Source organism: Ensifer sp. 22521 (assembly GCF_052044795.1).
In the GTDB taxonomy this organism is placed as follows: Bacteria; Pseudomonadota; Alphaproteobacteria; order Rhizobiales; family Rhizobiaceae; genus Ensifer.
Genome location: NZ_JBQENM010000011.1, coordinates 169,142 through 269,792 on the forward strand (window position 1 = coordinate 169,142; position 100,651 = coordinate 269,792).

Genomic DNA, 100,651 nt, shown 5'->3' on the forward strand with positions numbered 1-100,651 from the left:
GTCCAAAGTGGGAATGGTGACGGCGGTGACGGCGGTGATGCTGGTGACGGCGGCGACGCTGGCGGCTTCATCCTGCCGATCCTGAACTTCGCTGGCGACGGCGGCGACGGCGGCGACGGCGGCGATGGCAACAGTGTTGCACTCGGCAGGACCGGCAGCGCTGACGGTGGCGAATCGGGCGATGCCGGCGACGGCGGCAATGCTTTCGGCGCAGGCCTCGGGGCTGGTGGCGGCTACGGCGCAGGCGTTGGCTACGGCGGTGACGGCGGTGCCGGCGGCGGTGCCAGCGCCAACGGTGGAGCCACGGGTGATGCCTATGGCGGTGACGGAACCGGTGGCGCGGCGGCCGGTGGCCATGGCCTCGGCGGTCTTGCTCTCACGGGCTCGTGGGCCAGTGGCGGTGAAGGCGGTGCTGCCTATGGCGGCGACGCCTGGGGCGGAGACGGTGGTGCCGGCGGCAACGGCGGCTTTGCCACGAATGGCGATGGTGGTGCAGGTGGCAATGCCGGCACTTGGGGCTCCTTCAATGGCGGCGACTCTGTGGTCGAGGGGCTCTCCCAGGCGACGGCAGATGCCGTGATCGACACCAACGCCTTCAACCAGCAGATCGTGCTCGGCGCGAACCTGCAGGGCAACACGATCGACATGACAGTCGTCGGTGGCGACTACCATGCGGACGTAATCGGTCACGACGACAACGCTTGATTGTGGCGACGCGGCCGGTTGCGATCATTCGCAATCGGCTTCGAACAGGGCTGCGCGGGTCTCCCGCGCAGCCCGTCATGACCCGATGCGCTTAGGGGCACTACCGGCGACAAAAAAGGAGGCCCTGACCATGTACTCCGCAAAAATCACCGAAACGATTGCCCATTTTATCGGTCTCTTCCAACTCTCGATCGAAGACGCCCGCATGCGCGAGGCACACGAGAAGTTCGACCCCGACCGAGAGGTTCACAAGGATCCGAAGGACCTTGAAACCGCGCCCGTCAAGGTGACGGCGCCCTACGACCTCGACGACTTCAATCCCGACGTTCCCTACCGGCCGCTCGATACGGACATTTATATGCCCGAGCCCTACGGATATGCTGGCTTGCCCTTCCCGGAGTACCCACACTCTGAAGGGATGTACGGTCGTCCGGAAACCGATGGCGCCGTGCAGAACACGTCGTTCAAGTCGACCTATTTCAGCACCCCGCAAATTCAGCCGCCCGGCTCGGTCGTGGTCTACAGTCAGCAGACCGTCGAACTCTCGGACAACGACTATGTCAACATGGGGGGACACGGCCTGAAATCCGTCCTGCACATCGATAGCAGTGCGGTCATGGCCGAACTCATCGAAGGCTCGCTGCAGATTTCGCCGTTGGGCCTCGTGGATCCCGCAGGCTCTGCCGAAACCGTCGCCAGCCTGGTGACGACCACCGCTGCGACGCTCGATGCCTACTCTGCCGGCGGTGAAAGCCAGGTGGGCGGGCTGGCTGCCAGCACATTCGTCGCGAAGGCAGGAACGCTTGAAGGCGTTTATGTCAACGGCGAACTCGTGGAGACCGCACCCGTTCTCAAGGACCATTTGCCGAACCAGGACGAAACCGAGGAAACGCCGGAACCTAAACTGACGGAGGGCCCGAAGGAGGCGAGCGGTGCCGTTGCGCACGGCGAAGGCGCCGTTCCGATCTCAACCTCGGTCGAACTGGAGGCCGGCAGCAACACGCTGGTCAACGAGGTTGTCATCACAAACAATTGGCTGCAGTCGAACGTCCTCGCCGTTGCCGGCGACCATGTTCAGCTCAACGCCATCGTCCAGACCAATGCCTACTACGACAGCGATCTGGTAAGCTCCGCGCTTTGCGGCGGCAGCCTGGCGGCGGACAAGGCGACCGAAGCGCTCAACATCGCGTCATTCAAGCACGTCGCTTCCACGGGAACGACACATAACGAGTCGGGTGTTTTCCCAAAGGCATGGGCGATCACCGAGGTCAAGGGCGACCTGATGATGGTGAACTGGCTCCAGCAGTTCACGTTCATGTCCGACCACGACACCGCTATCCTGGCGGCCTCCGGCTCCAAGCTTTCGATCATCGCCGGCGACAACACGTCCGCCAATCAGGTGTCGCTGCTTGAACTGGGGTTCCGCTACGACCTGATATTTGTCGGCGGAAACGTCTTCGACGCCAACATCATCCACCAGACGAACATCCTGCTCGACAACGATTTTATCGGCGCCGTCGGCGGATTCCAGATGAGTGGCAACGGATCCGTTTCGACCGGCGGAAACCTGTTGTGGAACCATGCCAATATCGTCGAGGCCGGTGGCGCCAGCGCCGTTAATCCGATGTCGGAAGGATATCTCTCGGCCCTGCAAGACTTTGCGGAAGGCAAGGACCCTTCGTTGAAGGACTTCATGCACGACGCCGCATTTGCTGGACTGCTGGGGCTGCGTGTGCTCTATATTTCCGGCGATCTGCTCAGTCTCAACTACATTTCGCAGACCAACATCCTCGGCGACAGCGACCAGGTGACGCTGGCAATGAACGCGCTGGCGGCGCGTCCGGATGCGGATTGGACCATTTCGACCGGATCGAACGCTCTCTTGAATTATGCCGGGATCGTCGATGTCGATACCGGCAATACGATCTATGCGGGCGGTGGCATCTATTCGGATGAGGTTCTCATCCAGGCCGAATTGGTCAAGAGCGACCCCTTCCTCGGCGGGCAGGATCCGAATGCGCTCGCGAGCGAAGCGGTGGTCTTCCTCGGCGACGGCATGCTCACCGCGGACACCGGTGATCAGGCGCAGGACCACGGGTCGCCGAACCCGACATCACACACGATAGAGACGGCGAGCTGCGATCCCATGCATAGCATGGTCGCCTGATCGGGGCGCGGGGGATAGTCATGACCGACCGCATCAATCCCGTCCGGCTGGTACGAACCGACGCCGACGACAAATTTTCTCCGAATGACGACGAAGCGGGCCGGCAGCCGGAGACGCCGGATGCGGACGCTGCGCGGCAGCAGTTCCTCCGCAGACTTGACCAACAGGAATACATTCTGGATCGCGCTGTTAAGGAGATCGACGGGGTGGCGGACCAACTGCGAAGAGCGGCGGCAAACGGCGCCAATGAAAACGAGAACTGGGCCAATAAGGCAGCAGTCCCGGTTCTGGGACCGGGCGCCAGGGTCGCGAGCGTCACGCCCGCGCCCATCGACACTACCCCCCCGCCGACAAACATCGCACCCGCGACAGTGAAATCCCCGCCTGCATCAACAGCTACTGAGGCAGCCAGCGTCACATCGCGGGCCTGGCCTCCAAGAGCCGAGCCCAATTCCCGGGTCGAGACGCCTCCGAAGAACGAGACACCGGCCAAGACGGAACCCCTGTTTGCACTGCGCGATCGGATATCGGTGGAACGGCAACCGTCTCAGGGCGAGCAAAAGCCGGAGCGACGCGCTGAGCGGCCGGTTATCTGGCCGACGGCCGAGATGAAGGAGAAGAGCTCGCCGTCGGGCATGGTCGTGATCGATGGCGATCGCGGTCCCATCAAGGCCGACCAGCGGTCCCCCGGCAATGGCGGCGGCTCGTCGAGCGGCAATGGCGGCGGCGGAGGCGGAGGGGGCGTCTTCCACAAACGCCTCGGACCGGTCGATTTTTCCGCAAGCCTCAGGGCCGGCGTCAAGGCGATCCGGCAGAACCTGATGATCGTGATGATCTTCACGATCGTAACCAACATCCTCGTACTCGCCATCCCGGTGTATCTGTTCCAGATTTCGGACAGGGTGCTCACCAGCCGCTCGCTCGACACGCTGGTGATGCTGACCGCCCTGATCGTCGGTGCGGTGTTGCTGCAGGCGATTTTCGACGGCATTCGCCGCATGATCCTGATGCGGACCGCGGTTGAGGTCGCTGCCCAGCTCGGGGCTCCGATCCTCAGCGCGGCAGCCAGGGCAGCACTCCACAGCAATGGGCGGGAGTATCAGACGCTGGGCGATCTGCAGCAGCTCCGCTCCTTCCTGGTGTCGGGCACGCTGCTTTCCTTTCTCGATGCCCCGATGGCGCCGCTCTTTGTCGTTGCGGTGTTTCTGATTCACCCGCATCTCGGCGCCATCGTCATCACATCGGCATTTCTGCTTCTGATCGTCACGCTGTTGAACCAGAGAGCGACGGCCGCCGCCTTCGGCGAAGCCACCACTTTCCAGACGAAGGCGAACCTTCATCTTGATTCGATGTCCCGCAACTCGCAGATCATCAATGCGCTGGCAATGATCCCGGAAGCCGTCCACCTCTGGGGTAAGGACATGGCCGGCTCGCTGAAAGCGCAGGTTCTGGCGCAAGACCGCAACATCGCCTTTGCGTCACTCTCCAAGGCCGTGCGACTGCTCACCCAGGTGACGATGCTCGGTTGGGGCGCCAATCTTGCTCTCCACGGTCAACTGACGGGTGGCATGGTAATCTGCGCCTCGATCATTGCCGGCCGGGCGCTCGGCCCGATTGAAGGCGCGATCGAGGGGTGGAGCCAGGTTATCCAGTCGCGCGCCGCCTACGGGCGCATTGCCTCGCTCCTGCAGACGTCGCCGCTCAACTTCGAGCGGTTGAAACTGCCGCGTCCGGAAGGGCGCCTCGACGTCGAGCGGTTGCTCTTCGTCCCACAGGGCACCAAACGTGTGGTTCTCAACGGCATCACCTTTGCGCTCGAACCCGGTGACTCTCTTGCCGTGATAGGCAGTTCCGGTGCTGGCAAGACGACGCTTGGCAAGATGCTCGTTGGCTCCATTCTGCCGACCTCTGGCAACGTCCGGCTCGACCTCATGGACCTGAGGAACTGGGACCAGCGTCAGTTCGGCGAGAGCATCGGCTATCTGCCGCAGGATGTGCAGCTTTTCCCCGGAACGATCAAGGCCAACATCGCCCGCATGCGCGAGGATGCAACGGACGCGGAGATCTATGCCGCTGCCAAGCTCGCCGACGTGCACGACATGATCGCCATGCTGCCGCATGGATATGAGACCGTCGTTGCCGCTGACGGCTCGCCCCTGTCGGGTGGACAAAAGCAGCGCGTGGCGCTTGCCCGTGCCTTCTTCGGCAATCCGCGCATGGTGGTGCTGGATGAGCCGAATTCCAATCTGGACACGTCAGGCGAAGCGGCGCTGACCCGGGCGCTCGCGCATGCCAAACGCGAGAAGATCACGGTCATCACCATTACCCAGCGGCCCGCTCTTCTCAACAGCGTCGACAAGGTCCTGCTCCTGGTGAACGGCACGGTTGCCCTGTTCGGCCACCGACAGGACGTTCTCAAGGCGCTTGCTGCCCGCGGCGTGAATACTGAAGGCAACCCGATCGACCAACCCCAGCTTCCGTAGGCGATGATGACGGACGTAGCCAAAGTACATGACCTGACTTGGTACGCAGAGGTGCCGCGCTCGATCTGGAGGCACACCATGATCGGCATGGTGTTGATGGTGGCTACGGTCGGCGGCTTCGGCCTGTGGGCCTTCACCGCCCCGCTGGCCGCAGCCATCATCGCGCAAGGCAGCTTCGTCGCCACCGGCCAGAACAAGGTGATCCAGCATTTCGAAGGCGGGATCATCAAGGACATCCTGGTCAGCGAGGGCGATCACGTGACTGTCGACCAACCGTTGGTGCTGCTGGACGAGACGGCGGCGCTCGCCAATGAGCGCCAGTTCTTTCTGCGGCGGGCAAGACTCGAGGCAATCGTCGCCCGCCTCAACGCGCAGACGCACGGTCTGAAAGCGATCGTTTTGCCCGAGATCCTGACCCCGCACCTTAAAAATGACCCGGAGATCGGCCCGATCGTGCTAAGCCAGCAACTCAGCTTCCAGACCTGGAGGAGCAAGCTGGAAAGCGATCTCGGTTTGCTGAGACGCAACATCGAGAGTCTGGAATTCCGGTCGCAAGGCTTCCAGGAGCAGCTGAAGTCGGTTCGGGAGCAGCGCCGGCTGCTGCAGGAGGAATATGAAGGCAAGAAGACGCTGCTTGCGAAGGACCTGATCCGCAAGACGGAGATCAAGACCATCCAGCGGGCAATCGCCGACGCTGAAGGTCAGATCGGCAGGCTGATGTCCGAAGTCTCCGAAACGGGCTCCCAGATCCTCAAGCAGGAACAGCAGGTCAACCAGACTGAACAGAGTTACCGCGAGGCGGCGCAGGACGACTTGCAGAAGGCAGAGGCTGAACTGGACACGGTGCGCGAACAGCTGCGCGGGGCCACCAATGTTCTTCGCCGTGCCACGATCAACGCACCGGTGACCGGTACAGTGATCAGGATGCACTACCACACGTCCGGCGGCGTTATCGAAAGCGGCAAACCGATCATGGAGATCCTGCCAGCTGACGTGCCGCTGATCATTGAGGCCCAGGTGCTGCGCACCGAGATCGACAACATCAAGGTCGGTGAGAAGGCAACCGTACGGTTGACGGCTCTCAACCAGCGCACGACACCAGTGCTGAACGGCCAGGTCTTCTATGTATCGGCCGATGCCCTGCCGGTGCAGACTCAGGAGGGGACGCGCGAGGTTTACGTCGCCCGCATCAGCCTACCGACAAGCGAGCTTGCAAGGGTGCATAACTTTGCCGTGACGCCGGGTATGCCGGCCGAAATCCTCATCCAGACCGCTGAACGGACCTTCTTCGACTATCTTACCAAGCCGATCCGCGACAGCATGGCCCGCGCCTTTATGGAAAACTGACCGAGGCCTTCGCGTTCTGCCTTGCCGACTGCCCGAGATTTGAAACGATCTTGGGAGGGAGGTTACATTGGTTCTCCCGCAAGGCTTCAGTTCGCGGCGAAGCAATAGAAGAGGCCTTCGCCGCCCGTACCCTTGAAGGCTTCGACGGTGCAGCCTCCCCGCGTCGTGTGTGACGAGTTCCAGGATTTGGCCTCGGCGGAATCGTTCAGGCCCGTACGGTCGCTGTGACCGACGATTGCCGCGCCGTCGGCGCCGCCCATCGTCCAGTTGCCACAGGTATCCGGCGCCGCAGTGCCATCGGCCTTCGAGCCGGTCAGGATGTCATGACGGTTGGGTGTGTCGCCACGCCCGTTGATGACCTCGCCTTTTTCATTGAGCGCGGTCTGTTTGGTGAGGTTGTTCTTGTCGCTATGGAGCGAGGCCACGTCGTCGGCGATCTTCTCGCCCTTGGCGTTGTACCATGGCCCCTTGCCGATCCGGTCCTTGGCATTTTCGCCGTCGGTGGACAGATAGGCTTTCCACGTCTTGCCGGTCGAGCCGGCCGCCTTTGCCAGGGTGTCGCAATAGGCGTCAGCGCCCGTAAGCCCGCCAAGATCGCCACCCTTTCCGGGGTTCACGCTGGTGACGAAGAAACTCATGCTGGTGTCCTGGGCATGGGCCGCTCCGGAGCAGGCCAGGACGAATGCGAGAGCTGCAAGTCCGCTTTTCATTGGTCTCTCTCCCGTCAGGTTTACGAGAAGCCTATCGGTCGCGCCTGGCGGAGTAAAATCGAAATGGCGTGATGAACGAGGGGAAGTGTCCCTCTGAGACGCAGGCGCCAGGCATCGTGTTGCGCGCCGGGCGCATGGCTGGCTTGCGAAATCCCATCTACGATTTCGGCGCGGTCGCTGTATATTCAAATCATCGAAGCGATGCACCTCCTCCCGCAAAGCTTCGACAGGTAAACGACCTTCTCCTCCTCCCAAAGGTCGTTTGCGAGATCAGCGCCACTCCTCCTCCCAAGGTTGCTGATCGGTTTTCTAAGAGCCTGCCGCTCCTCCCGCGGCGGGCTCTTTTGTTTTCACCGGATGGGACGCCAGCTTGCGCACGTCGCTTTCTTCGGAAGCGGCAGCTACACCCGCTCGATCATGGATCGCGTTCTGCCGCTTGCAAAGGCGCAGGGCTACGAAGCCGATAATCTGGTCTGTGCAGGCGACCGGCAGCACGGACGCCCCGACACCGATGAACATGTACAAATGCTTCCTCGACCTCGACCTCGACGTCCGGCCGGCGCAAGCGGTGGTCAAAGTCGACGATACCGGCGTCGGCATCGACGAGGGGCGCGAGGCTGGCTGCTGGACCGTCGGGCTCAGCCTGAGCGGCAAGGATGTCGAACACCGAAAAGAATGCGCTTCGGGAAAAGGCGTCGGCGGCGCTGAAGAGACACCGGCCGGATTACCTCATCGATACGGTCGCTGACCTCCTGCCAGTGCTCGAGGAAATCGAACAGCGGCTGGCGAAGGGAGAGGCCCCGGACGTGAGCGATGCTCGCGCCCTGGACGCGGCGCTCCCCGCAGCATGCCCAGAGCGAGCGCGCATGTGACACGTCCCAACTCTGCGGAACAAACCGCCGGCTAGATAGTTCAGCGTCCAGGAGGTTCCAATGTCTATCCGGCACTTGAAGTCCAGTGTGGAACAGAAATCACCGCGGTGGGCGTTCCACCATGGCGCGGGACGTCTCCGCCGGACGGAAGGTGACGGTGCACACAGCCGATCGGTCGCGGAAGGAAGCCGAACGCAGATCGTCGACGCGGGTGACGGCGGCCTGGTGGCGCCGGACCTCGAAGCCACCCCTGCACCCGATCGTAGCCGCCAACCGGCTCCTCACGATTACAGCCGTCCGGCGACGAAGATCGGCAAGCTGCTTTCCGTCGAGCCTATGCGCGATGAAGACTGTTCTGGCGGGCCGGTCTGGTTGGCTGTGCTCGGCGACAACACCAGTGAAGCCATGCGACAATTCATGGGACTGGTACTCGCCTTCATCTTCCTGTCGGCAGTCTTCTTCTGGTTTCTTACGTAGCGCGGCAACGTGTGTCGCATGACTGGAAGTCACCCTATCTCTGCAGCGCCGCCACTGTTGACGACCGACGGCCACACCCTAGATAACCCGCGACATCCCTCCTCCCAAGTCTAGTGAGCTTATCATGCACTATCGAACATTCGGCCGTAGCAGCCTTCGCATATCCGAGATCGGCTATGGCGCCTGGGGCATCGGCAAGAGCCAGTGGAAGGGAGCGAGTGATGACGAATCCGCTCGGGCCCTCAACCGGGCGGTCGATCTCGGCCTGAACTTCATCGATACCGCACTCGGCTACGGCCAGGGTCACAGCGAGAAGCTGATCGGGGCCTTGCTGCGCGAGCGGTCGGAGACGATCCATGTCGCCACCAAGATCCCGCCGAAGAACATGCAATGGCCTGCCCACGCCGGCACGCCGGCCGAGCAGACTTTTCCGGCCGATCATGTGATCGCCTGTACCGAGACGAGCCTGCGCAATCTTGGCGTCGAGACGATCGACGTGCAGCAGTTCCATGTCTGGTCGGATGAGTGGGTCGGTCGCGGCGACTGGTTGGAGGCGGTCGAGCGGCTGAAACGCGACGGCAAGATCCGTTTCTTCGGCGTCTCGATCAACGACTACGAGCCGGACAACGCACTGAGGCTGATCGAAAGCGGCGTGGTCGACAGCGTGCAGGTGATTTACAACATCTTCGAACAGGCGCCAGAGGAAAAGCTGCTGCCGGCCTGCCTCGAAAACAATGTCGGCGTCATCGTCCGCGTGGCGCTGGACGAAGGCGGCCTGACTGGCCAGATCCGGGCCGACACCGTCTTCCCCGAGGGCGATTTTCGCGAGACCTATTTCCGCGGCGAGCGCAAGCGCGAAGTCGCGGAGCGCACGCAGAAGATCGTCGAAGACCTGGAAATCGCGCCCGATGCGCTCGCCGAAACGGCGCTGCGTTTCGTGCTCAGCCATCCCGCGGTCTCAACGGCTATTCCCGGCATGCGCTCGGTTCGCAACGTCGAGCGCAACTGCGCCATCGGCGACGGGCTCGGCTTGCCGGACACTCAACGTGCAAAGCTGAGCGCCCACCAGTGGCGGCGCAACTTCTATCGGGATTGAACGGCCCGGCGGGCATTGGCTGCCTGGCTGCCGTTCAGACACTCACCCTAGAGATCATTGCCGACGGGCGCCTTCTCTTTCGGTGCCCCCGCGGGCCCGGATGTGCTATCCATATGGTTTCAGGAGTACGACGCTGCTCGCGCGATATGTTGAAGGCTTGCGAGGTTGCCGGAATGAGGCCCGGTGGCGCCGCACCGGCCGTGCTCAGCTGGAGAAAAGGCAATGTCGGAAACGGTCAACGTCCGCTACATGGTCGACGATGTCGAGGCGGCGATCGCCTGGTACACCACCCATCTCGGCTTTTCGGTTCTGTCGAGCTATGCGCCGGCCTTCGCGGATGTCCAGCGCGGAGCGCTGCGGCTCCTGCTCAGCGGCCCGACGAGCTCGGCGGGCAGGCCAATGCCGGATGGCGAGACGCCGGGGCCTGGCGGCTGGAACCGCATCCATCTCATCGTCGATGACCTCAACGCCGAGGTAGAGCGGCTGCGCGGCGCCGGCGTCAGGTTTCGCAACGACATCGTCACCGGTCCCGGAGGAGCGCAGATCCTTTTGATCGATCCCTCCGGAAATGTCGTCGAACTGTTTCAGCCGGCGCGCCGATAACGATCGCGCCCTGAACACGTTCGTGACGCCGCGCGTACTGTTGGAGATGCGAGAGGCGGATCTGGTCTCAGCCGGCGCTGGTGTCGACCACTTCGAAATCATGAGTGATCGTCGCGGTCTTGGCGAGCATGGCCGAGGCCGAGCAGTATTTTTCGATCGAGAGCGATATGGCGCGTTCGACTTTGTTGACCGCCAGCCCACGTCCCTTGACGATGAAGTGCATGTGGATGCGGGTAAAGACGCGCGGTTCCGTCTCGGCGCGGTCCGCATCGAGTTCGACGATGCAATCCTCGACCGGCTCGCGGCCCTTTTCCAGGATGTGAACGACATCGTAGGCCGAGCAGCCGCCGGTGCCGATCAGCACCAATTCCATCGGGCTCGGACCCGGCGTGCGCCCTTCCTCACCGAAGGCGGTTCCCAATACGACCTTGTGGCCGCTTCCGGACTCTCCGACGAAGGTCCGGTCTTCCACCCATTTGACGCGTGCTTTCATGTGTCTCGTCCTGTTGCTGCAATGTCCGGATCATAGACCCGCGCGGCCGATGACCTCCAGTTCACATACCGTTTCGAACGATTTTCGCAAATGCCTCGCTTCCGGTAAAATGCCGTCTGCGCGATGTGCGCGCGAAATAGGCGAGGATTGATCGGATGAACGAGACAACCGGAAATGCGCCTGACAGTTCCGGCGCCGTGGTGCACCCGCCGGTCGCCTGGGTGCTGGCGGTGGGTGGCGGTCTCGTGCTCGACCGGCTTTACCCGTTGCCGTTCGTGCCGGAGATGGTGCCTGATGCTTTGGTTGGCGGCCTCGTGTTTCTGGCCGGTCTCGCGCTGCTCGTCTGGGCAGCGATGACCCTCGGCCGTGCAGGAACCGACATACCGGTCAACCGCCCGACGTCAACGATCGTCGAAGCGGGTCCCTACCGCTTCGCCCGCAATCCCATCTATACCGGCATGTTCCTCGGCCTGATCGGCTTTTCCATCGCCTTCGACAGCCTGTGGCTGCTGATCCTGCTGATCCCCTTCTACCTCGTCATCCGCTATGGCGTGGTGGCGCGCGAGGAGGCCTATCTCGAGCGCAAGTTCGGTGACGTCTATCGGGCCTACAAGACGCGCGTCAGGCGCTGGCTTTAGCGGCGCGGACGAAGGACGGAGAGCTTGAAACCGCCCGGAGCGCATCGGCCAGCCGCTCGACGTCGCGCGGCAGTAGACCGGCGATGTTGATGCGTCCGTTCGCCGTTCCGTAGACGCCGAAGTCCTCGCGCAGCCGGTTCATCTGGCGCTGGTCGAGTGGCAACAGCGAGAACATGCCTTTCTGGCGCCGCAGCGCCTGAAATTTATCCGGAGCGCCGCATCCGGCGAGCGCATCGGCGAGGGTGCAGCGGATTTCAGCGACGCGGCGGCGGCTCGCCTCCAGTTCGGCAAGCCACATCCCGGGGTTTTCGAAGAGGTGCGCGGCAATCGCGGCGCCGTGCTCCGGCGGCATGGAGTAGTTGGCTCGCGTGATCCGCTCCAGTGTCGCGCGAATGTTGGCGAGCGGGTCCCGGTCAGGCGCGATCACCATCGCCGCGCCGGTACGTTCGCAATAGAGACCCATGTTCTTGGAGCAGCTTGCCGCGACGAGCACCGTATCGAATTTTTGAGCGAAATGCCGCAGGCCCGCGGCGTCCTCTCCGATCCCGTCGCCGAAGCCCTGATAGGCCATGTCGATCAACGGTATCAGCCCCTTGTCTTTGCAGAGTTTGGCAAGGAGCCGCCACTGCTCCGGCGTCGGATCGATGCCGCTCGGATTGTGGCAGCAGCCGTGCAGGAGAACGACGTCTCCCTGGCGGGCCTCCCCAAGATCCGCGACGACGGCGTCGAGATCGAGGCCGGCCTCGTTCTCCTGCCAGCGGAACGCCCGCACGGCGAGGCCCGCGGCCGTCATGATCGGACGGTGGTTCACATAGCCGGGATTCGTGTTCCAGACCGTCGCGTGCGGCGAGACGAGTGCGATGAAATCCGCGAGGATCCGGAGCGCGCCAGTGCCGCCAACCGTCTGGATCGTACACTGGCGGTTGAGCGCCTCGGCGCCTTCACCGAGAAGGAGCCTGGACATCCCGTCGTTGAATACCGGGTTCCCGGACAGTGCCCTGTAGGACTTGGACGCGGCGGCGGCGGCGAGACTCGCTTCCGCATCCTGCACGGCCTGCATCACCGGTGTTTGGCCCGAAGCATCGCGATAGACGCCGACGACGAGGTCGATCTTGTCGGTGCGACGATCCTGCCGGAACGAGCTGATGAGTGCCCACAACGGATCGGGTTCGGCGATTGGCAGAGCGGCGAGCATACTGGGTTCCCTATCGTTCTTGAAACTAGTGGCGGTTTGCCAGGATCACGCCCGTGGTGATGACGAGGATGCCGATGGCGGTCGCGAAGGCGAGCGCCTCGCCAAGGATCGGAATGGCCATCAGGCTTGCGAGCGCCGGCGCGAGCGAGCCGATCGTCGCGCTCCTAGCAGCGCCGAGCCGCGAGATCGCGAAGGCGTAGCCGACGGTCGAGACGAGGCCGACACCGAGCCCCTGCACCAGAATGAAGGGCAACGCCTGGTGCCAGGAAAATTGCCCGATATGCGTGGTGACGGCGCCGGTCAGGAGCAGGGGGAGGAGGATGACGAGCGAGCCGATGGAGAGCAGCAGTCCATTACTGATCGCATCCACTCCGGTGCGGCGCAGGCCGATCGTATAGGCGCCCCAGATGAGGCTCGCCACAAGCAGCAGGCCGACGCCGCGGAGGGTTTCGGTGGTCACCGCATGCTGCTGCCCGGCGACAATGCCGATGACGCCGGCAAGGATCAGCGCGAGCGGCAGCCAGCGCTTCCTCGGCACGCCCTTTCGCTCAAGCAGAAGGACGAGCAAGGCAACGGATAGCGGCGTCGTTCCGGCAACGAGTGCGCCAACATAGGCCGCGGAGGTTGCTTTGGCACCTTCCGAGACGATGAAGAAGAACGGCACGCCGCCGAGCAAGACGAGGGCCGCATCCATTGGCCTGACCTTGCGAAGTGCGGAAAGGCGCTGGGGGATGGCCGGCAGTAAGGCGAGGATCGGGATCGCGAAACGAATGAGGGCGACGTCGGCGGTGGCAAGCGGCGAGGCCCCGATCGCCCGCATGGTCAGCGCGAAGCCCGCCCAGACCAGCACGACGATGGACAGCACGATGTAGCCGACTGTCGCCGGTGTCAGCCATCCGCTTCTCGATTGCTGAAAATCTGACGTCACGTCGGTCATGCGGGGCCTCATCGCTAGGATGGCTCACATGATATGCTTCTCGCGCAGTCGATATCTTGCTATTTCACTCGCCGTTTGCATAGAGTTTGGCAGAATCTGCCATCGGGGAGGGGCGAATGGACGAAAAGGACATGCAGATCATCTGGGCGCTGCAGAAGGACGGCCGCCTTTCCAATCAGGATCTCTCCGAGAAGGTCGCGCTGTCTCCGTCTCCGTGCCTCAGACGGCTGCGCCTGCTTGAGGAGGCGAAGATCATCAAGGGCTATACGGCGATCGTCGACGAGGAAGCCTATGGTCTGCCGATCACGGCTTTCGTCCGCATCCGGCTTGAGCGCCATTCCGAGGCTTCCGTCGCTGCCTTCGAGCGCAAGGTGAGAACGATCGACAACATCCAGGATTGTTACGTCATGACCGGCGAAGCCGACTACCTGCTGCGGGTCCTGGTGACGAGCCTCAAGGACTACGAGCAGTTCGTCCGCACGCAACTGCACAATATCGAGGGCATTGCTGCGATCGATACCAGCTTTGCCTATGGCACGGTCAAGCGCGCGACCGTCTTTCCGCGCCTGTGAGCGGCCAGCGAATGCCGCGCCTCGTCACTCCGCCCAACGTCGGAAGACAACGCTGGCATTGACGCCACCGAACCCGAAGCCGTTGGAGATGGCATAGTCGAGCGACAGCTTTCGTGCTGCGCCTGAGACAAAGTCGATACCGTCCGCAGCCGGATCCGGCGTTTCGAGATTGAGCGTCGGCGGCGCGATCTGGTCGCGCAGGGCGAGCACGGTAAAGATCGCCTCCAGACCGCCCGCTGCACCCAGCAAATGCCCGGTTGCGGATTTCGTCGCGCTGACGGCGATTTCGCCGTTGCGGCCAAAGACCGACTTGATCGCCTCGATTTCGCCCTTGTCGCCGACCGGCGTTGAGGTCGCATGAGCATTGAGATGGCGAATATCGCTTGGCCGAATGTCGGCCTGGGCGATGGCGATTTCCATCGCCCGCCGGGCGCCTGCACCATCCTCCGGGCCTGAGGTGATGTGGTGGGCATCGGCCGTGGTGCCATATCCGACGAGTTCGGCGATCGGTGTGGCGCCGCGCGCCAATGCATGCTCGAGCGCCTCGATCACGACGATGCCTGCGCCCTCCCGATCTCGTCGGCAAAGGCCCCAGTTTCGATCGCGGTGCGGGCGCGTGTCAGCGTTTCGACCGCATAGGAGTCCTGATCGGCACGGGTAAACCCATAGGCTTCGGCCGCTGCCTCGCCGAAATCGCCCATCGGTCGGCCGGGCTCATAGGCATCTTCCAACCCGTCGAGCATCATGTGGTCGAAGATCCGGTCATGCCCGGCGCGATAGCCGGCTCGTGCCTTGGGGAGCAGATAGGGCGCGTTCGACATCGACTCCATGCCGCCGGCGACCACGACATCGATCGATCCGGCAAGAATGAGATCATGCGCCAGCATGGTCGCCTTCATGCCGGAACCGCAGACCTTGTTGATCGTGGTGGCGCCGACGGCATCGGGCAGACCCGCGCCGCGGGCTGCCTGCCGGGCCGGGGCCTGTCCCTGGCCAGCGGGAAGCACGCAGCCCATCAGCACCTCGTCCGGGCGATCGGGTGAGAGGTGTGCCCGTTCAAGTGCGGCACGGATGACGTGGGCGCCGAGCGCGCTCGCCTGGGCCGGCGCAAGATCGCCGAGGAAGCGGCCAAGCGGCGTGCGCACCGCCGATACGATGACGATGGGGTCGGATGTGCTGGACATGGTCCGGTCCTTTCCGGCTGGAGGGAAACCCTGAACGTTTCGTGGGGGATCTTTGCCTGCTACTGCAGTGGCGACGCCTGCGACGCCCCTTCGTCGGCAAGCAAGCTCTCGGCCGCCGCCTTCAGGAACCGGTTCGAGAGTTGCTCGTCATCGACTGCGCGCGAAAGCACCAGCGCACCGACCATGGTCGAGAGCGCGACGATCGATTGGTCACGCACTTCCTTGCCTGGTTCGGGTGGAACCACCCCATCGAGAATGTCGAGATGACTGTTGATGCCGGCCTCGAAAGCCTGGCGCAAAGCTGGGCTGCGGCGGGCGGCTTCCGGTGCGAGCGCGGCCAGCGCGCATCCGTCGGCCTTTTCGTGGCGATGCGCATCCGACAGGTAAAAGCGGAGCAGGGCGCGAAGCGGCTTACCGGCCGCCTTAGAGACGACCCTAGCCCAGTTCGCCACGCCGCTCTCCAGCGCCTTGGAAGAAGCCTGAGCGATGAGGTCGTCCTTGGATTCGAATTGCTTGTAGAAACCGCCTTGGGTCAGGCCGGCGCCCTTCATCAGGTCGTTCAGACCGATGCCGTCGAAGCCTCTCTCCCGAAAGAGGCGACTTGCGACGTCGATGACCGTTCGACGGTTTTCCTCCGCCTGTGCGCGGCTTACTCTCATTGTCTGCTCCCATCAGGCACATGCGACAAGGAGAATATATGTCGATCACCATCTATCCGTCAAGTATAGATGGTGATCGAAATCTTAATGGCGGGTTGAGCGGTTGCGACGAAGAGGCTCAGGCGCCCAGAGCATCCTGCTCTCAAGTGGAATCACTTGAGGCGGAAAGATGCTCTAGAATCAGAGTGCTAGAGCGTCCTTTGTGCGTTCAATTGAATGCACGGCGCTCTAGCCGAACGCCCGTCATCGCCTCGCTGATGGCCCAGAGCCGCTCGGCTGCCTCCTGATCGACGGCATAGGCCTCGACGCCAGAGACGCGCGCGGATGTCGTATGGCGCGCGATCGACCAGGGCGTGTCCGGGGGAAGCAGCGGCGCGATATCGGAGTCCAGGCAGAAGACCCCGCCCTTGCCGTCAAGCTGCGGACTGGTCGCGCACCAGACCTGAGTGGCCGCCCCTTGCTCGGGGGTTTTCAGGTCACGCGACGGGTCGAGGATCGGTTCGCCCTTATCGTCCAGCACGCCATGCGCCTCAAGGGCGCCGGCGGGGAGGTGTCGAGCGAGCCCGGTTGCGACGATGCCGCCCGGATGCAGCGAAAAGGCGCGGATGCCATCCTCCTTGCCGCGCGCGTCGAGCGCGGTGGCAAAGAGCACGTTCGCCGTCTTCGACTGGCCATAGGCCAGCCATGGATCGTAGGCGCGGCGCTCGAAATTGATGTCGTCGAACATCACCGGCGAAAATCGGTGGCCGGCCGAAGACACGGAAACGACGCGAGCGCCCCTCGCGCGCTTCAGCGCCGGCCAGAGCCGCGCGACCAGCCGGAAATGGCCGAGGTGGTTGGTGGAGAACTGCAGTTCGTTGCCGCGCGCGTCGCGTTTCAATTCTTCGACGGCCATGATGCCGGCGCTGTTGACGAGGATATGGAGTGGAAGTCCGGAGGCTAGGAAATCATCGGCGAAGGCGTCGATCGAAGCGGGATCGACAAGGTCCATTTTCCGGACTTCGATGCCTGCGGCCACCGCGTCGATGGTCTGGCGCGCGCGGTCGACATCGCGGGCCGGCACGATCACCTTGGCGCCGGCCTGCGCAAAGCTTCGTACGGTCTCGAGGCCGAGGCCGGAATAGCCGCCGGTGACGATGGCGATCTTGTCCTTGAGGTCGATGCCGCGGATAACATCCGCTGTGGTCGAGGCAGCGGTGAAGCCGGAGTTGATGGGCTGTTGCAAAGTGGACATGGTGGGGTCTCCAGTTGATGCCCCCTGGAGATATCCATCATCAACTGAATTATGAATGCTTGATAATCCGTAGTTCTTTCGTCATAGTTCAGAAATGGACCAAGATCCGCTTTCCTCCATCCTGTCGCTGATCGAAGCCCGCGCGGTTTATGCCGGCGGCTTCAGTGCCGGCGGCAATTGGGCAATCCGCTTTCCGCCGCCGGATAAGATCAAGTTCTTCGCCATTGCCCGAGGCGCCTGCCTGCTGGCTGTCGATGGCCTCGGCGATCCGTTGCAGCTTGATTGTGGCGATGTCGTGCTGCTGTCGGCGCCGGCTCCGTTCACGATCGCCAGCGCAGATGGAATTTCTCCCGTTGATGCCTATGAGCTCTATACCGAAGGCAAGCGCATGGCGTCCCTCGGGCAGGGGGACGACTTCCTGTCTATGGGTGGTCATATCGACCTCGGCACCGCAAGCAGCCGCCTGCTCATCGACAATCTGCCACCGGTCATTCACCTGCGCCGCGATGATGCTGGGGTGGACCAGTTGCAATGGCTCATCCGCGAGTTGGTGCAGGAAACCATGGCCGCAGCGCCCGGTGCAGATGCCGCGTGCTCGGGCCTTGCCCATCTGATGTTCCTGCAGATCCTCAGGGGCTATCTGTCACGGGAGCGTGGCGTCGATGTCGGCTGGCTGCGCGCCGCATGCGATCCGAAGCTGGCGCCGGCGCTCTCACTGATGCATGGCGACCCGACACGCAACTGGCATCTGCCGGAACTGGCCCGCGCCGCGGCCATGTCGCGCACTGCCTTTGCCACCTATTTCAAGGCCGTCGCCGGCATTGCTCCGCTCAGCTATCTCGCCGAATGGCGCATGCGGCTGGCGGAGCGAAAGCTGCAGGATGGTGGTCAGTCGGTGGCGATGGTCGCGCAATCCGTCGGCTACGCCTCCGAAGCCGCCTTCAGCACCGCGTTCAAGCGCATCATGGGCCGCTCGCCACGGCAGCGCGCGAACACTGGACGTCAGGTCTCGCCGGATCAGCTGTTGTCGGTCACGCTCTGACCCTTGGCCGGAGTGCCGTCAGGCATCCGGCAGGGTGAAGACGGTGCAGGGCGCTGCGATCCCGCGCAGCGTATGGTCGCCAAGCGGTAGGAGCGGCGTGGACGTCACGCTGGCGACGGCGCCTGAGATCAATACGGACCGGCCAAGCGGCCGACACAGGCCCTCCAAGCGGCTGACGAGGTTCACCGCCGCGCCGATGGCGGTAAAATCGAGCCGGTCGGCTGCGCCGATATTGCCCCAGAGAATGTCGCCGAGATGCAGCGCCACGCCGAAGGAGAGCGGCGGCAGACCCTCGGCCTGCCGTGCCGCATCGAGATGCGCCATGCCGGCGCGGGCGGCGGTCACCGCGCGCAAGGCCGCGTCGCAGGCCTCGGTCGGCGAACCGCTGACCGGAAAAATTGCCAGGACGCCGTCGCCGATGAATTTCAGCACCTCGCCGCCGAAGGCGTGGATCGCGCCGGCCACCCGATCGAACCAGGCGTCGAGGGCCGCAATCACCAAAGCGGGCTCCGTTGTTTCGGACAAACCCGTGAAATTGCGAAGATCGGCGTAGAACAATGCGGCGCGAATGGTCTCGCCGGTGCCGCGGGTCAGCTCCCCGGCTCGGACGCGGGCGGCACTGCGACGGCCGAGATAGGCTTCGAGCAGGGCAGCGAGCGCCGCCCGCTCGGCAAGCGCTGCCAAGGGCGCAGCCGCAAAGCGCGTGACCTGACGAAGCTTTGCGGTCTCGTCCAGGTCGAAAGGGCGGGTTCCAGCCCAGCCGAGCGTCGCTCGGTCCGTTCCCGAACCGGTTGATTGTTCCAACACCGGTCCAAGACCGGTCAGCCAGTCATGTCCTGCACGGCCGGAGGCCGCGCCCGCAAAGCCAAGGCTCTCGATCACGACGCCGGTCTCGGCCCGCCACAACCAGGTGCGGTGGGCGATGATCGGATGCGGCACGGCCAGAGTGAGCGCACCGCCGGCAAGCGGCAGGTCGTCGGCGACAAGCAGGCGCCCAAGCCCGGACAGGAACCGGTCCGGCTCGGGCGAGGCGCTCGCTTCATCCACGAGCCAGGCGAGGGGCGCAGACAAATCCATGGCGAAGAGGATAGCGCCGGGGCCCATTCCGGCAAGGGGCTGGCCTGCAAGGTGGCGCCAAAAGGCGCGCGGGGCTATGATCGCGGCAGCCCGGGTTCCGTGCTTCACCTCTCCTGAACCGGCGGGCAGGCCCAACAGCAAAGGGAAGACCGATGCAAGAAGCCCTCGTCGTCCGCCGCGAAACGCGTATCCAGGCGCCGCCCGCCGCGGTGTTCGCTCTCCTGACCGATCCGGAAAAGATCCTCCGCTGGATGGGAACGGAGGCCGACACCAAGGCGGAGCCCGGCGGTCTCTATCTCGTCAACGTAACCGGAGCGCGTTTCGCCCGTGGGTCTTTTCGTGAGGTGGTGCCGGTGCATCGGCTCGCCTACAGCTTCGGCTGGGAGGGCAGTGACATCGTCCCGCCCGGCTCCAGCCTGATCGAGATCGACCTGATCGAACAGCCGGATGGAACCTTGCTGCGTCTCACCCACACGGGATTGCCCAATTCCGAGCAATGCGCCGGCCATGCGGAAGGCTGGGCGCATTATCTGGAACGGTTGGGGCAAGTCGCGTCCGGGCGCGATCCCGGGCCCGATCCCTGGCTCGGCCGTGACGGCAGCAGCAGCTGACGACCTGTCCTGATTGCTTAGATCGGCAGGAGCGCATCCGGCTTCACGTCCCCGACCGACGCGTAGGTGTGCGTCTCTCTGACGCCGGGAAGCGGCAATATCACCCGTTCGAGAAAGTCCTGGAATAGCGACATGTCGCCAATCCGCGCCTTTACGAGGTAGTCGAAGCCGCCGATCACCATGTGGCATTCGAGAACCTCCGGTGCCTTTGCGATCGCCTCGGAGAACCGCTCGAAGATATGCGGCGCCGTGTGGTCGAGGCGCACCTGAATGAAGACGACGGTGCCCCGGCCGATCTTCTTCGGATCGAGGATTGCTCGCACCGCTTTCACATAACCCTCGCGGAAGAGGCGCTTGACGCGCTGGCTGGTGCCGGTCGGCGAGAGCCCCACCCGGTTCGCCAGTTCAAGCGTCGTGCGCCGGCCGTCTTCCTGCAGCAGCCTCAGCAGGTTGCAATCGATGGTGTCGAGACCTGCGATTTCCTGATTCACGCAAATTGATCCTCGATAGAGTGCATTTCGCTCAGATTTGGCGAAATCAGCATATTTAGCCACGTTCATTCGAGCAATAGCATGCGGCTTCCGCAGTCCGATAACCGTTTCTGGCCGGACCGATCTCGTCGTCATGGAGGCAAACGTGCGTGTTCTGTTGGTCGGGGAAGAGGCCGGAAGCAAGAGGTTAGCGATCCTGGCGGGCGTGGTCTTCGTTGCGATCACCACCATCCAGTTCGTCGCCGCTCGATTCAGCCTGCGCGAACATCTGACCGCCGCCGACATCGTCAGTTTGCGGTTTGCCGGCGCTGCTTTCGCCTTCCTGCCGGTGGTTTGGAAGACCGGGGCTGCAAGGTTGAAGAAGCTCGGCTGGCGGAAGGCTGGTTTGCTGGCCCTGCTGACGGGGCTACCCTATCCGCTGATCATCAATCAGGGGCTCACCCAGGCGCCGGCCGCCCATGCCGCGGCCCTCTCTCCCGCCTTTATCGTCTTCTTTTCGTTCCTGTTCTCGCGCATCGCGTTCAAGGACAGGGTTTCCGACCAACGGGTGATCGGCATTGCCGTCATCATGGCGGGGCTCGCGCTGTTCGTCTTTCACGCAGGCATCGGTTCCGGCGACATCTTGCGCGGCGATCTTCTTTTTGCAGGTTCGGGCATCATGTTCGCGGTTTATGCGGTGCTGGTGAGGCTCTGGTCGGTCGACGCGGTCACGGCGACCATCGCCGTGGTCTTCTTTTCCTGTCTGCCGCTGCCGCTGCTGCACATCCTGGCGCCGAGCGGGCTCGGGGCCGCGTCGCTGGCAGAAATCGCAACGCAGCTGGTGATCCAGGGGTTCCTCGCCGGTGCCGCTGCCGTCGTCCTCTACACCTTCGTGGTGCGCCAGCTTGGGCCGCAGCCGGCTTCGCTGTTCATGCCGTTCATTCCGGTGACCACCGCCTTGGTCGGCATGGTGGCGCTCGGCGAAATACCGGCGCCTCTGCAATTTGCGGCAATCGCGGTCATCACGTTTGGAATGATCTTCCCGATCCTGATGCGAGCGTAGCGATCTTTTGGAAAGGATGCTCCGGGCTTGCCAGAGAACACCTACTTCTGTGCCTGCTCGGCGGGCATCGGCTTGACCGGCGCGCCGGGGAAAATCTTCTGCAGGTTTCCCGCGATCACCTGATCGCCCTCCGAAACGCCTGACGTCAGGCCGATGAGGTCGCCGCTTGTCGGGCCGGGGGTGACGAGCCGCTGCTCGACCGTGTCGCCCTTGCCGACGACATAGATGTATTTGCCGAGCTGGCTCGAGCCGAGCGCCGTTTCCGGCACCATCAGCACATTTGGTTCGTCGCGGACTTTCAGCCGCACGCGGACATATTGGCCGGGTAGCAGGGTCAGATCGGTATTGTCGATCGTCACGCGCGCGATGACCGTTCCGGTATTGCCCTCGACCGTATTGTTGATGAAGCTGAGGTCGCCGCGATAGCGCGGCTCCTCGTCGCCGGGAAGAAGCACTTCGGCCTCCACCTTGCCCTTTGCCCGAGCCTTCTGGATGTCGGCGAGTTCCGTTTCGCTCGGGTTGAACGAGACATAGATCGGCGAAAGCTGTACGAGGTTGTTGAGGGGCGTTCCGGTGGTATTGCTGACGAGCGTTCCCTCAGAAGCCTGGTTGCGGCCAAGCCGGCCGGCGAAGGGCGCTCGAATTTCGGTGTAGTCGAAGTTGATCTCGGCCGTGCGCACCGCTGCTCGCGACATCGCCAGCGCCGCCTCCGCCTGATGCACGGCGCTCTGGCGCTGGTCGAAACTGTCCTTGTCCAGATAGCCCGTGGTCGCGAGTTCGTTGCCGCGCGTGAGGTTGGACCGAAGATAGTCAAGCGATGCCTGGTCGCGCTCGACCTGGGCCTTCGCCTGATCGAGTTCTGCACGATAGTCGCGGGCGTCGATCCGGTAGAGAAGGTCGCCTTCCTTCACATCCGAACCGTCGGGAGCTGCCTGCGATTCGATGTAGCCGGTGACCTTGGCGCGAAGCGTGACGTTGCGGATCGCCTCGGTGCGCGCCGAATAGTCGAGATAGATCGGGATCGTCTTCTTGACCACCGCTGCGACCGGAACGGGCATCGCCTGCTGCGGCGGACCCACCGCCGCGCCGGCGTCGCCGCCTTTCAGCTCAAAGCCGCCGTTCTTGTAGTGATAGGCGGCAGCGAGGGCGGCGATCGCGACCGCTGCGGCAAGGACCAGTCTCGAACCACGCATGTCAGGCTCCAATTCCTATTCCGCCGCCTCCGGCTCGCGGCTCTGGCCGAACGGCTTCGAGGACGTACGCTCGCGCCATTGCTCGATGACCGCGTAGAACACCGGGACGAAGATGAGTGTGAGAATGGTTGCCGCCAACATGCCGCCGAAGACGGTGGTGCCGATCGACTGGCGGCTCGCCGCACCCGCGCCTCTGGCATACATCAGCGGCAGCACACCGAGGATGAAGGCAAAGGCCGTCATCAGGATCGGCCGCAGGCGCAGGCGCGCCGCTTCCGCCGCGGCCGCGACCACGTCGAGACCCTCCTCGCGTCGTCGTCTTGCGAACTCGACGATCAGGATGGCGTTCTTGGCGGCAAGTCCGACCAGCATCACGAAACCGATCTGCGAATAGACGTCGATCTGCAGTCCGCGCAGCCATAGCGCCGAAAGCGCCCCCAAAAGCGCGAGCGGCACCGAAAGCAGCACCATGAACGGCATCGACCAGCTTTCGTACTGGGCGGCCAGGATCAGGAAGCAGAAAACGAGCGCGAGCGCAAAGACGAGCGCGGCGATCGAGCCTGCGCGGATCTCCTGATAGGTGATGCCGGTCCACTCGAATGTGTAGTCCCGCGGCAGCGTCGTGCGGGCGACGCGCTCCATCGCCGCCACCGCCTGGCTCGAGCTGAAGCCGGGCGCTGCCGCGCCGTTGATCAGCGCCGACGGGTAATTGTTGTAGTGGGTGATGGTCTCGGGGCCGACCGTCGGCTTGAAGGTTCCGAGCGTGTTGAGCGGAACCATCTCGCCTTCGGTGTTGCGCACGTAGAGGCGGGAAAGATCCGTCGCCGACGCCCGCGCACCTTGGTCGGCCTGCAGCGTCACGCGGAAGGTGCGGCCGAAGATGTTGAAGTCGTTGACGTAGAGCGAGCCGAAATAGATCTGCAGCGTGCTGAAGATATCCGGCAGGCTCAAGCCCAGCAACTTCGCCTTGTCGCGGTCGAGGTCATAGTCGAATTGCGGGCTCGAGGTGCTGAAGGTGGTGAAGAGCTGGTAGGGATTGATCTCCGGCTGCTTGCGCGCTTCAGCGATCAGCGCCTGGGTCGCGTCGTTCAGTGCCTGGGCGCTGCGCCCGCCGAGATCCTCGACCTGGAATTCGAAGCCGCCGGTCGCGCCAAGCCCCTGGATCGACGGCGGATCGAAGGCAAGCACCAGCGCATCCGGGATCTGCAGCAGTTGCGGCAATACGGCCTCGCGCAGCGCCGACGCGCCCTGTTCGGGGGGACGTTCGTCCCATGGCTTCAAGACGGCGAACTGCACCGCGGAATTCGACTGGGCGGCGAAGGACAGGAAATTGAAGCCGACGACGGAGCCGACGAAATCGACGCCGGCGGTGCCGCGCAGGATCTCCTCCGATCGCCGCGCAACGGCCTCGGTGCGTTCAAGCGAGGCGCCGTCCGGCAGCTGGATGACGACGAAGAAATAGCCCTGGTCCTCGACCGGCAGGAAGGTCGACGGAATGCGCTGCCACAAGGCATAGGTGGACCCGATCGCGACGAGGAAAAGGGCAAACAGCGCCCAGCGCCAGCGCACGAGCCCCGCGACGCTGCGCGCATAACCGTGCGACAACGCATGGAAGCCCGAATTGAACCAGCGGAAGAGGGCGAAGCGCGGCTCGCCGCGATAGCGAAGGAACGCGGCGCTCAAGGCCGGGCTGAGCGTCAGCGAATTGAAGGCGGAAAAGGCGACGGAGATCGCAACCGTCAGGGCGAACTGGTTATAGAGGCTGCCGGCGACGCCCGGAATGAAGGCGACCGGGATGAACACGGCGAGCAGCACGGCTGTCGTGGCAATGATCGGCCCGGTCACCTCCTGCATGGCCTTTTTGGTGGCGGCAAGCGGCGGCAAGCCGGCCTCCAGCTGGCGTTCGACGTTCTCGACGACAACGATCGCGTCGTCGACCACCAGCCCGATGGCAAGCACCATGCCAAGCAGGCTCAGCATGTTGAGCGAGAAGCCGAAGAGATACATGACGACGAGCGTCGCGATCAGCGAGACCGGAATGGCGATCGTCGGAATAATGGTCGTACGCAGGTTCTGCAGGAAGATGAAGACGACGAAAACGACGAGGGCAAGCGCCTCGAGCAGGGTGAAGACCACATCCTTCATCGCCGCCGAGACGAAGCGCGTGGTGTCGTAGAACATGTGGTAGGCGATGCCGGCGGGGAAGCGCTGCGACAGCTCGTCCATTTTCGCCTGCACGCGGCTCTGCAGGTCGAGCGCGTTGGAGCCCGGCGCCTGGAAGACGGCAAGCACGACGCTCTCCTTGCCGTTGAAGGTGACCGATGACGAGTAGAGAAGGGCGCCGAGCTCGATGCGTGCGATGTCGCGCAATCTGGTTGTCGCGCCGGTCGTCTGGTCGGCCCGAAGCACGATGTCACCGAACTGCGAGGGATCGCTCAATCGCCCGAGTGCGTTGATCTGCATCTCGAAGGGCGTGCCTGCTGGCGCCGGCGACTGCCCGATCTTGCCGCCTGCGACCTGGATATTCTGCTCGGCGATGACGTTCTGGACGTCGACGGCGGTGATGCCGAGATTGGCCATGCGATCCGGATCGAGCCAGACGCGCATCGAATAGCGGCGCTCACCGAAAAGCTGCACGTCCCCGACGCCCGGCAGGCGCTTCAGCGGATCAAGGATCTGCAGGTAGGCGTAATTGCTGACCGAGGCGAAATCGACCGAATTGTCCGGCGAATCCAGGCTGACGAGCACGGTGAAATTGGGGATCTGCTTGGCGATGGTGACGCCGGTCTGGTTGACGAGCGCGGGCAGCGAGGAGGCCGCCTGCGACACGCGGTTCTGCACGTCGAGCGCCGCGACGTCGATCGGATAACCCACTTCGAAGGAAATGATGATGCGCGACGAGCCGTCGTTCGAACTCGTCGAGGTCATGTAGAGCATGCCCGGCACGCCGTTGATCTGCTGTTCGAGCGGCGTCGTCACCGTGTCGGCGACCACCTGAGCGCTGGCGCCCGGATAATTGGCGGCAACCACGATCTGCGGCGGCGTCACGTCGGGAAATTGCGAGATCGGCAGCAGGAAATAGCAGATGCCGCCGGCAAGCGTCATAATGATCGCGATGGCCGATGCGAAGATCGGCCGGTGGATGAAGAAGTCGATCATGGCAGGATCGATCCTTTGCGGGCGCCGCTTTCGGGGCGGGCGGCATAGCGGAGCATTTCGAAACCGGGCATGCGCACACTCGCCGCGCGGACCTTCCGGTCAGCGACGTTCTCCTCAGCTTTCGGCCCATCCAGCATGCGCATCGTAAGGCTCCAGCACGAGATCATGATGGGTCGGATCGACCCAAATCACGAGCGTTATCGAATCTTATAAGTCTCTGCGGTGTGCGCTCTGGCTAAAAGACGCCTGACGACCGCGCTCACCGACACTGCGCTAGAAATTTTCTGCGGTTACCGCCGTCTCCGGAAGGCCTTCGCGGCAAGCGGCTACTCCTCTGTGCCGCGCTGGCAAAAATGTTACTGGTCGGTAACAGCGTTGCATGTTATCGACCAATGACAGGGCGTCAAGGGCAACATTTTTCACGCCGACCACGCCGGGCCAATGCGATGACAACGGATTTCTGCAAGCCATCACGTCGTTCGCCGCGCGATCGCATCGTCGAGGCTGCGCGAGACCTCTTTCGCCGGCACGGCATTCGCGGAACCGGCGTCGATGCGATCGCCGATGCCGCCGACAGCAACAAGATGACGCTCTACCGCCATTTCAATTCGAAGGATGAGCTGATCGTCGAATGCCTGCGGCGTGCGGGAATGGAGATGGACGGCTTCTGGCAAGAGCTGGAAGACGCGTACCCGGGCGACGGGCTAGGGCAGCTCAGGGCGTGGGTTCGGCGGATCGCCGACCATCTCGGTGACGACAAGTGCCAATGCGAAATGATGAGCGCCGCCGTGCAACTGACCGACGAGGATCATCCCGGGCGGTCGGTGATCCGCATGTTCAAGGATGCGCAACGCGACCGCGTCGTGGAACTCTGCCGCAGGGCCGGCGTCGCGGATGCGGAACTGCTTTGCGACACGTTGCTGCTGTTGATCGAGGGCGCGCGCGCCGCTCAGCAAAGCAGCGGTGCCGAAGGGCCGAGCGCCCGTTTTGCGGAGATCGCCGACGCGGCGATCCTGTCCTTTGCCGGCAGCGGTGACGCTTTCAAGTAGCCGTCGTTTGCCTATCGCTCGGCCGGCCAGTCTGGGTGATGGCTGTCGATCACAAACACATGGGTGTGCCGGTGACCGCTGCCGACGCGCGTGGCACCTGCAAGATGAGGGTGGCCGTCGGCAAGCTCGTGATGAACGTGCTCGATTTCGTCCGGATCCTGCGCCGGCCAGAGCCGGGCCGCCGCGACGATGGCGCCTGCAGCGATGAGGCCAAGCGCTGCAAAGGTTGGCGTGAGCCCGGCCGTCGCACCGAGCCAGCCGGCAAGCGGATAGGTGATCAGCCAGCAGGCATGCGAAAGGGCAAACTGCGCGGCAAAGAGCGCGGGCCTGTCTTCCGGTTGCGCCGAGCGGCGCAGCAGCCGGCCGGATGGTGTCTGTGCCAGCGAATAGCCGAGACCGATGGCGAGCCACAGCGGCAGCAGCGAAACGAAACTTGGGACAAGAGCGCCGATGAACAGGCCGGCGGTGAGGACCGCTGCACCCGAAAACATGGCGACGCGATCCGGTGTCCTGTCGAGCAGGCGGGGCAACAGCAGCGCCGCGATCATCGAGCCGCCGCCAAAGGCAGCGAGCGCGATGGCTGTGTCAGTCTGAGTGAGCCCGAATTTGGCCTGGACCAAGACCACCGTGTTGACGATGACCATCGATCCGGCAGCCGAGACCGCGAGGTTGAGCGCGAGCAGTCCCCTGAGCCGCGGCGTTGCCAGATAGATGCGCAAGCCCCGCGTCGTCCGGTCGTAGATGCCGCGCCGTTCCGTCGCCTTCGGACTTGGAAGCGCGACCGAGACGACGAGTGCAGCGGAGGCGAGGAAGCCAATGACCGTGCCGGCAAACAGGTTGTGGAAATTGACGACGGTGAGCAGCGCTGCGGCGAGCATCGGGCTTGCGACGCTCTCGAGGTCATAGGCAAGCCGCGAGAGCGACAGGGCGCGTGTGTATTCCCTTTCATCCGGCAGCACATCCGGAATCGTTGCCTGGAAGGTGGGGGTAAAGGCGGCCGACGCCGACTGCAGCACGAAGATCAGCACATAGACCTGCCAGATCTCGGTCACGAACGGCAGGAAGAGTGCGACGGCGGCGCGCACCAGATCGAGGCAGACGAGCATCGCGCGACGCGGAAGCCGCTCCGCAAAGGCGGCGGCGATCGGCGCCACGCCGACATAGGCGATCATCTTGATCGCGAGTGCCGTGCCCAGGACGACGCCCGCCTCGGCGCCTGCCAGATCATAGGCGAGAAGCCCGAGCGCAACGGTCGCAAGACCGGTTCCGACCAGCGCGATCACCTGCGCAAGGAACAGATGGCGGTACGTGCGGTTTGCGAGGATCTGCAGCATGATGTTTGGGCTCGCTCGTTCGGTGGCGGTTGCAGTCGGGGCGGGCGTGGTCGTTCAGAGATACTTTGTGATCGCCTTGAACTCGTCGATGGAGTGGCGCTGATCACGCGGAAGCGCACCGATCGTGTCTTCCAGGCAATGGTCCAGATGATCCTGGATCAGGGTTCGTTTCGCCTGGCTGATCGCCTTCTCCACCGCGTGGAGCTGCTGGGCGATGTCGAGGCAGGGGCGGCCGCCCTCGATCATGGCAATGACGCTCTTCAGGTGCCCTTCGGCGCGCTTTAGTCGCTTGACGATCTCGGAGTGGGTATCGTGTCTGTGTTCGCTCATGCTCGTAACCTATCCCCCTGGAGGGGATGTATCAAGGGATGCTTGCGGAGATAGCGCTGCCCCTCAGGCGCGGGTATCGCCTTGGCGCTATTCAACTCGCGCGAACGCAACGACAAGTGAAGTAGCTGTCTTCATATTGCATACAATTTGAATCCGGCAATCTTCGGAGATTTCAAGCGGAGAAGGCCACTTTGGCTGATCAATTCCCGCCGCCGCATCCACCCTTTGATCAGATGAGCCGAGAAGCGGGAGATTTCTTGCCAGCTTCGATGCGCCAGGACCTGGTGGCTTTTCACTCAAGGTTCAAAATGCCTACAATCTAAAATACGATATTGACGCAAGATTGCATACATGAGACAGTTCTTTTGTCTATACAAAACGGTGTGGAGGCCGCTTGTATCGACGGCGCGAGGAGCGCCCACAAGGAGGAGAAATTCATGTCAATGAAGAGACGTACGTTCCTGCAAGGGGCGGCCGGCGCTATCGGCTTGGCCATCGCACAGGGTGCCTTGTCGAAAATCGCCTATGCGCAGGGTGCAGCCGGCACGCTTCGGGTCGCCATCGCCAAGCCTGCCGGCAATCTCGATCCGCAGAGCCACTATGCGATCTGGGCGATCCAGGATCTGATGTTCGAACCGCTCGTGAAATACGGCAAGGGCGGCCAGATCGAACCGTGCCTGGCGACCGACTGGAAGATCGAGGACGGTGGAAAAACACTGCATCTGACGTTGCGCCAGGGCGTCACGTTTCAGGACGGCACCAAGTTCGATGCTGCCTCGTGCAAATGGAATCTCGAGCGCTGGATGGGGCTCGACCAGTTCAGCTGGATGAATTGCTCAAAACACTTCCAGTCGCTTGAGGTGGTCGACGACTACCACGTCACCCTGCATTTCAAGGAGCCGGTTCTCGCGCTGATGCAGGAGCTTTCCTACACCCGGCCGACGCGCTTTCTTTCGCCCAAATCGGTTGGCGGTGATGGCAAGTTCAAGGAGCCTGTGGGCACCGGGCCGTGGCGTCAGATCAGCGCCGACGATACGCAGAGCGTCTTCGAGCATCACGAAGGTTACTGGGGCGAGTTGCCATCCTATGAACGCCTTGAAGCCAAGGTCGTCCCCGATGCACGGTCGCGGGTTGCAGCGCTGCGTGCCGGCGAGCTTGACCTGATCGGCGGCTTCTGGATCGCGCCGCTCACTCCGGAAGAAGGCAAGCAGCTCGAGGCGGCCGGCTTCAATGTCGTCGTCGATCCGGGCAATGTCACGCTGGTGATGGCCTATAATCCGGACCGCGCCGAGGCGCTCAAGGATCCGGCGGTGCGAAGGGCCGTCAGCATCGGCATCGATCGCGCGGCGATCTCCAAGGTGCTCTACCACGGCTACGCCAAGCCCGCCGGCAATATGTTCTCCAGCGCTTTGCCCTATGCTGGAACGCAGAGTGATGCACCGGTTCGCGATGCGGCGGCCGCCTCGGCCCTGCTCGAAAAGGCCGGCTGGACGGGAAGCCCCATAAGGTCCAAGGACGGCAAGCCGCTGACGCTCGAACTGGTCGTCAGCCCGGACGCCGTGCCGGGATCGCGCGTCATTGCCGAAGTCATCCAGTCCGAGATGAAGGAGATCGGCATCGACCTGGTGATCCGTTCGGTCGATCATGCCTCCAAGCACACCGACATGCTGGAGCAGAAGTATGACCTCGGCTTCTTCCTGACCTACGGCGCGCCATACGATCCATTCGGCTCGATCGTGGGGCTGTGCCTGTCGACCTTCCACAATGACGTCGAGGGCAAGCTGGTCACCGATCCGGTTAATCTGGATCCATTGATCAACGCGGCGATGGCGGCAACGGGGGACCAGATTCAGCCGACTATCCAGAAGGTCTACGACTGGCTCAGGGACAACGACGCGATTGCGCCGCTGGTCTACGTGCCGAGCATCTGGGCGCTTTCCAAGCGGGTCCACGGCTTTTCGAGCCCGGTCACCGAATACGACATGCCCTACGAAAACGTTCTGCTGGCCGAGTAAGAGGAGGGTACCTTGATCCACTTCATCAGCAAGCGGCTGAAGCATTCCCTGGTCCTTTTGTTCATGGCGTCCCTTGTTTGCTTCACCCTCGTGGTTTCGGCACCCGGTAATGTTGCAGTCTTGATTGCCGAGCTTCGCGGGGCGGTCGCAACACCGGGTTACGTCGAACAGGTTGCCGAAGAGATAGGACTGCATAAGCCATTGCTGATGCGCTACGTGGATTGGCTGGGCGATGCGGTTCGCGGAGATTTCGGCATCTCCTACAGAACGGGAACGAACGTCAGCGCGGACCTCGCGAACCGTATGTTCGTGACGGGAACGCTGATTGCGGGCTCGGCCGTGATCGCCACCCTCATCAGCCTGGCCTTGGGGTTCCTCGGTGCCTTCTGGCCCTACAAATTGCCGGATCGCGTTTCGCGCGGTCTGGCGCTCCTCGGCGCATCGACCCCGACGTTCTTCGTCGGCGCGCTGATGATCTACGCCTTCTCCGTCACCTTCCAGCTCCTGCCATCGTTCGGTTTCAATGGTCCGAAAAGCTGGATCCTGCCATGGCTCACCGTCGCCGTTCTGCCGGCTGCCGTTCTCAGTCGTGTCGTGCGGGTGGGTCTGGAAGAGGCGATGACGAGTCCCTTCGTTCTGACCGCGAAAAGCAAGGGCCTCGGCCGCACCGCCATCTTGTTCCGTGAGGCGTTGCCCAACATCACACCCCTCTTCATCAACGCGCTCGGCACCCAGGTCGGTTTGATGACCGCGACCGCCATCATCGTCGAACCGCTGTTCGCCTGGCAGGGCCTGGGAGATTATTTCCTCGCCGGCGTGCGCTTCCGCGATTTCATGGTGGTGCAGGCGTGCCTGCTCATCTTCCTCACTTTCTTCATCGTGGTGAACCTGATCGTCGATCTGGCAGTCCTGCTGACCGATCCGCGCATTCGTCGCCAATGGAGCTGACCATGAACATGCTCAATCCCATTTTTGCCCGATTGAACAAGATGCCGCGCGCGGCACTGATCACCATCGGCCTATTCGTTGCTCTCGGCACCTTCGCGCCCTGGCTTGCACCCCAGGATCCGAGCACCCAGAGCCTGCTCGATGCCGGACTTGGTCCGTCCGCCGCTCACTGGCTCGGAACCGACCACCTCGGACGCGATACCTTCAGCCGGTTGATCATCGCCGCAAACACTTCGCTCGTCAGCGTGGGCTCGGTTCTCGGCGTCGCGATGACCATCGGCATCCTGCTCGGAACGATCGCCGGCTATCATCGCGGCTGGGTCGATGACCTCTTGATGCGCGTCGTCGATGTCGGTCTCTCCATTCCGAGCCTGATCATCTCGCTCGCCGTCATCGGCATCGTCGGCCCCGGATACTGGACCATGGTGCTGGCACTGGCGCTTGCCTGGTGGCCGATGAGCGGCCGCATCAGCCGGGCGGTCGCCGTCAGCATCATGAGCAAGCCGCATATCGAGGCCTTGCGGGTGCTGGGCGCCAGCCCCTGGCGCATCTACTTCGGTCACCTTCTGCCAGGGACGATCGGTGCGGTGATGGTCTATGCGACGGCAGACGCCGGCACGGCTGCGCTCGCGGTCGCGACGCTGAGCTTCCTCGGCCTCGGCATCCAGCCGCCGACGCCGGAATGGGGGCAGATGCTCGTGGATGCGCTGCCCTATCTCGAATCCGACCCGCGCCAGGTGCTGCTGCCGGGCCTCGCCCTCACAGCCGCCGTCATCGGCTTCAACACGCTCGGGGAATCCATCGCGCTCAACCGCATTCCGAAACCGCTGACACGGCGCATGCTCGCAATCCGTCGGGCCGAGGTCGCAAGCTGGGGCAAGGAGAATTCCGATGCATGACGAACCGCTCCTTGAGGTCAGGAACCTGACGGTCAACCTGCTGACCGCGAAATCGGCAGTACGCCCGGTCGACGGCGTCAGCTATTCGGTCCGGCAAGGCGAATGTCTTGCCATCGTCGGCGAAAGCGGTAGCGGCAAGACGGTGATGAATTTCGCGCCGCTCGGGCTGATGCCAACAGGCGTGACGACGATGCTCTCCGGCTCCGTCAAGCTCGAGGGTCGCGAGCTGATCGGCCTGCCCGAGGCTGAGATCCAGAAACTGCGCGGCAAGTCCGTCGGTTTCATCTTTCAGGACCCGATGAGCGCGCTCAATCCGGTACGCCGGATCGGGCGGCAGATCGCCGAGATGGCCGAACTGCATCTCGACATGACGCCGAGGGCCGCGGAAGCGCGTGCGTTGGAACTTGTAAAACTCGTCGGCATCTCCGACCCGGTGGCACGGCTTCGGCAATATCCGCACGAGCTCTCCGGCGGCTTGCGGCAACGCATCGTCATTGCCATTGCGCTTGCCGGCGAGCCGAAGCTCCTGATTGCCGACGAGCCGACGACCGCACTCGACGTGACGGTTCAGGCGCAGATCCTGCGGCTGCTCAAGGACGTGCAGCGTCGGCTGAACATGGCGATGGTGCTGATTACCCACGACATGGGCGTGGTCGCGGGTGCAGCCGACAACATCGTCGTCATGTATGCGGCGCGCGCTGCCGAATGCGGTCCGGTGGACAAGGTGCTGGTGAGCCCGCGTCACCCCTACACGCAGGGCCTGATCAACGCGATACCGCGGCGAGAGGACCCAATCGGATCGGAGTTCCGGGGGCTTCCCGGCATTCCGCCGACGCTCGGTGCACCGATCAAAGGCTGCGCTCTTGCGCCGCGCTGCGAACTCGCCGTCCCTGCATGCAGCAACAGCCGCCCTCCGTTGGTCCGGTCGGACGACAGCGCGGTTCTCGTGGCTTGCCCTGTCGTCAATCAAGGAAAGGCTGCCGCATGACACAAGCACCTGTTCTTAAAGTTGAAAACCTGCAGACGCGCTTCAAGAGCGTTCAGCGGGGCAAATTTGTCCATGCCGTCGACGATGTCTCGATCGAACTCTATCCGGGCGAGATCGTCGGGTTGGTCGGCGAATCCGGCTGCGGCAAGTCGACCCTCGGGCGCACCATCGTCGGGCTCGAGAAGGCAAGCAGCGGCCGCGTGCTGCTCGACGGCGTCGATCTCAGCGCTCTCTCCGGGGCCGCCCTGCGCGACAGCCGCCGGGCGCTGCAATACGTCTTCCAGGATCCCTATTCGTCTCTGAACGATCGACAGACTGTGGGCGAGGCGATCGACGAAGCGCTGGTGATCGCCGGCACCCGATCGCCGGAGGAGCGGGATCGCCGCACCAAGGAGCTCCTGGATCAGGTGGGCCTCGCATCCGCGGTCAGGGACCGTCACACGCGCGAGCTCTCGGGCGGTCAGCGCCAGCGCGTGGCGATTGCCAGATCGCTTGCCGTGAACCCGCGCGTGTTGATCTGCGATGAACCGGTGAGCGCGCTCGATCTCTCGATCCGTGCACAGGTGATGAACCTCTTCCTGCGGCTGCAGAAGGATCTGGGCGTGGCATGCCTGTTCATTGCCCATGATCTTGCGCTGGTGCGGCAGGCGGCGTCGCGTGTCTACGTCATGTATCTCGGCAGGATCGTCGAGCATGGCTCGTCAAAGGAGCTTTATGACCGTCCGAGCCACCCCTATTCGCAGATGCTGCTGGCATCGGCGCCCGAGGTGGATCCGCGGATCGAGAAGCACCGCAGGGGACCGTTGATGATCGGCGAAGTTCCCAGTCCGACAAACCCGCCGTCGGGCTGCCGGTTCCGAACCCGTTGCCCTCTTGCCGTCGACGATTGCGCTAAGGCGCTGCCGCCATCCCGGGTGCTTTCGCCGGGGCATACGGCGGCCTGCACTTTCGCCGCGGACCTCCACCGCGGCAATCGAACGGCTCTCGTTCAACAGGAGATGTCGGCGCCATAGAGCCGGGAGCGGCTCGCCTCAGAGCCACCGGTCCGGACGTTGCCTGCTTCGAATCCCAAGTTCCCTCGCATCCTTTAAGCTGGGGATGCGCGCCTGCCCCGCCATCGAGCGGGGCCTTTTTTTGTTCGGATAGACGTGTGGACCGCACCGCGGTGTCGCGGACGCGATCAACATGGACGCACTAGCACTTTGATTCTAGAGGATCTTATCCGCGTTCTGTGCTTCCACTTGAAGGCGGGATGCTCTAGAGGCGGACAAGCATCTTGTCGGTGTAGCAGCGTCATGACCAAGGTTTTGCCACCGAACCGATTTTGACAATGAGCGCGGCAAGCGTCGCAACGAACAGCACGTAGGCGAGCGCCGCCTGCCAGGCCCCTGCGGGCAGACCAATCAGCAGCAGCGTGTCGTTCCCACCGGGAATGAGTAGTGCACCCAGTCCCATAAGGATGCCCGCAAGCGTTCTCTTGACTATGGTCTTCACTGTCGGCCGCTTCAGCATGAATCCATGCTTCCGAAGTCTTGCGGAAACGAGGCTGCCGCCGAACATGCAGACCGAAATCACGGCTCCCGCGACAGGTATCGAAGCGATCGCTCCGACCGATGCGGTGATTGAGAACCCGGGCGCAAGAAGCGTCAGGACCGTAGAGGTGATGCCGATCGCTCCCATCGCTATCGTCAGCCGCCGGAAGTTTGACTCGGATCTGCGTGAAACGCCGAGCCTCAGAGCCATGATCGCCAACAATGCAAGCGCGAGAAGCGCCGCCTCCAGCGGCGGGGGAGCACTTATCGGCGGCTGATCCGAAAGCAGATCAAACAAGGATTCAATGTAGAGGACCGCATAGATCCCGAGAAACGTGAATGCGAATCCGATTTCGCCATTTCCGATATGCCCAACGGACCCGAACACACAAGCGCCGTTCACATAGCTGCCGATCCCAAGCAAAATGGCTGCGAGAACGAGGTAGCCGAGTGGCGACCAGCCCTCCTGCATCATCGGTGCCGTTTCGAGGATTGCGTAGACGAGGGCCGCCCAGACGGCGCATTCGACCAGAGCGATGAAACGTGCCGGCCTCTTGTCCGATACCAACTCCTTCGTGGCGATGACGGTGCAGATCGATCCACGATTCATGGCGAAGCCGAGAACAAATCCGAGCGCCCCGATCAAGGCCATACTTACCCAGATCTCCAAGCTAGTGGCGACAGGGCCCGTGCCTGATATGTTAAGGAGAAATTCACTCATTTGGCAAACGGACTCGCGTCCTGCTCCAGTTTCGGACACATCCAGAGATTCATATTGATCGCCGTCGCTGACATTTCAGCGACCCCAACAGTGAGGTTCTCCCGCTCCGGCGGGCGCGCAATTGTGCCTCAAATCTTTTTGGGCGGACAGCACTTCGGTGGTTTCGATGCGAACGATCGCTTCGGAAGAGCGGGCGATCCCCCCGGGCGACTTCAAGCCAGACCATTGCCGTTTAGCCAGTTGCCTCCGCCCCGACCTTGGCGTCGCCCGGGCGGGCTGTGCTCTTCCTGTCTTTGGGAAAAGGTGTGCTCAAAATAGCGTTTAGGCGCGGGCGAGGCGACGCACGAGACCGCGCCGGCCACGCTCCATGACCACCCCATGGTTCCAACGGAAGATGGGCTTCAGGATGAATGAGAGCGTGATCATCCAGGGCTTGGTGACCTGGACGATCCAGTCGTAGCGCACCCGGCAGCGGGGGCCTTCGCGCTCAAGCGTCCATCGGCCGATGCCGTCAAGCTCCCCTGAGGCCCTGCCTTCGATGAGCGACAGCGGCTCGACCCGCACCGTCTCCACGTTGAAGATCAGTTCATAGGGCAGGGCCGTCACCCATTCCAGCCGGCGAACCGCGCCCACGCCGTGTTCGTCTCCCTCGCGCAGCAGGGAAACCCGCTTGACCGATGACCACCATTCCGGCCAGGCCTCCGGGGTGCTCAGCTCCCGCCACACGTCTTCGACCGGAGCATCGATGGTCCATTGGGTGATGAGATGAAACTCGGTGAGAGACATCGCCGGTCCTCTTCATAGCCAGAGGACGCAGCACGCCGGCGGCGATGCCTGAGCAAAGCGCAGGGCCCGCCAGCGTACGCGATCCGGCCAAGCACTCAATAAGTCTCGATAGAAGAGACACTGCTCGGCTCGCTTGTGCAAGCTCTGCTTGATCGGCGAAAGGGGGATTTTGCGGCCCGCTGCAAATAGGTGTCTCGCAGGTCGGGTACGTTTGAGTTGATGGTGGCTGCGCACCTTGCCGAGCGGGCACATGCGGGCCGTCGTAGCCCGCATGGTCAGTTTTTGGAGCGCTAGGCCGCGCGTGCCGCAGCCACGAGCGGCTCAAGGTCATCGACGACCTTGTCGCCGTTGTAGACGGTCTCGTCGAGAATGCCCTCGCGCTTGGAGACGATCGTCGGCACCAGTGCCTGGCCGGCGACGTTGACCGCCGTGCGGCCCATGTCGAGGATCGGGTCGATGGCGAGCAGCAGGCCGACGCCTTCGAGCGGCAGACCGAGCGTCGAGAGCGTCAGCGTCAGCATGACGGTCGCGCCGGTGAGGCCGGCGGTGGCGGCGGAGCCGAGTACAGAGACGAAGACGATCAGCACATATTCCTGGATGCCGAGTGGCAGCCCGAAGAACTGCGCGATGAAGATCGCCGAGATGGCCGGGTAGATCGCGGCGCAGCCGTCCATTTTGGTGGTCGCGCCGAGCGGTACGGCGAAGGCGGCGTATTCGCGGGGAACGCCGAGGCTCTTTTCGGTCACCGTTTCGGTGACGGGCAGGGTGCCTACGGAAGAACGGGAGACGAAGGCGAGCTGGATCGCCGGCCAGGCGCCGGCAAAGAAGCGCGACGGCTTCAGGCCGTGGCCGATGAGCAGCGCCGGGTAGACGACGAAGAGCACGATCGCAAGGCCGATATAGACAGCCGCGGCATACCAGCCGAGTTGCGCCAGCGTTTCCCAGCCATATTGGGCGACGGCGCGGCCGAGCAGGCCGATCGTGCCGATCGGAGTCAGGCGGATGACCCACCAGAGGATCTTGCGGACGATGGCGAGCAGCGACTGGTTGAAGGCGAGGAACGGCTTGGCGGCATCACCGACCTTCAGCGCAGCGGCACCGACGGCGATCGAAACGACGAGGATCTGCAAGACGTTGAAATTGAGCGAGGTGGTAGCACCCGTGTCGGTGACCTTGGTGCTGGCTTCGAGGCCGAGCACGTTGGCGGGCACCAGGCCCTTCAGGAAATCAAGCCACGAGCCGGAGTAGGAGGGCGCCTTGGCGGCTTCCTGCGAAACGGCAGAGCCGACGCCCGGCTGAAGGATCAGTCCGAGGGCGATGCCGATGACGACGGCAATCAGCGATGTGATCGCGAACCAGAGCAGCGTCTGCCAGACGAGTTTCGCGGCATTCTGCAGCGTCGCCAGATTGGCGATCGAGGCGACGATGGCGGTGAAGACGAGCGGCGGCACGAGGGCGCGCAAAAGCTGGACGAAGATCGAACCGATCGTCTGCAGGGTTACCGTCAGCCAGTTGGCGTTGCCGCTGGCATCGACGCCCATGTTGCGGGCGACGAGGCCGAGCAGCAGGCCGATCACCATGGCCGCGAGGACTTGAAAGCCGAAGGAGGCGTAAATCGGTTTCGGGGGAGATTTGATGGTTGCTTGGGACACGTCTTCTACTCTCATTGGATGGCGGTGGCCGCATTTTTGGCAAAGGCCGCCGCAAGTGCCCAAAAAATAGTCGAGTGCCCGATTCAGGATAAGAAACCCTTTGGCTCGAAAACCACTCAGAGTAGAATAATTTCCCCGGTGCGATTGGCTGATTGTCCAGGCACCGCCCGGGTCTCGCGGAGCGACGGTATTTCGGCCGAAGCGGTATGCGCTGCGGCGATATCGCGCGTTCCAGGCTGTGGCCACAGCCGTGGAGAGTCCTCAGGATTGCTCGGTTCACCGCGCTCGCCTCGCAACAAGTCACGGCGCAACCAGCCTTTCTCTCCCAAGCTCTCAGTCCCCCGGTACACGGCGATTGATCTCGCTTTCTGCGCCTGTGTCGAAAATCTTTTCACTTGCCTCGGGCGCACGGGAAATACTCTTTCTCTATAAATATTATGGATAATGTAGCCTGTCTTTCTGGCAGCCAAGGTCGTGGGTCTGGTCGCAGACAGCCCTTCATCCGTGCCGCTGAGGCGCTTGACGCCCAAGAATTTGCAGCGAGAAGAGGAGAGGATTGAGATGACACGCAGGATCCGGCTTGGAGCATTTCTTCCCGGTGGCGGACAGCATATCGCCGCCTGGCGCCACCCCGACCAGCCGGCCGACGGGGCGACCAGTTTCGAATTTCACAAGCAACTGGCGCTGACGGCGGAACGCGGTCTGTTCGACGCCTATTTCCTGGCAGATGGGCTGGCGATCGGCTTCGGCGGGGCGCGCGAGGGCGGAAACGCCCGGGTGGCGGGCTTCGAGCCGGTGACCCTGTTTTCGGCGCTGGCGCCGCTCACCACCCATCTCGGCTTCATCGCGACCTCGTCGACGACCTATGAAGAGCCCTACACCACGGCACGCAAATTCGCTTCGCTCGATCTCATTTCCGGCGGCCGCGCCGGATGGAATGTGGTGACGACAACGGGCGATGCGACGGCGCAGAACTTCAACCGCGAGACGCAGCTTCCGCATGCCGAACGCTATCGGCGCGCGGCCGAGCATGTCGACGTGGTCACGAAGCTCTGGGACAGCTTCGAGGACGATGCGTTCATTCGCGACAAGCAAACGGGCATCTTCTACGACCCGGCGAAGCTGCACGATACCGACCATCGCGGCGAACATTTCAAGGTGCGCGGCCCGCTCAACATCTCGCGCTCTCCGCAAGGGCATCCTGTCATCGTCCAGGCGGGCCAGTCCGACGACGGTCGCGGGCTGGCGGCCGCGACGGCTGAGGTGATCTTCACTGCGCACCAGCACATTGAGACGGCGCAGGAATTTTATCGCGACATCAAGGCACGTGCGCGCGGTCTCGGCCGCAACGCGGACCACATTCTGGTCATGCCCGGGGTCTCCCCCTTCGTCGGCAGAACGGAGGCCGAAGCGCGCGAAAAGTACGATCGCCTGACCTCGCTCATCGTCGAGGAGGATGGCATCGGCCTGCTCAATGGCCTGACCGGCGGCACGCTCGATCTCCATGGCTACGATCTCGATGGGCCGCTGCCGCCGGCACCGCCAACCGAGGGCATGAAGAGCCGGCAGGCGCTGATCCGCCAGATCGCCGACGAAAACAACTTCAGCATTCGCCAGCTCTATCAATGGATTGCGTCAGCGCGCGGCCACTACACGATCGTCGGAACGGCAGAACAGATCGCCGACACCCTGCAGGAGTGGTTCGAAAACGAAGCGGCCGATGGCTTCAACATCCTGCCGCCCTGGTTTCCGACGGCGCTTGACGACTTTGTCGAGCTGGTGGTCCCGGAACTGCAGCGTCGCGGCCTTTTCCGCACGGCCTATGAGGGTCGGACGCTCCGAGAAAATCTCGGTCTGCCCATTCCCGTCAACCGCTGGGCCGACGTGCGATCGGCCGTTCAGGCAGCAGAGTGAGGTGCGATCATGTCCTACGAACACGTCAACACGTCGCTTGCAGCGAGCTTTGGTCTCGGCCGCGCTGACGGTCAGGTCTCTACAGCCGTCCCGGCCATCGTTTCCCGCTGGCGCGCCCTGCTTGGCTCGATCGTCGCACGCTATGGCGTCGTACTCGGGTTTCTCGCCTTCTGGCAACTTTCCAGCACGCTTGGCTGGGTCAATCCAGCGGTCTTTCCGCCTCTCGATGTGATCCTGTCCGCGCTGTGGGGCGGTCTTGCCAGCGGCGCGCTACTGGACGATATCGCCATCAGCCTGCAGCGATCGGGCATCGCCTTTGCGGCCGCTGTCGTAGTCGGCATCCCGCTCGGCCTGTTCATGGGCCAGGTACGGCTTGTCGAACAGGCGCTCGACCCGATCCTGCAGCTCTTTCGCCAGACCTCGGCCCTGGCGCTCTATCCGGTCTTCATCCTGCTGCTCGGCCTCGGCGAGACCTCAAAGGTTTTCGTGATCTTCTGGGCGACGCTGTTTCCGATCCTGCTTTCGACGATCGGCGGCGTCAAAGAGGTCGACAAGAAGCTGATCGAGATGGCCCGAACCTACGGTGCCGGACCGCTCACCGTGTTCCGCCGCGTGGTGCTGCCTGCCTCGGTGCCGGCGATTTTCGTAGGCCTGCGCCTCTCGGCCACCACGGCGCTTCTGCTGTTGATCGCCGCCGAGATGATCGGCGCCAACAAGGGCATCGGCTTCCAGGTCATGAACGCCCAATACAACTTCCAGATCCCGCTGATGTTCGCGGCGATCCTGTTGCTCGCCCTGCTCGGGCTCGCCGCCAACGCGCTGCTCGTTCTGCTCCAGCGCAACCTCTGCCGCTGGTCGCAACCCAACGCCTGATCGTTTCTTTGCCAGATTTCTCCTTCGAAAGGATATCGATATGACCTTCCATGCCCGCAACCTTCTTCTGTCTGCTGCAATCACCCTCGGCCTTGTCGCACCGGCGGCCGCGGCCGATGACGTGAAGCTGCGCTATCTCGCGAGCCAGGGTGGCCTGTCGGCGCACGAGCTTGCCCAGGAACTCGGATACTTCGAGGGCACCGGCATCACGATCGAGAGCGTCGGCTACGCCACGGGCGGCCCGGCCTCGCTGATCGCGCTGGCCTCGGGCGACGTCGAGATCGGCGGTGCCGCGACGTCCGCCGTCCTGAATTCGATCATCAGCGGCAACGACTTCGTCGCCGCCTATCCCTCGAACGGCATCAATGACGAGGTGCAGTCGATCTTCTACGTGCTCGAAGACAGCCCCATCAAGAGCATCAAGGACATCGCCGGCAAGAGCATTGCCGTCAACACGCTGGGCGCCCATCTCGACTATACGATCCGCGAAGCCCTGCATTCGGTCGGGTTGCCGACAGACGCCGCCAACCAGGTTGTCGTCCCCGGTCCGCAGCTGGAGCAGGTTCTGCGCTCCGGCCAGGTGGATATTTCCGCTTTCGGCTACTGGCAGACGACCTTCGAAGGGGCAGCCCGCAAGAAGGGTGGCCTGCGTGCGATCTTCGACGACACCGATGTGCTCGGCGAGATTGCCGGAGGCTTCGTCGTGCTGCGCCGGGATTTCATCAACGAACATCCGGAAGCCGCCAAGACCTTCGTCCTGCAGTCGGCCCGTGCGCTGGACTACGCGCGTGAGCATCCCGAGGAAACCAAGGAAATCCTCGCAAAGGCATTGCAAGCGCGTGGCGAAAATCCTGACATCGCCCAGCATTTCCGTGGCTACGGCGTGCGGGCGGGCGGCCTGCCCGTCGAGCGTGACCTTCAGTTCTGGATCGCCGTTCTGGTGCGTGAAGGCAAGCTCAAGGAAGGCCAGCTGACGCCAAAGGACGTGCTCTTCGCCGTCGACGGCGCATCGGCCAGCAACTGAGGACCGGCCATGAGCGTTGCCCAGAACCTTCGTCGTGGAGAGGTGGCGATCCGCCATCTCTCCAAGTCCTACCGCCTGAACGGCGCGCCATTGCCCGTTCTCAGGGATATCAACCTCAACATCCGCTCAGGTGAGACGCTCGCGATCGTCGGCGCCAGCGGTTCCGGCAAGACGACCTTGCTGCGGGTTCTGGCAGGGCTCGAGGATCCAGATGCCGGAGAGGTGCTGATCGACGGCAAGCTGACGAAAGGCGTCGGCACCGACCGCGCGGTGATCTTCCAGGAGCCGAGGTTGCTGCCTTGGCTGACGGTGCTCGACAATGTCGGCTTCGGGCTGGAGACGCAGGGCCTCTCGCGCGGCGAGGCGAGGCACCGGGCACGACGCTATGTCCAGCTCGTCGGCCTGCAGCAGTTTGAAAGCGCCTATCCCCGGCAACTGTCCGGCGGCATGGCGCAGCGCGTCGGCATTGCTCGTGCGCTGGCGGTCCAGCCCGAAATCCTGCTTCTCGACGAGCCGCTCGGCGCGCTCGACGCCATGACAAAGATCAGCATGCAGCAGGAACTGGCACGGATCTGGCGGGATGAGGATGTGACGACCGTTCTCGTCACCCATGATCTCGAGGAGGCGATCTACCTCGCCGACCGTATCCTGATCCTGCCACGCGAGAAGGGTGGCGAACCAAGGCTGATCGAGATCGATCTGCCGCGACCCCGCGATCGCAGCGCGCCCGAATTTGTCCGCCACCGCGAAGAACTGCTCAATCTCTTCGGTCTGCATTGAGGCTGCGGCGGAACGGTTGCAGCGATCAGGCGTTTATCTCTCGGGCAGCATCCGACAGGAGGCGCAGCCTGCTGGGCCTCCTGCGCGGGGCTGGATGCGAAGCCGAGACAGGAGCAACGCTATGAGAGTTTCCAAGAGGATGTCATTCGCCGCAATCGTCTTTGCCTTGAGTGGGGCAGCTGGTCCGGTGCTGGCCAACGGCTTTTATACTGGTATCGATCCGCACAATCCGCCAGGTACCCAGAATAGGTTGATGTCGACGGGTCCGTATTATCTCGAGCCCGCACCTGGGCCTGTCTATGTGGAGCCGGCGCCAGGGGCGGTCTATGTCGATCCGATGCCAACAGGCAGTATCTATATGGATCCAGCGCCGGGCTACGTCTATCGCCCGCCGGCACGCACATTGGGCGACGCCCGCCAGCGCTACACGGGTGAGTATCAGAGCGGCGGCGAGGGCGACTATTATCTCGGCGTCGCGCATCCGCCACAGGTTCCTTAAGTCTGTTGCCGTGACCCCAGCGACGGTGCCCGTAGGTGACGCGTGAGATAGCGATCTCACGCGTCTGTCGGTCGGCGCGCCTGGCGAACGGGGCCGCCTATTCGGGCAGGTCCAGCAGGCGGTAGCCTTCCACGAAGTGCTGCCGCATCGTCTCGTCCCGGAACGGTTGCGATGCGGCCCATTGGCCGATCGTGAAGTTCGGATTGTTCATCAAAAACAATTGTGCTTCGGTCCGTGCCTCGTCCAGGCGACCGAGCCGCGCCAGACTGGCAGCGAGCAGACGGCGTGATGTCGCCCGGTAGGTTTCAGGGCGACGCAAGGTTCGGACCGCGGCCTCGTAATCCCGAATTGCATATTGAGCCTGACCAAGCATCCAATAGTACCAGCCCGGTGGGTGCGGGTTGAGGCGAAGCGCCTTGTGAACATGCTCGATCGCCTGCGCTGGTCGACCGCAAAGGACGATGAGGTCGGCGCGCATCGCCCAGGCATCGGCGTGGTTCGGATCGAGCGTCAGGGCCAGGTCGAACTCGGTATCGGATTCCTCCCAACGGCGCTCGTGACCGAGAATGATGCCAAGGACCCAGCGGTTCCCGGCGTCGTGGGGGTCGAGCGTTACCGCCCTTTGTGCTTCGCTGACGGCGCGCTGCCGATAGGGAACGATCGGCTGGTCCCAGAACTCCCAGCTCATCCAGAGGTTCAGCGCCAGCAGTCGATGCGCTTCCGCATAGTCCGGATCGAGTGCGAGCGCCCGCTCGAGAAGGAAGATCGCCTCTCTTGCTGCCCCTGCGGTCTGCAGACCGAGCGAGCGCGCTCGCACGCAATAGTCGTAGGCTTTCAGGTTCGATGGGCGGTTCCGGGCCGGTGCGTCAGTTAGGCGCCCGACCAGGGCCTCGACGATCCTGCTCGTCACTTCGTCCTGAACGGCGAACATATCCTCCAGGCTGCGGTCAAACCTCTCCGCCCACAGGTGATCGCCCTGCAAGGCGTCGATCAGTTGGGCGTTGATGCGAACACGACCGGCCGCCCGTCGGGCACTGCCTTCCAGCACGTAGCGAACGCCGAGTTCGCGCGCGATGCGGCGCACATCCTCATGCCGGCCCTTGTAGGCGAAAACCGAATTGCTGGCGATGACGAACAGCCCGCCGGCCCTGGAGAGGTCGGTGATCAGGTCTTCGGTCAAGCCGTCGACGAAGACCTCCTGCTCCGGCTCGTTGCTCATATTGGTGAAGGGAAGGACGGCGATGGAGGGCTTGATGGGCAACGGCAAGGAGGCCTTGGCGCCGCTGCCTTGGCTCAAGGTCGCCGTGCTGATGCGATAGAGAGAAACCGGCTCGACTATGTTCTTGATCGCGTGGGGGCCAAGCGCGTCGAAATCGCAAAAGAGGCGCCGCCGCACCTGGTCGTAAATGTTGCCGGAGACGTAGATTTCGCCGGGACCAGCCATGGTCTGAAGCCGCGCGGCGACAATGACGCCGTCGCCGTAGAGATCGCCGCTTTCGACGACGACATCGCCGAGATTGATGCCGACGCGCAGAAGAATTCGGCGGTCGTCGGCAAGGCCCTGATTGGCTGTTGCCATGCCCTTCTGAATGTCGATCGCACAGCTGACTGCATTCACGGCACTGGCAAACTCCACCAGCACACCATCGCCCATTGTCTTGACGATGCGGCCGTTGTGCTCGCGGACAAGGGGATCGAGAATCTGCTTGCGGCGTTCTTTCAACGCCGCAAGTGTACCGCCTTCGTCCAGTTCGACGAGGCGGCTGTAACCGACGACATCGGCAGCCACGATAGCGGCGAGACGCCGTTGAGCGCGTTCTTCAGCCATATCGCGCCCTTCCGCAGAATGGGGTGCACGGAATTGTAGGACGTCCGCCGGAAATGTCTATGAGGGAATGCTTATGGGCTCGATCGTCGGCAATCGGAGCTCCAATCGCGACAATCCTGCCTGCTTCCGCCGAGGCGGGCTGCCGGCCTTAGCGCCAGCCGAGAGCGGGTGCGACGTGCTTCAGGATCGCCTCGATCACATGGGCGTTGTAGTCGACGCCGAGCTGGTTCGGAACGGTCAACAGCAGCGTGTCGGCTTCCGCTATCGCTTCGTCCTTGGCCAATTGCTCTATGAGAACATGCGGTTCGGCGGCGTAGCTGCGCCCGAAGATCGCCCGCGTCTTGTCGTCGATGAAACCGATCTTGTCCTCGTGCTGGTTTCCGCCGCCGAAGTAGACGCGGTCGCGATCATCCACTAGCGCGAAGATGCTGCGGCTGACCGAAACGCGCGGCTCGCGCGTGTGACCAACCGCCTTCCACGCTTCCCGGTAGGCGCGAATCTGGTCCGCCTGCTGGACATGGAACGGCAGGCCGGTCTCATCGTCCTTCAGCGTCGAGCTCTGCAGGTTCATGCCGAGTTTCGCAGCCCAGACAGCGGTGGCGTTTGAGCTGGCGCCCCACCAGATGCGCTCCCTAAGCCCTGCGGAGTGTGGTTCGACGCGCAGCAGGCCGGGAGGATTGGGGAACATCGGCCGCGGGTTGGGCGCAGCGAAACCTTCGCCGCGCAGGACGTCGAGCAGAACCTCCGCATGCCGTCTTGCCATGTCGCTTTCTGTTTCGCCTTCGGCCGGCTGGTAGCCGAAGTGGCGCCAGCCGTCGATCACCTGTTCCGGCGAGCCGCGGCTGATGCCAAGCTGCAGGCGTCCGCCGGCGATGAGGTCGGCGGCACCCGCATCCTCGGCCATGTAGAGCGGGTTTTCGTAGCGCATGTCGATGACGGCGGTGCCGATCTCGATCCGGCTGGTCTTGGCGCCGACCGCCGCCAAGAGCGGGAACGGCGAGGCGAGCTGGCGGGCGAAGTGATGGACCCGGAAATAGGCGCCGTCAGCGCCCAGTTCCTCGGCCGCGACGGCGAGATCGATCGACTGCAGTAATGCGTCGGCCGCCGATCGCGTCTGCGACTGGGGCGAAGGTGTCCAGTGTCCGAAGGAAAGAAAACCGATCTTCTTCATGCTCGTGCCGCCCGTCGAATGAAACAGACCGCTTCATCGCATGATTCCGGTTTTGGATACAGACGGCGTTCGGTGACTTCGCCGTGAACGGCGGCGCGCTCTGATGATGTTGCGCCGCCGTCGTGGCCGGGAGTGGGGCCCGCTCACCCCAACCGCAAAAGAGGGCCCTCCGCTTTTACCGCACTTGCAGGCGCGCCTTCATGTTCGGATGAAAGCGACAATAGTAATCGAAGACGCCGGCCTTGGTGACGGTGAGCGTCGCTGTCTTTTTGGGCGGTATCACGACGTCGAAACCGTCCTTGGCCGTTGCCGTGTGCGCCATGACGTCCTTGTTCTGCCATTCGATCACGTCGCCCACGACAGCGCTGATCTCGGCGGGCGAAAAGACGAGCTTTTCGATCGTGACCCGGATGGTTTCGGCCCGCACCGGCGGTCCGGCCAGCATCAGGACCAGACCGCAAAGAGCACCAAGGCTCAGTTTCGAGATCACGGCGCAGCCTACTTCATCATGGCAGCGACATGCTCGGCATGTTGCTGGTGGCCCTGAAACAGCTTAAGGCCGGTCTCCAGCAGATCCTTGAGTTCGGCATTCTTCGCTGACGGGATCAGCAGGGTTTCGAGCGCGCCGTTGACCTGCTTGTGGTAGGCAACCTCGTTGGCGACATAGGCCTTGTCGAAGTCGGTGCCGCTCAGTTTCGCCAGCTTTTCGCGCTCTTCCGTTGCTGCCTTCGTGAGTGCGCGGCTGGTGTCGTTGTCTTCGGGCTTCACCTTGAGCTTCTTGACGAGATCGAGGGCCTGCTTGTTCACCGCCTCGTGGTCGCGCAGCATGTCGTTGGCGAAGGCGATGACATCCTTGTCCTTGGAGATTTTCAGGGCTTGCTTGGCCGCCTCGATATCGATGGCGCCGGCGGTGTAGGCAATATGGGCGATCTGCGGATCGCTGATCGTGCTCCCTGCCGCAAGGCTGGCGCCACTGATGAGGCAGGCGAGGGCGAAGGCGGAGGTCAGGCGGGCATACATTTGGGTACTCCTCTCCGGCAGAGCGTTGCCGCCGGTCTCGGTGGATGACACCCATTGGATGCGCGCCACGGACTAAGGTTCCCGAAAATTCACCCGACGAGCCCGAGCCGGCTCATGACGGCCGCCGTCAGCCTTTCGCAACGGCGACCGGCGAAGGGGAAGGCATTCATCAGCACAGGTCCGATCTTGCGGTCGATATGCTGGCGCAGGAGCTGGCGGGCGCGGTGCAGGCGGCTTCTGACCGTTTCCGGCTTGATGCCAAGCAGGGCGGCGGTTTCCTCGACGCTCATGGCCTCTATGACGCGGGCGGTAAAGACCAGGCGAAACGCTTCCGGCAGCGCGTCTGTCGCCTCTTCCACCAGACGCAGTATCTGCCGTTGGGCAAGGGCGCGTTCCGGATCCTCCGAGCTTGCCGCGTTGGGAAACGGCACGATGTGGGCACTCGCCGGCTCGGTTAACAGTGGAACCTCCCGCCGGGTGGACGATTTGCGCAGACGTCCGAGCGCCTCGTTGAGCACCACGCGATGAAGCCAGGTGGCGAGGCTGGCATCACCGCGAAACGTTTCCAAGTGTTCGAAGGCGCGAAGATAGGCCTCCTGCACCACATCCTCGGCGATGCTGTCGTTGCGGACCACGGCGCGTGCGATGCGGAAGAGCCGCTGATTGTGCCGGCGCATGATGGAGCGGAACGCCTCGGGATCATTGGCGATGGCGCGCTGGACGAGATCGTAGTCCGTCAAACGATCCGGCTCGAGCGTGACTCGTGTTGTTTGTAAGAGAACATCCTTCATCATCCACCTCCAAACCACCGTTTGATGCGGATCCGGCAAAATCGTTCCCAATCGGTTGAAGGAAAGAATACCCGCCGCTGAGGGGGACGGATACTGAAAACGAGCGCCCGCTGTTTTCGGCACCTGCCGCGTGTAGTTCCGCCGGGTGAGGGCGAAGAATTCGGGCACTTTTGCCAGCGAAAGTTGGGGGCAAAACCGCGCTTCGCGCGGAGGTACGCGTCGACGATATTTTTTTTATTGGCAAGGGAACTGTGGTTCCCGCTGGCGAGTTGGTGAAGCGGCGACCTGCGTGTGGAGGGGCGCACACCGAGGTCGCATCTTCGGACCAGGAGAGACGACTATGAAGCATCAATCGATTGAACAATTGCAAGCGCTCGCCGAAATCCGTCCCGCTCCCGTCATGACGAGAACGGAACGGCTCCAACGTTGGGCCGAACTCTTGGAAAGCAATCCCGATCGCCGGCTGGGCACGCTTTCCGGTACCGAACGTGCGACCGCTGCCGTTCGGCAAGCCATGCAGGTCAACGGTTCCCCCATGACCGTCGCATTCGAGGATCCGCAATTGCGGCTCGTGGGCCTTGCCGATGACAGCTACGGCGAAGCAAAACGGTTCTTTGAAATATCGGACCACCAACTGCACGACATCGTCTGCGATTGCAATTTCGGCAGCTCGGTACGTGCTGCCTATGCCGCCCGGCGGGTTCGCTCGGCCATCGGCCTCTGGCCGCGACTGAAGGCGCTCTTTAGCTGAGCTAGATCGGCCTCACCCCAGGGAAGCCAGGGCGCCAGCCGGAAGCTTCCCTCACCTCCCGTCTTTAATGCCGGCGACAGGACATGATCGTCGGAGGGGGTCGGTTGCGGTGAAATCGGGCAGCCAGTTATGGCGACCTTCGACCACCGGATTTGGCGCGAAACCGATCGAGTTGTCGATTGAATATGATAAAATGCTACCATAAGCTGTCCCTGTCCAATGACGGGGGCGCTCATGCGATATCTTGATGATGACGTCGTAAATCTCCGCCGTGCCGATGGCAGTCAAGGGCAGTATTACTGGGGCGACCGCTGCAACGTGCTCTCGACCGAAGGCAGTCGTATGCATGTCGAAATCCTCGGCGCACGCGGAAAAATCGACGAAGGCTTCATCCGGGCCGAGACCAGGCTGCGCGACACGGGCTTGCTGCGGCTGTCGATGGTGGACGTGCAGCAGGGTGATGGTCTCATCCTGGAGACCCCTGAAGGCAAGGTGATTTTCATCGATGGCGGTGACAACCAGCTCTTTGCCCGTCACGCCAACGCCCGCTTCCCGAATACGAGCGACACCGATCCACTGGTGGTCGATCTGATCCTGATCACCCATGGGGATGCCGACCATTTCGAGGGGTTGGTGGAACTGCGTAAGTCGGAGGCCGACAGCCGCCCGAGCAAGCGGATCTTCATCGCGCCGAGGCGGGTTTATCACAACGGTATCGTCAAACGGCCGAGCGAAGACGGCAATCAGAAACGGCGCAAGGATACTGAGCTGCTCGGGCAGACCGTAGCGGTGGACGAGCGTGTATTCATCGTCGGCCTCGTCGACGACCAGGCGGCCGTGCCGCGCGAAGAGAGGAATCGTCCCTTCAACAAATGGGTCGACACGCTTGCCGCCTGGGAGGGGCGGGTGCAGACGGTTACCGGCAACGGCATCGAGCGTCGACGGATCGACCACCTTTCCGCCGGCGCCTTCGACTTTCTTCAGGATGAATCGATCGCCGTCGATATTCTCGGGCCAATCGTCGAGACTGTCGGCGGCCAGCCTGCGTTGCGCTTTCTGCGGTCGCCGCCCGATGACGCCAACTTGATGCTCGGCACCGTGGCGGCGAGCGGCCAGGGTGCCTATTCGGCGTCGCACACGATCAACGGCCACTCCATCAATTTTCGGCTGCGGTTCGGCAATGTGCGGTTCATGTTCACCGGGGACATGAACCAGGAAGCAAGCCAGCGCCTGCGCGAGGCCTTGCCGTCGGCCGCCCTGCGATCGGAAATCCTCAAAGCGCCTCATCATGGCTCTGCCGATTTCGACATGGAATTTCTCAAGGAAATCGGCGCCGTCGTTTCGCTGATTTCATCGGGAGATGAGAGTGAAGCCAAGGAATACATCCACCCCCGCGCGACGCTGATGGCGGCGCTTGGGAAAGCTGCGCGCACCACGCCGGCGATCATTTTCTGCACGGAGCTGGCCGCATTCTTCAAAACGCTGGGTTACGTGCAGGATCCGGCTGACGCCAGCAAGAAAGTCTTCGCGTTCGAGCGCACGAATTTCGGGATTTCGCATGTGCGGACCGACGGCGAGCGGGTCCTCGCCTTTACCCATTCCGGCAAGAGGTTCATGAACGAGGCCTATCGCTTCAACGTATCGCCCACGGGCGATGTCGTTTTCGAAAAGAGCGTCGTCAAACGATCGGCGCCCGCGGCGCCGTAGACCGATCGTGCCTCTTTTCAAGGTGCGCTCGGATTGGGTAACTCACGTCAGGTGCGACCCGGCGCGCAACGGACTATGTTATGATGCCTGCACATCCGCTTTGATGGAGGTATCCATGGGCGTGACCTTTCCGAACGAAAGCCCCAACTACCGCGATGCGCGCAACAGGTTGTTGCAACGGGAGGCAGCACTCAGGCGCGAAATGGAAAGCGTCGCCGCGGAAATCCGTGCACTCCCGCCGGGCGGGCGTGTGCTCGAGGATTATGAGTTCGACCATATTGATGAGACGGGCTCTGCGGCCAAGGTTCGGCTCTCCGAGCTGTTTCGACCGGGCACCAACACCCTGATCCTCTATCACTACATGTTTCCGCGCCACCGCTCCGATAGGCGCGCCGGACCGCGGAGCGGCCCGATGGCAGGTTGTGCTCTGGAGGATGGGCCGTGCCCCTCCTGTACCGCCCTGCTCGACAATTGGGAGGGCGCTGTGCGGCATGTCGAAGGCTTCGGCGTCAACATCGCCGCCGTCGCGAAGGCGCCGATCGAAAGGGTTTCCGCCTTCGCTGCCGACCGCGGCTGGCGGGATTTGAAGCTGCTTTCGGCCGCCAACAACAGCTTCAAGCGCGACTATCACGGTGAGAGCGAGGATGGGCAGCAGGTGCCGATCCTGACCATATTCCACAAGGATGACGACGGGCTGATCAGTCTGAGTTGGGCTTCCGAACTGTTGTTCGAGCCAGCCGATCCCGGGCAGGATCCGCGGCATCTCGGCACTGTCGAACCGATGTGGACCCTGCTCGACCTGACACCAGGCGGTCGGCCCGACGTCAACGAACAATTCGATGCCGAAACCTATCGGGCGGAGATGGACGAACGGCACACCTAGCCCGAGGGAGTATATCGCTGCCTTCCCGACTTGCAGCATCATCCATTCAACGCCGGTGTCGCGCGGCTCGCCGGGGGTGGAGGGATGCAGTCGCGGGAGGAGAATTTCATGACATTGGCAGCAGTAACCCGGGCGCTGAGCGCGACCTCGGTCCTGGCGATCATGGTTTGCGCAGCGCAGCCGGTTTGGGCGGCGCCGGATCTGATCGTGCTGAACGGCGACGTGCGCACGGTCGATCAGAGTACGCCCAAGGCTCAGGCCTTCGCGGTCGAGAACGGCACGTTCACTGCGATCGGCAGCAATGACGAGATCAAGGGGCTGGCCGACGCCGAAACAAAGGTGATTGACGCCGGCGGCAAGACCGTCACCCCGGGCTTCATCGACGGCCATACGCATCTCACGTCCGGCATGGACATGGTGACCGGTGTGGATCTCTCCTACATTCCGGACAAGAAGACCTGGCTCGAAAAGATCAAGGAAGCCGATGCGCGCCTGCCCAAGGGCGTCTGGCTGATGGGCGGCGGTTGGGATTACACGCTCGGCGAAGGCAAGCTGCCGACCAAGGAGGATCTCGATGCCGTGGTGCCGGATCGCGTCGTCATCCTGCGCGACATCGATTTCCATTCCTACTGGGTCAATTCCAAGGCGCTCGAAGTGGGCGGCGTGACTGCGACGTCCAAGGTCGAGGAGGGCGGCGAGGTCGTGCTCAACGACAAGGGCGAGCCGAGCGGCATTCTGCTCGAGAGCGCCGGCGACCTCGTCGAGAAACATCGGCCGGCGGTCGCCGATGCGGAACGGCGCGAGGCCCTGCTGCAGACGATGAAATTTGCTAACAGCCTCGGGATCACCGGCGTCAACGACATGTCCGATCTCGCCGCCGTGCACGACTATGCCGCGATTCTTGCCGAAAAGAAGATGCCACTTCGCGTCTGGTACGGCTTCTTCGAGGGTGACCCGAAGAAGATCGCCGCCGCCGTGAAGGATCGCGACGAGGTCGACAAGGTCGCCGCGGATTCCGGCGAGCAGGAGAAGAAGGGGCCGATGCTGAAGCTCGGTTACACCAAGTCGGTGATCGACGGCGTACTCTCGACGCGTACCGCCTACATGCATGAGGACTATTCCGACCAGCATGGCTGGAAGGGCAAGCCGTTCGAAACCAAGGAGCAGCTCGCAGCCGCGATCAAGGCCTCCAACGAAAACGGCTTCCCGACGGCGGTGCATGCGATCGGCGACGGTGGCGTCAGCCTCGTACTCGATGCCTTCGCCGAGGCGTCGGTTCCGCGACCGCAGCCGAACCGCATCGAACATATTGAGGTCGTCGAGACCAAGGACATCCAGCGCTTCAAGGAGCTGGGCGTCGTTGCCTCGATGCAGCCGAACCATGCGACCGGCACGATCGGCAAATACATCACCGAGCGGATCGGCACCGAACGCGAGCCGCGGGCCTATGTCTGGCATTCGATGCTCGACGCCGGTGTGCCGCTGGTGTTCGGCTCGGACTGGCCGACATCGCCTTTGAGCCCGCTCACCCAGATCAACGACGCCGTCTTCCGCGAAAGCCCGTTCGGTCTCGGCGACGGACCGTGGCATCCCGAGCAGGCGGTCAGCTTCGATCAGGCGCTGCACGGTCTCACCCAGGCGGGGGCGGACATGACGCCCTGGGGCGGGCAGATCGGCTCGATCAGCGTCGGCAAATGGGCGGATTTCGTGGTGATCGACGGCACGCTGCCGGATCCGCTCGATCGTTCCATCCGGGAGCGCAAGGTTGAGGCGACCTATCTCGCCGGAAGCGAGGTCTATCGCCAGCCGTAAGTCTGGAGCGGAAGGACCCATTGCCATTGTCGATCGCCTACGGGCACCGGCAACTGCCTGTCTTCCGGTAATCTAGATCACTATCGGCCGGTGCCTGTGGCGCCGGCCGATTTGGCATGAACGGTGCCGCTTCATGCTGTGTTTTGAGGGAACCTGCCTTCCTTCCGGCAAAGCCGCATCCCCCCTTTCTGATCCGATTACAGGCTCCCCCGAAAACGAGTTTTCGGGGCCTTTCGGTGTCGATTACGGATCTTTTCACGCAGTCGCGTGCTTATGGCGTGTTGCTCCATAATATTGATTTTAAATCATAAATCGTCTCTTGTTTCGCTTCGCAACCAAAATTCAGCACTCGCAAATATAATTCCTATTGCGTGATCTGAGATCACACTATACGTTCCAAAAAATGTCGGAGGACGGACGTGGTTGCGGCATCGCCATGCTGCGGCGAGCGCTCGACTTCGTCGGGAGGAAACATGAAAAACACCACGATATCCGATGACTGTGCGGTCGATATCCGCGCCGTACGCAAAGCCTACGGGGCGGGGGAGAGCGCCTTCGTCGCGCTCGACAACGCAACCGTCTCGGTTCGAGAAAACGAGTTCTTCACGCTTCTCGGTCCATCCGGCTGCGGCAAGACGACGTTGCTGCGCATGATCGCCGGTTTCGACTATCCGACGAGCGGCGAAATCCTGCTCAATGGTTCGGATATCACCAGCCTGCCGCCATTCCAGCGGCCGGTAAACACCGTCTTCCAGAACTATGCGCTGTTTCCGCATATGACGGTGGCCGAGAACGTGGCTTTCGGCCTGGAAGCGCTCGGCAAGCCCCGCACCGAGGTCAAGGCGCGGGTGGCGGAAATGCTGCGGCTCGTGCAGTTGGAGCACCTGGCCGGGCGCCGCACAAACCAGATGTCGGGCGGCCAGCAGCAGCGTGTCGCGCTGGCAAGGGCGCTGGCGCCGCAGCCGAAGGTGCTGCTGCTCGACGAGCCGCTATCGGCGCTGGACTACAAGCTGCGCAAGGAGATGCAGTCCGAGTTGAAGCGGTTGCAGTACGAGACCGGCATCACCTTCATCTTTGTCACCCACGACCAGGAGGAGGCGCTGACCATGTCCGATCGCATCGCGGTGATGTCGGCCGGTCGCATCCTGCAGATCGGCACCCCGCGCGAGATCTACAACAGGCCGGCGGATCGCTTCGTCGCAAGCTTCATCGGCGAGACGAACTTCCTCACCGGAGCGCTTCACGGCGTCGCCAACGGTAAGGCAAAGGTTACGTTGAAATCCGGCCAATCGGTCGTCGTCAACGCTGCGTCGGACGCGCCGGCATCCGGCGACGTGACCTTCATCGTCCGGCCCGAGCACGCCAGCGTCGTCGAAGGCTCAGGTGATCTTAGGGGCATAGTCGAGAAGGTCGTTTATTTCGGCACCGATACGCATCTCCATCTGCGCCTGAGTGGTGGAGAAGCCTTTACGGTGCGGCAACAGAACGGTTCCGTTTCAGGCAGCGCTGTCGAGGCGGGCCAAGCGGTGGCCGTGGCGATTGCCGAGGGAGCAGCACAGGTCGTGAGGGCTTGAGACCCATGACCAGCGCCAACGATCTCACGACGAAACTGGAAGCCGTCGACGCGCGCAGACGCTGGCTTCTTGCCTCGCCCGCATTGCTGACGATCTTTCTCGCGGCCATCGGCCCGCTGTTCATCGTGCTCGCCTATTCGTTCCTGACGCCGGGCGATTACGGCGACGTCAAATGGCAGTTCTCACCCGACGCCTGGATCGGCGTGTTCTTCGAGCGCGACATCTTCGATGACACGTTGTCGCTCGCGACCGCTCATGTCGATATCTTCTGGCGCTCGGTGAAGCTCGCCTTGATCACGACGGTGGCAACGCTCTTCTTCGGCTTTCCGACCGCCTATTTCATGGCGACGCGCAACGAGCGAAGCCGCGATCTCTGGCAGTTCCTGATCACCATTCCGTTCTGGACCAACCTTCTGATCCGGACGCTCGCGATCCTGCAGATCATCCGCAACGAAGGCATCCTGAATACGGTTCTGATCAAGCTCGGCATGATCCAGGAACCCATCCAGATCCTCTTCACCGACACGGCCATCCTGATCGGCATGGTCTATGTCTACCTGCCGCTGATGGTGCTGCCGATCTATGCCAGCCTCGAGCGGCTCGATTTCCGCCTGGTCGAAGCGGGCTACGATCTCTACGCCACACGCTGGCGCGTGTTGCGCAAGATCATCCTGCCGCTCGCCAAGCCGGGCATCATCGCCGGCTCGATCCTCGTCTTCATCCCGGCGATCGGCGCCTTCGTTTCGCCGAGCGTTCTCGGCGGCGGCAAGAACATGATGTTCTCCAACCTGATCGAACTGCAGTTCGGCCAGGGGCGGAACTGGCCGCTCGGCTCGGCGCTTTCGATTACCGTGATGATCATCGTGATGGCGGCGCTGCTCGTCTACGTGCGCAATAACTCGGCGAAGGATGAACGCCATGCGTAAGGGCTTTTCCGTCCGCCATCAGCCCGGCTTCACGGCCATTGCAATCGCCTGCTTTGCGCTGCTCTACCTGCCGGTCGTCACCTTGGTGGTCTACGCCTTCAACAGCGCGCCTTCGGTGGCGGCCTGGGGTGGCTTCTCGCTGCACTGGTTTGAGGTCGCCCTGACGAACAGCGACGTCATCGACGCGTCGGTCCGCTCCTTCCAGATCGCGACTGTCGCGGCGACTTTGGCCACCGTCTTCGCCACCATGGCGGCGCTGGCGACGACGCGGACGCGGCGCTACCGGGGTCAGACCTTCATCTATGCCTTCATCAACCAGCCTCTGATGGTTCCGGAAATCGTCACGGCGGTTGCGTTGCTCATCATCGTCGCGCAACTGAAGGCCGTCACCGGCTATTCCGGGCTCGGCTACCTGATCGCCGCACATACGGCGTTCTGCATCCCCTTTGCCTATCTGCCGATCCGTGCCCGGCTCGAGAACATGGATCTGAGCCTCGAGCGGGCGGCGGCCGATCTCTACGCCAAGCCGCTCTACACGTTCCGCCGGGTGACGCTGCCCCTGCTCTGGCCGGGCATCCTCGGCGCCTTCATGCTCGCCTTCGTGCTCTCGCTCGACGACGTCGTCATCACCGAATTCGTGAAGTCCGGCGGCCAGGACACGCTGCCCACCTACATGCTCGGCCAGATCCGCCGCGGCATCACGCCTGAAATGAATGCGATTTCGACGGCCTTCCTGCTGCTGTCGGTCGTCATCGTCACGCTGTTTTTCGTCGTCAGCCGAAAACGCACCTGATCAAAATGGGAGGAACCAAATGATACGTGCAAACCGCATGACCCTTCTGCTTGCCGCACTCATCGCCTCGACGGGCATTGCGCATGCCGAAGGCGAACTGAACATCTACAACTGGGGCAACTACACCAGCCCGGAGATGGTCAAGAAGTTCGAGCAGGCGTTCGACGTCAAGGTCACCGTCACCGACTATGACTCGAGTGACACCGCGCTTGCCAAGGCAAGGCAGGGCGGCTCCGGCTATGACGTCGTCGTCGTCAACCAGGTCTATGTGCCGATCTGGGTGAAGGAAGGGCTCTTGATGGAGCTCGACCCAGGCCAGATGGAGAACTTCAAGAACGTTGCGCCCGAATGGGTGAATGCCGACTTCGACCCCGGCCGTAAATATACGGTTCCGTGGGCCGTCGGCACCACCGGCGTCGTGGTCAATGGTGACGCCTACAAGGGCGATGCCGACAGCTGGAGCATCGTCTTCAATCCGCCGGAAGAACTGAAGGGCAAGGTCAATGTCGTGCCGGAGCTGAACGACGTGATGGCTGCCGCCATCCAGTATGTCGGCGGCGAACAGTGCACGGCCGACAAGGCGGTGCTGAAGAAGGTCCGCGATCTGCTTGTCAATGCCAAGGCGGACTGGATCGCCATGGAATACAACACCATCGAGAAAATGGCGGCCGGCGACTTCAAGGCCACCCTTGCCTGGAACGGCGCCGGCTTCCGCGCGCGGATGAAAAACCCGGCGATCAGCTTCCACTACCCCAGGGAAGGCTACGGTGTCTGGAGTGACAACGCGGCGGTGCTGAAGGACGCCAAAAACGTCGACAACGCCAAGCTGTTCATCAACTTCGTCATGGATCCCGAGAACGCCGCGATGAACTCGGCCTTCCATGGCTATGCCAACGGCATCGCAGGCTCCGAAAAGTTCATGCCCGACACCATGAAGAACGCGCCGGAAATCGTGATCCCGGCGGAGCGCCGGGAAGGTGGGCAATTGCAGCGCCTCTGCTCGCCGGAGGCGCAGGACCTCTACAAGCGGATCTGGACCGATCTTCGCAAGTAGGCGCGCTTCAGCCTCTGATTTCAGTGCCGGCGGCCCTGTCGCCGGCGCTGCTCGCCAGCGCCGCCATCGCTCCCGCCTGACGGTTCGTCCGGTGCAGGTGCCGTGCGCTGCGTCGATCCATTCAAGAAAGGACATATCCATGACCGGCAAGACCGCGTTCAGCGAAAGATACGGCTTCCGCCGCGACCAGGTAACGCTCGCCAATTGGCGCACGGCGCCCTTCAGCCGTTGGGCGTTCCAGAACGTCGGCGAGCTGGTGCCGAGCGCCCCGGTCGTGGCCGCCTCTACCGCTCCCACGCAAGAGCTGCGTGATTTGTCGTGGCTGCTTTCGGAGACGGTGTCGCTGCCAAGTGGCGAGAAGCGGATCGGCGACTTTCTTGACGGCTCCTATGCGGACGCGCTGACGATCATGAAGGGCGGCAAATTCATCGGCGACTGGGTGGCGCCGACCATGAACTTCGGCGAGAAGCACATCGCCTTTTCCATCAGCAAGTCGATGGTCGCGATCGTTGCCGGCGTCCTTGAGGACGAGGGCCTGCTTGACCCGAACGCACCCGTTTTCGACTACCTTCCGGAAACCGCGGGCTCGGCCTATGCGGATGCCACCGTCCGGCATGTGCTGGACATGACGGTCAGCCTCGATATCGAGGAAGCCTATCTCGATCCGGAAAGCGCTTTCGGGCGCTACAGGCGCGCGATGCTCTGGAACCCTGGTGGCGGCGACGAGGGGCTGTTCGAATTCCTCTGCACGCTGAAGCGGCTGCCGACACCGCATGGCGAGGTTTTCCGCTATCGCTCGCCCAACACCGACCTGCTCGGCATCCTGCTCGAGCGCGTGTCCGGCAGGCGCATCGCCGATCTGATGCGGGAAAAGCTTTGGACGCCGCTTGGCACCACCGGCGAAATCGCGATCACGGTCGATCGCGAGGGAACCAGTCGCGCTTCGGCTGGAATATCCCTGACGCCACGGGATCTTGCGCGCGTCGGCGAGATGATGCGCAACGGCGGTATGGCGCGCGGTCGGCGCGTCGTTTCGGAAAGCTGGGTCGAAGACACGCTCACCAAGGGCAGCCATGAGGCGTGGCAACGCAGCGATTTTGCGCCGCTGTTCCCGAAGGGGCGCTACCGCAACAAATGGTATCAGACCGGCGAGGGCAGCTTCTGCGGCATCGGCATCCATGGCCAATGGCTCTTCGTTGATCCCAAAAACGAACTGGTCGTTGTCAGAATGTCGTGCCAGCCGGATCCGGTGATGGAGGCATTTGACTACGACAACATCGCGTTCATGAAGGCTTTGGGAAAGCTGCTCTGACGCGCCTCGAGCATCCGGAAGGTCTTGCGCTGATGTCGCGGAATCTCCTACCAAGATAAACTCTCTCTTTTAGCGCTGCGCTCCCAATGCAGCCCCAGGTTTCGAGCATGGCGACGAAGAAGACACCAAAAATCACCAGCATCGAAACACCGGTTCCGATGTATGAGCAGGTCTATCAGCAAATCGTGCAGGCGTTGATGGCCGGGCATTTCGAACCGGGCCAGAAGCTCACCTATCGCAAGGTTGCCGAGCAGTTCGGGACGAGCCCGATGCCGGTGCGCACCGCCTTTCAGCGGCTCCAGGCATTGAAGGGCCTCGAACTTCTGCCGAACGGCAGCGTCGAGGTGCCGCTCTTGACCGTCAAATCCTTCATCAGCCTGACGGAGGCGCGCATCGCCATCGAAGGCACGGCAACGGAACTCGCGGCAAGCCGCCTCAACGGCAACAACCTGCGCACGGTGCGCCACCACTGCAATCAGCGCACTGCAGCGGCGAAGGCGGGTGACATCGACCGCTATCTGCAGGCCAATTTCGACTTCAAGTTCTCGATCTACCGCCACTGCGGCAACGAGCACCTGATCTACATCATCGAAATGCTCTGGCTCCAGGCGGGACCGTTCCTGCGCAAGCTCGTCGAGGGTACGCCGTTTACCGCGACCGAAGTGCTGGACGTCGATTTTCACGACAAGATCGTAGCGGCCCTCGAGGCGAAAGACCCGCAGCGGGCACGCGAGGCCGTTGCCCACGATATCCGCGATGCCGCAGACTACATGCTCAAATACGCGAAGTTCCTCTCGGACGAAGACGTACGGACGGCCACATAACGGACTGGGTTTCGTTCGCGCCTGCCCTAGCTTAGTGCATGAAAATGCATGATAATCGCGCTGCACTTGGATCTTTATCAAGGTAAGGGCGGGCCTTGCATGGCTTTGGACTCGTTGGATGTGAGGCTGCTGCGCATCTACGTCACGATCGTGGAGGCGGGCGGCTTTGCGGCCGCGCAGGGAGAGCTCAATCTCTCGCTCTCGACGATTTCCAACCATATCTCCGCGCTGGAGAGCCGGCTCGGCCTAACGCTCTGCCAGCGCGGCCGGTCCGGCTTTCGCCTCACGGAAGAAGGGCGCGCCGTCTACGAGGAGGCCAAGCGCCTCTTCGGCTCGATCGACCAGTTCGACATCCGCATGAAGGGGTTGCAGCACCAGTTGAATGGCACGCTTTGCGTCGGCCTCATCGACAACACGCTGTCTGACCCGTCTTCCCGTCTCAACCGCGTCTTTGCCCGGATGACGGACGAGGCACCGGAAGTGGCGCTTTCGATCGTCACGCGGCCGCCGCATGAACTGCTGCGCGATGTGATAACAGGAGAGCTCCACATCGCGATCGCCAGTTTTCCGCGCACGACGTTGGGGCTGGAATATGTCGATCTCTACGAAGAGACCCAGCGCTTCTATTGCGGCGCCGAGCATCCGCTGTTTTCCCGTGACGACAGCGAGATCGAGGTGGACGATATCCGGCCCTACAATCTGATCGGCCGCTCCTATTGGAACGCCCGTGACCTGAAGATCTTTTCGATCGCCAATCCGCGCGCGACGGTCAGCGACATGGAAGCGGAGGCGCGGCTTATCCTTTCCGGTCGCTACCTCGGTTTTCTGCCCGACCATTTCGCCAGCCGTTATGTGAACGAGGGTTTGCTGCGGCCGATCCGCCCGGATCTCTTCAGTTACAAGGCGCCGTTCCAGGCGGCCTTCGACAAGACGCGTGCAAAGTCGGGTCTGATTCCGTTTTTCGTGAAGCTGCTCGTGAGCGAATTCGGCGTTTCGCAGGTTGGGAAAAGTGCGTCGCGCCTGCGTGCAGGTCGATAAGCCCTTCAATCCTGACCGGCCCAGTGCCAGCTCGCGAAAACAAAGGCAGGGCCGGTATCTCGGCTCTGCCTTTGTCAAACGATAGGTGCCTTTTGGCGAGAGGCGTCAGCTTAAGGGGAAACCCATCGCCGAAACCATTTTCAGCCAGGGTTTGCGCCAACCGCCGGATTTGTCCGCGGTATCGAGCGCATACATGGTGACCTGCGCGCCGAGCCAGCGGAACGGCTCCGGCGGGATGGCATTCGGCAGGCTGGTGGCGAAGTCCAGCCGGCTCTCCGGCGTCTTCGAACCGTCGAGGATATCGAGCGCGATGCGTGCGCCGAAGCGGGAGGCGGAGACGCCGAAGCCGGAATAGCCGCCGGCGTAGACGACCTTTTCGCCGTAATAGCGCTGGAAATGCACGGCCATGCGGGTACTGAGATCGATCGGCCCGCTCCAGGCATGGGTGAAGCGCAGGCCTTCTAGTTGCGGGAAGGTATCGAAGAAGGCGGATGCCAGAGGCTCGTACGTTTCGAGTTCCTTGTCGACCGAAGGGAAGGGGTTGCCGGCAAAGGCGTAAGCCAGGCGACCGCCGAAGATGATCCGGTTGTCCTTGGTGAGCCGCATGTAGTTCATTTGCGTGCGGGTATCGTAGACGCCCTGCCGGTGTCCCCAGCCGATCGACGCCATGCGGTCGGCTGACAGGGGCTCCGTTGCCAGCACCCGGTCGCGAACGGCGACGACCCGGTGCTTGATCTTTTTGTGGCCCGAGGCAAAGGCATTGGTGGCGAGAAGAACCTTGGGCGCGGTGACGCTGCCCGAAGGCGTCGTAGCCTTCATCCGGTCGCCAAGATCTTCAAGGCCGGTCAGTTCGGTGTTCTCGAAGATCTCAACGCCGAGGGTGAGCGCAACCCGCTTCAGCCCGAAGGCAAGCAGCGCCGGATGCACCGTGCCGCAGATGTGCTTCGACCAGACACCGGCCTTGTAGCGTGGCGAATTGATTTCGCTGCGGACGGCGCCCTGGTCGAGGAAGACGGCCTGGTGGCCATATTTGAGATGGAGTTCGTGCTCTTCGTGCAGCGCTTCGATATGGGCATCGTCGACGGCTACTGTCAGCTCTCCACCCCATTCGGCGTGACAGTCGACGGCGTGTTCCTCGAGGGTCTGCAGGAAGCCGTGCATGTTTTCCTGGCCAAGCCGCTCGAGCGCGGCGATGTCCTTGGGGAAGATGCGCACGGCATTCGAAAGTCCGTGCATGACCGACGTCGAGACGACGCCGCCCGGCCGGCCCGAAGCGCCGTTGGCGATCGAACCCTTTTCGATCAGCACGACGTCGATTTCGGGCTGGCGCTGTTTCGCCTGGATGGCTCCCCACAACCCGGTAAAGCCGCCGCCGACGACGAGCAGGTCAGCCTTCAGATGGCGCGTCAGTCGCTCTCGCGGCTCGGGCGCGTCCGGCCGGTCGAGCCAGAAGGGCGCCATCGTCACATCTGCAAGGGCTTTGCTTCTTACCTTGGTCATGGGGACGCCTCACATCACTTCGCGGCTGGTGCGGTGTAGAGGACGTAGACCTTGCGCATAGTCTCGAGCACTTCGAAACGCACCTCGACGCCGGCAGGCAGGACGTAGCTTTCACCGGCCTCGAAGGTCTCGATGGAACCGTCCGGGTTGGTGATTGCGACCTTGCCCGAGAGGATCACACTGTATTCGCTGCCATCGGGGTAGGAGAGCATTTCCGCATAGGGCGTCGACTGCCAGGTGCCGATCACGACGGCCTGGTCGGGGCTTTCGAAATGAACATCGCCGAGTTCGTCTGCAAAACCGGACAGGATCGCCTCCGGCGGGACGACGCTGCATTTCTCAAGCTCGCGCAGGCCGACACCGTTGCGCCCGAGTTTGATGACCTTCGACATGTTCACTCCAGTTCAGAAAGACGAGCGGCAAGTACATCGGCCGCCCTTCAAGGTTTCGTTGCTATATTTTCGCGCAAAGCAGCCTGGTGCCTGAGACCAATGTGTCGTCTCGACAGTCACATGCCGTCTTGCGTGCCGCCGATCTACTATGGGGCTTGCCCCATTTTTCTAGGCGCCCGGGTCAATGTCCGGAATACGCCTTAGGGCTAGGTTTGGAGGACGAGAGCCCGGCTCAGGGGCGGCGTCAGCCCTTGCGGAGCCTGGCTTTCGCTGCCGATGTCGTTGTTTTGGTTGCTCAAATGATAGTTTTGGATTTCCCGTAGTGAAAATCCGTTACTTGCGACGCACTAAACCTTCGCCTAATCTGCGCCTGGAGGAGAACAACATGAACAACGATACGATCGTCAAAGTCTGCGCGGCGACGCAGCGGGTGCCCGGTGTGGGTGATCTGGCGCTATCTCTGATGGAGGGGGTCGGCCGTTCGGATTTCCAGGATCGTCTGGCGCAGTCGCTCAAGCGACACATCGCAATCGATGCCGGTCTGATGCTCCTGTATCGGCGAAACGCAGCGCCGAAGATCCTGTTCAACGACTGGCGTACGGACAGGGGCCTGTCCGATATTCGAGCCTACCTGCAGGGCCCGTATCGGCTCGACCCGTTCTACCGGCTGGCGCTCGACAACGGCGACGATGGTCTTTATCGCCTGAGGCACATCGATCCGTCCTTCGACCGGTCGCAGTATTACCGCGACTACTACCGCCACTCGGGCCTGCACGACGAATTCAACGTCTTCATCGGAATCGATGCCGACACGAAGATCGCGATCTCGCTGGCGCGACGCCACTCCCACGCGGCCTTCAGCGGAGAAGACCAGGATTTCCTGCAGAGCGCGGCGCCGCTGCTCAGCATGGCCGTGCTCCGGCACTATCGCGACCTCAGGCCCGAGAGCCTCGGCGATGACGGCTCGCCGCTCCAGAGCGCATTGGCGCAGGCAATCCGGAACTTTGGCCGCAGCCTGCTCACCGATCGCGAATGCCAGGTCGCGCAGATGATCCTGCGCGGATATTCGGTCAAGGGGGCCGCTGAAAAGCTCGGCATCTCACCGGCGACCGTCAAGCTGCACCGCCGCAACCTCTATGCCAAGCTCGACATCAGCTCGCAAACCGCGCTGTTCTCGCTATTCATCGATGCGGTATCGTCGGCGAGCAATGCCTTCGAAGATCCGCTGGCCACATACCTGTCGCCGGGCGGCGCGCTTCTGCCACACTGATCCAGGGCGTTGAAACGGCGCAATTCCAGGAGAGATGTTTCCTGGATTTGCCCTTTCTGGTCAGGCTGTGGTGGCTCGCTGTTCCGAGCGTCGCGAGACCAGTTGCGCGGCCACCATTCCCAAAACCACGATGCCGAGGATGATCGTCGAGATCGCATTGATTTCGGGCGTCACGCCGAACTTGATTTGCGAATAGATCTTCATCGGCAGAGTCGATGCGCCCGGGCCGGTCGTGAAGCTTGAGATGACCAGATCGTCCAGCGACAGGGTGAAGGACAAGAGCCAGGCGGAAACGATCGCCGGGATCATGTTCGGTAAGGCAACGCTGACGAATGCCTTGGCCGGCGGGCAGCCGAGATCGCGGGCCGCTTCTTCCAGCGACGGGTCGAGTTCGACCAGCCGCGACTGCAGCACGACGGTCGCAAAGCAGAGCGTGAAGGTCGTGTGCGCCAGGGTGATGGTGAGCGGCCCGCGATCGATGCCGAGCGTCACGAACATCAAGAGCATCGAGACGGCCATCACCACTTCCGGCATGACCATGGGCGCCAGCAGCATGCCGTTCAACAGTGCCCGGCCGCGGAAGCGACGCAGCCGCACCATGACGACCGCCGCGAGCGTCCCGAGTATGGTTGCTGCCGCTGCCGAGACCGCAGCGACCAGGAAGCTGACTTTCGCACCCTCGACGATCGAGGGATTGTTGAGAACGGTTGCATACCATTGGGTCGAGAAGCCGCCCCAGACCGTCACGAGCTTCGAGCCGTTGAAGCTGTAGATGACGAGAACGACGATCGGCAGATAGAGGAAGGCGAGGCCGAACAGGATCGAGAGCCGATTGAACCAGCTTGGTTTCGTCATGGCCAGCTCCTCAGGTTCGTTCGCGCGACTGGCGCGATTGGAAGTAGACGATCGGCACGACCAGCAGCGCGAGCAGCACGATCGTCACGGCGGCGGCCATCGGCCAGTCGCGATTGTTGAAGAACTCGAGCCAGATGGCGCGGCCGATCATCTGCGTATCGGCGCCACCGAGCAGATCCGGGATCACGAATTCGCCGACGACCGGGATGAAGACCAGGGCACAGCCGGCCAAAACACCGGGAAGGCTCAAGGGGAAGGTGACCCGCCAGAAGGCGGAGACGCGGGAGCAGCCGAGGTCGCGCGCCGCCTCGATCAGGGTGCGGTCGGCGCTGCTCAAGGTCGAATAGATGGGCAGGACCATGAAGGGCAGGTAGGTGTAGATGATGCCGATATAGATCGCCGTCTCGGTGTTGAGGATGCGCAGCGGCTCACCGATCAGGCCAATCTTCAAGAGCAGCGCGTTCAGAAGTCCGTCGTTCCTGAGGATGCTCATCCAGGAATAGACGCGGATCAGCATCGAGCTCCAGAAGGGCACGATCACCAGGAAGACCAGAAGCGACTGCGACGAGGGCGAGCAGGAAGCGATGCCGTAGGCGAGCGGATAGGCGATAAACAACATGGCGGCCGTCGAAATCGCCGCGATCTTCAGGCTGGTGAGGTAAGCGAGAAGATAGGTGTCGTCGGTGAGGACGTAGAGGAAGTTCTCGAAGTTGAGGCGGAGGTTCAGGATCGATCCGTCCCAGGCCGTCAGCGGCTCGAAGGGCGGCATGCCGAGCCGCACTGTCGAAAGGCTGATGACGGCAACCAGCGCGAAGGGCGCCAGGAACAGGACGAGAAGCCAGGCATAGGGAATGGCGATCAGGAGGCGCTTGCCCCAGTTCGTTTTTGCGGACGGTGTCGCTGCCGTGAGCATGGGAACCTCCTATTCGGCCAGCAGCCGGCTTGCCTGCGGCGACCAGCTTGCGAACACCCGGTCGCCGACGCCAAGATCGTTCTCGGCTCCGAGATTGACCCGGCGTGCGTCGAGCGTCGCACCAGATTTCAGCCGGACGCGGTAGTGCCGCTCGACACCGGTATAGGTGAGCTGTTCAACCGTGCCTTCGAGACCACTGCCCGAAGTCGCGAGTTCCACCCGCTCGGGGCGGACCGAGACCCAGAACGGCGCATCGAGCGCGACGCGGTCGGTAAAGGCCGCATGCAGCCGGCCGCCGGCTTCGTCGCTGTCGATCTGCAGCTCGCTGCCGCTGCGATCTGCCCGGCTACCTGCAAACACGTTCGTTTCGCCAAGGAACTTGGCGACATAACGGGACTGGGGCGTTTCGTAGACTTCCGAAGGCGAGCCGACCTGCAGCACCTGCCCCTGCTTCATGATGGCGATGCGAGTGGAGACTGTCATCGCCTCGTGCTGATCGTGGGTGACGATGATGAAGGTGAGGCCGAGCTCCCGTTGCAGGCGCACGAGTTCGAGCTGCGTTTCGGTGCGCAGGTTCTTGTCGAGCGCCCCGAGCGGCTCGTCGAGCAGCAGAACCTTCGGCCGCTTGACCAGCGCACGGGCGAGCGCCACGCGCTGGCGCTGGCCGCCCGAAAGCTGCGCCGGCTTGCGGTCGAGCAGCGCCGAAAGCTGCAGCTTCTCCGCAACCTCGTCGATACGCTTCCTGATCTCGCTCTTGTCGAGACCATCCTGTTGCAATCCGAATGCGACGTTCCGGCCGACCGTCAGATGCGGGAACAGCGCATAGGACTGGAACATCATGTTGGTCGGTCGCCGGTGCGCCGGAACGTCGGTGACATCGGCCCCTTCCAGTTTGATGGCGCCGGATGTCGGCGTCTCGAAGCCGGCGATCATCCGGAGCAGCGTCGACTTTCCGCAACCCGAGGGGCCAAGAAGCGAGAAGAACTCGCCCTTCTCGATGCCCAGATTGATGTTGTTGACAGCGGTGACGACGCCATAGGACTTCGCCAGGTTCTCGATCGAAATATAGGATTGCACGGTGTTCTGGTCCTGCTATTGACGGATCGCTTACTGGCCGGCCCTGAATGCCGACCAGACGCGGGTGCGTTCGCGCGTCTGGCGCGGTGGCAGCGACTTGTCGACGAAGAGCTTCGAACGGACCTCGGCAGGAGGATAGATGTTCGGGTTGTCGCGGATCCCGGCATCGACTTCGGCGGTCGCCGCGGTATTGGCGTTGGCGTAGAAGACGTGGTTGCTGATGGCCGCGACCGTCTTGGGCTCGAGGATATAGTCGATGAAGGCCAGCGCCTGCTCCGGATCCGGCGCATCGGCCGGCATCGCCATCGTGTCGAAGGAGATGATCGTTCCTTCCTTCGGGATCGAATAGTCGACCTTGACGCCGGTCTCGGCTTCTTCGGCGCGGGCAGCGGCAATGCCGGCATCGCCGCTCCACATCAGCGCCAGGCAGAGCTGGCCCGACGCCATGTCGGCGACAAGCTGCCCGCTCTGCATGTGGCGGATATAGGGGCGAAGCTTGAGCAGCAGCTCCTTCGCCTTGTCGAGGTCGTCTTGCTTGGTGGAGTAAGGATCGAGGCCGAGATAGTTGAGCGCGATCGGGATGACCTCGTTCGGCGCATCGACGATGCCGATGCCGCAATCCTGGAATTTCTGGGCGACCTCCGGCTTGAAGAACATGTCGAGGCTGTTGACCGGCGCGTCCGGCAGACGCTCAGCCACGAGCTTGGCGTTGTAGGCGACGCCTGTCGTCAGCCACATGTAGGGCACCAGATATTTGTTCTCCGGGTCATGCTCGGCGACGAGCTTCAGCAGGTCCTTGTCGAGATTGCCGTAGTTTTTGAGCGCTGTGACATCGATCGGCTTAAGTGCGCCGGATTGGATGAGGCGTTCACCGACCGTGGCGCTTGGAAAGGCGACATCGAAGCCGCTGCCGCCGGCGAGCAGTCGGGTTTCGAGCACTTCGAGCGAATCGTAGAAGTCCACGCGCGTTTCGGTACCGGTGCGGGCCTGGAAGTTCGAGACCGTGTCTTCGGCGAAGTAGTCGGAGAAGTTGTAGATGAAGAGTTTGTCCTGCGCCTGGGCAGTCGTTGAGACCGAGATAGCGGCGAGCGATGCCGCAAACATGGAGCGCAGTGCGGTGCGGGTCAAGTTTTGCATAGTTCCTCCCAAGGACATCGTATTTTTGTTTTCGCCAAAGTGATTGGCGGGTCCTGCGAGGGCAACACTCCCTTTGGCTAGGTGCGGCGAGCCAGGTGTCGACGTAAATGGCAATCGACGCCTGCCTTCGCTGCGTCAAACATGTTGGTTTGATCGCGATCGAAGTAACATTCGATCAATGGGCATTTCTCGGCCTGCAGCGCCTGATAGGGTTCCGGCGAAATCAAAAGGGAGAGCTTCGATGGATGAGAAATTCAATCAGCCGCTGGGCGGCAACGACATGCCCCGCTTCGGTGGGCCGGGCACGATGATGCGCCTTCCCACCGCGACGTCGGCTGAAGGCCTCGATGCCTGCTTTGTCGGGATCCCGATGGATATCGGCGCATCCAACCGTTCCGGCACGCGTTACGGGCCGCGGCAGATCCGTGCCGAATCCGTGATGATCCGCCCCTACAACATGGCGACGGGGGCAGCACCCTTCGAAAGCCTGCAGGTGGCCGATATCGGCGACATCGCCATCAACACCTTCAACCTGCCGGCCAACATGGAGATCATCACCCGCAACATCGGCGAGATCCTCAAGCATGATTGCATCCCGCTGACGCTTGGCGGCGATCACACGATCAGCTACCCGATCCTGAAGGCGATTGCCGAAAAGCACGCGCCGGTCGCCCTCATCCATGTCGACGCGCACGCGGATATCAACGACACGATGTTCGGCGAAAAGATCGCGCACGGCACGCCGTTCCGGCGCGCCTACGAGGATGGTTGTCTCAATCCCAATCTTGTGTTCCAGATCGGTCTGCGCGGCACCGGCTATGCGTCCGATGACTTCGACTGGTCGCGCGACAAGGGCTTCACCGTCGTCCCAGCCGAGGAATGCTGGCACAAGTCACTCGTGCCGCTGATCGACGGCATCCGTGCGAAGATCGGCAACCACAAGACCTATCTGACCTTTGATATCGACAGCCTCGACCCGGCCTATGCTCCGGGCACCGGCACGCCCGAGATCGGGGGGCTGACCGTCATCCAGGCGATCGAAATCATCCGCGGCTGCCGCGGTCTCAATCTCGTCGGCGCCGATCTCGTCGAGGTCAGCCCGCCTTTCGATACGACGGGAACGACGGCGATCACGGCGGCGAATCTGCTTTACGAAATGCTCTGCGTGCTGCCGGGCGTGAAGTACAAGCGGTAGGCCGCCGAAGAGATCGGAAATCAATTATCAGGAGGCCGCGGGCGGCCTCCTTCCCGATCCATGTTTGCGAAAGTATCTAGCTCTTTGCCGGCCGCAGGCGGCTCCAGATCGGCGCGACGACGTTGCCCATGACGACGATGGTTGCGGCGCCGACGGCGATGGCAAGCAGGGCCTGGAGCGCCGAGGTCGTGAACCAGCCGACGACCGCCGGGGCGACCGTCAGCGTGTGGGCAACGCTTTCGGAGACATCGTGGATGAAATGTTCCGGCCCGGCCTGGCCCAGTTGCGCCATGCCATGCACGAGGATGCTGCCGCCGACCCAGAGCATGGCCGCGGTGCCGATCGCGGCAAGAACTTTCAGGAATGCGGGCATGCCGAGAACGAGGCCGCGGCCGAGAACGCGCAGGGCGGACAGCGGGTTCTTCGCCAGCGCGACGCCGGCGTCGTCGGCTTTGACGATCAGGGCGACGACCCCATAGACGGCGAGCGTGATCAGGATGCCGACGCCGGCGAGTACAGTGCCCTGCATGTAGATGCCGGCATCGGCGACGGTCGACAAGGTCAGCGCCATGATCTCGGCCGAGAGAATGAAGTCGGTGCGGATCGCGCCGGCAACCTTCTCGTTTTCAAGCGCCACCGGATCGCTCTTTTCGCCGAGCACCGCTTCCTCGTGCGCGTGGGCCGCATGCGGAAAAATTGCGCCGTAAAGCTTCTCGGCGCCCTCGTAGCAGAGATAGATGCCGCCGAGCATCAGCAGCGGCGTGATCGCCCAGGGCGCGAAATAGCCGAGCAGCAGTGCGCCGGGCAGCAGGAATAGCAACTTGTTCTTCAGCGAACCAAGGGCGATCCGCGCAATGATCGGCAGTTCCCGTTCAGGCGTCAGCCCCACCACGTATCGCGGCGTCACCGCGGCGTCGTCGATCACGACGCCGGCCGCCTTGGCGCTGGCCTTCGCGGTCTGGGCCGCCACGTCGTCCAGCGAAGCGGCCGCCATCTTGGCGATGGCTGCGATGTCGTCGAGGAGGGCGATGAGACCTGTGGCCATAAGTAGCTAACCCCTTGAGAAGAATCCGAGAAACGCGGCTCCAGAAGCGCCAGTAACCACCATAGCGTGTCGAGTCAACGACAGCCGGGTGACATTGAAAGGTCGTCGGCCTCTCGCGGCGAGCTCAATGTTGGTTATCAAATCGTGAACGTGCGAGCGCATTCTTTCGTTGACGAGTGTCTCATTTCGATTTACGACTGACGAAATACAAAATTCGTCAGTCGTAAATCGAAAGGCAAACGATGCCGGTGAGCAATGATAACGTCGTGGATCAGACGCGCCAGGACAACATCACGCGGATCCTCGACGCAGCGGAGCGGTTGTTCCGGCATTTCGGCTACAGCAAGACCAATGTCGCCGACATCGCAAAGGAACTCGGCATGTCGCCGGCGAACATCTACCGCTTCTTCGCCTCGAAGACGGAGATCCATCAGGCGATCTGCGGCCGCATGCTGGCGGCCAGCTACCAGATGGCCCGGGAGATCTGCGCCTTGCCATTGAGTGCGAGCGAGCGGCTGCGCCGTTACGTACACGCGCAGCATCAGATGACCGTCGAGCTCATGCTCGACGATACCAAGGTGCATGAAATGGTGGTCGTTGCCATCGAACGCGAGTGGCACGTCATCGACAAGCATATCGACAGGCTCGACGCGCTTCTCGCCGACGTCATTCGCGAAGGCATCGCCGCCGGCGAGTTCCCGGAACAGGACGCCGATGCGGCGTCGCGCTGTTTCGGTGCGGCGACCGTCACGCTCTGTCATCCGCAAATGGTTGCGCAGTGTCTCAGCAAGACAAACCGCGCGGCACCGGAAGAGCTGGTCGAATTCGCGATCAAGGGACTGAAGGTCTAGAGCATCCCGCTCTCAAGTGGAAACACTCGAAGCGGAAAGATGCTCTAGAATCAAAGTGCTAGAGCGTCCTTTGCGCGTTCATCTGAACGCACGGCGCTCTAGCCGGACTGCTTCCGGCGCCAATGCGGCGTCGGCCTATTTTTCAGGAGTGCGACTATGTTTATGCCGATTGAATTTCGCCGCCGTATTTCATTCATTGCCACCGTTGCGCTGATTTCGACCCTCTCGGCGGCGCTTGCCGGCTGCTCGGAAGAAAAGTCCGAAACTGCTGAAGTCGTGCGCCCGGTCAAGGTCGTCGAGATCGCCCAGGCCGACAATGTACGCCAGCTCAGCTATTCCGGCGCCGTGCGGGCACGGACCGAGATGAATCTCGGCTTCCGCGTCAGTGGCAAGATCGTCGAGCGCGTCGTCAATGTCGGTGACCGCGTCAAGGTTGGCGATCTTCTCGCCCGCATCGACCCGACCGACTACGAGCTCGCGGTGCGCAGCGCGTCCGCCAATCTGGATGCGGCCGAGCGTCAGGTCGAAACGGTCGAGCTGGTGCGCGACCGCGCCAAGCAGCTGCTTGCCAGGAAATTCGCCTCGCAGGCCCAGTTCGACCAGGCGGTGCTGGGTTACAACCAGGCTGTCGCCACGCGCGATGCAGCGAAGTCGGCACTGTCACAGGCGAAAAACCAGGTGGTCTATACCAGCCTCGTCGCCGACCGGCCGGGCATCGTGACCTCGATCAACGCCGATGTCGGCCAGGTCGTCGGTTCTGGCACGCCGGTCGCCACCGTTGCCGTCGAAGGCGAAAAGGAAGTCCAGGTCGCAGTACCCGAAACGGAAATCAGCAATTTCAAGGCTGGCTTGCCGGTGAAGGTCGGGATCTGGTCCGATGCGGGCCTGTCGCTCGATGGCACGGTGCGCGAGGTTGCCGGCAGCGCCGACCAGCAATCGCGCACCTTCTCGGTGCGTGTCAGTCTGCCAAACGACCAACGCGTCCTGCTCGGCATGACCGCGACCATCGAAGCTTCTGCCGGCAATGGCGTGTCGTTCGTCTCGGTACCCTTGAGCGCGCTGGCTGAGAAGGATGGCTATCCGATCGTCTGGGTCGTCGACCGCGGTACGGAAACCGTCCGCAGCCGCCCGGTCACGCTTGCAGACTTCACCACCAATGGTGTGCGGGTCACCGAAGGCCTCAAAGTCGGCGATCTCGTTGTTGCCGCCGGAACGCAGTTCATGACGGACGATCTCAAGGTGACGATCTCCAACGATACGACGCACCAGGCTGCTGCCGCAGCCGAAACCGTCGTGCGCTGACGTCACCAAGATAGCGGAACCGAGCCGATGATGACCTCCTCTTCCGAAGAAAAGCGGCCTTTCAACCTTTCGCGCTGGGCGATCGCGCATCCGAGCATGGCGCGGTTCCTGTTCGGCCTCATTATTCTCGCCGGCGCCTTCGGCCTGATGCGCATGGGGCAGAAGGAGGATCCGGACTTCACTTTCCGCGTCATGGTGGTGCAAGCCTTCTGGCCTGGCGCCTCGATCGAGGAAATGCAGGACCAGGTCGTCAACAAGATCGAGCGCAAGTTACAGGAAACGCCGCACCTCGACTTCGTGCGCTCCTACACCCGCGCCGGCAGTGCGATCATCACGCTGCAGGTCGAGGGCGATACCAATGCCGAGCAGGTGGCGGACGCATTCTACCAGGTGCGCAAGAAGGTCGGCGACATCTCCAACGAACTGCCCGAAAGCTTGCTCGGCCCCTATTTCAACGATGAGTTCGGCGACACCTTCATCACGCTCAATTCACTAAGCGGCGAGGGCTACAGCTATCCGGAGCTGAAGAAATTCGCGATCCAGGCGCGCGATATGCTGCTGACGACGCCGGGCGTCGAGAAGGCTGTGATCATCGGCGACCAGCCGGAGAAGATCTATATCGACGTCTCCTCGAAGGTGCTGGCCGAACGCGGCCTGACGCTCAACGATCTGCGCAGCACCATTGCGGGCCAGAACAATATCGATCCTGCAGGCTCCGTCGACACCGGCACGCGCTCGGTGCGCATCTCGGTCGAAGGCGGCCTGGACAAGGTCGAGGACCTGAAGAACCTCCGGCTTCGTGCCGGCGGCCAGGTCACGCGCCTCGGCGATATCGCCACGGTGACCTCGGGGCTCGAGGATCCCTATTCGCGCAAATTCCGCTTCAACGGCCAGGACAGCGTCCAGATCGGCGTCGTCATGGCCAAGGGCTTCAAGGTGACGGATGTCGGCAAGGCGGTCGAAGAGACCTATCAGCGCTTCGAGACGTCGCTGCCCTATGGGGTCAGTGTCGACCAGGTCTCCAACCAGCCTGAGGTCGTCAAGGAAGCAGTCGGCGAGTTCATGAAGGCGCTCGGCGAAGCGCTGGCGATCGTGCTCATCGTATCGTTCCTGTCGATCGGCTGGCGCTCGGGCCTGGTGATCGCGATCACCATCCCGCTGGTGCTCGCCGCGACCTTCGCCATCATGTACGAGCTTGGCATCGATCTGCAGCGCATCTCGCTCGGCGCCCTCATCATTGCGCTCGGCCTCCTGGTCGACGACGCCATGATCGTCGTCGAGATGATGGAAAGAAAACTGGAGGAGGGACTGGTCAAGGTCGAAGCCGCGAGCTTCGCCTATACCTCCACCGCCTTCCCGATGCTGACCGGCACGCTGATCACCACCGCCGGCTTCATTCCTGTTGGCTTTGCCGCCTCGACCGCCGGCGAATATGTACGTTCGCTGTTTTATGTGGTCGGCATCGCGCTGGTCGTCTCCTGGTTCGTTGCGGTCTATTTCACGCCCTGGCTCGGCAACATGCTCTTGAAGCAGCGCAGCCACGCCGGAAACCATCACGACGTCTTCGACACGCGCTTCTATCGTCATCTGCATTCGACCGTTGCCTGGGCGGTGCGCCATCGCATCATCGTGCTTTCGACCACGCTCGCCATCTTCTTCGTCAGCCTCTGGGCCTTCCAGTTCATTCCGAAGAACTTCTTCCCGCAGTCGTCGCGGCCGGAAATCCTGGTCGATCTGTGGCTGCCCGAGGGCACGAGCATTAAGGAGGTCGAAAAGCAGGCCAAGGCGCTTGAAGCCCGGATGATGGATGATGAGGACAAGCGCTTCATCGCCACCTATATCGGCGAGGGAGCCCCGCGCTTCTTCCTGCCGCTCGACCAGCAACTGCGTAATCCGAACTTCGCCCAGCTTCTTATCATGGCCAAGGACGAACCGGCGCGCGAGCGGCTGATTGCCAAGATGCGTGCGATCCTTGCCGCCGACTTCCCGTCGATCCGTTCCAAGGTCGACCGCCTGTTCCTGGGGCCGCCGACCGGCTGGCCGGTACAGATGCGCGTCATGGGTCCGGACCGCGAAGAGGTCAGGCGCATTGCCGACCGGGTAACGGCGAAGTTCCACGAGAACCCACTTCTGGGCGCCGTTCACGACGATTGGCTGGAGCCGGTAGCGGGCATGAAGCTGGTCATCGACCAGGATCGCGCCCGCGCGCTTGGCGTCACATCCCAGCGCATCCGCCAGATGCTGCAGGCGAGCGTCACCGGCGCGCCGCTCGACAACTTCCGCGACGGCGAGGAGACGGTGGCGATCGTCGCCCGCGAGCCGGCCGAAAGCCGCAAATTGCTGAGCTCGGTCGATTCCATCTACATCCCGACCGATTTCGGCGGCTTCGTGCCGCTCTCGCAGGTCGCCAAGGTCGTACCGGTACTCGAGCAGGGCATCGAATGGCGCCGTGACCGCCTGCCGACGATCACCGTGCGGGGAACCTTGCCGGACGGCGTGCAGCCGAACGACGTGGCGATGAAGATGTTCGGTGAGATGCAACCGCTGCGCGACAGCCTGCCTGCCGGCTATTCGATCGCCATTCAGGGTGGGGCCGAAGATTCAGCCGAAAGCCAGGCCTCGATCGCCGCCAAGGCGCCAATCATGCTCGGCGTCATCGTCGTGCTGTTGATGATCCAGCTCCAGCATTTCGGCAAGGCGATGCTGGTTCTCGCCACCGGACCGCTCGGCATCATCGGTGCGGCGGCGGCCCTGCTCATCAGCGGTGCCCCTTTCGGCTTCGTCGCGATCCTCGGCGTCATCGCTTTGCTCGGCATCATCATGCGCAACTCGATCATCCTGGTCGACCAGATCGACCAGGACATTGCCGCCGGCATGGATCGCGCCGAGGCGATCATCGGATCTGCCGTCCGACGCTTCCGCCCGATCACGTTGACGGCGCTGACGGCGGTGCTGGCACTGATCCCGATCTCCCGCGGGGTCTTCTGGGGACCGCTTGCCTACGCCATGATGGGCGGCATCCTGGTCGCGACGGTGCTGACCATTCTGGTATTGCCCGCTGGCTACGCGCTCTTCTTCGGCCGGGAGCCAAAGAAGAGCACCGCGGAACCGGAGAAGGCGGACGAGGTCAATGCGGATGCCGAGGTCGAGGAGTCGATCGTCTATCCCCCGGCCGTGGCGGCGGAATAACGCCACGGCACTCTCAAACAAACCGCTAGAGTCATTTGGGGTTAGGCCGTGACATACATGGCCTGGCCCTGAGCCAGATATTGGAACAGCTCATAGCTCATCCAGATGTAGCCGCGACGTCCGTTCCACTCGCAGCCCCAGTCCTGTCCGAAGCTGTTTTGGATGAGGATCGCCTGCTGCTCGTCGTCGTAGCCGATAATCAGCATGCAATGGCCGACATTCGGGACCTTGTTGAGGGGGCCGGTCATCGGGCCGGGGCCTTCGTATTTCATGAAGCCTTCGTTGAGCGACGTGCCGTAACATAGCGCACCGCCGGCGGCGATGACCGCCTTGATCGCGTCGAGATCGCTGGTTTCGACGATGGCCCAGCCGGGAATCTGGAAGCTGCCATCGGTGGCGGCGTTGGGATCGTAGCTCGACCAGAGCTCGGGGCAGTTCGGATAATAGGGGGCCGTCTGCCAGTTCGGCGTTCCGCTCTGCTTGAGCAGGTTGAGGTAGGATGCAAGCCGCGATCCCGCACAGCCCTTTTGCCCGTAGCTCTTCATGACTTCGATATAAATGTGGGCTGGGCTTGCCTGCAGCGCCGTGCTCGATGGGGACTGGCTCGCCGCTGCGGCCGCCGTGTAGGTGGCGAGCCCATAGGTCGAAGCCCATGCGGCGCAGCTCCCGGGACTGCCGACATGGCGTGGCGTCCCCTGCGCCTTCGGGGGCGGGAGGTATTGCGGGTCGACGGTCGCCGCGGTCGGCAGCGCCGCGGGCACCTGCGGCCGGATGAGTGGGCCATCCTCTCGGATGGTGGGATCATAGCCGAGATCGAGAATTGCTTCATGCACCGACATGTAGGCCTCCTGTCAGCAGCTCCAGCTGCGTAGGTTGAAGGAATGATGTCACTGGGCAGGTTCCGGCAGTCCGCCGGTATTTCGAGGCGTGCTCAGGCTAAACCACGCTCCGGCCAAGGATCGCAGTTCGCCATGTTTCGAATTGATACACGCAGGGGTAGAGTATATCATGATCGTGCACGTTAGGTATCCTGAGTTTTAATGGGGTAACTCCGGAAGTTCTCCAGTTTCGCGGGCAGCATCTCGGCGGCAAGGGCGTCAGTCTTCATGTGCCGTGAACCGGTCTGGGTGCTGCTTTTCACGCTGGTATTTCTTGGGACGCCGCTGAGCCTTTCGCCGATCCTGGGCTGCGCCGTGATTCTCTTTGCGATGCTGAGCCAGGTTGTTTTGCGATCAAAATCGGGCGGCTGAACCGATCCCCGAGGCTCGATTTCCGCAATTGGTATTGCAATGAGAAATACCACTCACCCTCTTTTCCCGAAACTTTAGGCAGGGCGAATTAGCCCGATTGACAGCGCCTCTTTGGCAGACTTATCGTTAAGTCAAATTACTTGACTTAATAGATCGATCAACGAAACCTGAGGGGGAATTCGTCATGACGGCAGTCGAGGAAATGCGGCTTTTGGGCACTGCGCCGGGAGCTGGGAGGAGGCGGGCGACAGCGGCGCGATGGCGCCTGGGAGCGGTCGCCGCAGCGCTGATGATGCTCGCGGCCGCCGAGGCCCGGGCCGAAGCGGTGCTCACCATGCACATCGAGGAACAAACGAGCTGGGTGCAGAATTTCAACCCGTTCGACCTTGGTGGCCGTCGCCAGAGCACGATGGATTTCGTCTACGAACCGCTGGTGATCTTCAACGATTACGACGGCGGAAAACCGGTCTTTCGGCTGGCGACCGCTTACAAGTTTGCCGACGACCTGAAGTCGATCACCTACACGCTGCGAGACGGCGTCAAATGGTCGGACGGCAAGCCGCTGACCTCGGCGGACATGAAATTCACGCTCGAGATGATGCTGGAGAACCCGGCTGTCGACACGGTCGGCGTTGGCGAAACGGTTGCCTCGGTGGAAGCACTATCGCCGACCGAAGTGAAGATCAATCTCAAGGACGTCGACACGCATTTCCCGGAATCGCTTGCCGATTTTCCCGTCGTGCCCGAGCACATCTGGAAAGACGTGAAGGACCCGCTCGCCTTCAAAAACGAGACGCCGGTCGGTTCCGGCCCGATGACCGAGATCCGCCGCTTTACGCCGCAGGTCTATGAGCAGTGCCGCAATCCCAACTACTGGGACGCCGCGACGCTGAAGGTCGATTGCCTCAAGCTGCCGCAGATCTCCGGCAACGACCAGATGCTGGCGCTTTTGCCGGAAGGCGCGATCGACTGGTTCGGCTCGTTCCTGCCGCAGATTGACAAGACCTATGTCGGCCTCGACGCCGAGCACAACGGCTACTGGCAGCCGCCGGCCGAAACCGTCGCCTTCCAGATGAACTTCAAGTCGTCGAACCCCGGCAATGCCGAGGCCTTCAACGACATGACCTTCCGGCGCGCCTTCAGCCTCGCGATGGATCGCACCGCGATGGTCGATATCGCCGGCTTTGGCTATCCCGTCGTCAACACCCTTGCGAGCGGCCTGCCGCCGCGCTTCGACAGTTGGCGCAACAAGGCAGCCGAGGGCGCGCAGGACGAGTGGCTCGCCTATGACATCGACAAGGCCAACAAGCTGCTCGACGATGCCGGCTACAAAAAGGACGGCGACGGCTTCCGCACCACGCCGAGCGGCAAGCCGATCGCTTTCCCGATCATCGTTCCGAACGGTTGGACCGACTGGATCGACGCGGTGCAGATCGCGACCGAAGGCCTGCGCAAGATCGGCATCAATGCGTCCGTTGCCACGCCCGAATACGAGCAGTGGCAGAAGCAGATCCTTGACGGCAGCTTCGAAGCGGTGATGAATTCACGCGCCGACGGGCCGACGCCCTTCCGCGGCTACTTCCAGTCGCTGTCGACCGGCTTCGGCGGGCGCATCACCAGCGCGCCGTCGCGCTATTCCAACCCCGAGCTCGACAAGGTGTTCGATGAATACCGCCGCGCCGCGACGGACGAGGAGCGCAAGAAGCTGTTCGACCAGGTGCAGGTGATCGTTGCCGACAACCTGCCTGTCGTTCCCGTCTTCAACGGCCCGACCTGGTACCAATTCTCGACCAAGCGCTTTACCGGCTGGGTCACCAAGGACGAACCTGTCATGAACCCGGAGGACCACGACAACAACCGGATGCGGCTGGTGCACCTGCTCCGCCTCAAGCCTGTGCAATAAGCAACGACGGGCTCCAACGATGCGACTTTCCCGTCGACGGCTTGCCGTCTATTGCGTGGCGTTCCTATTCGCGATCGTCATGAATTTCGCGGTTCCCCGGCTGATGCCGGGGAGCCCCGTCGACAGCATGATCGCCCGACTCGGACCGCGGGCAACGCCCGCGGCCATCGAGGCGATCAAGGCGCGCTTCGGCGCGATCGAACGGCCGATCTGGCAGCAATTCGTCGACTATGTCGTCGGGCTCGCCCATTTCGATCTCGGTGTCTCCGTCAAATATTACCCGCAGACGGTGCTCGAGGTTCTCGGCCGTTCGGCCGGCTGGACCGCATTCCTGGTCGTTACCGCCATCGTCTTTTCGCTCTCGATCGGCGTGCTCTTAGGCGCCATTGCCGCCTGGCGTCGCGGGGGTCGTTTCGACAGTTTCGTTTCGCCTTTCTCGGTCGTGCTGATCGCCGTGCCGCCGGTGATCATCGCGCTCGCGACGTTGTTCACCTTTGGCGTCACGCTGCGGCTGCTGCCGGTCGGCTACGCCTATGATCCGAGCCTTGATCCCGGGCTGAACTTTACCTTCTTCTGCAGCGTCTTCCTGCATGCGATCTTGCCAGTGCTGACGCTCTCGCCCTATCTCATCGGCGAGTTCCAGACGACGATGCGCTCCAGCATGATCTCGGTGTTGGGCGAGGACTACGTCACGATGGGACGGGCCAAGGGACTTTCGGAAACGGCCGTGATGTTCGGCTATGCGGCGCGCAATGCCATGCTGCCGGTTTTGACCAACCTCGCGCTGATGCTGGGGGCGGTCTTCGGCGGTTCGATCGTCACCGAGATCGTCTTCAACTATCCCGGCCTCGGCCTGACGCTTTATACCGCGAGCGTCGCCCGCGATTATCCGGTCATCCAGGGACAGTTGCTCTTGATGACGATCGCCACGCTCGGGGCCAATCTCCTGGTCGATATCATCTATGGCGTGGTCGATCCGCGCATAAGGGAGGGCAGGGCATGAATGCGGGCGTCTCCTTGTTCCGGCGGCAGAAGAAAGCCGTTGCCGGACTTGTCATCATTCTCACGCTTTGCCTGATGGCGCTGTTTGCGCCGGTGCTGGCGCCCGGCGACCCGAGCGAACGCGTCGGCCGCTCGCACCAGCCGCCGACGGTCGAGCACTATTTCGGCACGACGAAGATGGGGCGCGACGTCTTTTCGCAATTTGTCTGGGGCGCTCGGCCGTCGCTTGCCGTCGGCTTTGCCACCGGCCTTGCCATTACCGCGCTCGGCACCATCGTCGGCCTCGTTGCTGGCTATTTCGGCGGGCGCACCGACGCGACGCTCGACCTCGCGACCAATGCCGTGCTGGTCATCCCCAACATCCCGTTGCTGATCCTGCTGGCGTCCTTTGCCGGCACGGTCGGGCCGCTTGCGATCATGGCGATCATCGCGCTCACCTCCTGGCCCTGGGGCGCGCGCATGACCCGGTCGCAGACCATGGCGCTTCGGCAGCGCGAATTCGTAGTGGCGGCGCGTATGGTCGGCGAGCCGCATTGGCGAGTGATCTTCGTGGAAATCCTGCCCAATCTGGTGCCGCTGATCGGCATCAACGTTGTCGGCAGCATCATCTACGCGATCGTCGCCCAGACGACGCTCGAATATCTCGGCTTCGGCGATCCGCTGCGGGTGACCTGGGGCACCATGCTCTACAACGCCCAGAATTCCTCGGCGATCATCGTCGGCGCCTGGTGGGACATCGCCGTACCGGCCGCAGGCATTGCCCTTGTCGGTCTCGGTCTCGCGCTCATCAACTTCACCTTCGACGAGATCGCCAATCCGCAACTTCGCTCCGGTCCGGCCTTGAGCCGCTGGCTGCGTCTCACGCGGATGCGCCGCCGCGAACTGGAGGCTGCCCGATGAGCGACGCACTGCTTGAAATCCGTAACCTCAATGTCGATTACCTGCTCGATGACGGTGCTTTCCGCGCCGTCAATGAGGTCTCTTTCGAGGTCAGGCGCGGCGAGCTCTTCGGCCTTGCCGGCGAGTCCGGCTGCGGCAAGAGCACGATCGCCTACGCGATCACCCGGTTGTCGAAAGCCCCGGCCTGGGTCGCCGGCGGCGAAATCCTGCTCGATGGGCAAGACCTTCTCAAGATGCCGGAATCCGCCTTGCAGAATGTCCGCTGGCGGCGGATCGGCATGGTGTTCCAAAGCGCGATGAATTCGCTGAACCCGCTGATGCGGGTCGAGGCGCAATTCTTCGACGTGCTGCGCAAGCACACCGGCGCGACGCGGCCACAGGCGCGGACGCGGGCGGAAGAAATGTTCCGGCTCGTCGGCATTCCGGCGGGTCGTCTCGACGACTATCCGCACCAGTTCAGCGGCGGCATGCGCCAGCGCATCGTCATCGCGATCTGCCTGGCGCTGAAGCCGGAGCTCATCATCATGGACGAGCCGACGACGGCGCTCGATGTGGTGGTGCAGCGGGAAATCCTGGAGCAACTCGTCGATCTGCAGCGCAGCCTTGGCTTCTCCGTGTTGTTCATCACCCACGACCTGCATCTGATGGCGCAACTCTGCCACCGGATCGGTGTTATGCTGAAGGGGCAACTGGTCGAGGTCGGCGACACCCAACAGATCAGCCGTGCGGCGATCCACGACTACACGCGCAAACTCTGGGGCGCGATCCCGCAGCTGCCGCGTTCCGCCCGCAGCTTGGGGGTCGTCGAATGAACGTAATGCCGGTATCGAGCACAATCCTTGACCATCAGACCGACATCGTCCGTCTGAAGGATATCAGGCGCAGCTTCGGCGCGGTCGAAGCGCTCAGAGGGATTTCTCTGGCGCTTAGGCCCGGGCGTGCGCTGGCACTGGTCGGCGAGTCCGGTTGCGGCAAGACGACCTGCGCCCGCATCGTCGCGCGGCTCGATGCGCCGAGTAGCGGGGCCCTGCAGTTTCGCGGCGCCGACGTGACCGAGCCGGGTGACCGCGCCGCCGAGAAGCTGCGCCGCCGCGCGATCCAGATGGTTTTTCAGGACCCCTTCGCGTCACTCAATCCGGTGTTCTCCGTCTTCCATCACCTCGCGCGGCCGCTGCTTTTGCATGGCCATGCCAAGAACGCCGGCGAAGCGAAGGCCGCGGTCGCGCGGCTGCTAGCCGACGTCGGCCTTGATCCAAACATCACGGCGCGGAAGTTTCCTCATGAGCTCTCCGGTGGCCAGCGCCAGCGCGTCAACATCGCCCGGGCACTTGCTGTTGCGCCGGACGTGCTGGTCGCCGACGAGCCGACGTCGATGCTCGACGTTTCGATCAGGCTCGATATCCTCGAGCTGCTCGCGCGGATCAAGCGTGAACGGAACCTCGCCATGCTCTACATCACCCACGATATCGCCACCGCTGCGCACATCGCCGAGGAGGTGGTTGTGATGTTTGCCGGCCAGATGGTCGAGTGGGGCGAGACCAATGCCGTCATCGGTAGTCCCCGCCATCCCTATACCCAGCTTCTGTTGTCAGCCGTGCCTGATCCGGATCGCCCGTTCGTGCCGGGGCAGAGCGCCCGCTTCCTTGCCCATGCCGAAGAGGTGCGGCGCCTCAGCCGTCCGGCATCGGACACGGTAGAGGAGGTCGCCGAAAACCATTTCGTCCGCGCCCTTGGCCAAGCTCCGGCGTGAGCTATGTGAACCGAGGACAGCCCCCGAGAACTCCGCCGGCCTTCGGCCGGCTGCAAAGATCAACATTTCATGGAGCCGTTTGATGACGTTTGCCGCCAAATCTGAATTCCTGCTGGAAACCCTCTGGGTGCCGGTCGGGACAGCCGACAGGTCCGTCTATGCACTGACCTTGACCAACAACTCGGATCGAGTGCTCAAGGGTTTTCGGCTCGGCGTTTCCGGCCCGGCTCGTATCGACCCTGCGGCCGAGATCGAGGGTGGCAAGCTGCTCGTCCGCCTATCCAACTATGCCGAGTTCGCAGCGCCGGAAGACCTCGAAGTGCCGCCGGGCGCAATCTGGACGCTGAAGGCACATGGAATGAGCTATGAGCCGCGTCACTGGACCGATGGTGCCAACGCCGCCTTCCTGGTGCTCTCCGACGGCACGATGGCGCCGGTGGCGGTGCTTGCCTCGCGGGCGCACGGAGACAATGCCGAGCTGAAGCGTGGTGCTGCCGTCTATCCGGTGCCGAAGGTGGCGCCGGTCCCGGTCTCGATTGTACCGTGGCCGCAAGCCGTTTCCGTTTCCGGGCAACTGGTGGCGCCTCCGGGGCTCGACCTCAAACCCGAGGGCGAGGAAGCTCACAGCGCTGCAAGGGCGTTTGCCGATCTCACCGCAAGCCTGTTCCCGGTCGAGGGCATCGTTCGCCCGGCGTCGGAGGGCGGTTATCCGGTATCGCTGGCGAAGACTGGTGACCTCGGCCCGGAAGCCTATGCCATCCGCTTCTCTCCCGCTGGCGTCGCCGTTTCCGGTAGCACGGCGACCGGCATCCTCTATGGCCTGATCACGCTTGGGCAGATCCTGCGCGGCGCGCGGCTGTATCCGGGCACCTTCGTGTTTCCGACCGGCGGTGAGATCAAGGACGAGCCGGCGCTCGGATGGCGCGGCACCCACCTCGATGTCGCCCGGCAATTCTACAGCACCGCCGAGGTTGAGCGCTTCCTGCAGCTGATGGCGTGGAACAAGCTCAACCGTTTCCACTGGCACCTGACTGACGACGAGGCTTGGCGCGTCGAGATCGACGCCTATCCGGCGCTGACGGAAATCGGGGCCTGGCGCGGCCACGGCCGCAAGATCCCGCCGCTGCTCGGCTCCGGACCGCAGCCGACCGGCGGTTACTATACTAAGGCCGCGATCCGCCAGATCGTGGCGCTGGCGGCAAGCCTCGGCATCGAGGTGATGCCGGAGATCGACATTCCCGGCCATTCCTTTGCGATGCTGCAGGCGATCCCGGAACTGCGTGACCCCGAGGAGCAGGGCAGCTATTTTTCGGTCCAGGGCTTTCCGGACAATTGCCTCAATCCGGCACGAGAAGAAACCTACCGGGTGCTCGAGATCATCTTCGACGAACTGATCGAACTGTTCCCGATGCGGGCCATTCATGTCGGCGCCGACGAGGTACCGCTCGGCGCCTGGTCGGGCTCGCCCGAGGCGCTCACACGGCTTCGGGCGCTTGCCGGAGACGAGGTTGCCGAAACCCATGCCAAGCGGCTGAATGTCGTCACCAACACCCACGGCGCCGACGAGATCGACGGATCGGGTGCTGCGGTACTGCAGGGCGAATTCCTGGCGCGCGTGCAGGCGTTTCTCGCGAGCCGCGATTGCGTCACCGGCGGCTGGCAGGAGGCGGCGCACGGCAACGTCATCGATAAGAAAAAGTCGCTGCTTTTCGGCTGGCGCACGGTCGAGGCGTCGGCAGCACTCGCCGAAGAAGGCTACGACATCGTCGTCTGCCCCGGTCAGGTCTACTATCTCGACATGGCCAACAGCCCGGCCTGGTCGGAGCCTGGCGCCAGCTGGGCCGGCTGGTCGGATCCGGAAAGGCTCTACACCTTTGATCCGGTCGAGGGCTGGACGGACGCGCAGAAGAAGCACCTACTCGGCGTGCAATGCTGCATCTGGTCCGAGCCGATGACCGACCGCGCCGTCTTCGACCGCCTCGTCTTCCCGCGGCTTTCGGCGCTGGCGGAAACCGGCTGGACGCGGCCGGAGCGCAAGTCCTTCAAGCGTTTCGCGGCGCTCGTCGGGCTGATGCCGGTGCTCTACGGCTTCTATGCCGCGGAGTAGGGGGCGAATGAGTTTCCAGTTTTCGTCTGGGCTTGGCCAGTCGATGGATTGGATAGGTAAACGGCGGCGAAAGCCGCCGTTTGTCGTTTGGAGAGTGCCGGACGCGCGTGCTTGCGGTCAGCCGTGTGCGATTTGGATTTTCGTGCTTGTGCGCCAATGTGTGCCACGCAAAAGTGCATCGATGCCGTGACGACACCCGGTGTCGATGTTGTTGTCCCCTATCCTGAGGCCAAAGTACCAATGCGAAGACTTCCTGGATTGTCAGCGATGAAGGCCTTCGAAGTGGTTGGGCAAACCCGCAGCTTCACGCGCGCGGCCGAACGCCTCAATCTGACGCAGAGCGCCGTCAGCCGGCAGGTCCGCAACCTTGAGGACGAACTTGGCGAGGATTTGCTCATCCGGCGCCACCATCATCTGGAACTGACGCCGGCCGGCGCCGAGTTGCTGGCGACCATTCAGGAGGCGTTTCACAGCATCGAAGTGTCGCTGCGCAGTATCACCGAGAAGAGCAACCAGAACAGACTGAGGGTCAACGTGCCGCCGACCTTTGCCAAGCGCTGGCTGCTGCCACGCCTTGCCCGGTTGCGCGAGGCATTGCCGGATGTGGACATCAGTATCAGCACCGAGGCTTCCGATACGCTTGCCGAGCGCGGGCTTCTCGATTGCGCCATCCGCTTCGGTGATGGCGAGTGGCCGATGCTCGATGCCAGCATTCTGATGACGGAAAGGCATGTCGTCGTCTGCGCACCGTCGCTTCTGGAGGGGGCGGAGGTCGACGGCCCATCCGATCTTCAGCGCTTCGCCTTCCTGCATGTGCTCGCCTCGCCCGATCGGCGCTACCTCACCTGGCGTCACTGGCTGGACGCGGCAGGCTTCCAGGACGTCGATACCCGCGGCGGGTTGGAATTCGACCTGCTCGACCTCGCGATCGAAGCGGCGTGCGCCGGGCTCGGCGTGACCGTTGCGGATCGCTCGATGGTTCGCGGCCAGTTGCAATCGGGACAATTGGTGCAGCTCTTTGACGTCGAGGTGGAGGGCCACGAATCCTACTGGTTCGTGACGCGACCTCAGTCCGGAAGCAATTCGAAGGTGGAAGCGTTCCGCCTATGGCTCCTGTCGGAGGTCGCAGCCGACCGTGCTGCCTGAGCCAAGCATTCCATTTTGGAATGCTCTCACGGAAAATTACTCGCTTGTGCCCTGGTCTGCATCGTCGCATCAATTTTCCTGACGGTTGCGGCCAGGGAGAGAGGTCGGATCGTCGCTCGTGATGCTCTCTCCCAACCATTCCGAGATGCCATGAGCCCCTATCGTAACTTTTCCGGCGGCCGCTTCATCGAGAGCGCATCCGCGGCCCTAATCGACGTCCGCAATCCGGCAACCGGTGAGGTTTTCGCGTCGGTACCGGCGGCAACAGACGAAGAGGCGACAGCTGCGGTCGAAGCCGCGGTGAAGGCGCAACGCGCCTGGGGCGCCTTGCCTGCCATTCAGCGTGGAGACGCCTTGCGCCGGCTTGCGGCTGTGTTGGAGAGCCGGGCCGAGCGCATCGGCGCTGCGCTGGCACTGGAGTCCGGCAAGAGCCTCGCTGACGCGACCGGCGAAGTGATCTACGGCGCCGAACTGATGCGCTACCACGCCGAGTGGGCCCGCCGCATCGAAGGAGAGGTGATCGAGAGCGACAATCCCGGCGAAACGCTGATCCTGAAGCGCACGCCGATCGGTGTCGCCGCCTGTCTGATCCCGTTCAACTATCCGATCTACACGCTGGTCAGGAAGATCGCACCGGCGCTCATTGCCGGAAATGCGGTTGTCGTGCGGCCGAGCAACAATACGCCGACCTCGGCCTTTGCGGTGGCCGAAGCCATTGTCGAGGCTGGTCTGCCCGATGGCCTCGTCAATATCCTCACGATGTCGCACGATGTTGCGCGTACGCTCTGCACCCATCCCGGCATCGGCATGATCACACTGACCGGCAGCGTCTCGGCCGGCCGCATCGTGCTCGAATACTGCAAGCAAAACATCGCCAAGCCGTCGCTCGAACTGGGCGGCAAGACGCCTGTGATCGTCGAGCCGGATGCGGATCTTGATGCCGTTGCCGAGATGATCATCGCTGCCAAGACCGCCCATTGCGGCCAGGTCTGCACCAGCGCCGAACGGCTTTATGTCCATGAAAGTGTCCACGACCGGCTGCTCGCCAAACTGCGCGAAGGCTTTGCCGCCCGCACATTCGGCAACCGCGCCGAGGACGCGAGCCGTATGGGGCCGCTTGCCAACGCTGCCGCGCAGAAGCGCGTTCACGGGATGGTGGAGCAGGCGCGGGCGGAAGGTGGGACCGTTGAAGTCGGTGGCTATCTGCCGGAAGGCCCGGGCTACTTCTATCCGCCGACGCTGATTTCCGGCTGCGCCCAGGAGATGGAGATCGTGCGCGAGGAGGTCTTTGGTCCGGTGCTTGCCGTGCTGCGTTACGCGACGTTCGAGGAAGCGCTTGCCATGGCGAGCGACCATCAGTTCGGGTTGAGCTCGGTGCTCTTCACTGAGAACTACCGCACCGTTATGCGGGCCAGCGACGCGATCGAGGCCGGCGAACTCTATGTCAACCGCTTTCCGGCCGATCCCTATCAGGGCTTCCATGCCGGCTGGAAACGTTCCGGCCTCGGTGGCGACGACGGCAAGCACGGCATGATGGAATTCACCCAGACGCGCCTCGTCGTCCTGAAACACTAGACCATGAGAAACTGAGCATTCCCGGCCAAAGCCGGAACTGCTCCGACGCCAATATCAATACCGGGCCGATAGCAGAGCTCCCGCCGTCGGCCGGGGGAGGAGACTACCTGTGAGCTTGATTGCCGAAACCGAAATCGCCGCACCAACCGTGTCGGCCCGCAGCCGCTATCTTCAGTTAGCGCTGATCGTGATCGCCGCCGGTGCGATCTACCCGATCCTCTACCTGCGCCAGTCCTATCAGACGACGATGCTGGACGTGCTGAAGCTTAGCAACACCGAGCTTGGCGTCCTCTACTCCATCCTCGGAACCAGCTTCCTGCTTGGCTACCTGCCCAGCGGCTGGCTCGCCGACCGTGTCCAGCCGCGCGTCCTGATCCTCCTGTCAATGGTCGGTACGGGGCTTCTGGGTCTCTGGTATGCGACGCTGCCTGGCTACTCCGCCCTTCTCGTCATCTATTGCGGCTTCGGCGTCACGACCGGGTTGACGTTCTGGGCGGCGACGCTGAAGCAGGTGAACCTGATTGCCGGTGCCGACGAACAGGGACGCTTCTTCGGTATTCTCGACGGCGGCCGTGGCCTGGTCGAGGCACTCCTTGCAAGCGTCGCCATCGCGCTGTTCGTGTTCACGACGGAAACGCGCGGCGCCGGGCTTGCCACCGGTTTCCGCGACGTCGTGCTTCTCTACGCCATTTTCTGCATCGTCGTCGGCATTGCCTATTTCGCCGTGTCGCAGCCGATCGCTGCGAACAGGTCATCAAAGAGGCGCGAAGGCAACCTTCTCGTCGACATCAAGACACTGTTGCGCATCCCCGAGGTCTGGCTCGTCGCCGCCATCATCTTCTGCGGCTACCACGTCTTCCTCGCCACCTACAGCTTCTCGGCCTATCTGCAGGAAGGCGGGTTCGGCATCTCGGCCGCCATGGCCGGCCTGATCGTGACGATCAAGCTGTGGCTGCGTCCGGTCGGCGGCATCGGTGGTGGACTGCTCGGCGACCGTTACGGCAAATGCGGCATGCTGCTCCTGAGCTTCGTCGTCGCAGCGGCAAGCCTCGTGGCAATGATCACGTTGCCGGGCATCGGCTCCACCATGCCCTTCGTCGGGCTGGTGCTGCTCGTCGGCCTGATCACCTATACGATCCGAGGGCTCTACTGGGCGATCCTGGACGATTGCCATGTGCCGGCAAACATCACGGGTCTCGCCATCGGAATCATCTCGCTGGTCGGCTACGCGCCGGACACCTATCTGCCGCTCGTCAACGGTTACCTGTCGGACCGCAATCCGGGCATTACCGGCTACCAGCTCTATTTCGGCTACATCGCCGCCATCTGCGTTCTCGGAGCCATCGCCACTCTGGTGCTGATGGCTCGCCTCAAGAAAAAGGGATGACACCCATGAAGATCGCGTCTCTCGGGACCTATGCCGTCGCCGTCCCGCCACCGCATGTGGGCGGCATGTACTGGATCTTCGTTCGCCTCACGACTGCCTGCGGCATCGAGGGCATCGGCGAGATCTATGCGACGTCGTTCCATCCAAGCGCCTTGACGCCGCTGATCGAGGATGTCTTCGAACGGCATCTGCTCGGCCATGATCCGCACCAGATCGAGCGCTTCTGGCGCTCGGCCTATTCCAGTGGCTTCACCCAGCGCCCCGACCCGACGATGATGGGCATAGTCTCGGGCCTGGAGATCGCCTGCTGGGACATCATTGGCAAGGCGGCAGGCCGTCCGGTCGCCGATTTCTTGGGCGGTACGGTGCACGAGAAGCTTCGGGCCTACACCTATCTCTACCCGAAGAATGCGGCCGGCGAGTTCGATTTCAACGATCCGGACCTCGCGGCCGAATGCGCCGTCGAGATGGTCGAGATGGGCTTCACCGCGGTGAAGTTCGATCCCGCCGGTCCCTACACCAACTATTCCGGCCACCAGCTTTCGCTCGGCGTCATGGATCGCTGCGAAGAGTTCTGCCGCAAGATCCGCGACGCGGTCGGCAGCAGCGCCGACCTGCTCTTCGGCACCCACGGCCAGATGGTTCCGTCCTCCGCCATCCGCCTTGCCAAGCGCCTGGAGAAGTACGATCCGCTCTGGTTCGAAGAGCCGGTGCCGCCGGGACAGGAAGCGGCCATGGCCGAGGTCGCGCGCGCAACCTCGATTCCGGTTTCGACCGGCGAGCGCCTGACGACGAAATACGAGTTCCAGCGTGTGCTCGAGCTCAAGGCCGCATCGATCCTGCAGATGAACGTCGCACGTGTCGGCGGCTTGCTCGAGGCGAAGAAGATCGCCGGCATGGCCGAGGCCTATTACGCCCAGATCGCGCCGCATCTCTACAACGGCCCGGTCGGGGCTGCCGCCAGCATCCAGCTTTCGGCCGCCACGCCGAACTTCCTCATCCACGAGGCGATCCTCGACTTCTCCGGCTTCCACGCCGACGTGCTGAAGACCAAGCTTACCGTCGAGGACGGCTACCTCATCCCGTCGCGCGAGCCCGGCCTCGGCATCGAGCTCAACATGGATGTGGTTGAAAAGCACACGCCCTATACCGGTGAGCGCCTGCACCTGCAGATGGACGGTCGGCCGGCGGACGTGAAGGCCTTTGCGCCCGCGCGCGGGTGAACACGGATATCAGGGACACGAGATGATCTACGATTACATCATCGTCGGCGCCGGGTCGGCGGGCTGCATCCTTGCGAGCCGGCTCAGCGAGAACGGTCGCCACAAGGTGCTTTTGATCGAGGCCGGCGGCAACGACAATTCCTTCTGGTTCAAGATCCCGGTCGGCTACGCCCGCAGTTACTATAACCCTCAGGTGAACTGGATGTATTCGAGCGAGCCGGAAGCCGAGCTTCAGGATCGCAGCATCTACGTGCCGCGCGGCAAGGTCCAGGGCGGCTCCGGATCGATCAACGCGATGATCTACGTGCGCGGCGCGCGCGACGATTTCGACGACTGGAAAGCCGCCGGCAATGCGGGCTGGGGCTATGACGACGTGCTTCCCTATTTCCGCCGGCTCGAAACCCATGCGCGCGGATCGTCCGAATGGCATGGCGGCGAAGGCCCGATCCACATCACCCCGATGCGCGGCATGACGCATCCGATCACCGACGCCTTTCTCGAGAGCTGCGGATCGTTGCAACTGCCACTGAACGATGATTTCAACGGAGCCTCGCTCGAAGGCGCCGGCGTCTACGACGTCAACACCAACAATGGCCGCCGCTCGCATTCGAGCGCCGAGTATTTGCGCCCAGCGCTCAAGCGGCCCAACCTGACGATCGAGCGCTACGCCCAGGCCGAGCGGCTGGTCTTTGCGGATGACGGGCGCGTAACCGGGGTCGATGTCGTCCAGAACGGGGCCCGCCGGCGCTTTACCGCGGGGCGCGAAGTCATCCTGGCGGCCGGCGCCGTCGGCAGCCCGCAACTGCTGCAGGTTTCGGGTATCGGGGACGGCAAGGCGCTGTCTTCGCTCGGGGTCAAGACGCAGCGGCATTTGCCGGCCGTGGGGCAGAACCTCCAGGATCATCTCTGCGCCAGCTTCTACTATCGGGCCACTATCCCGACGCTCAACGACGAGTTCGGCAGCCTGTTCGGCCAGATGCGGCTCGGTCTGCAATATCTGCTCACAGGCAAGGGGCCGTTCTCGATGAGCGTCAATCAGGCCGGTGGCTTCTTCCGCGGCAGACCTGACGAAGAGCGGCCGAATATCCAGCTTTACTTCAATCCCCTGTCTTATCGGATCCCGAATGATCCGAAGGCTGGGCTGAAACCGGAGCCCTATCCGGGCTACCTGATCTGTTTCAACTCCTGCCGGCCGACCAGCCGCGGCAGCATCCAGATCGCATCCCGCGACCCCGCGCAAAAGCCGCTGATCCGGCCGAACTACCTGACGACCGACCGCGACATCGACGAAGTGCTGCAGGGAAGCCGGCTGGTGCGGCGGATCGCATCCGCCACGGCGCTCTCCTCGCTAACCGCGGAAGAAATCTCGCCAGCGCCGCGCGTTCAGAGCGACGATGAGCTGATGGGTTATTTTCGCGAAAACTCAGGCTCGATCTACCACCTCTGCGGCACCTGCGCGATGGGGCCGGACCAGGCGAGCTCCGTCGTCGACAGCAGCCTGCGGGTCCATGGCGTTCCGGCTCTGCGCGTCGTCGACGCCTCCATCTTCCCGAACATTACGGCTGGCAACATCAACGCTCCGACGATGATGGTTGCGGAAAAGGGCGCGGCTCTCATCCTGGCGGATGCCGCCTGACGAGAGCCGTATGGTTCCCCCCGTTGCCTGCGGGGGGAGCCCGCCCCAGGACAGCCCCCCGCGTTCAAGCGTTGCCATCGGTCCGGTGTGAATTGCCATCGCCGACCGGGCATGGCTATACTCCTCGGACTTCATAGCTGCCCACAATCAGTGCTTGCCTGACCAAAAGATTGTTGCTGGCGCGTTTAGCGCGATGGCGGGCGTCCGCTTCGCGGTCGCCGGCAAGGCACTGCGAGCAACGCCTGCGAGGGAGAGACGCATGCTGAGATTTCGCTTGAAGAGCCTGCCCGTCACCTTGTTTCTTGCGCTGAGTCTGGCTCCGCCAGAGGGCCGAGCCGCCTCGCCGGAACCGGTCAAGGCCGAGCATGGCATGGTGGTGACTGCCCAGCACCTGGCCTCGGATGTAGGTGTCGCCGTCTTGAAGAGCGGTGGCAACGCCGTCGACGCAGCCGTTGCCGTCGGCTACGCACTCGCCGTCACCTATCCGACCGCCGGCAATATCGGCGGTGGCGGGTTCATGACCATCCGCTTCAAGGACGGCAGGACGACCTTCCTCGATTTCCGCGAGCGGGCGCCGCAGGCGGCAACCAAGACCATGTATCTCGACGGGAAGGGAGATGTCATCAAAGGGTTGAGCACCGATGGTTATCTCGCCGTCGGTGTGCCGGGGCCTGTCATGGGTTTCGAGGTCGCGCGGAGCCGCTATGGCACGAAGCCGCTTGCCGAACTGATCGCGCCGGCGATCGCGCTAGCCAAGGATGGCTTCGTGCTGGAGGAGGGCGATGTCAGTACCTTCGAGGGCAGGGCCGAAAGGCTGGCGAAAGATCCGGCGGCGGCCGCAATCTTCCTCAATGACGGTAAGCCCTTCGTGATCGGCGAGAAGCTGGTTCAGACGGACCTTGCCGCATCGCTTTCGAGCATTGCCGAAAGAGGCCCGGACGCCTTCTACAAGGGCGCGATCGCCGATCAGATCGTCAAGGCGAGCTCGGAGAAGGGCGGCGTGCTCGCCAAGGCGGACTTCGAGCGCTATGCGGTGCGCGAACTGGAGCCGGTCAAGTGCAACTATCGCGGCTATGACATCGTCTCCTCGCCGCCGCCGTCTTCCGGTGGCGTGATCATCTGTGAAATCCTCAACGTGCTCGAAGGTTATCCGCTTTCCTACATGGGCTATGGCGCCGCGGACACGGTTCACGCGATGATCGAGGCGATGCGCCATGCCTATGTCGACCGCAACACGTCGCTCGGCGATCCTGATTTCGTCGAAAACCCGGTCGCCAAGCTCACCGACAAGGCCTATGCGAAGGAAATCCGCGCCAAGATCGATCCGTTCCGCGCCGGCGTCTCCGCTACGCTGATCCCGAAGGGCTTCGGCGAAAGCAAGGAGACGACCCACTATTCGATCATCGACGACGAGGGCAACGCGGTCGCCGTTACCTATACGTTGAACGGCTCCTTCGGCGCCGGCGTGGTGGCGCCTGGAACCGGTATCCTGCTCAACAACGAGATGGACGATTTCACCTCGAAGCCGGGCGTGCCCAATCTCTATGGGCTGATCCAGGGCGAGGCCAATGCGATCGCGCCCGGCAAGACGCCGCTGTCGTCGATGAGCCCGACGATCATCTCCAAGGACGGCAAGCCCTTCATGGTGATCGGCAGCCCCGGTGGCGCCCGCATCATTACGATTACGCTCGAGGCGATCCTCAACGTCATCGATCACGGCATGAACATCCAGGAAGCCGTCGATGCGCCGCGCATCCATCACCAGTGGCTGCCGGACAAGGTGTTCATGGAGCCCTATGCGCTCTCGCCCGACACCCGCAAGCTGCTGTCGGCGATGGGCCATAACGTTCAGATCGACGAAAGCTGGACGATCTGGGGGCAGGCGACCGGCATCCTCGTCGGCGGCGAGAGCCTCTCCGACATCGAGGCCGGCGGCGGCGCCCGCTACAATGGCGCCGTCGACAGCCGCATCGGCGCAGGTGCTGCGCGCGGTTACTAGAGCAATTCCAGGAAAAGTGCGAAACGGTTTTCCGTCCGGAATTGCGTAATTTCAAAGACTTAGATCACTTCAGTGTTTCGATGAGTGAAATGATCTAGGGCCCGAGATAGCGGGTGGCCAGTCGGTGCTTTGACACCCTTTGAAAGCAGCGGATCGCCGGTTCGCTGCGCGCTTTCGCATGTGCGATCACCGGGTGCTCGCGCGAAAAAGATTTGAAAGCGTTTTCGGTTGAATTTATTATGGTTTCCAGAGCGTGCCCCGCACGCGGTCGTACGCTTTGGTCAAACTTCATTCGTGGAGGTTGTCATGGCACTGATGGAAGGAAAGAAAGCGCAGGACTGGATCAATCTGGTTCTCGCCGTCTGCCTGTTCATCTCCCCGTGGATCATGGGCTTCGTTGTCGAGAGCGTTCCGGCTTGGAACGCTTGGGCCGCCGGCGTCGTGCTCGGCGTTCTGGCGATCGCAACACTTGCCATGTTTGCGGAATGGGAGGAATGGGCAAGCCTCGTCGTCGGGCTCTGGCTGATCGCTTCCCCCTGGCTGCTCGGCTTCTCGACCAGCGCCAATCCCATGTGGACGCATGTCGTCCTCGGGGCACTGGTGACTGCGCTCGCGATCTGGTCGGTCTGGGACGAACGGCAGCACCCGCATGCGCATGCATGATGACGAGCAGTGAAGGTCGCGGCCCGGCGCCGCAGCTCCGGGCCGCGAACAGCCGGCGGAATGTCGGTGCAATCTCGAGTTTGCAGCTTCACCCGGATTGAGAGCAAATCCTGAAAACGTATAGAACGATCCTCTTTCAGATTTGCGTGATTTCAAAAGCTAGATCCCTACGAACGTGTCCGAGCGAGCCTCGACGATGCACCGCGCATTCAAGCCAGCCCTATGGTGCCGCCGGTGAAAAAACTGTGGCCCCGATCTCTCAAACAGCGGCTGATCGCCCAGCTTCTCGTTCTCCAGTTGGCGATACTGCTGGCTTTCGGACTTTCTTCGTAAGCCTCCTGGTCCTTGCCGACGAAGGTGGCGTGTTGGTCAGCCCAGCGCCGGGCGAGGCGGCATTTGATGCGATTCAGAGAGGTCCGGATGGCAAGCTCGTGCTGGCAAAGACCGAGGAAATGGGGGACGTCCATGCCAGGCATCCGGATTTTTGGTTCATCGCGCGCAACGACCATGGAGAGGTCGTTCAGGTGGGTGACATCCCAGCGATCTACCGGGGCATGAGCGAGAATCTCGGCAGGATGACCTATTCGGACATTCGCGATGCCGGTGATCCATCGCCCTATCTAGCCGTTCTCCGGCGCCGGTCGAATGCGGACGGAGACTTCACGGTGTTTGGGCAAGGCGAGTTGATGAGCCAGTCAGCCCTTATCCTGCAGTTTTCGCGCTTTTTCCTCGCGCCGATGCTGGTCTTGCTGGCCCTGGTGACGGTCGCCGGCGTGCCATGTATCGTCAATCGGGCGAGCCGGGACATTTCACCGCTGGCGATCGATGAAGACTACGAGTTTTCATATGAGCCGGCGGTGCAGCGCTCGCTCGTTCAGGCGGGCTCGCCTTCTCTCAGGCGTGCCGTCATCAACCTGGTAAGGGGAGCGATTGTCGTTCGGGTCGAGCGTAACGGCGTGATCGAGATCTGCGACGATGGTCCCGGCGTTCCCGAGGCAGAGCGCGAGCGAATATTCGAGCCATTTTACCGGCTGAAGCCGCGGCATCGAGGCGCGGGCCACGGTCTCAATCTCGTGCTGCAGATTACGCGAAGGCATGGTGCGCAAATGACCGTTCTGAATTCGCCAGGCGGCGGCGCATGCTTCCGCATGGACTTCGGTAGCGAGGCCGCCGAATAGGCTTTGCCTTCCCATAAGCCGCAGAACTCCCCGCAGGCAAAAGCTGATTGCCCATGACATTGGCGTTCACGGAACGACCGCGCACCGCCCGGTGCGCGCGTGCCGGTGCACAATTGGATAATACCAATATCATACCAACTAGCAACTGTCTCTGAATGCTGACGCAACTTGTGTGCGCTATCTGTAAGAAATGTAATATGAATTATTCCGAATCTGGTCGCAGTCGCGGTCCGTTTTGACATCGCGCACTAGACAGGTGGTCATGTTTTGGTATTGCTAATGCTGGCCGCATATAGATTGGGCCAGATCGGAAGTGATTACGGAACGCTTATCGGCCCGAGGGCGAGCAAGCCTGTGGGCAACCGGAAAACTGGGAGATATCAAATGAAGCCGAGTTCCATTCTTGCCCTTTTGACGGGCTCGATCGTGTTTGCGTCGGATGTTCCGCATCGGACGAAGGCGGGCGGCGCGAGACGCCGACTCCTGGCAGTGTTGACAGCAACAGCGTGTCTTATCTCGGTCGCTCCAGCCGTGGCCTTCGATCAGACCAGCGCTGGCCGTATCAAGCAGCTGGTGGACACTGGCATGCAGTATTACTGGTCGGGAGGCGACGTCAAAAAAGCAGAAGCCGAAGTCTTCAAGGGCATTACCTTGCACGGCAAGTACGATGTCGTGGAAGCGGCCTTCAAGGAAGCGTCGACGTTAGCACCAGAGCGGCTGGATTTTCAGTATGCCGTCGCCTCAACGCAGATCATCCAGAAGAAGCTCGACGAGGCGCAGACGACGTTCCAGGGTATCCTTGACAAGGAGCCGACCGCATTTGACGCTCAAAGCTGGTTGGAAGCGATTGCCCGCATCCGTGGCGATGAGACCGGCGCGGCACTCGCCCATCAAGCGCTCGCAGGGCTCGATCGCGAACGCGCGGAGGAGTATCGCAAGCGCTTTGTTCGCGCAGAACAGATCATGGCCGAAAAGCCCAACTTCGATGTCCCAACGGTGCCCGGCAAGGTCGTGGTCGTCGCCTTGGGCTACGCGCTGGCGGATGACGGCACGGCGCAGCAGACTTTGCTCGACCGCCTCGACGTGACGTTGAAGGCTGCAGAGGCGAACCCGACAGCACTGGTGATGGTGAGTGGCGGCGTGCCGAAGAATGGCGTTACTGAAGGCGACGTGATGTCCAAGTGGCTGGTCGACAAGGGTGTCAGCCGCGATCGCATCATCATTGAAGACAAGTCGAAAGACACGATCGGCAATGTGATCAATGCTGCCAATCTGTTGGTGCGGCATCAGGCCGACACTGTGATCCTGGTGACCAGCTCAAGCCACATGCGCCGAGCTCGCACAGTAATGGAAGACGCATTGAAACAGCGCGACCTGCTGACGGCAGTGGTGCCGCTGAATGCGCTGGACGCACCATCCCAGGATGAGGCGGCAAAGGTCGGGTCTGACGAGAGGTTGGTAATTTACCGCGATCTGATGCGTGTTTCGGGCGTATGGGCGTATCCGGGGCTTCAGCAGTAGCCACTGACGCATCTCAAGAATCATCGAAACCCGCGCGCCCAGTTCCGCCATTATGGGCGCGCGAGCTATTGACCAATGCATCGGCGACCTTCACGCCGCAACGTTTGCAGACGCTTCCCGTTCCCCTTGGTGATCGAAAATTTCTCTATGGCCTTATGCCACAGCGCCGATGTTCGGTCGTCGAAACAGTATTTGTTCGCCACAATCTCCGACATTAAGCTTCCCATCGCCCCTGCTTTGTCCTAGAAGGCACCCCGTAATCCGGTCGCAGCCTACCCGGTCAAAACAAGGACACCTATCATGAAGACGATTGTCATCTGCTCCGGCGGATTAGACTCGGTATCGCTTGCCCACAAGGTCGCAGCCGAGCAGGAGCTTATAGGCCTGCTCTCCTTCGACTATGGACAACGACACCGCAAGGAACTGGACTTTGCCGCCGCCTGTGCGAGACGGCTTGGCGTTCCACATCAGATCATCGACATTCGCGCCATCGGCGCCCACCTCACCGGATCGGCGCTGACGGACGATGTCGACGTGCCCGACGGCCACTATGCCGAGGAAACCATGAAGGCGACGGTGGTTCCGAACCGCAACGCCATCATGCTCGCGATTGCCTTCGGGCTTGCGGCGGCGCAGAAGGCGGACGCGGTTGCGGTCGCCGTGCATGGCGGCGATCATTTCATCTATCCCGATTGCCGTCCCGGTTTCATCGATGCGTTTCAGGCGATGCAGAACCAGGCGCTCGACGACTATGCCAACGTTGCACTCTACGCGCCCTATGTGACCGTATCGAAGGCGGATATCGTCACCGACGGCGCAAGCCATGCGACACCCTTCGAAGAGACCTGGTCCTGCTACAAGGGTGGCGCACGCCATTGCGGCCGCTGCGGCACCTGCGTCGAGCGGCGCGAGGCCTTTCATCTTGCCGGTGTTGCGGACCCGACCGATTATGAGGATCCGGATTTCTGGGTGGCGGCGACGTCTGCTTTTTCAGCCGAGGAGGTGAAGTGATGTTCCGGATCACCAAGGAGTTCCATTTCTCCGCCTCGCACCAGTTGAAGAGCCTGCCGGCGGACCACCAGTGCGCCCGGCTGCACGGGCATAACTACGTCGTTGAAGTCGAGCTTGCCGGTGCGGAACTCAACGAACACGGCTTCGTGCGCGACTATCACGAGCTGGCGCCACTGAAGCGCTACATTGACGAGAGCTTCGACCATCGTCACCTCAATGACGTCCTCGGCCATGACCAGGTGACGGCCGAATGTCTGGCAAAGCATTTCTACGATTGGTGCAAGGTGAGGCTCCCTGAAACCTCGGCCGTGCGCGTCAGCGAGACGCCGAAGACCTGGGCGGAATACCGGCCATGACCGGGCCTGGCGAAACGCGCATCCGGGTCAGCGAAGTCTTCGGGCCGACGATCCAGGGTGAGGGCATCCTGATCGGTCTGCCGACCGTGTTCGTTCGCACGGGCGGCTGCGATTATCGCTGCAGCTGGTGCGATACGCTACATGCAGTCGACAGCGAATACCGCGACCAATGGCTGCCGATGACGGTGGAGGAGATCTGGAGCGAAGTCAGCCGGCTATCCGGCGGCAAGCCGCTCACGGTCTCGCTATCCGGCGGCAATCCGGCGATCCAGCCGCTCGGGCCTCTGATCGCGCGTGGGCGAGAGGAAGGCTACCGGTTTGCCCTGGAGACGCAGGGCAGTATCGCCAAGGACTGGTTCGCCGATCTCGACGTGCTGGTCTTGAGCCCGAAGCCGCCGTCGAGCGGCATGGAGACCGACTGGAACACCTTCGACGACTGTCTTCGTATGGCGGCAGGCCGGCCCGAGGTGGCGCTGAAGATCGTCGTCTTCGACGAGCGCGATTATGCCTATGCCCGCGATGCGGCGGCCCGTTATCCGCATCTGCCGCTCTACCTGCAGCCCGGAAACCACACGCCGCCACCGCCGGATGACGACGATGCCACTGTTGATATCGACGGCATCATCGACCGCATGCTCTGGCTTGTCGGCAAGGTGACGGAGGACCGCTGGTTCGAGGCTCGGGTACTGCCGCAACTGCATGTTCTGCTCTGGGGCAACAGACGCGGGGTATAGTGGTCGCACCCTTGGTGTCCCGCAAATCCTCCGGGCTTGGTCGGATAGCGGCGGGCGGCTATGGTCCAAGCAATGAGACCGGGTGAGGGACGTTCATGCAACTGAAGACGAAACGTGTCTACGAGCCGAAGGCGGATGGCGACGGCATGCGCATCCTCGTCGATCGCCTGTGGCCGCGTGGACTGACCAAGGCGGACGCGGCGGTCGACCTGTGGCTCAAGGAGATCGCGCCGACAACGGAACTGCGTCGCTGGTTTCACGGGGATCAAGGCACCTGGGGAGAGTTTCGCGAGCGCTACATTGGCGAGCTCGACAACAATCCGGCGGCAGTTGACGTGTTGCGGCAGCGCATTGCTGAAGGCGCCGTGACCTTGCTTTACAGCGTGAAGGATGAGGCCCGCAATCATGCGCAGATACTCAGGGACTACATCCTGGCACACCGATAGACGAAGCGTCGGGTTCACGTCATGTCGTTGTGGTGGATGCCTCGAATGCGCTGCCGAAGCGCGCAGTGATCGGATGCCAATCGTCCGGGAAGGGTAATCCGAAGACGTCGGTGAGGGCACTTTCGATTGCAGGCGCATCGAGTTCGTGGCGTGTGACGGTGCCATTCTCGGATCGTCAGCCGGTTTGCGAACAGGATCGTGCGCGCCTGCTCGGAGGTCAGGGTCACCAACAGGTTCTGGCGGAAAAGCGACTGCGGATGGGTGGATGCCGCGATGTTCGCGATCCGATAGGCGTCCTCTCCGCAAATCCTCGGCGATCCCTCATAGACCGGCACCCAATCGCGACCAAGTTCCGCTTCCAGCAAATAGCCATCGAGCGTCCGGCTGAGGCGGAACGGCTCATGCGGCGTCGGCTGCGCTGTGGTCCTGTCGAAACGGAGCGGCGCGGTCGGCACGCAACTGCCAAAGCCGACATCGACGAGATAGCCGCCACCGTCCACGAAGACGCGGAGCACCATGTGCGACCAAGCCGGCGGCGGCGCCTCGGGTTCGCGCATCCACAGGACGCGGGCCATCAAGGGCTCCACCCGATAGCCGAACGCGCCGAGTACACGCTGCAAAAGGCTGTTCTGTTCGAAGCAATAGCCGCCACGCCTGCGGTCGATGAGCTTGGCGTCGACCGTCTCAGGCGACAGATCGATCCGTCGTCCGAGCAGCACGTCGATGGCTTCGAAATGGCATGACCTGCGATGATCGCGCCAAGGGTTGCCAAATCCGGCGAGAGCGGCCCGACATGACCGATGCGGGCGAAATAGCCGTCAAGATTGACGGAAAACAAGGCGTTCCGCATGTCCTACAGGCTCCGGTAGATGATGGCGTCGCGAAGATCGACCGGGAAGCGTCCGTTCATGCCCTCAAAGGCGGTGTTGGTGAGCGCGACGACGGTGAGACCGCGGGCCGGGTCGATGGACCACTTGTGCCCGTAGGCGCCGTCCCATTGCAGCGTGCCGGGCGATTGCGGCGTGCCGGCCATTTCGGACTCGACAAGGACCGAACCGCCGAAACCGAACTCCCATCCGGGGCCGGCGGCCAATCCGCCGGTCCTTGCCTGAATGTCGAACATCGAGCGGGTGGTAGGGGCGTCGAGCACCGCGGACTGCCCGGTCCTGAGGCTTTCGAGAAGGCGAATTACATCCCCGGCCGTGCCTGCCATGCCGGTCCCACCAGAGTGAAAGGCCCGTGCGTTGAAGATTCGGCCGGGCGAGAGGCGCATGGGATTGCCGAAGAAGGGAACCGCGTCGTCGCCAACGAGCCGCCGCGGCC

The 100,651-nt window shown here is 62.6% G+C and carries 91 protein-coding genes and 2 pseudogenes (1 of these 93 only partly in view); 59 read left to right on the plus strand and 34 right to left on the minus strand.

Annotation, left to right across the window (positions count from 1 at the left end; genetic code table 11):
* The 4 genes from ACTJKE_RS18920 to ACTJKE_RS18935 all read left to right on the plus strand — a co-directional run.
* Positions 1-705: the final stretch of a hypothetical protein gene (locus ACTJKE_RS18920; protein ID WP_058330012.1), read on the plus strand. 1,056 nt of this gene lie to the left of the window's left edge; only the last 705 of its 1,761 coding nucleotides appear in the window; the start codon falls outside the window, past its left edge; its stop codon occupies positions 703-705.
* A gap of 130 nt (positions 706-835) precedes the next feature.
* Positions 836-2,872 (plus strand): type I secretion protein, encoded by a 2,037-nt coding sequence (locus ACTJKE_RS18925; RefSeq protein ID WP_440692089.1) that lies wholly within the window; start codon positions 836-838, stop codon positions 2,870-2,872.
* 20 nt (positions 2,873-2,892) lie between these two features.
* A complete protein-coding gene (locus ACTJKE_RS18930) occupies positions 2,893-5,355 on the plus strand; it encodes a type I secretion system permease/ATPase (RefSeq protein WP_440692091.1) in 2,463 nt (820 codons plus the stop codon).
* Between the two features lie 6 nt (positions 5,356-5,361).
* The gene (locus ACTJKE_RS18935; protein WP_440692093.1) at positions 5,362-6,702 is read left to right on the plus strand and encodes an HlyD family type I secretion periplasmic adaptor subunit; all 1,341 of its coding nucleotides are present in this window, start codon (positions 5,362-5,364) and stop codon (positions 6,700-6,702) included.
* Positions 6,703-6,788: 86 nt separating this feature from the next.
* Here the strand turns inward: ACTJKE_RS18935 and ACTJKE_RS18940 are convergent, their stop codons facing one another.
* A complete protein-coding gene (locus ACTJKE_RS18940) occupies positions 6,789-7,412 on the minus strand; it encodes a hypothetical protein (RefSeq protein ID WP_112996452.1) in 624 nt (207 codons plus the stop codon).
* Positions 7,413-7,721: 309 nt separating this feature from the next.
* Positions 7,722-7,931, minus strand: a complete 210-nt coding sequence (locus ACTJKE_RS18945; RefSeq protein WP_058330009.1) for a hypothetical protein — start codon at positions 7,929-7,931, stop codon at positions 7,722-7,724.
* Between ACTJKE_RS18945 and ACTJKE_RS18950 the strand changes: the two genes are divergently transcribed.
* From ACTJKE_RS18950 to ACTJKE_RS18965, 4 genes are all read left to right on the plus strand, one after another.
* Positions 7,924-8,160 (plus strand): hypothetical protein, encoded by a 237-nt coding sequence (locus ACTJKE_RS18950; RefSeq protein ID WP_156437204.1) that lies wholly within the window; start codon positions 7,924-7,926, stop codon positions 8,158-8,160. The genes ACTJKE_RS18945 and ACTJKE_RS18950 overlap by 8 nt on opposite strands.
* 184 nt (positions 8,161-8,344) lie before the next feature.
* The gene (locus ACTJKE_RS18955; RefSeq protein WP_156437202.1) at positions 8,345-8,761 is read left to right on the plus strand and encodes a hypothetical protein; all 417 of its coding nucleotides are present in this window, start codon (positions 8,345-8,347) and stop codon (positions 8,759-8,761) included.
* Between the two features lie 124 nt (positions 8,762-8,885).
* Positions 8,886-9,857 (plus strand): aldo/keto reductase, encoded by a 972-nt coding sequence (locus ACTJKE_RS18960; RefSeq protein WP_058330006.1) that lies wholly within the window; start codon positions 8,886-8,888, stop codon positions 9,855-9,857.
* A gap of 222 nt (positions 9,858-10,079) precedes the next feature.
* Entirely contained in the window at positions 10,080-10,460 is a 381-nt protein-coding gene (locus ACTJKE_RS18965; RefSeq protein WP_440692095.1) for a VOC family protein, read from the plus strand.
* A 67-nt stretch (positions 10,461-10,527) separates the two neighbouring features.
* On the opposite strand, the gene ACTJKE_RS18970 is transcribed toward ACTJKE_RS18965, so the two are convergent.
* On the minus strand, positions 10,528-10,953 hold the full coding sequence (locus ACTJKE_RS18970) for an OsmC family protein (protein WP_065373860.1): 426 nt from the start codon (positions 10,951-10,953) through the stop codon (positions 10,528-10,530).
* A gap of 155 nt (positions 10,954-11,108) precedes the next feature.
* Between ACTJKE_RS18970 and ACTJKE_RS18975 the strand changes: the two genes are divergently transcribed.
* Positions 11,109-11,591, plus strand: coding sequence for a methyltransferase family protein (locus ACTJKE_RS18975; protein WP_440692097.1), 483 nt, complete (start codon positions 11,109-11,111; stop codon positions 11,589-11,591).
* Here the strand turns inward: ACTJKE_RS18975 and ACTJKE_RS18980 are convergent.
* Together ACTJKE_RS18980 and ACTJKE_RS18985 are read right to left on the minus strand one after the other, a co-directional pair.
* On the minus strand, positions 11,575-12,786 hold the full coding sequence (locus tag ACTJKE_RS18980) for an amino acid aminotransferase (protein ID WP_113512091.1): 1,212 nt from the start codon (positions 12,784-12,786) through the stop codon (positions 11,575-11,577). The two genes, ACTJKE_RS18975 and ACTJKE_RS18980, sit on opposite strands and share 17 nt — an antisense overlap.
* A 25-nt stretch (positions 12,787-12,811) precedes the next feature.
* Complete coding sequence (locus ACTJKE_RS18985; protein ID WP_058330001.1) at positions 12,812-13,723, minus strand: DMT family transporter; 912 nt, start codon at positions 13,721-13,723, stop codon at positions 12,812-12,814.
* A 116-nt stretch (positions 13,724-13,839) separates the two neighbouring features.
* On the opposite strand from ACTJKE_RS18985, the gene ACTJKE_RS18990 reads away from it, so the two are divergent.
* A complete protein-coding gene (locus ACTJKE_RS18990; RefSeq protein ID WP_057255347.1) occupies positions 13,840-14,295 on the plus strand; it encodes an Lrp/AsnC family transcriptional regulator in 456 nt (151 codons plus the stop codon).
* A 24-nt stretch (positions 14,296-14,319) separates the two neighbouring features.
* On the opposite strand, the pseudogene ACTJKE_RS18995 reads toward ACTJKE_RS18990, so the two are convergent.
* The 3 genes and pseudogenes from ACTJKE_RS18995 to ACTJKE_RS19005 all read right to left on the minus strand — a co-directional run bounded on the left by ACTJKE_RS18995 (position 14,320) and on the right by ACTJKE_RS19005 (position 17,372).
* A pseudogene (locus ACTJKE_RS18995) lies at positions 14,320-15,479 on the minus strand (acetyl-CoA C-acetyltransferase).
* Between the two features lie 59 nt (positions 15,480-15,538).
* The gene (locus ACTJKE_RS19000; RefSeq protein ID WP_058329998.1) at positions 15,539-16,138 is read right to left on the minus strand and encodes a TetR/AcrR family transcriptional regulator; all 600 of its coding nucleotides are present in this window, start codon (positions 16,136-16,138) and stop codon (positions 15,539-15,541) included.
* 208 nt (positions 16,139-16,346) lie between these two features.
* Positions 16,347-17,372: an oxidoreductase gene (locus ACTJKE_RS19005; protein WP_058329997.1), complete on the minus strand. Its 1,026-nt coding sequence runs from the start codon at positions 17,370-17,372 to the stop codon at positions 16,347-16,349.
* A 94-nt stretch (positions 17,373-17,466) separates the two neighbouring features.
* On the opposite strand from ACTJKE_RS19005, the gene ACTJKE_RS19010 reads away from it, so the two are divergent.
* A complete protein-coding gene (locus ACTJKE_RS19010; RefSeq protein WP_058329996.1) occupies positions 17,467-18,414 on the plus strand; it encodes an AraC family transcriptional regulator in 948 nt (315 codons plus the stop codon).
* Between the two features lie 18 nt (positions 18,415-18,432).
* Here the strand turns inward: ACTJKE_RS19010 and ACTJKE_RS19015 are convergent, their stop codons facing one another.
* A complete protein-coding gene (locus ACTJKE_RS19015; RefSeq protein WP_440692130.1) occupies positions 18,433-19,491 on the minus strand; it encodes an adenylate/guanylate cyclase domain-containing protein in 1,059 nt (352 codons plus the stop codon).
* A gap of 152 nt (positions 19,492-19,643) precedes the next feature.
* Here ACTJKE_RS19015 and ACTJKE_RS19020 point away from each other — a divergent pair, with 152 nt between their 5' ends.
* The gene (locus ACTJKE_RS19020) at positions 19,644-20,102 is read left to right on the plus strand and encodes an SRPBCC family protein (protein WP_057255354.1); all 459 of its coding nucleotides are present in this window, start codon (positions 19,644-19,646) and stop codon (positions 20,100-20,102) included.
* A gap of 17 nt (positions 20,103-20,119) precedes the next feature.
* On the opposite strand, the gene ACTJKE_RS19025 is transcribed toward ACTJKE_RS19020, so the two are convergent.
* Positions 20,120-20,581, minus strand: a complete 462-nt coding sequence (locus ACTJKE_RS19025) for an Lrp/AsnC family transcriptional regulator (protein ID WP_440692132.1) — start codon at positions 20,579-20,581, stop codon at positions 20,120-20,122.
* 157 nt (positions 20,582-20,738) lie between these two features.
* Between ACTJKE_RS19025 and ACTJKE_RS19030 the strand changes: the two genes are divergently transcribed.
* Positions 20,739-21,635, plus strand: a complete 897-nt coding sequence (locus tag ACTJKE_RS19030; RefSeq protein WP_440692099.1) for a DMT family transporter — start codon at positions 20,739-20,741, stop codon at positions 21,633-21,635.
* A 41-nt stretch (positions 21,636-21,676) separates the two neighbouring features.
* Here the strand turns inward: ACTJKE_RS19030 and ACTJKE_RS19035 are convergent, their stop codons facing one another.
* Genes ACTJKE_RS19035 through ACTJKE_RS19045 form a run of 3 tightly spaced genes read right to left on the minus strand, consistent with a single transcriptional unit; the run spans position 21,677 to position 26,130 of the window.
* A complete protein-coding gene (locus tag ACTJKE_RS19035; protein WP_440692101.1) occupies positions 21,677-22,828 on the minus strand; it encodes an efflux RND transporter periplasmic adaptor subunit in 1,152 nt (383 codons plus the stop codon).
* A 15-nt stretch (positions 22,829-22,843) separates the two neighbouring features.
* Positions 22,844-25,987 carry an efflux RND transporter permease subunit gene (locus tag ACTJKE_RS19040; RefSeq protein WP_440692103.1) on the minus strand — a complete coding sequence of 1,048 codons (3,144 nt, stop codon included), beginning with the start codon at positions 25,985-25,987 and terminating at the stop codon, positions 22,844-22,846.
* On the minus strand, positions 25,984-26,130 hold the full coding sequence (locus ACTJKE_RS19045) for a hypothetical protein (RefSeq protein ID WP_156437200.1): 147 nt from the start codon (positions 26,128-26,130) through the stop codon (positions 25,984-25,986). Before ACTJKE_RS19045 ends, ACTJKE_RS19040 begins: the two co-directional genes overlap by 4 nt.
* 303 nt (positions 26,131-26,433) lie before the next feature.
* On the opposite strand from ACTJKE_RS19045, the gene ACTJKE_RS19050 reads away from it, so the two are divergent.
* Complete coding sequence (locus tag ACTJKE_RS19050) at positions 26,434-27,036, plus strand: TetR/AcrR family transcriptional regulator (RefSeq protein WP_058329991.1); 603 nt, start codon at positions 26,434-26,436, stop codon at positions 27,034-27,036.
* 11 nt (positions 27,037-27,047) lie between these two features.
* On the opposite strand, the gene ACTJKE_RS19055 is transcribed toward ACTJKE_RS19050, so the two are convergent.
* Both ACTJKE_RS19055 and ACTJKE_RS19060 read right to left on the minus strand, forming a co-directional pair.
* Entirely contained in the window at positions 27,048-28,370 is a 1,323-nt protein-coding gene (locus ACTJKE_RS19055; RefSeq protein WP_058329990.1) for an MFS transporter, read from the minus strand.
* A gap of 54 nt (positions 28,371-28,424) precedes the next feature.
* Entirely contained in the window at positions 28,425-28,700 is a 276-nt protein-coding gene (locus tag ACTJKE_RS19060; protein WP_057255361.1) for a metal-sensing transcriptional repressor, read from the minus strand.
* 437 nt (positions 28,701-29,137) lie between these two features.
* On the opposite strand from ACTJKE_RS19060, the gene ACTJKE_RS19065 reads away from it, so the two are divergent.
* Genes ACTJKE_RS19065 through ACTJKE_RS19085 form a run of 5 tightly spaced genes read left to right on the plus strand, consistent with a single transcriptional unit; the run spans position 29,138 to position 34,563 of the window.
* Positions 29,138-30,715, plus strand: a complete 1,578-nt coding sequence (locus ACTJKE_RS19065; protein WP_440692105.1) for a nickel ABC transporter substrate-binding protein — start codon at positions 29,138-29,140, stop codon at positions 30,713-30,715.
* A 12-nt stretch (positions 30,716-30,727) separates the two neighbouring features.
* A complete protein-coding gene (locus tag ACTJKE_RS19070; RefSeq protein WP_057255363.1) occupies positions 30,728-31,663 on the plus strand; it encodes an ABC transporter permease in 936 nt (311 codons plus the stop codon).
* A complete protein-coding gene (locus tag ACTJKE_RS19075) occupies positions 31,654-32,562 on the plus strand; it encodes an ABC transporter permease (protein ID WP_057255364.1) in 909 nt (302 codons plus the stop codon). The genes ACTJKE_RS19070 and ACTJKE_RS19075 overlap by 10 nt, the downstream gene beginning before the upstream one ends.
* A complete protein-coding gene (locus tag ACTJKE_RS19080; RefSeq protein WP_440635921.1) occupies positions 32,555-33,550 on the plus strand; it encodes an ABC transporter ATP-binding protein in 996 nt (331 codons plus the stop codon). Before ACTJKE_RS19075 ends, ACTJKE_RS19080 begins: the two co-directional genes overlap by 8 nt.
* The gene (locus ACTJKE_RS19085; protein ID WP_058329987.1) at positions 33,547-34,563 is read left to right on the plus strand and encodes an ABC transporter ATP-binding protein; all 1,017 of its coding nucleotides are present in this window, start codon (positions 33,547-33,549) and stop codon (positions 34,561-34,563) included. Before ACTJKE_RS19080 ends, ACTJKE_RS19085 begins: the two co-directional genes overlap by 4 nt.
* 280 nt (positions 34,564-34,843) lie before the next feature.
* Here ACTJKE_RS19085 and ACTJKE_RS19090 read toward each other — a convergent pair whose 3' ends face one another.
* The 3 genes from ACTJKE_RS19090 to ACTJKE_RS19100 form a co-directional block, all read right to left on the minus strand.
* Positions 34,844-35,842, minus strand: coding sequence for a YeeE/YedE thiosulfate transporter family protein (locus ACTJKE_RS19090; protein WP_440635925.1), 999 nt, complete (start codon positions 35,840-35,842; stop codon positions 34,844-34,846).
* Between the two features lie 282 nt (positions 35,843-36,124).
* Positions 36,125-36,589, minus strand: a complete 465-nt coding sequence (locus tag ACTJKE_RS19095; protein ID WP_058329985.1) for an SRPBCC family protein — start codon at positions 36,587-36,589, stop codon at positions 36,125-36,127.
* Between the two features lie 290 nt (positions 36,590-36,879).
* Positions 36,880-38,241 (minus strand): dicarboxylate/amino acid:cation symporter, encoded by a 1,362-nt coding sequence (locus ACTJKE_RS19100; protein ID WP_058329984.1) that lies wholly within the window; start codon positions 38,239-38,241, stop codon positions 36,880-36,882.
* A gap of 561 nt (positions 38,242-38,802) precedes the next feature.
* Here ACTJKE_RS19100 and ACTJKE_RS19105 point away from each other — a divergent pair.
* The 5 genes from ACTJKE_RS19105 to ACTJKE_RS19125 all read left to right on the plus strand — a co-directional run bounded on the left by ACTJKE_RS19105 (position 38,803) and on the right by ACTJKE_RS19125 (position 43,331).
* Entirely contained in the window at positions 38,803-40,155 is a 1,353-nt protein-coding gene (locus ACTJKE_RS19105) for an LLM class flavin-dependent oxidoreductase (RefSeq protein ID WP_440635927.1), read from the plus strand.
* A 9-nt stretch (positions 40,156-40,164) separates the two neighbouring features.
* Positions 40,165-41,028 (plus strand): ABC transporter permease, encoded by an 864-nt coding sequence (locus ACTJKE_RS19110; protein WP_058329982.1) that lies wholly within the window; start codon positions 40,165-40,167, stop codon positions 41,026-41,028.
* Positions 41,029-41,068: 40 nt separating this feature from the next.
* A complete protein-coding gene (locus tag ACTJKE_RS19115) occupies positions 41,069-42,052 on the plus strand; it encodes an ABC transporter substrate-binding protein (protein ID WP_440692107.1) in 984 nt (327 codons plus the stop codon).
* A 9-nt stretch (positions 42,053-42,061) separates the two neighbouring features.
* A complete protein-coding gene (locus tag ACTJKE_RS19120) occupies positions 42,062-42,832 on the plus strand; it encodes an ABC transporter ATP-binding protein (RefSeq protein WP_057255373.1) in 771 nt (256 codons plus the stop codon).
* Between the two features lie 121 nt (positions 42,833-42,953).
* Positions 42,954-43,331 carry a hypothetical protein gene (locus tag ACTJKE_RS19125; protein ID WP_057255374.1) on the plus strand — a complete coding sequence of 126 codons (378 nt, stop codon included), beginning with the start codon at positions 42,954-42,956 and terminating at the stop codon, positions 43,329-43,331.
* A 97-nt stretch (positions 43,332-43,428) separates the two neighbouring features.
* Here ACTJKE_RS19125 and ACTJKE_RS19130 read toward each other — a convergent pair whose 3' ends face one another.
* From ACTJKE_RS19130 to ACTJKE_RS19150, 5 genes are all read right to left on the minus strand, one after another.
* The gene (locus ACTJKE_RS19130; RefSeq protein WP_440692109.1) at positions 43,429-45,159 is read right to left on the minus strand and encodes an adenylate/guanylate cyclase domain-containing protein; all 1,731 of its coding nucleotides are present in this window, start codon (positions 45,157-45,159) and stop codon (positions 43,429-43,431) included.
* 148 nt (positions 45,160-45,307) lie between these two features.
* Entirely contained in the window at positions 45,308-46,330 is a 1,023-nt protein-coding gene (locus ACTJKE_RS19135; RefSeq protein ID WP_058329979.1) for an LLM class flavin-dependent oxidoreductase, read from the minus strand.
* A gap of 175 nt (positions 46,331-46,505) precedes the next feature.
* On the minus strand, positions 46,506-46,775 hold the full coding sequence (locus ACTJKE_RS19140; protein ID WP_058330138.1) for a cupredoxin domain-containing protein: 270 nt from the start codon (positions 46,773-46,775) through the stop codon (positions 46,506-46,508).
* A gap of 53 nt (positions 46,776-46,828) precedes the next feature.
* A complete protein-coding gene (locus ACTJKE_RS19145; protein ID WP_058329978.1) occupies positions 46,829-47,350 on the minus strand; it encodes a DUF4142 domain-containing protein in 522 nt (173 codons plus the stop codon).
* 89 nt (positions 47,351-47,439) lie between these two features.
* Positions 47,440-48,141, minus strand: coding sequence for an RNA polymerase sigma factor (locus ACTJKE_RS19150; protein ID WP_058329977.1), 702 nt, complete (start codon positions 48,139-48,141; stop codon positions 47,440-47,442).
* Between the two features lie 340 nt (positions 48,142-48,481).
* On the opposite strand from ACTJKE_RS19150, the gene ACTJKE_RS19155 reads away from it, so the two are divergent.
* From ACTJKE_RS19155 to ACTJKE_RS19205, 11 genes are all read left to right on the plus strand, one after another.
* Complete coding sequence (locus tag ACTJKE_RS19155; RefSeq protein WP_057255380.1) at positions 48,482-48,892, plus strand: hypothetical protein; 411 nt, start codon at positions 48,482-48,484, stop codon at positions 48,890-48,892.
* A gap of 234 nt (positions 48,893-49,126) precedes the next feature.
* Complete coding sequence (locus tag ACTJKE_RS19160; protein ID WP_440692111.1) at positions 49,127-50,599, plus strand: ComEC/Rec2 family competence protein; 1,473 nt, start codon at positions 49,127-49,129, stop codon at positions 50,597-50,599.
* 115 nt (positions 50,600-50,714) lie between these two features.
* Positions 50,715-51,482 carry a DUF899 family protein gene (locus ACTJKE_RS19165; protein WP_440692113.1) on the plus strand — a complete coding sequence of 256 codons (768 nt, stop codon included), beginning with the start codon at positions 50,715-50,717 and terminating at the stop codon, positions 51,480-51,482.
* 108 nt (positions 51,483-51,590) lie between these two features.
* Positions 51,591-53,294: an amidohydrolase gene (locus ACTJKE_RS19170; RefSeq protein WP_058329974.1), complete on the plus strand. Its 1,704-nt coding sequence runs from the start codon at positions 51,591-51,593 to the stop codon at positions 53,292-53,294.
* 473 nt (positions 53,295-53,767) lie between these two features.
* Complete coding sequence (locus ACTJKE_RS19175) at positions 53,768-54,868, plus strand: ABC transporter ATP-binding protein (RefSeq protein ID WP_058329973.1); 1,101 nt, start codon at positions 53,768-53,770, stop codon at positions 54,866-54,868.
* Between the two features lie 5 nt (positions 54,869-54,873).
* Positions 54,874-55,794 carry an ABC transporter permease gene (locus tag ACTJKE_RS19180; RefSeq protein WP_440635941.1) on the plus strand — a complete coding sequence of 307 codons (921 nt, stop codon included), beginning with the start codon at positions 54,874-54,876 and terminating at the stop codon, positions 55,792-55,794.
* Positions 55,787-56,587 (plus strand): ABC transporter permease, encoded by an 801-nt coding sequence (locus tag ACTJKE_RS19185; RefSeq protein ID WP_058330137.1) that lies wholly within the window; start codon positions 55,787-55,789, stop codon positions 56,585-56,587. The genes ACTJKE_RS19180 and ACTJKE_RS19185 overlap by 8 nt, the downstream gene beginning before the upstream one ends.
* A gap of 19 nt (positions 56,588-56,606) precedes the next feature.
* The gene (locus tag ACTJKE_RS19190; RefSeq protein WP_058329971.1) at positions 56,607-57,641 is read left to right on the plus strand and encodes an extracellular solute-binding protein; all 1,035 of its coding nucleotides are present in this window, start codon (positions 56,607-56,609) and stop codon (positions 57,639-57,641) included.
* A 139-nt stretch (positions 57,642-57,780) separates the two neighbouring features.
* The gene (locus ACTJKE_RS19195; RefSeq protein ID WP_440692115.1) at positions 57,781-58,953 is read left to right on the plus strand and encodes a serine hydrolase domain-containing protein; all 1,173 of its coding nucleotides are present in this window, start codon (positions 57,781-57,783) and stop codon (positions 58,951-58,953) included.
* Between the two features lie 107 nt (positions 58,954-59,060).
* On the plus strand, positions 59,061-59,777 hold the full coding sequence (locus ACTJKE_RS19200) for a GntR family transcriptional regulator (protein ID WP_113512201.1): 717 nt from the start codon (positions 59,061-59,063) through the stop codon (positions 59,775-59,777).
* A gap of 99 nt (positions 59,778-59,876) precedes the next feature.
* Positions 59,877-60,815, plus strand: coding sequence for a LysR family transcriptional regulator (locus tag ACTJKE_RS19205; RefSeq protein WP_058330135.1), 939 nt, complete (start codon positions 59,877-59,879; stop codon positions 60,813-60,815).
* 105 nt (positions 60,816-60,920) lie between these two features.
* Here ACTJKE_RS19205 and ACTJKE_RS19210 read toward each other — a convergent pair whose 3' ends face one another.
* Together ACTJKE_RS19210 and ACTJKE_RS19215 are read right to left on the minus strand one after the other, a co-directional pair.
* The gene (locus ACTJKE_RS19210) at positions 60,921-62,315 is read right to left on the minus strand and encodes an FAD-dependent oxidoreductase (protein WP_113512078.1); all 1,395 of its coding nucleotides are present in this window, start codon (positions 62,313-62,315) and stop codon (positions 60,921-60,923) included.
* Between the two features lie 14 nt (positions 62,316-62,329).
* Positions 62,330-62,707, minus strand: a complete 378-nt coding sequence (locus ACTJKE_RS19215; RefSeq protein ID WP_058329968.1) for a cupin domain-containing protein — start codon at positions 62,705-62,707, stop codon at positions 62,330-62,332.
* 385 nt (positions 62,708-63,092) lie between these two features.
* On the opposite strand from ACTJKE_RS19215, the gene ACTJKE_RS19220 reads away from it, so the two are divergent.
* The gene (locus ACTJKE_RS19220) at positions 63,093-63,977 is read left to right on the plus strand and encodes a helix-turn-helix transcriptional regulator (protein ID WP_058329967.1); all 885 of its coding nucleotides are present in this window, start codon (positions 63,093-63,095) and stop codon (positions 63,975-63,977) included.
* A gap of 60 nt (positions 63,978-64,037) precedes the next feature.
* Here the strand turns inward: ACTJKE_RS19220 and ACTJKE_RS19225 are convergent, their stop codons facing one another.
* From ACTJKE_RS19225 to ACTJKE_RS19240, 4 genes are read right to left on the minus strand one after another with little or no spacing between them, the layout of a single operon-like run.
* Positions 64,038-64,832: an ABC transporter permease gene (locus ACTJKE_RS19225; protein ID WP_058329966.1), complete on the minus strand. Its 795-nt coding sequence runs from the start codon at positions 64,830-64,832 to the stop codon at positions 64,038-64,040.
* A gap of 10 nt (positions 64,833-64,842) precedes the next feature.
* Positions 64,843-65,745, minus strand: coding sequence for an ABC transporter permease subunit (locus ACTJKE_RS19230; RefSeq protein ID WP_058329965.1), 903 nt, complete (start codon positions 65,743-65,745; stop codon positions 64,843-64,845).
* A gap of 9 nt (positions 65,746-65,754) precedes the next feature.
* Positions 65,755-66,822 carry an ABC transporter ATP-binding protein gene (locus tag ACTJKE_RS19235; protein WP_058329964.1) on the minus strand — a complete coding sequence of 356 codons (1,068 nt, stop codon included), beginning with the start codon at positions 66,820-66,822 and terminating at the stop codon, positions 65,755-65,757.
* A gap of 30 nt (positions 66,823-66,852) precedes the next feature.
* Positions 66,853-67,959 carry an extracellular solute-binding protein gene (locus ACTJKE_RS19240; RefSeq protein ID WP_058329963.1) on the minus strand — a complete coding sequence of 369 codons (1,107 nt, stop codon included), beginning with the start codon at positions 67,957-67,959 and terminating at the stop codon, positions 66,853-66,855.
* A 241-nt stretch (positions 67,960-68,200) separates the two neighbouring features.
* On the opposite strand from ACTJKE_RS19240, the gene speB reads away from it, so the two are divergent.
* A complete protein-coding gene (gene speB, locus ACTJKE_RS19245) occupies positions 68,201-69,154 on the plus strand; it encodes an agmatinase (protein ID WP_058329962.1) in 954 nt (317 codons plus the stop codon).
* A gap of 76 nt (positions 69,155-69,230) precedes the next feature.
* Here speB and ACTJKE_RS19250 read toward each other — a convergent pair whose 3' ends face one another.
* The gene (locus ACTJKE_RS19250; RefSeq protein ID WP_058329961.1) at positions 69,231-70,199 is read right to left on the minus strand and encodes a DUF808 domain-containing protein; all 969 of its coding nucleotides are present in this window, start codon (positions 70,197-70,199) and stop codon (positions 69,231-69,233) included.
* A 242-nt stretch (positions 70,200-70,441) separates the two neighbouring features.
* On the opposite strand from ACTJKE_RS19250, the gene ACTJKE_RS19255 reads away from it, so the two are divergent.
* From ACTJKE_RS19255 to ACTJKE_RS19265, 3 genes are all read left to right on the plus strand, one after another.
* Positions 70,442-71,050, plus strand: coding sequence for a TetR family transcriptional regulator (locus ACTJKE_RS19255; protein ID WP_058329960.1), 609 nt, complete (start codon positions 70,442-70,444; stop codon positions 71,048-71,050).
* A gap of 156 nt (positions 71,051-71,206) precedes the next feature.
* On the plus strand, positions 71,207-72,352 hold the full coding sequence (locus ACTJKE_RS19260) for an efflux RND transporter periplasmic adaptor subunit (protein WP_058329959.1): 1,146 nt from the start codon (positions 71,207-71,209) through the stop codon (positions 72,350-72,352).
* Positions 72,353-72,382: 30 nt separating this feature from the next.
* Entirely contained in the window at positions 72,383-75,541 is a 3,159-nt protein-coding gene (locus ACTJKE_RS19265) for an efflux RND transporter permease subunit (protein WP_058330134.1), read from the plus strand.
* 41 nt (positions 75,542-75,582) lie between these two features.
* Here ACTJKE_RS19265 and ACTJKE_RS19270 read toward each other — a convergent pair whose 3' ends face one another.
* Complete coding sequence (locus tag ACTJKE_RS19270) at positions 75,583-76,380, minus strand: C1 family peptidase (protein ID WP_058329958.1); 798 nt, start codon at positions 76,378-76,380, stop codon at positions 75,583-75,585.
* Positions 76,381-76,562: 182 nt separating this feature from the next.
* Positions 76,563-76,844 carry a hypothetical protein gene (locus ACTJKE_RS19275; protein ID WP_156437194.1) on the minus strand — a complete coding sequence of 94 codons (282 nt, stop codon included), beginning with the start codon at positions 76,842-76,844 and terminating at the stop codon, positions 76,563-76,565.
* A 236-nt stretch (positions 76,845-77,080) separates the two neighbouring features.
* Here ACTJKE_RS19275 and ACTJKE_RS19280 point away from each other — a divergent pair, with 236 nt between their 5' ends.
* The 19 genes from ACTJKE_RS19280 to ACTJKE_RS19370 all read left to right on the plus strand — a co-directional run bounded on the left by ACTJKE_RS19280 (position 77,081) and on the right by ACTJKE_RS19370 (position 99,328).
* Positions 77,081-78,694 (plus strand): ABC transporter substrate-binding protein, encoded by a 1,614-nt coding sequence (locus ACTJKE_RS19280; RefSeq protein WP_082663775.1) that lies wholly within the window; start codon positions 77,081-77,083, stop codon positions 78,692-78,694.
* 19 nt (positions 78,695-78,713) lie between these two features.
* Positions 78,714-79,697 (plus strand): ABC transporter permease, encoded by a 984-nt coding sequence (locus tag ACTJKE_RS19285; protein WP_058329957.1) that lies wholly within the window; start codon positions 78,714-78,716, stop codon positions 79,695-79,697.
* On the plus strand, positions 79,694-80,596 hold the full coding sequence (locus ACTJKE_RS19290) for an ABC transporter permease (protein WP_058329956.1): 903 nt from the start codon (positions 79,694-79,696) through the stop codon (positions 80,594-80,596). Before ACTJKE_RS19285 ends, ACTJKE_RS19290 begins: the two co-directional genes overlap by 4 nt.
* On the plus strand, positions 80,593-81,408 hold the full coding sequence (locus tag ACTJKE_RS19295) for an ABC transporter ATP-binding protein (RefSeq protein ID WP_058329955.1): 816 nt from the start codon (positions 80,593-80,595) through the stop codon (positions 81,406-81,408). The genes ACTJKE_RS19290 and ACTJKE_RS19295 overlap by 4 nt, the downstream gene beginning before the upstream one ends.
* Entirely contained in the window at positions 81,405-82,346 is a 942-nt protein-coding gene (locus ACTJKE_RS19300) for an ABC transporter ATP-binding protein (RefSeq protein WP_058329954.1), read from the plus strand. Before ACTJKE_RS19295 ends, ACTJKE_RS19300 begins: the two co-directional genes overlap by 4 nt.
* Positions 82,347-82,428: 82 nt before the next feature.
* On the plus strand, positions 82,429-84,453 hold the full coding sequence (locus ACTJKE_RS19305; protein WP_058329953.1) for a beta-N-acetylhexosaminidase: 2,025 nt from the start codon (positions 82,429-82,431) through the stop codon (positions 84,451-84,453).
* Between the two features lie 267 nt (positions 84,454-84,720).
* Positions 84,721-85,599 (plus strand): LysR substrate-binding domain-containing protein, encoded by an 879-nt coding sequence (locus ACTJKE_RS19310; protein ID WP_082663774.1) that lies wholly within the window; start codon positions 84,721-84,723, stop codon positions 85,597-85,599.
* A gap of 150 nt (positions 85,600-85,749) precedes the next feature.
* On the plus strand, positions 85,750-87,174 hold the full coding sequence (aldA, locus tag ACTJKE_RS19315; RefSeq protein WP_113511942.1) for an aldehyde dehydrogenase: 1,425 nt from the start codon (positions 85,750-85,752) through the stop codon (positions 87,172-87,174).
* 109 nt (positions 87,175-87,283) lie between these two features.
* Positions 87,284-88,561: an MFS transporter gene (locus ACTJKE_RS19320; RefSeq protein WP_197423549.1), complete on the plus strand. Its 1,278-nt coding sequence runs from the start codon at positions 87,284-87,286 to the stop codon at positions 88,559-88,561.
* A 5-nt stretch (positions 88,562-88,566) separates the two neighbouring features.
* Positions 88,567-89,784, plus strand: coding sequence for a mandelate racemase/muconate lactonizing enzyme family protein (locus ACTJKE_RS19325; protein WP_058329950.1), 1,218 nt, complete (start codon positions 88,567-88,569; stop codon positions 89,782-89,784).
* Positions 89,785-89,806: 22 nt separating this feature from the next.
* Positions 89,807-91,420, plus strand: a complete 1,614-nt coding sequence (locus tag ACTJKE_RS19330; protein ID WP_058330131.1) for a GMC family oxidoreductase — start codon at positions 89,807-89,809, stop codon at positions 91,418-91,420.
* A 259-nt stretch (positions 91,421-91,679) separates the two neighbouring features.
* Positions 91,680-93,419, plus strand: coding sequence for a gamma-glutamyltransferase (ggt, locus tag ACTJKE_RS19335; RefSeq protein WP_058330130.1), 1,740 nt, complete (start codon positions 91,680-91,682; stop codon positions 93,417-93,419).
* A gap of 306 nt (positions 93,420-93,725) precedes the next feature.
* Positions 93,726-94,082: an SPW repeat protein gene (locus ACTJKE_RS19340; protein WP_057255411.1), complete on the plus strand. Its 357-nt coding sequence runs from the start codon at positions 93,726-93,728 to the stop codon at positions 94,080-94,082.
* A gap of 362 nt (positions 94,083-94,444) precedes the next feature.
* Positions 94,445-95,260: a sensor histidine kinase gene (locus ACTJKE_RS19345; protein ID WP_156437192.1), complete on the plus strand. Its 816-nt coding sequence runs from the start codon at positions 94,445-94,447 to the stop codon at positions 95,258-95,260.
* A 384-nt stretch (positions 95,261-95,644) separates the two neighbouring features.
* Positions 95,645-96,781, plus strand: coding sequence for a YdcF family protein (locus tag ACTJKE_RS19350; protein ID WP_082640897.1), 1,137 nt, complete (start codon positions 95,645-95,647; stop codon positions 96,779-96,781).
* Positions 96,782-97,081: 300 nt separating this feature from the next.
* Positions 97,082-97,792: a 7-cyano-7-deazaguanine synthase QueC gene (queC, locus tag ACTJKE_RS19355; RefSeq protein ID WP_058329948.1), complete on the plus strand. Its 711-nt coding sequence runs from the start codon at positions 97,082-97,084 to the stop codon at positions 97,790-97,792.
* A complete protein-coding gene (gene queD / locus ACTJKE_RS19360) occupies positions 97,792-98,148 on the plus strand; it encodes a 6-carboxytetrahydropterin synthase QueD (RefSeq protein WP_058329947.1) in 357 nt (118 codons plus the stop codon). Before queC ends, queD begins: the two co-directional genes overlap by 1 nt.
* Entirely contained in the window at positions 98,145-98,882 is a 738-nt protein-coding gene (gene queE / locus ACTJKE_RS19365; protein WP_058329946.1) for a 7-carboxy-7-deazaguanine synthase QueE, read from the plus strand. The genes queD and queE overlap by 4 nt, the downstream gene beginning before the upstream one ends.
* Positions 98,883-98,977: 95 nt before the next feature.
* On the plus strand, positions 98,978-99,328 hold the full coding sequence (locus ACTJKE_RS19370; RefSeq protein ID WP_058329945.1) for a DUF488 domain-containing protein: 351 nt from the start codon (positions 98,978-98,980) through the stop codon (positions 99,326-99,328).
* A gap of 14 nt (positions 99,329-99,342) precedes the next feature.
* On the opposite strand, the pseudogene ACTJKE_RS19375 reads toward ACTJKE_RS19370, so the two are convergent.
* Positions 99,343-100,071 (minus strand): annotated as a pseudogene (locus ACTJKE_RS19375) (arylamine N-acetyltransferase family protein); the annotation flags it as partial.
* Between the two features lie 110 nt (positions 100,072-100,181).
* The coding region (locus tag ACTJKE_RS19380) for a serine hydrolase (RefSeq protein WP_440692117.1) at positions 100,182-100,651 on the minus strand (470 nt) is incomplete at its 5' end.

What these genes read in the sequence shown, in the direction of transcription:
- ACTJKE_RS19330 (WP_058330131.1), top strand. Translation starts at nt 89,807, where the DNA reads ATGATCTACGATTACATCATCGTCGGCGCCGGGTCGGCGGGCTGCATC.
- ACTJKE_RS19060 (WP_057255361.1), bottom strand. Translation starts at nt 28,700, where the DNA reads ATGAGCGAACACAGACACGATACCCACTCCGAGATCGTCAAGCGACTA.
- ACTJKE_RS19095 (WP_058329985.1), bottom strand. Translation starts at nt 36,589, where the DNA reads ATGTCTCTCACCGAGTTTCATCTCATCACCCAATGGACCATCGATGCT.
- ACTJKE_RS19130 (WP_440692109.1), bottom strand. Translation starts at nt 45,159, where the DNA reads ATGGCTGAAGAACGCGCTCAACGGCGTCTCGCCGCTATCGTGGCTGCC.
- queE (WP_058329946.1), top strand. Translation starts at nt 98,145, where the DNA reads ATGACCGGGCCTGGCGAAACGCGCATCCGGGTCAGCGAAGTCTTCGGG.
- queD (WP_058329947.1), top strand. Translation starts at nt 97,792, where the DNA reads ATGTTCCGGATCACCAAGGAGTTCCATTTCTCCGCCTCGCACCAGTTG.
- ACTJKE_RS19045 (WP_156437200.1), bottom strand. Translation starts at nt 26,130, where the DNA reads ATGCGCATGCTGGATGGGCCGAAAGCTGAGGAGAACGTCGCTGACCGG.
- ACTJKE_RS19125 (WP_057255374.1), top strand. Translation starts at nt 42,954, where the DNA reads ATGAGAGTTTCCAAGAGGATGTCATTCGCCGCAATCGTCTTTGCCTTG.
- ACTJKE_RS19110 (WP_058329982.1), top strand. Translation starts at nt 40,165, where the DNA reads ATGTCCTACGAACACGTCAACACGTCGCTTGCAGCGAGCTTTGGTCTC.
- ACTJKE_RS19240 (WP_058329963.1), bottom strand. Translation starts at nt 67,959, where the DNA reads ATGCAAAACTTGACCCGCACCGCACTGCGCTCCATGTTTGCGGCATCG.
- ACTJKE_RS18950 (WP_156437204.1), top strand. Translation starts at nt 7,924, where the DNA reads ATGAACATGTACAAATGCTTCCTCGACCTCGACCTCGACGTCCGGCCG.
- ACTJKE_RS19010 (WP_058329996.1), top strand. Translation starts at nt 17,467, where the DNA reads ATGGACCAAGATCCGCTTTCCTCCATCCTGTCGCTGATCGAAGCCCGC.
- ACTJKE_RS18970 (WP_065373860.1), bottom strand. Translation starts at nt 10,953, where the DNA reads ATGAAAGCACGCGTCAAATGGGTGGAAGACCGGACCTTCGTCGGAGAG.
- ACTJKE_RS19285 (WP_058329957.1), top strand. Translation starts at nt 78,714, where the DNA reads ATGCGACTTTCCCGTCGACGGCTTGCCGTCTATTGCGTGGCGTTCCTA.
- speB (WP_058329962.1), top strand. Translation starts at nt 68,201, where the DNA reads ATGGATGAGAAATTCAATCAGCCGCTGGGCGGCAACGACATGCCCCGC.
- ACTJKE_RS19105 (WP_440635927.1), top strand. Translation starts at nt 38,803, where the DNA reads ATGACACGCAGGATCCGGCTTGGAGCATTTCTTCCCGGTGGCGGACAG.
- ACTJKE_RS18980 (WP_113512091.1), bottom strand. Translation starts at nt 12,786, where the DNA reads ATGCTCGCCGCTCTGCCAATCGCCGAACCCGATCCGTTGTGGGCACTC.
- ACTJKE_RS19160 (WP_440692111.1), top strand. Translation starts at nt 49,127, where the DNA reads ATGCGATATCTTGATGATGACGTCGTAAATCTCCGCCGTGCCGATGGC.
- ACTJKE_RS19250 (WP_058329961.1), bottom strand. Translation starts at nt 70,199, where the DNA reads ATGGCCACAGGTCTCATCGCCCTCCTCGACGACATCGCAGCCATCGCC.
- ACTJKE_RS19195 (WP_440692115.1), top strand. Translation starts at nt 57,781, where the DNA reads ATGACCGGCAAGACCGCGTTCAGCGAAAGATACGGCTTCCGCCGCGAC.
- ACTJKE_RS19290 (WP_058329956.1), top strand. Translation starts at nt 79,694, where the DNA reads ATGAATGCGGGCGTCTCCTTGTTCCGGCGGCAGAAGAAAGCCGTTGCC.
- ACTJKE_RS19135 (WP_058329979.1), bottom strand. Translation starts at nt 46,330, where the DNA reads ATGAAGAAGATCGGTTTTCTTTCCTTCGGACACTGGACACCTTCGCCC.
- ACTJKE_RS19075 (WP_057255364.1), top strand. Translation starts at nt 31,654, where the DNA reads ATGGAGCTGACCATGAACATGCTCAATCCCATTTTTGCCCGATTGAAC.
- ACTJKE_RS18930 (WP_440692091.1), top strand. Translation starts at nt 2,893, where the DNA reads ATGACCGACCGCATCAATCCCGTCCGGCTGGTACGAACCGACGCCGAC.
- ACTJKE_RS18985 (WP_058330001.1), bottom strand. Translation starts at nt 13,723, where the DNA reads ATGACCGACGTGACGTCAGATTTTCAGCAATCGAGAAGCGGATGGCTG.
- ACTJKE_RS19200 (WP_113512201.1), top strand. Translation starts at nt 59,061, where the DNA reads ATGGCGACGAAGAAGACACCAAAAATCACCAGCATCGAAACACCGGTT.
- ACTJKE_RS18925 (WP_440692089.1), top strand. Translation starts at nt 836, where the DNA reads ATGTACTCCGCAAAAATCACCGAAACGATTGCCCATTTTATCGGTCTC.
- ACTJKE_RS19085 (WP_058329987.1), top strand. Translation starts at nt 33,547, where the DNA reads ATGACACAAGCACCTGTTCTTAAAGTTGAAAACCTGCAGACGCGCTTC.
- ACTJKE_RS19050 (WP_058329991.1), top strand. Translation starts at nt 26,434, where the DNA reads ATGACAACGGATTTCTGCAAGCCATCACGTCGTTCGCCGCGCGATCGC.
- ACTJKE_RS19015 (WP_440692130.1), bottom strand. Translation starts at nt 19,491, where the DNA reads ATGGATTTGTCTGCGCCCCTCGCCTGGCTCGTGGATGAAGCGAGCGCC.
- ACTJKE_RS18975 (WP_440692097.1), top strand. Translation starts at nt 11,109, where the DNA reads ATGAACGAGACAACCGGAAATGCGCCTGACAGTTCCGGCGCCGTGGTG.
- ACTJKE_RS19350 (WP_082640897.1), top strand. Translation starts at nt 95,645, where the DNA reads ATGAAGCCGAGTTCCATTCTTGCCCTTTTGACGGGCTCGATCGTGTTT.
- ACTJKE_RS19180 (WP_440635941.1), top strand. Translation starts at nt 54,874, where the DNA reads ATGACCAGCGCCAACGATCTCACGACGAAACTGGAAGCCGTCGACGCG.
- ACTJKE_RS19185 (WP_058330137.1), top strand. Translation starts at nt 55,787, where the DNA reads ATGCGTAAGGGCTTTTCCGTCCGCCATCAGCCCGGCTTCACGGCCATT.
- ACTJKE_RS19310 (WP_082663774.1), top strand. Translation starts at nt 84,721, where the DNA reads ATGAAGGCCTTCGAAGTGGTTGGGCAAACCCGCAGCTTCACGCGCGCG.
- ACTJKE_RS19265 (WP_058330134.1), top strand. Translation starts at nt 72,383, where the DNA reads ATGACCTCCTCTTCCGAAGAAAAGCGGCCTTTCAACCTTTCGCGCTGG.
- ACTJKE_RS19215 (WP_058329968.1), bottom strand. Translation starts at nt 62,707, where the DNA reads ATGTCGAAGGTCATCAAACTCGGGCGCAACGGTGTCGGCCTGCGCGAG.
- ACTJKE_RS19170 (WP_058329974.1), top strand. Translation starts at nt 51,591, where the DNA reads ATGACATTGGCAGCAGTAACCCGGGCGCTGAGCGCGACCTCGGTCCTG.
- ACTJKE_RS19205 (WP_058330135.1), top strand. Translation starts at nt 59,877, where the DNA reads ATGGCTTTGGACTCGTTGGATGTGAGGCTGCTGCGCATCTACGTCACG.
- ACTJKE_RS19230 (WP_058329965.1), bottom strand. Translation starts at nt 65,745, where the DNA reads ATGCTCACGGCAGCGACACCGTCCGCAAAAACGAACTGGGGCAAGCGC.
- ACTJKE_RS19370 (WP_058329945.1), top strand. Translation starts at nt 98,978, where the DNA reads ATGCAACTGAAGACGAAACGTGTCTACGAGCCGAAGGCGGATGGCGAC.
- ACTJKE_RS19000 (WP_058329998.1), bottom strand. Translation starts at nt 16,138, where the DNA reads ATGAGAGTAAGCCGCGCACAGGCGGAGGAAAACCGTCGAACGGTCATC.
- ACTJKE_RS19040 (WP_440692103.1), bottom strand. Translation starts at nt 25,987, where the DNA reads ATGATCGACTTCTTCATCCACCGGCCGATCTTCGCATCGGCCATCGCG.
- ACTJKE_RS19295 (WP_058329955.1), top strand. Translation starts at nt 80,593, where the DNA reads ATGAGCGACGCACTGCTTGAAATCCGTAACCTCAATGTCGATTACCTG.
- ACTJKE_RS19190 (WP_058329971.1), top strand. Translation starts at nt 56,607, where the DNA reads ATGATACGTGCAAACCGCATGACCCTTCTGCTTGCCGCACTCATCGCC.
- ACTJKE_RS19080 (WP_440635921.1), top strand. Translation starts at nt 32,555, where the DNA reads ATGCATGACGAACCGCTCCTTGAGGTCAGGAACCTGACGGTCAACCTG.
- ACTJKE_RS19165 (WP_440692113.1), top strand. Translation starts at nt 50,715, where the DNA reads ATGGGCGTGACCTTTCCGAACGAAAGCCCCAACTACCGCGATGCGCGC.
- ACTJKE_RS18965 (WP_440692095.1), top strand. Translation starts at nt 10,080, where the DNA reads ATGTCGGAAACGGTCAACGTCCGCTACATGGTCGACGATGTCGAGGCG.
- ACTJKE_RS19260 (WP_058329959.1), top strand. Translation starts at nt 71,207, where the DNA reads ATGTTTATGCCGATTGAATTTCGCCGCCGTATTTCATTCATTGCCACC.
- ACTJKE_RS19145 (WP_058329978.1), bottom strand. Translation starts at nt 47,350, where the DNA reads ATGTATGCCCGCCTGACCTCCGCCTTCGCCCTCGCCTGCCTCATCAGT.
- ACTJKE_RS19340 (WP_057255411.1), top strand. Translation starts at nt 93,726, where the DNA reads ATGGCACTGATGGAAGGAAAGAAAGCGCAGGACTGGATCAATCTGGTT.
- ACTJKE_RS18935 (WP_440692093.1), top strand. Translation starts at nt 5,362, where the DNA reads ATGACGGACGTAGCCAAAGTACATGACCTGACTTGGTACGCAGAGGTG.
- ACTJKE_RS19150 (WP_058329977.1), bottom strand. Translation starts at nt 48,141, where the DNA reads ATGAAGGATGTTCTCTTACAAACAACACGAGTCACGCTCGAGCCGGAT.
- ACTJKE_RS19280 (WP_082663775.1), top strand. Translation starts at nt 77,081, where the DNA reads ATGATGCTCGCGGCCGCCGAGGCCCGGGCCGAAGCGGTGCTCACCATG.
- ACTJKE_RS19120 (WP_057255373.1), top strand. Translation starts at nt 42,062, where the DNA reads ATGAGCGTTGCCCAGAACCTTCGTCGTGGAGAGGTGGCGATCCGCCAT.
- ACTJKE_RS19305 (WP_058329953.1), top strand. Translation starts at nt 82,429, where the DNA reads ATGACGTTTGCCGCCAAATCTGAATTCCTGCTGGAAACCCTCTGGGTG.
- ACTJKE_RS19020 (WP_057255354.1), top strand. Translation starts at nt 19,644, where the DNA reads ATGCAAGAAGCCCTCGTCGTCCGCCGCGAAACGCGTATCCAGGCGCCG.
- ACTJKE_RS19255 (WP_058329960.1), top strand. Translation starts at nt 70,442, where the DNA reads ATGCCGGTGAGCAATGATAACGTCGTGGATCAGACGCGCCAGGACAAC.
- ACTJKE_RS18960 (WP_058330006.1), top strand. Translation starts at nt 8,886, where the DNA reads ATGCACTATCGAACATTCGGCCGTAGCAGCCTTCGCATATCCGAGATC.
- ACTJKE_RS19140 (WP_058330138.1), bottom strand. Translation starts at nt 46,775, where the DNA reads ATGCTGGCCGGACCGCCGGTGCGGGCCGAAACCATCCGGGTCACGATC.
- queC (WP_058329948.1), top strand. Translation starts at nt 97,082, where the DNA reads ATGAAGACGATTGTCATCTGCTCCGGCGGATTAGACTCGGTATCGCTT.
- ggt (WP_058330130.1), top strand. Translation starts at nt 91,680, where the DNA reads ATGCTGAGATTTCGCTTGAAGAGCCTGCCCGTCACCTTGTTTCTTGCG.
- ACTJKE_RS19210 (WP_113512078.1), bottom strand. Translation starts at nt 62,315, where the DNA reads ATGACCAAGGTAAGAAGCAAAGCCCTTGCAGATGTGACGATGGCGCCC.
- ACTJKE_RS19155 (WP_057255380.1), top strand. Translation starts at nt 48,482, where the DNA reads ATGAAGCATCAATCGATTGAACAATTGCAAGCGCTCGCCGAAATCCGT.
- ACTJKE_RS19115 (WP_440692107.1), top strand. Translation starts at nt 41,069, where the DNA reads ATGACCTTCCATGCCCGCAACCTTCTTCTGTCTGCTGCAATCACCCTC.
- ACTJKE_RS19300 (WP_058329954.1), top strand. Translation starts at nt 81,405, where the DNA reads ATGAACGTAATGCCGGTATCGAGCACAATCCTTGACCATCAGACCGAC.
- ACTJKE_RS19005 (WP_058329997.1), bottom strand. Translation starts at nt 17,372, where the DNA reads ATGTCCACTTTGCAACAGCCCATCAACTCCGGCTTCACCGCTGCCTCG.
- ACTJKE_RS19055 (WP_058329990.1), bottom strand. Translation starts at nt 28,370, where the DNA reads ATGCTGCAGATCCTCGCAAACCGCACGTACCGCCATCTGTTCCTTGCG.
- ACTJKE_RS19270 (WP_058329958.1), bottom strand. Translation starts at nt 76,380, where the DNA reads ATGTCGGTGCATGAAGCAATTCTCGATCTCGGCTATGATCCCACCATC.
- ACTJKE_RS18940 (WP_112996452.1), bottom strand. Translation starts at nt 7,412, where the DNA reads ATGAAAAGCGGACTTGCAGCTCTCGCATTCGTCCTGGCCTGCTCCGGA.
- ACTJKE_RS19225 (WP_058329966.1), bottom strand. Translation starts at nt 64,832, where the DNA reads ATGACGAAACCAAGCTGGTTCAATCGGCTCTCGATCCTGTTCGGCCTC.
- ACTJKE_RS18955 (WP_156437202.1), top strand. Translation starts at nt 8,345, where the DNA reads ATGTCTATCCGGCACTTGAAGTCCAGTGTGGAACAGAAATCACCGCGG.
- aldA (WP_113511942.1), top strand. Translation starts at nt 85,750, where the DNA reads ATGAGCCCCTATCGTAACTTTTCCGGCGGCCGCTTCATCGAGAGCGCA.
- ACTJKE_RS19065 (WP_440692105.1), top strand. Translation starts at nt 29,138, where the DNA reads ATGTCAATGAAGAGACGTACGTTCCTGCAAGGGGCGGCCGGCGCTATC.
- ACTJKE_RS18945 (WP_058330009.1), bottom strand. Translation starts at nt 7,931, where the DNA reads ATGTTCATCGGTGTCGGGGCGTCCGTGCTGCCGGTCGCCTGCACAGAC.
- ACTJKE_RS19325 (WP_058329950.1), top strand. Translation starts at nt 88,567, where the DNA reads ATGAAGATCGCGTCTCTCGGGACCTATGCCGTCGCCGTCCCGCCACCG.
- ACTJKE_RS19175 (WP_058329973.1), top strand. Translation starts at nt 53,768, where the DNA reads ATGAAAAACACCACGATATCCGATGACTGTGCGGTCGATATCCGCGCC.
- ACTJKE_RS19035 (WP_440692101.1), bottom strand. Translation starts at nt 22,828, where the DNA reads ATGCGTGGTTCGAGACTGGTCCTTGCCGCAGCGGTCGCGATCGCCGCC.
- ACTJKE_RS18990 (WP_057255347.1), top strand. Translation starts at nt 13,840, where the DNA reads ATGGACGAAAAGGACATGCAGATCATCTGGGCGCTGCAGAAGGACGGC.
- ACTJKE_RS19220 (WP_058329967.1), top strand. Translation starts at nt 63,093, where the DNA reads ATGAACAACGATACGATCGTCAAAGTCTGCGCGGCGACGCAGCGGGTG.